106 protein-coding genes (2 of these 106 running past the window's edge) are annotated in these 115,343 nt (G+C 32.4%); 67 read left to right on the top strand and 39 right to left on the bottom strand.

What is annotated here, in order from left to right; all coding sequences use genetic code 11:
- The 5 genes from ABD859_RS01790 to ABD859_RS01770 form a co-directional block, all read right to left on the bottom strand.
- A protein-coding gene (locus ABD859_RS01790) for a mechanosensitive ion channel domain-containing protein (RefSeq protein ID WP_345139433.1) crosses the window boundary here: on the bottom strand, nucleotides 1-185 show its 5' portion. The gene continues 346 nt to the left of window position 1, outside the view; the window shows 185 of its 531 coding nt (coding positions 1-185); the start codon lies at nucleotides 183-185; the stop codon falls past the left edge of the window.
- 10 nt (nucleotides 186-195) lie between these two features.
- A complete protein-coding gene (locus ABD859_RS01785) occupies nucleotides 196-780 on the bottom strand; it encodes a Maf-like protein (protein WP_345139430.1) in 585 nt (194 codons plus the stop codon).
- Nucleotides 773-1,699 carry a geranylgeranylglycerol-phosphate geranylgeranyltransferase gene (locus ABD859_RS01780; protein ID WP_345139427.1) on the bottom strand — a complete coding sequence of 309 codons (927 nt, stop codon included), beginning with the start codon at nucleotides 1,697-1,699 and terminating at the stop codon, nucleotides 773-775. Before ABD859_RS01780 ends, ABD859_RS01785 begins: the two co-directional genes overlap by 8 nt.
- A gap of 72 nt (nucleotides 1,700-1,771) precedes the next feature.
- On the bottom strand, nucleotides 1,772-2,299 hold the full coding sequence (locus tag ABD859_RS01775; protein ID WP_345139424.1) for a KdsC family phosphatase: 528 nt from the start codon (nucleotides 2,297-2,299) through the stop codon (nucleotides 1,772-1,774).
- Nucleotides 2,283-3,044 carry a Rossmann-like and DUF2520 domain-containing protein gene (locus tag ABD859_RS01770; protein WP_345139422.1) on the bottom strand — a complete coding sequence of 254 codons (762 nt, stop codon included), beginning with the start codon at nucleotides 3,042-3,044 and terminating at the stop codon, nucleotides 2,283-2,285. Before ABD859_RS01770 ends, ABD859_RS01775 begins: the two co-directional genes overlap by 17 nt.
- A 277-nt stretch (nucleotides 3,045-3,321) precedes the next feature.
- On the opposite strand from ABD859_RS01770, the gene ABD859_RS01765 reads away from it, so the two are divergent.
- Entirely contained in the window at nucleotides 3,322-6,540 is a 3,219-nt protein-coding gene (locus ABD859_RS01765) for a cytochrome c biogenesis protein CcsA (protein ID WP_345139419.1), read from the top strand.
- A 60-nt stretch (nucleotides 6,541-6,600) separates the two neighbouring features.
- On the opposite strand, the gene ABD859_RS01760 is transcribed toward ABD859_RS01765, so the two are convergent.
- The gene (locus tag ABD859_RS01760; RefSeq protein WP_345139415.1) at nucleotides 6,601-7,887 is read right to left on the bottom strand and encodes an alpha/beta fold hydrolase; all 1,287 of its coding nucleotides are present in this window, start codon (nucleotides 7,885-7,887) and stop codon (nucleotides 6,601-6,603) included.
- A gap of 172 nt (nucleotides 7,888-8,059) precedes the next feature.
- Between ABD859_RS01760 and ABD859_RS01755 the strand changes: the two genes are divergently transcribed.
- Entirely contained in the window at nucleotides 8,060-8,734 is a 675-nt protein-coding gene (locus ABD859_RS01755) for an ArsR/SmtB family transcription factor (RefSeq protein WP_345139413.1), read from the top strand.
- 288 nt (nucleotides 8,735-9,022) lie between these two features.
- Here ABD859_RS01755 and ABD859_RS01750 read toward each other — a convergent pair whose 3' ends face one another.
- The 4 genes from ABD859_RS01750 to ABD859_RS01735 all read right to left on the bottom strand — a co-directional run bounded on the left by ABD859_RS01750 (nucleotide 9,023) and on the right by ABD859_RS01735 (nucleotide 11,551).
- Nucleotides 9,023-9,754 carry a DUF3667 domain-containing protein gene (locus ABD859_RS01750; RefSeq protein WP_345139410.1) on the bottom strand — a complete coding sequence of 244 codons (732 nt, stop codon included), beginning with the start codon at nucleotides 9,752-9,754 and terminating at the stop codon, nucleotides 9,023-9,025.
- Nucleotides 9,755-9,757: 3 nt separating this feature from the next.
- Nucleotides 9,758-10,144 (bottom strand): DoxX family protein, encoded by a 387-nt coding sequence (locus tag ABD859_RS01745; RefSeq protein WP_345139408.1) that lies wholly within the window; start codon nucleotides 10,142-10,144, stop codon nucleotides 9,758-9,760.
- A gap of 79 nt (nucleotides 10,145-10,223) precedes the next feature.
- Nucleotides 10,224-11,021 carry an anti-sigma factor gene (locus ABD859_RS01740; protein WP_345139406.1) on the bottom strand — a complete coding sequence of 266 codons (798 nt, stop codon included), beginning with the start codon at nucleotides 11,019-11,021 and terminating at the stop codon, nucleotides 10,224-10,226.
- Entirely contained in the window at nucleotides 11,021-11,551 is a 531-nt protein-coding gene (locus tag ABD859_RS01735; RefSeq protein ID WP_345139403.1) for an RNA polymerase sigma factor, read from the bottom strand. The genes ABD859_RS01740 and ABD859_RS01735 overlap by 1 nt, the downstream gene beginning before the upstream one ends.
- Nucleotides 11,552-11,812: 261 nt before the next feature.
- Between ABD859_RS01735 and ABD859_RS01730 the strand changes: the two genes are divergently transcribed.
- Together ABD859_RS01730 and ABD859_RS01725 are read left to right on the top strand one after the other, a co-directional pair.
- A complete protein-coding gene (locus tag ABD859_RS01730; protein WP_345139400.1) occupies nucleotides 11,813-11,944 on the top strand; it encodes a hypothetical protein in 132 nt (43 codons plus the stop codon).
- 351 nt (nucleotides 11,945-12,295) lie between these two features.
- Nucleotides 12,296-12,883 (top strand): glutathione peroxidase, encoded by a 588-nt coding sequence (locus ABD859_RS01725; RefSeq protein WP_345139397.1) that lies wholly within the window; start codon nucleotides 12,296-12,298, stop codon nucleotides 12,881-12,883.
- Between the two features lie 129 nt (nucleotides 12,884-13,012).
- Here the strand turns inward: ABD859_RS01725 and ABD859_RS01720 are convergent, their stop codons facing one another.
- The 5 genes from ABD859_RS01720 to ABD859_RS01700 all read right to left on the bottom strand — a co-directional run bounded on the left by ABD859_RS01720 (nucleotide 13,013) and on the right by ABD859_RS01700 (nucleotide 20,515).
- Nucleotides 13,013-13,936: an AraC family transcriptional regulator gene (locus ABD859_RS01720; RefSeq protein ID WP_345139394.1), complete on the bottom strand. Its 924-nt coding sequence runs from the start codon at nucleotides 13,934-13,936 to the stop codon at nucleotides 13,013-13,015.
- A gap of 74 nt (nucleotides 13,937-14,010) precedes the next feature.
- Entirely contained in the window at nucleotides 14,011-14,874 is an 864-nt protein-coding gene (locus tag ABD859_RS01715; protein ID WP_345139392.1) for a bestrophin family protein, read from the bottom strand.
- Nucleotides 14,875-14,902: 28 nt separating this feature from the next.
- Complete coding sequence (locus ABD859_RS01710; RefSeq protein ID WP_345139389.1) at nucleotides 14,903-16,213, bottom strand: TolC family protein; 1,311 nt, start codon at nucleotides 16,211-16,213, stop codon at nucleotides 14,903-14,905.
- A 71-nt stretch (nucleotides 16,214-16,284) separates the two neighbouring features.
- Nucleotides 16,285-19,380 carry an efflux RND transporter permease subunit gene (locus ABD859_RS01705; RefSeq protein WP_345139386.1) on the bottom strand — a complete coding sequence of 1,032 codons (3,096 nt, stop codon included), beginning with the start codon at nucleotides 19,378-19,380 and terminating at the stop codon, nucleotides 16,285-16,287.
- 76 nt (nucleotides 19,381-19,456) lie between these two features.
- Complete coding sequence (locus tag ABD859_RS01700; protein WP_345139383.1) at nucleotides 19,457-20,515, bottom strand: efflux RND transporter periplasmic adaptor subunit; 1,059 nt, start codon at nucleotides 20,513-20,515, stop codon at nucleotides 19,457-19,459.
- Between the two features lie 569 nt (nucleotides 20,516-21,084).
- Here ABD859_RS01700 and ABD859_RS01695 point away from each other — a divergent pair.
- The 3 genes from ABD859_RS01695 to ABD859_RS01685 all read left to right on the top strand — a co-directional run bounded on the left by ABD859_RS01695 (nucleotide 21,085) and on the right by ABD859_RS01685 (nucleotide 23,250).
- Nucleotides 21,085-21,684, top strand: a complete 600-nt coding sequence (locus ABD859_RS01695) for a peroxiredoxin family protein (protein ID WP_345139380.1) — start codon at nucleotides 21,085-21,087, stop codon at nucleotides 21,682-21,684.
- 29 nt (nucleotides 21,685-21,713) lie between these two features.
- The gene (locus tag ABD859_RS01690) at nucleotides 21,714-22,568 is read left to right on the top strand and encodes a hypothetical protein (protein ID WP_345139378.1); all 855 of its coding nucleotides are present in this window, start codon (nucleotides 21,714-21,716) and stop codon (nucleotides 22,566-22,568) included.
- A 79-nt stretch (nucleotides 22,569-22,647) separates the two neighbouring features.
- Nucleotides 22,648-23,250: a PAS domain-containing protein gene (locus ABD859_RS01685; RefSeq protein WP_345139375.1), complete on the top strand. Its 603-nt coding sequence runs from the start codon at nucleotides 22,648-22,650 to the stop codon at nucleotides 23,248-23,250.
- A 304-nt stretch (nucleotides 23,251-23,554) separates the two neighbouring features.
- On the opposite strand, the gene recG is transcribed toward ABD859_RS01685, so the two are convergent.
- On the bottom strand, nucleotides 23,555-25,663 hold the full coding sequence (gene recG, locus ABD859_RS01680; protein ID WP_345139372.1) for an ATP-dependent DNA helicase RecG: 2,109 nt from the start codon (nucleotides 25,661-25,663) through the stop codon (nucleotides 23,555-23,557).
- 270 nt (nucleotides 25,664-25,933) lie between these two features.
- Here recG and ABD859_RS01675 point away from each other — a divergent pair, with 270 nt between their 5' ends.
- Genes ABD859_RS01675 through ABD859_RS01665 form a run of 3 tightly spaced genes read left to right on the top strand, consistent with a single transcriptional unit; the run spans nucleotide 25,934 to nucleotide 28,670 of the window.
- Entirely contained in the window at nucleotides 25,934-27,709 is a 1,776-nt protein-coding gene (locus ABD859_RS01675; RefSeq protein WP_345139369.1) for a hypothetical protein, read from the top strand.
- Nucleotides 27,710-27,738: 29 nt separating this feature from the next.
- Nucleotides 27,739-28,278: a DUF1697 domain-containing protein gene (locus ABD859_RS01670; protein ID WP_345139366.1), complete on the top strand. Its 540-nt coding sequence runs from the start codon at nucleotides 27,739-27,741 to the stop codon at nucleotides 28,276-28,278.
- On the top strand, nucleotides 28,278-28,670 hold the full coding sequence (locus ABD859_RS01665; protein WP_345139362.1) for a hypothetical protein: 393 nt from the start codon (nucleotides 28,278-28,280) through the stop codon (nucleotides 28,668-28,670). The genes ABD859_RS01670 and ABD859_RS01665 overlap by 1 nt, the downstream gene beginning before the upstream one ends.
- Here ABD859_RS01665 and ABD859_RS01660 read toward each other — a convergent pair whose 3' ends face one another.
- From ABD859_RS01660 to ABD859_RS01650, 3 genes are read right to left on the bottom strand one after another with little or no spacing between them, the layout of a single operon-like run.
- Nucleotides 28,671-29,174, bottom strand: a complete 504-nt coding sequence (locus ABD859_RS01660; protein ID WP_345139360.1) for a hypothetical protein — start codon at nucleotides 29,172-29,174, stop codon at nucleotides 28,671-28,673.
- Nucleotides 29,175-29,180: 6 nt separating this feature from the next.
- Nucleotides 29,181-29,573, bottom strand: a complete 393-nt coding sequence (locus ABD859_RS01655) for a hypothetical protein (RefSeq protein ID WP_345139357.1) — start codon at nucleotides 29,571-29,573, stop codon at nucleotides 29,181-29,183.
- Entirely contained in the window at nucleotides 29,573-30,313 is a 741-nt protein-coding gene (locus ABD859_RS01650) for a Dph6-related ATP pyrophosphatase (RefSeq protein ID WP_345139354.1), read from the bottom strand. Before ABD859_RS01650 ends, ABD859_RS01655 begins: the two co-directional genes overlap by 1 nt.
- A 94-nt stretch (nucleotides 30,314-30,407) precedes the next feature.
- Between ABD859_RS01650 and ABD859_RS01645 the strand changes: the two genes are divergently transcribed.
- The 3 genes from ABD859_RS01645 (at nucleotide 30,408) to ABD859_RS01635 (ending at nucleotide 34,252) form a co-directional block, all read left to right on the top strand.
- Nucleotides 30,408-32,477: a M1 family metallopeptidase gene (locus ABD859_RS01645; protein WP_345139351.1), complete on the top strand. Its 2,070-nt coding sequence runs from the start codon at nucleotides 30,408-30,410 to the stop codon at nucleotides 32,475-32,477.
- A gap of 138 nt (nucleotides 32,478-32,615) precedes the next feature.
- A complete protein-coding gene (locus ABD859_RS01640; RefSeq protein WP_345139349.1) occupies nucleotides 32,616-33,524 on the top strand; it encodes a patatin-like phospholipase family protein in 909 nt (302 codons plus the stop codon).
- Nucleotides 33,521-34,252 (top strand): hypothetical protein, encoded by a 732-nt coding sequence (locus ABD859_RS01635; protein ID WP_345139346.1) that lies wholly within the window; start codon nucleotides 33,521-33,523, stop codon nucleotides 34,250-34,252. Before ABD859_RS01640 ends, ABD859_RS01635 begins: the two co-directional genes overlap by 4 nt.
- Nucleotides 34,253-34,308: 56 nt before the next feature.
- Here ABD859_RS01635 and ABD859_RS01630 read toward each other — a convergent pair whose 3' ends face one another.
- The gene (locus ABD859_RS01630; RefSeq protein WP_345139343.1) at nucleotides 34,309-34,830 is read right to left on the bottom strand and encodes a DUF7935 family protein; all 522 of its coding nucleotides are present in this window, start codon (nucleotides 34,828-34,830) and stop codon (nucleotides 34,309-34,311) included.
- A gap of 124 nt (nucleotides 34,831-34,954) precedes the next feature.
- Between ABD859_RS01630 and ABD859_RS01625 the strand changes: the two genes are divergently transcribed.
- Together ABD859_RS01625 and ABD859_RS01620 are read left to right on the top strand one after the other, a co-directional pair.
- On the top strand, nucleotides 34,955-35,728 hold the full coding sequence (locus ABD859_RS01625; RefSeq protein WP_345139340.1) for a sulfite exporter TauE/SafE family protein: 774 nt from the start codon (nucleotides 34,955-34,957) through the stop codon (nucleotides 35,726-35,728).
- 115 nt (nucleotides 35,729-35,843) lie between these two features.
- Nucleotides 35,844-36,143, top strand: coding sequence for a hypothetical protein (locus ABD859_RS01620; RefSeq protein WP_345139337.1), 300 nt, complete (start codon nucleotides 35,844-35,846; stop codon nucleotides 36,141-36,143).
- Here the strand turns inward: ABD859_RS01620 and ABD859_RS01615 are convergent.
- Complete coding sequence (locus tag ABD859_RS01615; protein WP_345139334.1) at nucleotides 36,120-36,407, bottom strand: hypothetical protein; 288 nt, start codon at nucleotides 36,405-36,407, stop codon at nucleotides 36,120-36,122. The two genes, ABD859_RS01620 and ABD859_RS01615, sit on opposite strands and share 24 nt — an antisense overlap.
- Before the next feature lie 273 nt (nucleotides 36,408-36,680).
- On the opposite strand from ABD859_RS01615, the gene ABD859_RS01610 reads away from it, so the two are divergent.
- Nucleotides 36,681-39,017 carry an ATP-dependent helicase gene (locus ABD859_RS01610; RefSeq protein ID WP_345139331.1) on the top strand — a complete coding sequence of 779 codons (2,337 nt, stop codon included), beginning with the start codon at nucleotides 36,681-36,683 and terminating at the stop codon, nucleotides 39,015-39,017.
- Between the two features lie 96 nt (nucleotides 39,018-39,113).
- The gene (locus ABD859_RS01605) at nucleotides 39,114-39,734 is read left to right on the top strand and encodes an L-threonylcarbamoyladenylate synthase (protein ID WP_345139328.1); all 621 of its coding nucleotides are present in this window, start codon (nucleotides 39,114-39,116) and stop codon (nucleotides 39,732-39,734) included.
- A gap of 185 nt (nucleotides 39,735-39,919) precedes the next feature.
- Here the strand turns inward: ABD859_RS01605 and ABD859_RS01600 are convergent, their stop codons facing one another.
- The 3 genes from ABD859_RS01600 to ABD859_RS01590 are packed head-to-tail and all read right to left on the bottom strand — an operon-like array spanning nucleotide 39,920 to nucleotide 42,274.
- Nucleotides 39,920-40,753, bottom strand: a complete 834-nt coding sequence (locus ABD859_RS01600; RefSeq protein ID WP_345139325.1) for an OmpA/MotB family protein — start codon at nucleotides 40,751-40,753, stop codon at nucleotides 39,920-39,922.
- Between the two features lie 34 nt (nucleotides 40,754-40,787).
- Nucleotides 40,788-41,807, bottom strand: coding sequence for a glycosyltransferase family 2 protein (locus ABD859_RS01595; RefSeq protein ID WP_345139323.1), 1,020 nt, complete (start codon nucleotides 41,805-41,807; stop codon nucleotides 40,788-40,790).
- Nucleotides 41,808-41,821: 14 nt separating this feature from the next.
- On the bottom strand, nucleotides 41,822-42,274 hold the full coding sequence (locus tag ABD859_RS01590; RefSeq protein ID WP_345139320.1) for a type I restriction enzyme HsdR N-terminal domain-containing protein: 453 nt from the start codon (nucleotides 42,272-42,274) through the stop codon (nucleotides 41,822-41,824).
- A gap of 95 nt (nucleotides 42,275-42,369) precedes the next feature.
- On the opposite strand from ABD859_RS01590, the gene holA reads away from it, so the two are divergent.
- The 3 genes from holA to ettA all read left to right on the top strand — a co-directional run bounded on the left by holA (nucleotide 42,370) and on the right by ettA (nucleotide 45,361).
- Entirely contained in the window at nucleotides 42,370-43,374 is a 1,005-nt protein-coding gene (gene holA / locus ABD859_RS01585; RefSeq protein ID WP_345139317.1) for a DNA polymerase III subunit delta, read from the top strand.
- Between the two features lie 68 nt (nucleotides 43,375-43,442).
- Entirely contained in the window at nucleotides 43,443-43,625 is a 183-nt protein-coding gene (locus ABD859_RS01580; RefSeq protein ID WP_012024976.1) for a CAL67264 family membrane protein, read from the top strand.
- 44 nt (nucleotides 43,626-43,669) lie between these two features.
- On the top strand, nucleotides 43,670-45,361 hold the full coding sequence (ettA, locus tag ABD859_RS01575; protein WP_345139314.1) for an energy-dependent translational throttle protein EttA: 1,692 nt from the start codon (nucleotides 43,670-43,672) through the stop codon (nucleotides 45,359-45,361).
- 135 nt (nucleotides 45,362-45,496) lie between these two features.
- On the opposite strand, the gene ABD859_RS01570 is transcribed toward ettA, so the two are convergent.
- From ABD859_RS01570 to ABD859_RS01560, 3 genes are all read right to left on the bottom strand, one after another.
- The gene (locus ABD859_RS01570) at nucleotides 45,497-45,940 is read right to left on the bottom strand and encodes a thiol-disulfide oxidoreductase DCC family protein (RefSeq protein ID WP_345139311.1); all 444 of its coding nucleotides are present in this window, start codon (nucleotides 45,938-45,940) and stop codon (nucleotides 45,497-45,499) included.
- Between the two features lie 12 nt (nucleotides 45,941-45,952).
- Complete coding sequence (locus ABD859_RS01565) at nucleotides 45,953-46,258, bottom strand: GIY-YIG nuclease family protein (protein ID WP_345139308.1); 306 nt, start codon at nucleotides 46,256-46,258, stop codon at nucleotides 45,953-45,955.
- A gap of 307 nt (nucleotides 46,259-46,565) precedes the next feature.
- Nucleotides 46,566-48,731, bottom strand: a complete 2,166-nt coding sequence (locus ABD859_RS01560; RefSeq protein WP_345139305.1) for an endonuclease MutS2 — start codon at nucleotides 48,729-48,731, stop codon at nucleotides 46,566-46,568.
- A 133-nt stretch (nucleotides 48,732-48,864) separates the two neighbouring features.
- Between ABD859_RS01560 and ABD859_RS01555 the strand changes: the two genes are divergently transcribed.
- Nucleotides 48,865-49,530 (top strand): uracil-DNA glycosylase, encoded by a 666-nt coding sequence (locus ABD859_RS01555; RefSeq protein WP_345139302.1) that lies wholly within the window; start codon nucleotides 48,865-48,867, stop codon nucleotides 49,528-49,530.
- Between the two features lie 25 nt (nucleotides 49,531-49,555).
- On the opposite strand, the gene ABD859_RS01550 is transcribed toward ABD859_RS01555, so the two are convergent.
- From ABD859_RS01550 to porX, 5 genes are all read right to left on the bottom strand, one after another.
- Entirely contained in the window at nucleotides 49,556-50,218 is a 663-nt protein-coding gene (locus ABD859_RS01550) for a hypothetical protein (RefSeq protein WP_345139299.1), read from the bottom strand.
- Nucleotides 50,219-50,243: 25 nt separating this feature from the next.
- Entirely contained in the window at nucleotides 50,244-50,618 is a 375-nt protein-coding gene (locus ABD859_RS01545) for a DUF4258 domain-containing protein (protein ID WP_345139296.1), read from the bottom strand.
- Between the two features lie 36 nt (nucleotides 50,619-50,654).
- Entirely contained in the window at nucleotides 50,655-51,854 is a 1,200-nt protein-coding gene (locus tag ABD859_RS01540) for an alanine dehydrogenase (protein WP_345139293.1), read from the bottom strand.
- Between the two features lie 139 nt (nucleotides 51,855-51,993).
- Nucleotides 51,994-52,401: a tRNA (adenosine(37)-N6)-threonylcarbamoyltransferase complex ATPase subunit type 1 TsaE gene (tsaE, locus tag ABD859_RS01535; RefSeq protein ID WP_345139290.1), complete on the bottom strand. Its 408-nt coding sequence runs from the start codon at nucleotides 52,399-52,401 to the stop codon at nucleotides 51,994-51,996.
- A 90-nt stretch (nucleotides 52,402-52,491) separates the two neighbouring features.
- Complete coding sequence (gene porX / locus ABD859_RS01530) at nucleotides 52,492-54,045, bottom strand: T9SS response regulator signal transducer PorX (RefSeq protein ID WP_345139288.1); 1,554 nt, start codon at nucleotides 54,043-54,045, stop codon at nucleotides 52,492-52,494.
- 221 nt (nucleotides 54,046-54,266) lie between these two features.
- On the opposite strand from porX, the gene ABD859_RS01525 reads away from it, so the two are divergent.
- The 22 genes from ABD859_RS01525 to ABD859_RS01420 all read left to right on the top strand — a co-directional run bounded on the left by ABD859_RS01525 (nucleotide 54,267) and on the right by ABD859_RS01420 (nucleotide 79,546).
- On the top strand, nucleotides 54,267-55,496 hold the full coding sequence (locus tag ABD859_RS01525; RefSeq protein WP_345139285.1) for an HD domain-containing protein: 1,230 nt from the start codon (nucleotides 54,267-54,269) through the stop codon (nucleotides 55,494-55,496).
- Nucleotides 55,497-55,535: 39 nt separating this feature from the next.
- Nucleotides 55,536-56,582 carry a UDP-3-O-(3-hydroxymyristoyl)glucosamine N-acyltransferase gene (lpxD, locus tag ABD859_RS01520; RefSeq protein ID WP_345139282.1) on the top strand — a complete coding sequence of 349 codons (1,047 nt, stop codon included), beginning with the start codon at nucleotides 55,536-55,538 and terminating at the stop codon, nucleotides 56,580-56,582.
- Complete coding sequence (locus tag ABD859_RS01515; RefSeq protein WP_345139279.1) at nucleotides 56,575-57,963, top strand: bifunctional UDP-3-O-[3-hydroxymyristoyl] N-acetylglucosamine deacetylase/3-hydroxyacyl-ACP dehydratase; 1,389 nt, start codon at nucleotides 56,575-56,577, stop codon at nucleotides 57,961-57,963. Before lpxD ends, ABD859_RS01515 begins: the two co-directional genes overlap by 8 nt.
- Before the next feature lie 70 nt (nucleotides 57,964-58,033).
- Nucleotides 58,034-58,819 (top strand): acyl-ACP--UDP-N-acetylglucosamine O-acyltransferase, encoded by a 786-nt coding sequence (lpxA, locus tag ABD859_RS01510; RefSeq protein WP_012024961.1) that lies wholly within the window; start codon nucleotides 58,034-58,036, stop codon nucleotides 58,817-58,819.
- A 145-nt stretch (nucleotides 58,820-58,964) separates the two neighbouring features.
- On the top strand, nucleotides 58,965-59,531 hold the full coding sequence (efp, locus tag ABD859_RS01505; RefSeq protein ID WP_057122993.1) for an elongation factor P: 567 nt from the start codon (nucleotides 58,965-58,967) through the stop codon (nucleotides 59,529-59,531).
- A 116-nt stretch (nucleotides 59,532-59,647) separates the two neighbouring features.
- On the top strand, nucleotides 59,648-60,577 hold the full coding sequence (locus ABD859_RS01500) for a UDP-3-O-(3-hydroxymyristoyl)glucosamine N-acyltransferase (protein ID WP_345139272.1): 930 nt from the start codon (nucleotides 59,648-59,650) through the stop codon (nucleotides 60,575-60,577).
- 1 nt (nucleotide 60,578) lies between these two features.
- On the top strand, nucleotides 60,579-60,941 hold the full coding sequence (locus tag ABD859_RS01495; RefSeq protein ID WP_345139269.1) for a nuclear transport factor 2 family protein: 363 nt from the start codon (nucleotides 60,579-60,581) through the stop codon (nucleotides 60,939-60,941).
- Nucleotides 60,942-61,027: 86 nt separating this feature from the next.
- Entirely contained in the window at nucleotides 61,028-61,900 is an 873-nt protein-coding gene (gene sucD, locus ABD859_RS01490) for a succinate--CoA ligase subunit alpha (protein WP_111291027.1), read from the top strand.
- Between the two features lie 142 nt (nucleotides 61,901-62,042).
- Nucleotides 62,043-62,471: a hypothetical protein gene (locus ABD859_RS01485; protein WP_345139264.1), complete on the top strand. Its 429-nt coding sequence runs from the start codon at nucleotides 62,043-62,045 to the stop codon at nucleotides 62,469-62,471.
- 380 nt (nucleotides 62,472-62,851) lie between these two features.
- Entirely contained in the window at nucleotides 62,852-63,463 is a 612-nt protein-coding gene (locus ABD859_RS01480; RefSeq protein ID WP_345139261.1) for an RNA polymerase sigma factor, read from the top strand.
- A gap of 89 nt (nucleotides 63,464-63,552) precedes the next feature.
- Entirely contained in the window at nucleotides 63,553-64,665 is a 1,113-nt protein-coding gene (locus tag ABD859_RS01475; protein WP_345139258.1) for a FecR family protein, read from the top strand.
- Between the two features lie 300 nt (nucleotides 64,666-64,965).
- On the top strand, nucleotides 64,966-68,682 hold the full coding sequence (locus tag ABD859_RS01470) for a SusC/RagA family TonB-linked outer membrane protein (protein ID WP_345139255.1): 3,717 nt from the start codon (nucleotides 64,966-64,968) through the stop codon (nucleotides 68,680-68,682).
- An 11-nt stretch (nucleotides 68,683-68,693) separates the two neighbouring features.
- Nucleotides 68,694-70,178: a RagB/SusD family nutrient uptake outer membrane protein gene (locus ABD859_RS01465; protein WP_345139252.1), complete on the top strand. Its 1,485-nt coding sequence runs from the start codon at nucleotides 68,694-68,696 to the stop codon at nucleotides 70,176-70,178.
- Between the two features lie 18 nt (nucleotides 70,179-70,196).
- A complete protein-coding gene (locus ABD859_RS01460) occupies nucleotides 70,197-71,057 on the top strand; it encodes a zinc-binding metallopeptidase (RefSeq protein WP_345139249.1) in 861 nt (286 codons plus the stop codon).
- Nucleotides 71,058-71,090: 33 nt separating this feature from the next.
- Nucleotides 71,091-72,425: a DUF4302 domain-containing protein gene (locus ABD859_RS01455; protein WP_345139246.1), complete on the top strand. Its 1,335-nt coding sequence runs from the start codon at nucleotides 71,091-71,093 to the stop codon at nucleotides 72,423-72,425.
- 143 nt (nucleotides 72,426-72,568) lie between these two features.
- Nucleotides 72,569-72,796 carry a hypothetical protein gene (locus tag ABD859_RS01450; protein WP_345139243.1) on the top strand — a complete coding sequence of 76 codons (228 nt, stop codon included), beginning with the start codon at nucleotides 72,569-72,571 and terminating at the stop codon, nucleotides 72,794-72,796.
- A gap of 192 nt (nucleotides 72,797-72,988) precedes the next feature.
- Nucleotides 72,989-73,735, top strand: coding sequence for a 3-oxoacyl-[acyl-carrier-protein] reductase (gene fabG / locus ABD859_RS01445; protein WP_089050753.1), 747 nt, complete (start codon nucleotides 72,989-72,991; stop codon nucleotides 73,733-73,735).
- Nucleotides 73,736-73,867: 132 nt separating this feature from the next.
- Complete coding sequence (locus ABD859_RS01440) at nucleotides 73,868-75,895, top strand: hypothetical protein (protein WP_345139239.1); 2,028 nt, start codon at nucleotides 73,868-73,870, stop codon at nucleotides 75,893-75,895.
- Between the two features lie 64 nt (nucleotides 75,896-75,959).
- A complete protein-coding gene (locus tag ABD859_RS01435) occupies nucleotides 75,960-76,793 on the top strand; it encodes a DUF4846 domain-containing protein (RefSeq protein WP_345139236.1) in 834 nt (277 codons plus the stop codon).
- Nucleotides 76,794-77,540, top strand: coding sequence for a M15 family metallopeptidase (locus tag ABD859_RS01430; protein WP_345139233.1), 747 nt, complete (start codon nucleotides 76,794-76,796; stop codon nucleotides 77,538-77,540).
- Nucleotides 77,541-77,609: 69 nt separating this feature from the next.
- Nucleotides 77,610-78,506, top strand: a complete 897-nt coding sequence (locus tag ABD859_RS01425; RefSeq protein WP_345139231.1) for a LysR family transcriptional regulator — start codon at nucleotides 77,610-77,612, stop codon at nucleotides 78,504-78,506.
- A gap of 74 nt (nucleotides 78,507-78,580) precedes the next feature.
- Nucleotides 78,581-79,546 (top strand): YeiH family protein, encoded by a 966-nt coding sequence (locus tag ABD859_RS01420; protein WP_345139229.1) that lies wholly within the window; start codon nucleotides 78,581-78,583, stop codon nucleotides 79,544-79,546.
- On the opposite strand, the gene ABD859_RS01415 is transcribed toward ABD859_RS01420, so the two are convergent.
- On the bottom strand, nucleotides 79,547-80,497 hold the full coding sequence (locus ABD859_RS01415; protein ID WP_345139226.1) for a hypothetical protein: 951 nt from the start codon (nucleotides 80,495-80,497) through the stop codon (nucleotides 79,547-79,549). It abuts the gene before it with no gap.
- Between the two features lie 176 nt (nucleotides 80,498-80,673).
- Here ABD859_RS01415 and ABD859_RS01410 point away from each other — a divergent pair, with 176 nt between their 5' ends.
- Complete coding sequence (locus ABD859_RS01410) at nucleotides 80,674-81,672, top strand: zinc dependent phospholipase C family protein (protein ID WP_345139223.1); 999 nt, start codon at nucleotides 80,674-80,676, stop codon at nucleotides 81,670-81,672.
- A gap of 93 nt (nucleotides 81,673-81,765) precedes the next feature.
- Here the strand turns inward: ABD859_RS01410 and ABD859_RS01405 are convergent, their stop codons facing one another.
- Nucleotides 81,766-83,901 (bottom strand): LTA synthase family protein, encoded by a 2,136-nt coding sequence (locus ABD859_RS01405; RefSeq protein ID WP_345139221.1) that lies wholly within the window; start codon nucleotides 83,899-83,901, stop codon nucleotides 81,766-81,768.
- Between the two features lie 202 nt (nucleotides 83,902-84,103).
- On the opposite strand from ABD859_RS01405, the gene ABD859_RS01400 reads away from it, so the two are divergent.
- The 13 genes from ABD859_RS01400 (at nucleotide 84,104) to ABD859_RS01340 (ending at nucleotide 95,617) form a co-directional block, all read left to right on the top strand.
- Nucleotides 84,104-84,769, top strand: coding sequence for a response regulator transcription factor (locus ABD859_RS01400; RefSeq protein ID WP_345139219.1), 666 nt, complete (start codon nucleotides 84,104-84,106; stop codon nucleotides 84,767-84,769).
- Nucleotides 84,769-86,169, top strand: a complete 1,401-nt coding sequence (locus ABD859_RS01395) for a sensor histidine kinase (protein WP_345139217.1) — start codon at nucleotides 84,769-84,771, stop codon at nucleotides 86,167-86,169. The genes ABD859_RS01400 and ABD859_RS01395 overlap by 1 nt, the downstream gene beginning before the upstream one ends.
- A 310-nt stretch (nucleotides 86,170-86,479) precedes the next feature.
- Nucleotides 86,480-87,337, top strand: a complete 858-nt coding sequence (gene hisG, locus ABD859_RS01390) for an ATP phosphoribosyltransferase (protein ID WP_345139214.1) — start codon at nucleotides 86,480-86,482, stop codon at nucleotides 87,335-87,337.
- Nucleotides 87,338-87,475: 138 nt separating this feature from the next.
- The gene (gene hisD / locus ABD859_RS01385; RefSeq protein ID WP_345139211.1) at nucleotides 87,476-88,783 is read left to right on the top strand and encodes a histidinol dehydrogenase; all 1,308 of its coding nucleotides are present in this window, start codon (nucleotides 87,476-87,478) and stop codon (nucleotides 88,781-88,783) included.
- Nucleotides 88,784-88,863: 80 nt separating this feature from the next.
- Nucleotides 88,864-89,916: a histidinol-phosphate transaminase gene (gene hisC, locus ABD859_RS01380; protein ID WP_345139208.1), complete on the top strand. Its 1,053-nt coding sequence runs from the start codon at nucleotides 88,864-88,866 to the stop codon at nucleotides 89,914-89,916.
- A 9-nt stretch (nucleotides 89,917-89,925) separates the two neighbouring features.
- Nucleotides 89,926-90,360 (top strand): hypothetical protein, encoded by a 435-nt coding sequence (locus ABD859_RS01375; RefSeq protein WP_345139205.1) that lies wholly within the window; start codon nucleotides 89,926-89,928, stop codon nucleotides 90,358-90,360.
- Between the two features lie 38 nt (nucleotides 90,361-90,398).
- The gene (gene hisB, locus ABD859_RS01370) at nucleotides 90,399-91,535 is read left to right on the top strand and encodes a bifunctional histidinol-phosphatase/imidazoleglycerol-phosphate dehydratase HisB (RefSeq protein WP_345139202.1); all 1,137 of its coding nucleotides are present in this window, start codon (nucleotides 90,399-90,401) and stop codon (nucleotides 91,533-91,535) included.
- Nucleotides 91,536-91,617: 82 nt separating this feature from the next.
- Entirely contained in the window at nucleotides 91,618-92,199 is a 582-nt protein-coding gene (gene hisH, locus ABD859_RS01365) for an imidazole glycerol phosphate synthase subunit HisH (RefSeq protein WP_345139199.1), read from the top strand.
- Between the two features lie 145 nt (nucleotides 92,200-92,344).
- Entirely contained in the window at nucleotides 92,345-93,073 is a 729-nt protein-coding gene (gene hisA, locus ABD859_RS01360) for a 1-(5-phosphoribosyl)-5-[(5-phosphoribosylamino)methylideneamino]imidazole-4-carboxamide isomerase (protein WP_345139196.1), read from the top strand.
- Between the two features lie 84 nt (nucleotides 93,074-93,157).
- The gene (hisF, locus tag ABD859_RS01355) at nucleotides 93,158-93,913 is read left to right on the top strand and encodes an imidazole glycerol phosphate synthase subunit HisF (protein WP_345139193.1); all 756 of its coding nucleotides are present in this window, start codon (nucleotides 93,158-93,160) and stop codon (nucleotides 93,911-93,913) included.
- A gap of 82 nt (nucleotides 93,914-93,995) precedes the next feature.
- Nucleotides 93,996-94,598, top strand: coding sequence for a bifunctional phosphoribosyl-AMP cyclohydrolase/phosphoribosyl-ATP diphosphatase HisIE (gene hisIE, locus ABD859_RS01350; protein ID WP_345139991.1), 603 nt, complete (start codon nucleotides 93,996-93,998; stop codon nucleotides 94,596-94,598).
- A 16-nt stretch (nucleotides 94,599-94,614) separates the two neighbouring features.
- Nucleotides 94,615-95,112 (top strand): hypothetical protein, encoded by a 498-nt coding sequence (locus ABD859_RS01345; RefSeq protein ID WP_345139190.1) that lies wholly within the window; start codon nucleotides 94,615-94,617, stop codon nucleotides 95,110-95,112.
- Between the two features lie 85 nt (nucleotides 95,113-95,197).
- Nucleotides 95,198-95,617, top strand: a complete 420-nt coding sequence (locus tag ABD859_RS01340; RefSeq protein ID WP_345139187.1) for a hypothetical protein — start codon at nucleotides 95,198-95,200, stop codon at nucleotides 95,615-95,617.
- Nucleotides 95,618-95,641: 24 nt separating this feature from the next.
- Here the strand turns inward: ABD859_RS01340 and ABD859_RS01335 are convergent, their stop codons facing one another.
- The gene (locus ABD859_RS01335) at nucleotides 95,642-96,337 is read right to left on the bottom strand and encodes a carbohydrate-binding family 9-like protein (RefSeq protein WP_345139184.1); all 696 of its coding nucleotides are present in this window, start codon (nucleotides 96,335-96,337) and stop codon (nucleotides 95,642-95,644) included.
- A 131-nt stretch (nucleotides 96,338-96,468) separates the two neighbouring features.
- On the opposite strand from ABD859_RS01335, the gene ABD859_RS01330 reads away from it, so the two are divergent.
- The 3 genes from ABD859_RS01330 to ABD859_RS01320 all read left to right on the top strand — a co-directional run bounded on the left by ABD859_RS01330 (nucleotide 96,469) and on the right by ABD859_RS01320 (nucleotide 100,387).
- Complete coding sequence (locus ABD859_RS01330) at nucleotides 96,469-96,792, top strand: hypothetical protein (RefSeq protein ID WP_345139181.1); 324 nt, start codon at nucleotides 96,469-96,471, stop codon at nucleotides 96,790-96,792.
- Between the two features lie 128 nt (nucleotides 96,793-96,920).
- A complete protein-coding gene (locus ABD859_RS01325; RefSeq protein ID WP_345139989.1) occupies nucleotides 96,921-98,576 on the top strand; it encodes a M1 family metallopeptidase in 1,656 nt (551 codons plus the stop codon).
- 155 nt (nucleotides 98,577-98,731) lie between these two features.
- Complete coding sequence (locus tag ABD859_RS01320) at nucleotides 98,732-100,387, top strand: M1 family metallopeptidase (protein WP_345139178.1); 1,656 nt, start codon at nucleotides 98,732-98,734, stop codon at nucleotides 100,385-100,387.
- Nucleotides 100,388-100,648: 261 nt separating this feature from the next.
- Here the strand turns inward: ABD859_RS01320 and ABD859_RS01315 are convergent, their stop codons facing one another.
- Nucleotides 100,649-102,193 carry a hypothetical protein gene (locus tag ABD859_RS01315; protein ID WP_345139176.1) on the bottom strand — a complete coding sequence of 515 codons (1,545 nt, stop codon included), beginning with the start codon at nucleotides 102,191-102,193 and terminating at the stop codon, nucleotides 100,649-100,651.
- A gap of 155 nt (nucleotides 102,194-102,348) precedes the next feature.
- Between ABD859_RS01315 and ABD859_RS01310 the strand changes: the two genes are divergently transcribed.
- The 6 genes from ABD859_RS01310 (at nucleotide 102,349) to ilvC (ending at nucleotide 110,632) form a co-directional block, all read left to right on the top strand.
- Nucleotides 102,349-103,524 carry a 2-isopropylmalate synthase gene (locus ABD859_RS01310; protein WP_345139174.1) on the top strand — a complete coding sequence of 392 codons (1,176 nt, stop codon included), beginning with the start codon at nucleotides 102,349-102,351 and terminating at the stop codon, nucleotides 103,522-103,524.
- Between the two features lie 50 nt (nucleotides 103,525-103,574).
- Nucleotides 103,575-104,693 (top strand): 3-isopropylmalate dehydrogenase, encoded by a 1,119-nt coding sequence (gene leuB, locus ABD859_RS01305; protein WP_345139172.1) that lies wholly within the window; start codon nucleotides 103,575-103,577, stop codon nucleotides 104,691-104,693.
- Nucleotides 104,694-104,960: 267 nt separating this feature from the next.
- Nucleotides 104,961-106,634 (top strand): dihydroxy-acid dehydratase, encoded by a 1,674-nt coding sequence (gene ilvD / locus ABD859_RS01300; protein ID WP_345139170.1) that lies wholly within the window; start codon nucleotides 104,961-104,963, stop codon nucleotides 106,632-106,634.
- 148 nt (nucleotides 106,635-106,782) lie between these two features.
- Entirely contained in the window at nucleotides 106,783-108,471 is a 1,689-nt protein-coding gene (ilvB, locus tag ABD859_RS01295) for a biosynthetic-type acetolactate synthase large subunit (protein WP_345139168.1), read from the top strand.
- An 87-nt stretch (nucleotides 108,472-108,558) separates the two neighbouring features.
- Nucleotides 108,559-109,080: an acetolactate synthase small subunit gene (gene ilvN / locus ABD859_RS01290; RefSeq protein ID WP_345139166.1), complete on the top strand. Its 522-nt coding sequence runs from the start codon at nucleotides 108,559-108,561 to the stop codon at nucleotides 109,078-109,080.
- Between the two features lie 82 nt (nucleotides 109,081-109,162).
- Entirely contained in the window at nucleotides 109,163-110,632 is a 1,470-nt protein-coding gene (ilvC, locus tag ABD859_RS01285) for a ketol-acid reductoisomerase (RefSeq protein WP_345139163.1), read from the top strand.
- 383 nt (nucleotides 110,633-111,015) lie between these two features.
- On the opposite strand, the gene ABD859_RS01280 is transcribed toward ilvC, so the two are convergent.
- Nucleotides 111,016-111,966, bottom strand: coding sequence for a T9SS sorting signal type C domain-containing protein (locus ABD859_RS01280; RefSeq protein WP_345139160.1), 951 nt, complete (start codon nucleotides 111,964-111,966; stop codon nucleotides 111,016-111,018).
- A 571-nt stretch (nucleotides 111,967-112,537) separates the two neighbouring features.
- Here ABD859_RS01280 and acs point away from each other — a divergent pair.
- Entirely contained in the window at nucleotides 112,538-114,448 is a 1,911-nt protein-coding gene (gene acs, locus ABD859_RS01275) for an acetate--CoA ligase (protein WP_345139157.1), read from the top strand.
- A gap of 60 nt (nucleotides 114,449-114,508) precedes the next feature.
- Here the strand turns inward: acs and ABD859_RS01270 are convergent, their stop codons facing one another.
- Both ABD859_RS01270 and ABD859_RS01265 read right to left on the bottom strand, forming a co-directional pair.
- Nucleotides 114,509-115,105, bottom strand: a complete 597-nt coding sequence (locus tag ABD859_RS01270) for a 3'-5' exonuclease (protein WP_345139153.1) — start codon at nucleotides 115,103-115,105, stop codon at nucleotides 114,509-114,511.
- 2 nt (nucleotides 115,106-115,107) lie between these two features.
- A protein-coding gene (locus tag ABD859_RS01265; RefSeq protein WP_345139150.1) for a DUF294 nucleotidyltransferase-like domain-containing protein crosses the window boundary here: on the bottom strand, nucleotides 115,108-115,343 show its 3' end. It continues 1,678 nt past the right edge of the window; 236 of the gene's 1,914 nt are visible here — the last part of the coding sequence; its start codon lies beyond the right edge, outside the window — the gene reads right to left on this strand; it ends in the stop codon at nucleotides 115,108-115,110.

Raw genomic sequence — 115,343 nt, 5'->3', positions numbered from 1 at the left:
GTAACCAGAATATTCATTAGAATATTAATATACTTGATTACTAAATTGGTACGATGTTCAAACAATTGGCTTGTAGAAGCAAAACGTCTTACCAATTTTGCGATTACCATTCGTAATACGATCAAAATTGCAATAAGAACAATAGTTGCTATTATTTCGCGGCTATACTCTTTAACATAAAACATAAATAAAATTTTACACTAATGTAGTCAAATATTCGTAAACTTTGGCTGTTGGAAGTCCCATAACATTAGTATAAGAGCCTTCTACTTTTGTAACTGCCATAAAACCAAACCATTCCTGAATGCCATAAGCACCAGCTTTATCGTAAGGTTTATAGTTTTCGATATAGTATAAAATACTTTCATCTGATAAATCTTTGAAAGTAACTTTTGTAATATCATGCAAAAGGGTAGAAGCAGTATTGGTTTTAAAACAAACCGATGTGATTACTTCATGAGTTGTGTTCGACATTGATTTAATCATTTCAAAAGCTTCCTCAGCACTTTTAGGTTTTCCCAGAGCTTTATTCTTATGCCATACAATTGTATCGCTTGTTACCAATAATTCATTTTCTTTAAGCTCGCCTTCAAAAGCATTTGCTTTTAGTTCTGCAAGAAAATCGGTTATTTCAACTGCTTTTAATTCTGGCGGATAGATTTCTTCTACATCTTTTAAGCGAATTTCGAAATCAAGATCTAAATCTTTAAAAAACTGCTGTCGGCGTGGTGATCCAGAAGCCAGAATGATTTTATATTTTTTAAGTTTTTCTTTAAGCATTGTACTGGTGGTTTAAGCTGATGACTAAAATGGATAAAATCCCGAAGAATAAAATCAATTTTAAAACGGTACTTAAATGGTGAAAATCTTTTTTTGTCTTAGCGCTGAATATCTTCACAATAAAATATAATAACGGAGCTAAAACAAAAACAAACGTATAAAACGTAACGATTATCAGATTATTTTGGAAGAAGTATTTATTGATGTAAAGCAATGATAAAATAAACGGAATTACAGCAAATCCCAAAGCAATTTTGGTTGCTCTTGTTTTTCCAATAGCAATTGGCAGTGTGTTCATTCCCTGATTGTAATCGCCGTCCATATCTTCAATGTCTTTTACAATTTCGCGCACAAAATTGATCATAAAAGCAAAAAGCGCATAATCGACTAATATTGAAAATAAACTTGCCATTTGAGCCTGATTTTCAGAAGTAGTGGCAGGAAATAAATCAAAAACACCAATAATTAAAACGCTTATAGCAAGGAGTAAAGCCACCACAAAATTTCCCAGAATCATAATCTGTTTTAGGTTAGTGGCATAAAAATAAAGAAGTGACGCTATGAAAATAAAAAGGGAAGCAAACATAGGTCTCATTATGACATTTGAAAGATAAAATCCTAATGCAACTCCAGTAATATTTAGTCCAATATAAATATTATAGGCTCTGGTTTCTGAAATTCCTTTTCCAATAACGACGTCCTGCGGTTTATTGATGCTGTCTGTAGGTACATCAAAAATATTGTTAACCACATAACCGGCTGCGGCTAATAAAACGGTACTTAAAACTAAAAGTCCGTACTGCCAGTCGGCTAAAGCCAAAGGAATATCCTGCTGTTTTAAAAAGGCATAACGAAACAAAACCTGCATAAAAGCAAGCATTAGTAAATTTTTATATCGAATTAGTTTTAGGTATTTCATTTCTAAGGCTCTGAGTTGTAAAGGGGCTAATGTTTTATGTTTTTTAATCTAAAATCAGAAATCTAACATTACTTAATCGTGTTGTCCATTAAAATATTCCATCCATTTTCCCTGCACTTTCATTACTTGCTCTATAACGTCACGTGCGGCGCCTCTTCCGCCTTTTACATGAGAAATGTAGCGGCAGATATTTTTAATTTCAGGAACGGCATCTTGCGGAGAAGCTGGTAATCCTACTAATTTCATTACGTGATAATCCGGAATATCGTCTCCCATATATAAAACCTGTTCCGGTTTAATATTATTGGCTTCTGTATATTCTTTAAATGTTTTTACTTTATCAGGCGTTCCTAAATGAATGTCTGTAATTCCTAAATTGCGAAGTCTTACGCGTACGCCTTCGTTGCTTCCGCCAGAAATAATGCAGACATGATAACCGCTTTCTACGGCCGCTTTCATCGCATAACCGTCGCGAATGTTCATTGTACGAAGAATTTCTCCTTCTGTGGTTACAAAAACAGAACTGTCTGTAAGTACGCCATCAACATCAAAAATAAATGTTGTAATGTCGTTCATCATTTCTTTATAACTTTTTGCCATTATCTTGTATAGATTGTGTTAGTATTTTATAGATATTTTTTTGATTTTCATTGGTAATAAAATCCAAATGTGCATTTGTTGTAACAGAATCATGGCGTTTTGCCGGTCCGGTTTGTGCATCAACTGGATCTAAAGTTTTAATTTTTTCGGCAGTTTCCTGAATTAAAGGTCTTAAAACTTCAAAAGGAACCTGATGTTCTTCACATATTTCCTGACCAATTTGATATAAATGATTGGTAAAGTTATTTACAAAAACAGCGGCAACATGAAGTGCTTTTCTTTGTTCTGAACTAATAGAAAAAACAGCATTCGAAATACTTTTTGCTGCAGTTTCTAAAATTTCATAATCTTCTTCATTTTCAGATTCTAAACAAATTGGAATTACTGAAAAATCAACGGCTTTATTTTTTGAAAATGTCTGCAGCGGATAAAAAACGCCTTTTCTGTTTTTAGAATCTAATACATCAATAGAAGTTGTTCCGGATGTATGAACAACTAATTGGTTTTCAAAAGGCAGCTGACTGGAAACTTCAGGAATTGCATTGTCTGAAACCGAAATAATGTATAAATCAGATTTTTTTAAAGCAGAAAATTCAGTTACAATTTTCTCTGGTTCAAGAAGATGAATTAATGCTTCTTTTTTTCTCGAAAATGCCTGAACAATTTCAACAAGAGAACTTGTAGAAAATGCTTTTATTAAATGCTGTGCCACATTTCCGGAACCAATTATTGTAAGTTGAATCATGAAAGCAAAATTAACATTATTTTTTCTAAAGAAAATAGTAACAGGAAAGTTTGGTTGCAGATTGAGCAGATTAATCTGATTTCTATCTACTTACTGTTTTAATTGCTTATAAATAACAAAGTTTAAATTCTGATAGAAGAAATATATGTTTGATCTGTCTAATCTGCGGGCCGTAATTCAATACTATTATTTGGTTTTTATTAACAAATTAGCGATACTTAGAATCAACATTTTTGAGTACTTTTGTGGCACTTTTATACAATGTAATCCCTAAGAAATGGATAAAAAAATATTCTCTTTTTTGTTTTCTACACGATTAATGGCCGTTCTTTTTATAACATTCGCAATTGCAATGGGTGTTGGAACTTTTATCGAAAGTAAATACAATACCGATACAGCCAGAATTTTAATTTATAATACATGGTGGTTTGAAGCGATAATGCTTGTGTTTGTGATTAATTTCTTCGGAAATATTAAGCGTTATCAATTGCTGAAGAAAGAAAAATGGGCCACTCTTTTACTTCATTTGGCATTTGTTTTTATCATTTTAGGTGCTTTTATTACTCGTTATATTAGTTATGAAGGAATGATGCCAATTCGCGAAGGAGCGGCAGAAAACCAAATTTACTCAGACAAAACTTTCCTAACCGTTTTTGTAGACGGTGAATATAAAGGAGAAATGAAACGTAGAGTTTTTGAAAAAAGCCTTTTACTTTCTCCGGTTACTAATAATGATTTTACAATTTCAGGAAAATTCGACGAAACTCCTTTTGAAGTTACGTATTCAAAATACATAATGGGAGCAAAAGAAGTTGTAAAAGAAGATCCAAACGGAATTTTGTACCTTAAATTAGTTGAAGCAGGAGCAGGCGGACGTGAAGAACATTACCTGAAAGAGGGAGAAGTTCAAAATATTCACAATGTTTTATTTGCTTTAAATAAGCCAACAGACGGTGCAATTAACATTAACACAACTGGAAAAGAATATACTATTCAAACTCCTTTTGAAGGTGAATTTATGCGAATGGCAGATCAGTTTAAAGGAAAAGTAACCAAAGACGATGTACAGCCTTTAATGATGCGTTCACTATACAGTATTGGTGATATTCGTATAGTTTTTCCTGAACCGCCAATGAAAGGGAAAGTTGATTATGAATCAAATAATGATTTCAAAGCAAAATCACATTCAGATGCTTTAGTTGTAAAAATAAAAGCTGAAGGCCAAGAGAAAGAAGTAATGGTTATGGGCTCTAAAGGAAGTATTGGAGAACCAAAAACAGTTAAAATTGGCAATAAAGAATATTCTATATTTTTTGGAAGTAAAGCGTATGTTTTACCTTTTAAAATTCGCTTAAATGATTTTATTGCTGATAAATATCCAGGAACAGAAAAAAGTTATTCTGCTTTTAAAAGTAAAGTAACGGTTCAGGATTCTGATGAAACTTTTGATGCTGATATTTTTATGAATCACGTTTTAGATCACAAAGGATATCGTTTCTTTCAATCTTCATTTGATCCGGATGAAAAAGGAACAGTTTTATCCGTAAATCATGATTTTTGGGGAACTAATATTACTTATTTAGGGTATTTTCTACTATACATTGGATTAATGGCTATTATGTTTACGAAACATTCTCGTTTTGGAGATTTGAAAAAGAAATTAGATAGTATTCAAAAGAAAAAAGAAAAATTAATTTCTATTTTCATTTTATTAATAGGTTTGAATGGTTTCGCTCAGGAAGCACCACACGTTCATACGCCGGGTCATGTTCATGAACACGAACATAATCATACTGCAGACCCAAACGATCATGCAAATCATGTAACGGCTGCACCAAGTAAAAAACAAATAGATTCGTTACTTACTATCTATAAAGCTCCGGAATCTCACGCAGCAAAATTTGGTCGTTTGATTATTCAGGATGCCGGAGGAAGAATGAAGCCAATTAATACGTTTTCATCTGAATTACTTCGTAAAGTAAGCCACAGTGATAAGTACAACGGAATGAATTCTGATCAGGTTTTCTTATCTATGACGCAATATGCTCAGGTTTGGATTCAGGTTCCATTAATTTACATTAAATCTGGAAACGATAGTATTCGTAAAATTATTGGAATTGATTCGAAAGATCAATATGCCCCGTTTGTAAAATTCTTTGACGAGCAGGGAAATTATAAATTATCACCTTATTTAGATGCAGCTTACAAGGCAGCAAATCCAAATAATTTTGAGAAAGATTTTGTTGAAACAGATAAAAAAGTAAACTTAATGGAATCGGCATTGAGCGGAAGTATTTTAAAAATCTTCCCAATCCCGAATGACCCTAATAATAGATGGGTTTCGTATTTAGAACGTGAGCACAAAGGTTTTGTAGGAATGGATTCTACTTACGTAAATCAAATTCTGCCTTTATATTTTAGTGCTTTAAATAATGCTTCAATTTCTAAAAACTGGGACACGGCAGATAATCTGGTAGAGAGCATCAATGGTTTCCAAAAGAAATTTGGAGCAAAAGTGCGTCCGAGTGAACAAAAAATAGATGCGGAGATTGCGTATAACAAATATGACGTTTTTAAAGTATTGCCATATTGGTATATTACAGCTTCAATTTTAATGCTGATTTTTACAATCGTAAATATCTTTTTTGAAAAAAAATGGCTTCGCATTACCGTAAATGCTTTCCATATTATTGTTGGATTATTGTTTGTCCTTCATACTCTGGGATTAATAGCCCGTTGGTATATTTCCGGACATGCTCCGTGGAGTAATGCTTACGAATCTATTGTTTATGTTGCCTGGGCAACCATGTTTTTTGGTTTAGCATTCGATAAAAAATCAAAACTTACCGTTGCTTCATCTGCCTTCGTAACTGCAATGATTTTAATGGCCGCTTATATGAACTGGATCGACCCTGAAATTGCAAACTTACAGCCGGTTCTTAATTCATACTGGTTAATGATTCACGTGGCAGTAATTGTAGCAAGTTATGGACCATTTGCACTTGGAATGATTTTAGGTTTTGTTGCTTTGGTATTGATTTTCTTTACTAATGAAAATAACAAAAAGAAGATGGATCTTCATGTAAAAGAAATCTCGTATATCAATGAAATGGCTCTTACTATTGGTTTAATCATGCTTACAATTGGTAATTTCCTTGGAGGACAATGGGCAAACGAAAGCTGGGGACGTTACTGGGGCTGGGATCCAAAAGAAACATGGGCCTTAATTTCAATTATGGTTTATGCTTTTGTAATCCACGCTCGTTTTGTTCCGGCATTACGAGGAAAATGGTTCTTCAATTTAATGAGTATGTTTGCCTTTGTTTCAATTTTGTTTACTTATTATGGGGTAAACTTTCACTTAGTAGGTTTACACTCTTATGCAAGCGGAGAAGCACATTCTTTAAACTGGATCTACTATTGTCTAGGAACAATTGCATTAATTGGTGCAGTAACGTATCCAAAATATCACAAATATTATAAAAGTAAAAAATAAGTAATACTTAGTTTTAAAATAGAAAAGGTCCAACTTTATAGTTTTGGACCTTTTTTTATATTACTTATTTACTCTTTTACTATCGCTAGGCGCTTCTTTGCGATCAAACATTCCGTAATCTCTCACTACATTTGCTATTCGTAAATGATAGTCTTTAAAAATAAAACTTCGGCCTTTTGATTGTGCATTTCTGTGGCTTTCAAGATTACGCCATTTTTCAATTGCTTGTTCATTTTTCCAGAATGATAAAGACAACATTTTTTCCGGATTATATATACTTTGAAATCTTTCGATAGAAACAAATCCCTCAATTTTTTCTAATTCGGGTTTAAGGACAGAGGCAATATCAAGATAATTTTGTTTATAATCGGCATCCGGAATCACTTCAAAAATTACGGCAATGTCATGTTCATTATTTACAAAAGTGTTTTTAACGTCTTTCAAAAAATGTAAAGTTTCATTATATAATTCATTTCGGCTTTTTTCTAAGTGCATAACGTGCGTGCCTTTTTCAATAACAACATATTTTTTTGATGCTGCATTTTCTAAAGAAATAAATAAATTTTCAGCATCATTATTGTTTGGATATTGATCCCATTCGCCTCTTATAACCATTGTTTTTGCTGTAATTTTTTTAGGGTCATAATACGAATTGTTATGTAATAAGTCTTCAACATCCATTGAAGGTCCGGATGGAAATCGAACAGCAGCGTTTTTTGAATCTGCAATTAAAGGATCGCTTTTTTTCCAGCTTTCGCCCCAGTTTTCGAATATTTCAGGTTCTAATCTGCATTCTTTTCCAAGGGGTGTTAAGTTTTTCATTGCATCAATGCGTTGTGCCGGTGTCATTTCTTCAAATGCGGTATTTATTTTTTCATATTCAGAATTTTCATTTCTAGCTGTAATTGCAGCAAACAAAACTAATTTTTCAACTTTGTCCTGCATTACAGATGCAGATAATGCAGCAACAGAGCCACCCCAGGAATGACCAATTAAATAAATCTTATTTTTTCCCGTTTGTTTTAAAATAAAATCAACTGCTTTTTCTACATCTAAGGAAGCTTCAGCAGCTCGTCCAACAATTTTATTGGAAGATTTTTTCATTTCAGGATATCGGTCAGAATTACCATAACCAAGAAAATCAAGAGCATATACATCAAATCCGTTTTCAGATAAATTTTTCATCCACGATGTGTTATTCATTACAAAGCCAAAAGAAAGAGCAGATGGAAATGATGAGCCATGAAGAAAAAGAACAGGATAATCGTTTGAAGTATTTTGTGAAACAAGATGATTAATTACCAGTTTAAGCTCAGGAATATGGCTTTGAATTTTTAAAGTTTCCATAGAATTAGTTTTTTTAGAATCTGAAATTGTTACTTTCTTTTGCGCATTTATTGTAGAAACAAAGAACAAAAACAGGGGTAAAATTATTACTTTTTTCATTTTGTTTTTTCGCAAAATTAAAATAGGATTACCTTTGAAACTTAAATAGAAACTTAACTATGATTACCTGAATATGAATAATGAAATCAGCAGAATAAGTACTATAATAGGAGATCCTATACGATCTGTAATATTATGGACATTACTCGATAACAGGGCTTATACAGCCATTGAACTGGCTAATATTGTAGAAACATCTCCACAAAATATCAGTATACATTTATCTAAATTGCTTGGTGCAGATTTATTAACTGTTGAAAGTCAGGGAAGACATAAATATTATAGATTATTAAATGAAGAAATTGCAAATGTGATTGAAGGCATTGCAAATTTGGTTCCTAAAGAAAAACAGCAAAAGGTAACGGATAATAATTCTGGAATTAAATATTGCAGAACTTGTTATGATCATTTAGCAGGCAAAATAGGTGTAGAGATTACCCAGAAACTAATTTCGGAAAAACATATTTTACCCGAAAATAAAACATTTTTAGTAACAGAGAAAGGAGAACAGTTTTTTGCTGATTTTGGAATTGATCTTGCTATTTTGAAAAAGCAAAGAAGAGCTTTTGCAAAACCCTGCCTGGACTGGAGCGAACGGAAACATCATTTTTCAGGTTCATTAGCGGCAGCATTTTTAAATAAAATGTTTGAATTAAACTGGATTAGAAGAATTGAAAACTCAAGAGCAGTAATTATAACTGCTGCCGGACAAAAAGGTTTATACGACAAATTGAAACTCATTGTATAGTATTATAACTGCCTTATTAATCATTAAAAAAAGGAAAGAAAAAAACTTATTTTTTTGTTGTATACAGATAAATACAAGAGAATTAGATATTTTAATTTTACAAAATAAAGTTGAAAAATTCTGTCCACTTCATTCTGTATACTTTCTGTTAAATTATTCAGTACGTCGAGTTGCATATGGATTTGACTATCCTGTAAATATAGATTCCTTGAAATTGACGAATATTTAATTAATTTCTTTAAAAAGCAGATGGAGTTTGTGTCATAAAAATAATAATTCAAATTCTATTTATATCTTTCCTGTCAATGTAAAAAATAGAATTAATAATACCATAAAACAAATCAGAAAAATAATATGGCTCAAGACCGATAGCAATATTACTTTAATTCTTGGTATTTTATTAAAAAATTGAATATTAGTCCAAAAAATTAAAATTAATCCCATCACATATACAACATTTAAAACAGTGTTGATTTTTGGCGTTCCGTTATAATAGTACAAAAACGGAAATGCCGTGATTTGAATCAAAAGCCTTTGCGAGGCTTTAAAAGTATTGAGTACAAAATACTCGACAAAATTGTATCCTTGTTTTCTAAAGCATACATAAGTTCCAATGGTATAAATTGGGATGGTTAGAATAGTAAACCACGAAAAATGATCAGTTGTCCATTTTTTAAAATCACTCAAATCAACATCTGGATTTTTGTCTACATTCTGAAAAATGTTAATATCAAAATAATGATATAAAAAGGCATAAAGAGAAGCTGTAACAACAACTAAGGAAAGCGGTTTAAAATGCTTAACACGTTTTCCTTCAATAAATTCTCTAACACTATGTCCGGGTCTTGTAAACAATTCTCTGAAAGAGTGAATAATTCCTCTGTCGAAATGCAGCAGACTATGTTCTATATCATGCCATAAATACGAGGTTGTAATTGGATGTGTATCTGCAGTTTGACCGCAATTGTTACAATATTTTCCGGTAAACTTATTATTGCAGTTTTTACAAATTATTTCCATAACCTATTCTGATTTATTTTTATAAAACCCATTTGGATACATAATAGCAAGTAAAACACAAATTAACAGAAAGTTATATTCTACACCGTTTCTGCCGCCACCCACAACAAACCATCCTTCCTGAAAATGAACTAAAGCGATTCCCATTATCAATATAAAAATGGTAATAAAGCCTGCTGGTTTTACATATTTGTTTATAAGCAGTAAAATGGCAGCTATAATATGCGATAGTTTAATAGACCAGGCCAAAAAGACGCCAAAAGGAGCAAAACCAATTTGATTTAAATACAAATTTCCAAAATCATTAATACCGCCGTTAAACATTCCAAAAACCGAATGTGTAAGCAGGATAACGGCTGTGGCAATTCTCAAGAGTAAAGTTCCGTTCATGATGTTGATTTTTAATGGATAAAAAAAACGCACATTAAAATTAATTAATATGCGCTTATAATTTATAATAAGTTTGTTTTTAAACTTTTCCTAAAGTATATAGTTGTTCCATTGTTGGAGTTGGACTACCGCCGGCCGGCTCGAGTGTAATTCCAAATGCCTCAGCAGAATCGGTTTGGCTTACAGCAAAGATTTTTTGAGAGTTTCCTTCAAAATTATCCAGTAAACCAATGCTTGTTGGTGTAAGAACCGGGCTCAGTTTTAAAGACCAAACCTGATAAACCATTCCTTTTGGCGGCGTTGGTAAACCTGCAGCGTCAATATAAGTTGTTTTTGTCTGCTGGTTCCAATATACTTTTGCAAAAGATGTTGGCGAAACAGCCTGACCTCCAAGCGTTACACCTGTGTTTTTAATATCTCTAACAATGCTTAAGTTTTTCTCAGTTTGTTTATGCTGCTGATCTAAAAAAGCATATTCTCTTTCAATTTTATTTTTTGCGCCTCCAACTTCAGAAATCGCCTGTTTAGATTTTGTTAATTCTAAAGTCTGGTATCCAAAACCAAGCAATAATAATACGGCAGCTGCCCAGCCCACATATTGTGTCCAGTTTGATGTTGGTGCCGCCGGTTTTAAATCGACTACTCTGCCATGTTTAAGTTCTAAACGAGCTTTAATTTTTTCGAAATTTTCAACAGAGCAGAAAGGTGAAAAACTAGATGATAAAGCCACAATAGCTTTTTCGATTGCAACAATTTCCTGATCTACTTCTTTGTTAGTTTTAGCCAGTTCGGCTATTTCCAGATTCTCCTTCTCGGTTAATAAACCGTAAACATAAAGTTCTAGAATTCCTGAGTCTATATATTCTTGTGCTTCCATTATATTTTTAAATAATTTCTTAAATCGTTAATACAGTTTCTGTTTTGAGTTTTGATAGTTCCCAGCGGCATTGCCAATTCTTCTGAAGCTTCTTGCTGGGTATATCCTTTAAAAAATAATAAATCAATTATTTCAATACATTTTGGTTTTAGTTTTTTTACAAACTCCTGAATACCTATTGTATCAATTCTATTAATTAATTTATTACTGTCATCTAACAGATTTACGAAATTATCTGAGGAAAGGTTTTTTTGACTGTTATTAAAATTTTTAGATCGAAGCTTGTCGATCGACGTATTCCTAGCTATATTAAGGATCCAGGTATAAAATCGGCCTTTACTTTCATTATAAGAATCGATATTTTTCCAGATTTTTACAAAAACTTCCTGCAAAACATCTTCGGCTTCTTCTCGATTTTTAATGAGAACATTTATGACAGAAAATAAACTTTTAGAGTACATATCGTACAAATGGGTAAAAGCTCTTTCGTCTTTCTTGTAAATTAAAACTAACAATTCTTCTTGACTCATAGATTTGGATTTAAAGCTTAAACAAAAATTTATAGTACACTATTTTATAACCTGATATAAAGATATTTATTTTTTTGTGAAAAATAATATTTTTTTTAGTAGTCAAAAACTTAAGAAAACCAAGGGTTTAAGTGAAAAGTATAAAAAAAGTGCAATTTTTTTTACTTTTTTAAAACCAAAAGCAAACTCATTACGTATATAACATTATAAATGAAAATGAAGTATTTGAATGTTCAAATAATTTTTTGAAAAAGATATTTTATGACTCAAATAGAAAAGGTAAAAATATTAATTGTGGGCTTAACAGCAGTTTTGTCATTTATAAGTTTTAGCAAAGCCGATTTTATAAAAGAAATTACACAACTTAATATTGAATCAGGTTTAAAGTTTTAGAGTAAAGTTAAAGATATTGAATAGTTGATGTCTCCGGACTTCCAACTGAAAGTTATATAAATTAAGTTACACGCTGTCGAACGAAGAAATTTTCCACTCATAAACGCCATAAATAAATTGAATTTGTGTGATTTAGATTTAGAATAATTTTTCAACATAACCGGAGCATCAACTATAATTTAAAATATAGAAGAGACAATATTAATTCATGGTTTGATTTGTTTGTATGGGGGGAAGCCTGGCGTCTGATTAACGCCAGGCTTCAATTTTTTAACTTATAATTAATAAAAATAAAGAGTTTGCAGTCAACTTTCAGAAGAGATTTTAATTAATTTTATAAAAAATTAAACAATGAAAAAAATACTATTTATAGCTTGCAGTGCGTTCTTTTTTCTAGGCGCGCAAGCTCAGGCTCAAACAAGCAAGAATAAATTATCTAAATCAGATAAGACTATGACAAAAGAAACAATTTATCAGTTTAAGGTTGAAGATTTATCAGGAGACACTTTTGATTTTGCGTCTTTAAAAGGTAAAAAAGTTATGATTGTAAACACGGCTTCAAAATGCGGCTTAACGCCTCAATACAAAGATCTTGAAGCTATTTACAAAGAGTACAAAGATAAGGGATTTGTAATTGTAGGTTTTCCTGCAAACAATTTTGCATCTCAGGAACCAGGAACTAATAAAGAAATCGAAACTTTCTGCCAGCAGAATTATGGTGTAACTTTTCCTATGATGAACAAAGTTTCTGTAAAAGGAGATGATATGTGTGATGTTTATAAATTCCTGACACAGAAATCTAAAAATGGTTTACAGGATTCTGAAGTAGAATGGAATTTTCAAAAATATTTAATTAATGAAAAAGGAGAATTGGTTAAAGTAATTAAGCCAAAAACTTTACCAACAGATCCTGAGGTTATTAACTGGATAAAAAGTTAATTTAGAATTTCCAGATAAAAAATCCCCGATTTTGAAAATTTCAAAATCGGGGATTTTTTTTAAGTTTTTTAAGGAGAACAAAAAAAAGTATAAAAACTTAGCATATAAGCTTCTCATTATCTTAGAATCTTAATTAACATACAACAGCTGATATTGTTTTGGCGTAATTCCTTCATGCTTTTTAAACAAACGGATAAAGTAATTAGCATCTTCAAAACCTGATAAATAACAGACTTCATTTATTTGAATTCCCGGATTTTTAAGCAGTTTCTTGGCGTGCTTTATCTTTTCATTTAAAACATATTCAATTGGGCTCATGCCTAATTCTCTTTTAAAAAAGCGATAGAATGATGTTGTGCTCATACAGGCTTTTTCACTTAGTATTTTTAAATTTATATTTTCTTTTAAATTAAGTTTTATAAACTCCGTTACTTCATAAATTGGATTGTTGGTTTGAATTACAATTCCGTCATCAATAGATTTAGCGGTTTGAGTCTGGATAATTCGAATTAACAGCTCCTGCAAAGTTAAATCAGCCAAAACATCTTTTGTAATAGAAGTACTCATGCATTCTTTTATGAGTTTATTTATTGTGGCAGCAAGATCGACATTATTGTAAAAGAAATAATTATGGTAGTTTAACTGCCAGTAAACATCACTATTTTCTTTTGGATATCGTTCGTTTAAAAAGTTTAATGTTTCATTAATTTTTGTGTTGTCTATTGCTAAAGCCAGACATTGAGTTGGATTTTCTTTTGATGCTTCTGGAAAATCAATTTTCATTTCAATATTAGACGGAACAACCACAGTTTCGCCCGGAAGATAATCAAAAGCAGGTTCATCAAAAAGATGCATTATTTTTTTACCACGAAGCATACTTGTTACCACAAAATCATTGAATTTAAGAGGTACAAGATTAGAAGATTCGTAAGTTTCAAAAAGATTTAATTCGCATTGATTAAGCGTATAAACGCTCCTATTTTCAACAAGTGTTTTTAAAGATTTTTCATTAGATAAATGAGGCGGATTTATTAAAACACGTTGATTTTCCATTGCCATTAAATTTTGAAGTGGTAAACTCTAAATTTAATAAAAATATGTTTAGAAAATTATGCTTTAACGTTTTATTAAATCAGCTCTTCGATATGTTTCTTGATATTTTCTGAAATCTTTTTGGTTGGAAGATCATTTTCATCATCTCCAAACGGATCTTCAATTTCTTCGGCGATAAGTTCTAAACTGGCTAAAACATAAAATATAAAAACGACAACCGGAGCCACGAAATAACCTAAACTTACAGAATATCCGAAGGGAAGTGTCATAGTGTAAAAGAAAATGAATTTCTTAATAAATGCACTGTAAGAGTAGGGAATAGGCGTGTTTTTAATGCGTTCGCAGGCACCACAGATATCAGTAAAAGCAACCAGTTCATCATTTATTGTAATGAGTTGGTCGCCTGAAATTTTTCCTGCATCATACAAATCATTGATTTTATGATACATAATTCTTTTTAACTGATTGGGTTTATGTTTATGATTATCTAACTCTAAATCAACATCTTCAAACAGCATTTTGCTGGTTTCTTCATCTTTTAAATGTTTATGCAGAACATCAGCATACATGGGAATGTATTTTCTAAAAAACTTTTTGTCATTTTCATCTTTTAAAATAGCAGAAAGTTTAATGGCAAAATTACGACTGTTATTGACAAGTCCGCCCCAAAGTTTACGCCCTTCCCACCAGCGGTCATAAGCCGTATTGGTTCTAAAAACCAGCAATAAGGAAATTACAAACCCCAGCATTCCGTGCATAATAGGAATATTATGAATGTAATCGTTTTTAGTAACTTTAAAGTAATGAATTTCAAGATACCCCACTGTAGCGGCATAAATCCCGATTGCAATTATTATTGGAAATAACTTTCTTACGGTATCTGATTTATGAAAATGGAATATAAATGTAAACCAGTTTTTGGTATTATATGAGATCATTTAAAGTTTGTTTTTAAACAAATTTAGTTTAAAAATTAATATTTCCTGCCAATTCTTTTAATGCAATTTCAGATAATTTTGCTTCAAATTGAGCGTTGCTGTAACGAACTTTTGCATTGACATAATTAAGCTGTGCCGTTCTAAAATCGATAGTTGTGATAGTTCCAATTCTAAATTTATCCAGCGTAATTTCTAAATTTTGTTTGGCAATGGCTTCGTTATTTTCTTCCAGATCAATTAATTCTAAATTAGTTAAATACGTTTGAAATGCTGTACTTAACTGTGTATTTAAAATCAGGTTTTGCTGCTCGATTGCAATTTGAGAATTCTCGATCTGCAGTTTGGCAACTTTTTCATTTCTATGCTGATTTAAACCGTCGAATATATTCATCGAAGCGTTAAAACCGTACGTAAAACCTTTTGATGAATTTTCACTTGTAAATCCTAAACTCGACTGGCTTTCGGCAAAATTGTAGCCCGAAGTTAAATTTACAGTTGGATATCGATTTGCTTTTACTTGTTTTAGTTGTAATTCGGCAATACGTTTATTGATGATTTGAGATTCTAATGCCGGATTTTGTTTTTGAGCCAAATCTAATAAATCAGCCAAAACCAGCTTATCATCAACCGTAACTTCATCAACAACAGTAAAATTAATTTTAGGATCGCGCGCTAAATATTGGTTCAATAATATTTTGGCATTGGCATACGATTCTTTTTGTCTCAATAAAGCAACCTGATCTGAGTTTAAGTCAACCTGAGCATTTAAAACTTCTAATTTTGACGCTTTCCCAATTGTAAAACGGTTTTGTGCTAATTCTAATCTTTGTTTAGATATTACAATTGTAGTATCTAGAGCAGATAATTGCTGTTGTTGCTGCACCAAATCATAATAAGCTGAATTTACCTGACCAATTTTTAACAGAATTGTTCTTTTTAATTCAGAATCGCCCAGCTTTTGAAGCTCTTTTAACTGATCGTATCTGGCGAACATTCTCATTCCGTCAAAAACCGTCCAGCCCAAAGTAACTCCGTATGTTAAACTGTTGTTTTTAGCATTGTTTAATGTAGTCGAAGTTCCGTCCTGACGAACCTGAGTTGAGTTTGTAACACTATTATTATCAACAATAGAAGCGGTAGCTTTTGGAAGTATTCCTGCGTTTCCAACAGTAACATTTGTTTCGCTTATTGTAGAATTGTTCTTGGCAATTTTAATCTCAAAATTGTTTTCAAGAGCGATTTTCATTGCTTCTTCAATAGTTAAAACTTCCTGTGCATTTGCGTTTACAATGCAAGAGAAGATTACTATTAAAGTGCAGTATAAATTTTTAATATTCATATTCTTTTTCTTTTGCCCTGAATTCACAAATTTTATCAAAGTGATTTGAGAATTCAGGACTAATAAATATTTTATTTACTTTCTTTTTCGTATTCGTCAATACGGTCAAATTCTGGATAATGTTTTCTTGCTTTTGACCACATAAAATAGATTGCCGGAATAACAAAAAGCGTTAATGCCAGAGAGAAAATAGTTCCTCCAACAATTACAACCCCCATACCAATTCTACTGGTTGATGCAGCTCCAAGCGACATTGCAATAGGTAAAGCTCCTAACGCAATCGCTAAACTGGTCATTAAAATTGGACGTAAACGCGCTTCTGAAGCTTCAAGAATAGCTTCCATCTTTGGCTTGCCTTGTTCTCGTAACTGATTGGCAAATTCAACAATCAAAATACCATTTTTCGTTACCAGACCAATAAGCATTACGGTTCCAATCTGACTGAAAATATTCCAGGTCTGATTAAAAAGCCATAATGAAAATAAAGCTCCCGCAACCGCCATAGGAACTGTTAAAATAATAATAAACGGATCTATAAAACTTTCGAACTGAGCCGCAAGAATCAAGAAGATTAATAATAAAGCCAGTCCAAAAGCAAATGAAGTATTCGAGCTGCTTTCTACGAAATCTCTGGATTCTCCAGATAAATCGGTGGTGAAAGTTTCGTCTAAAACTTTTGCTTTAATTCTGTCCATTTCCTGAATTCCGTCGCCCATACTTTTTCCTGGCGCTAAACCGGCAGCAACTGTTGCCGACATGTATCGGTTATTGTGATACAATTGCGGCGGATTACTTTGTTCGTATACTTTTACAACGTTATCCATTTGAATTAATTCCCCTTTTTTGTTCTTTACAAACATCGACGTTAAATCCAAAGGTTTAGATCTGTCTTTTTGATCAAACTGACCAATAACCTGATATTGTTTTCCGTTTTTAATAAAATATCCAAAACGCTGTCCGCTTAAAGAAAGCTGTAAAGTCTGCGCAATATCAATAATAGAAATTCCTAAACTTTCGGCTTTTTCGCGGTCAATGCTTACGTTGATTTCCGGTTTGTTGAATTTTAAATTTACATCGGTAATCGAAAAAACATCGCTTTTTCCAACTTCATCCATAAAAACCGGAATTTTTTCTCTCAGCTTATCAAAAGTCGGTGCCTGAATAATATATTGAATTGGTAAACCGCCACGTCTGTTTACAGCAATCGTAGGCTGTTGAATTACAGAAGTTTTAGCATCCGGATATTTTTTTGTCCATTTTGATAATTTATCAGCAATATCTTTTTGTGATCTTTCTCTTTCTTCAGGACCTTTTAAAGAAAGTCTGATAAATCCTGAGTTTGCAGCAGACCCGCCAGAACCCGGAGCTGTAATAACAAGACTTACTCTTTTTTCAGGAATCGAATCATCTACCAATTGTGATATTTCCTGCATGAAACGGTTTGTATATTCATACGAAGAACCTTCGGGAGTCGTCATACGCATCGTTACAGAACTTCTGTCGTCGTATGGCGCTGTTTCTTTTGGAAGAATCGTAAAAAACAGATAAATCAATCCAAAACAAGCAATCAGAATTGGAAAACTGATCCATTTTTTCTCCATAAATTTTGAAAGAGATTCAGCATAACCGCTGTTCATTTTTTCGAAAAAAGGTTCTGTTTTAATGTAGAATTTTGACTTTTTCTGCTCGCCGCCTTTCATTAAATACGCATTTAACATTGGCGTAAGCGTAAGCGATACAAAAGCCGAAATTAGTACCGCAGCACCAATTACAACACCAAATTCCCTAAAGAGTCGGCCCACAAAACCTTCTAAGAAAATTACAGGTAAAAATACAGATGCCAATGTTACCGAAATAGAAATTACGGCATAGAAAATTTCGTTAGAACCTTTAATTGCCGCTTCAATTGGCGACATACCTTCTTCTACTTTTTTGAAAATATTTTCAGTAACTACAATTCCGTCATCTACAACCAAACCGGTTGCCAAAACAATGGCCAATAATGTTAATACATTGATAGAGAATCCTAAAAGCCACATAATGAAAAACGTAGCAATTAACGATACAGGAATATCAATTAAAGGTCTAAATGCGATTGCCCAGTCTCTAAAAAACAGATAAATAATAATAATTACAAGAAGTATCGAAATTCCTAATGTTTCAACCACTTCGAGAACTGATTTTTTTACGAACTGTGTATTGTCAAGCGCAATATTTAGTTTGATATCTTTTGGTAAATCTTTTTTTAGCGCTTCGTATTTTTTATAAAACTCAGAAGAAATATCCAGATAATTAGCGCCCGGCATTGGTACAATAGCCAGACCAATCATAGGAAGTCCGGAAGAAGTTAAGCCGGTTTCAATATTTTCGGGACCTAATTCGGCACCTCCAATATCACTTAAACGAACAATTTTGTCGCCGTCTGTACGAATGATAATATTATTGAATTCTTCTGGTTTAGAAAGATTTCCAATTGTTTTTACGGTTAATTCAGTATTATTTCCGGTTAATTTTCCAGAAGGAAGTTCGACGTTTTGAGCATTTAATGCTGCGCGGACTTCGGCAACAGTACAACCATAGGCCGCTAATTTTGCAGGATCAATCCATAAACGCATGGCATAACGTTTTTGACCCCATATTTGAACCGCACTTACGCCCGGAATGGTTTCTAAACGCTGTGAAATAACATTTTCTGCATAATCACTTAATTCTAAAGAACTTCTGGTATCACTTTGAACGGTCATCGAAATAATCGACTCACTATCGGCATCTGCCTTAGAAACTACAGGCGGTGCATCAATATCCTGCGGTAAATTTCTAATGGCCTGTGAAACTTTGTCACGAACATCATTTGCCGCTTCTTCGAGATCTTTATCTAAATTAAATTCAATGGTAATGTTACTGCTTCCCTGATTACTTGACGATGTTATATTTCTAATTCCGTCAATAGCATTTACGGCTTTTTCCAGCGGTTCTGTAATCTGCGATTCGATAATATCGGCATTAGCTCCCGTATAATTGGTTCTAATAGAAACCTGTGCCGGATCGATCGAAGGAAATTCTCGCACACCCAAAAAAGTATAACCAATAAAACCGAATAAAATAATCAATAAATTCAGTACAATGGTTAAAACTGGTCTTTTTATACTTGTAGTTGATAAACTCATATTATGTTTTTTGATTTTAGATTGTTGATTTTAGATTTCAAAGTTTAATATGAAACCTAAAGTCTAAAATCTACAATTATTTTACTTTAACCTTTATAGGTGCTTCATTTTTTAATGACATAACACCACTTGTAATTAAAGTATCTCCAGCTCTTAATCCCGCTAAAATAAGAATTGAAGAATCAGTTCTTGTCGTAGCATCAACCATAACTTCTTTTGCTTTTCCGTTATTGGCAACAAATACCTTTTTTCCGTCTTGAATTGGAACAATTGCCTGAGAAGGAACAACGATAGCATCTTTAATAATGCTTAAAGGTAATTTGATGTCAGCAAAAGTTCCCGGGAAAAGCTTTCCGTCTGTGTTATCTGCAATGGCGCGAATTTGTAGCGTACGTGTTGCTACAGCGACTTCTGGTTCGATTGCGTATATTTTTGCAGTATAGGTTTTATCAGATCCTGAAACCGTAAATTCAATCGTAGAACCTGATTTTACCTGGGAGGCATATTTCTCCGGAATAGAGAATGTAATTTTTAGTTTTCCTGTATTTACTAATTTTGCAACCAAAACAGTTGGCGTAATGTAAGTTCCCGGTGAAATAGAACGTAAACCAATTTTTCCTGAAAAAGGTGCTCGTACAGATGTTTTAGAAATCTGCGCTCTGATTAACTGGCTTTGTGCCTGCGCCGAAGCATGATCTGCTCTGGCTACATCGGCTTCTTCCTGACTTATGGCTTCTTTTTGAAGTAAAAGTTTTGCTCTTCTTTCATTTTCAGCTGCTAAACCTTCTTTGGTTACAGCTTGTCTTAATTGTGCTTTTAATTCAATATCATTTACTTTAAAAAGTACCTGACCTTTATTTACATTAGTTCCTTCTGTAAAAAATATACCTTCTACGATTCCAGAAACTTCACTGTGAATTTCAATCTGTTCATTGGCTTCAATAGAACCTGATAATGATAAATTATTATCAAACGTAGAAGTCTTTATAACTATTCCCGTAACTGTTGTTGGTTTGTCTTTGTCGCCAAATTTTTTAGATTCGTCGTTTTTACCTTTGTTGGATATTATTCTGTACGTAATAAATCCTCCTAAAACGATGATTATCAAGGCGTAGATTAGATGTTTTAATTTCATAAAAATTCAGGTGAAATGTGTGTTTTGGTGTATGTTTTTCGCAACTGGCAAATTTAACTTTTTGTGCTGAAACCGAAAGATGTTAGCTTTTATTTAACATTTCAATTACAATAATTTCAAATCGTCTTAGTTGCACAGCTGGAAAAAGTTTGCTGTTAGATGTTCGTTTTGATAAAAGGTTTAAAGATGTTAACAGATATTTTTAATTATTTTTTAATGTTTCTGTAATTTTATATGTAATGATCTTTAAATCAGTTAGATGGATCTTTTTGTTAGAATTTGCTTTTTTCTCATTTTAAATTTTATTGTTTTCTAGCAGTGCCTGGTAAATAAGCTTATCAATAAAATATTTTTCATTTGTCCGATTTTTTTTGCAGATCATAGATTTAATTTGTATTATTGATATGTTCAACAAAATAATAACATATTCAGTGTTTATTACAGAATACTCGTAATTTTATTGTTAAAATAGTAGGCTTGGTGTAGTTTTTTGACGTTTTTAAAGAATTTAATTAATAATTATATTAACAAGTGTTTATAATTTTGGTTCTTAATTGCAAAAATAATATATGAAGAAAAAAATACTCCTAAGCTTATGGTTTACGCTATTATTGGCTTCGATTGTCTTTCTTTTTTGGCAGAATGAGTTTAAATATAGTCTGCCAACGCCAATTCCTAAAGGTTATCATACGATAGCCATGGGTAGTAAAATAGATTTGTCGCAATGTTGTGCATACGACAACAAGCCGGTTTTCTTTCATTTTTTTAATCCTGACTGCCCATGTTCACGCTTTAATGTGCCTCATGTAAGTGATCTCATTAAAAAATATGGTGACAGAATTAATTTTAAGATTGTTGTTTTAAACAAACAAAAGACATTTTCCATCGAAGAAATACAAAACAAATTTGGAGCTCATATTCCGGTTTATTTTGATGAAGGCATTGCCAAGAAATGTGGTGTAATCTCAACACCGCAGGCAGTTCTTTTAGATCCTTCGCATAATTTGTATTACCGTGGTAATTACAACAAAACAAGATATTGTACCGATGCCGAAAGTAATTACGCCCAAATGGCAATCGATTCGCTGTTAAAACAAAATAATTCGCCCTCATTTAATGCTTTAGCTCTTAGAGCTTACGGATGTTCATTACCAAATTGCACTAAATAAATCTATCACTAACTTAATTTTTTTAACCTATGAAAACAAAAGCCAGTTTGAATGAGCAAGATTATCTGCACAGTTTTATGTCGACTATGACACAAAAGTCAGATACCATTATTAATTATGTTCTTGCAGTTTATTTTCTCCTCGGGATTGGATTATCATTTAAGTACGATACATTCGAAATAGGGGTGGGAGTAGGTACGCTGAATCTTTTGGCGTATTATTCGGCAAAATTTTTTATTAAGAATTCTAAATTCTATCAGTATGTTTTGTCTGTTGTGCTGGCTATATTTATGGCACAGTACATTTATCAAATGCATGGTTTATTTGAAATGCATTTTACGGTTTTTATTGCCAGCACCATTTTGATCATTTATCAAAACTGGAAATTACAAATTCCGTTAACGCTTTTAGTAGTGCTTCATCATGCTGGTCTGGCGTATCTGCAAAACTTTATTTACAATGATGCAAACGGTTTGCAGGTGTATTTTTCGCAGGTAAACTTTGATTTAGAAACACTGATTATTCATACTGTTTTAGCCGCTGTAGTATTTTTTATGAATGGCTATTGGGCTTATTATTTTAAAGAACACAGCCAAAATCACATTTCTAAAATTTCAGACGAATATGAACTAGAGAATATGAAACTTGCTTCGGCTAAATACAGCTCAATGACAGCTACTAAAGAATATAATGACTTTATTCACAGAACAACTCTTGATTTGAAACTTCCGGTTAATTCTGTTTTAAAATTAATTGATGTTTCTAAAGGGCATACAGATAATGATAAATTACTGACTTATCTGGATATGATGCGCGATAGTGCAAAGAAAATTGATGATTTAGTTAATGATATTCATGTAAAATCTACCAATACCAGAAATTAAAAAATAACTGCAAAAACCAACTTCCAAAAAACGATATACGCAGAATCCCCAATGTTTATTAATTATTAATAGAAAAGTTATGGATACTAGATTTGCCCGCCCAACTCCCTCAGATCGAGAAGTCGACTGGAATAAAAATAAGGTATTATTGAGTAAAACAGATAAAAACGGAACCATTTTGTATGCCAATGAAGATTTTATAGATGTTTCCGGTTATGATGAATTTGAACTTATTGGACAGCCTCACAACATTGTAAGGCATCCTGATATGCCAAAAGTAATTTTTAAATTCTTATGGGACAGTATTAAATCGAGTGAAAATATTCATGTGATTATAAAAAACATGGCCAAAACGGGCCGTTATTATTGGGTTGTAACCGATTTTAAAATTATAGCCGACGCAGACGGGGATATTGTTGGCTATTTTGGAACCAGAAAATCGGTTCCTGAGCCTATTATAACAAAATTTATTGAACCTTTATATAAAAAACTTTTGCAGATTGAAGAAGCAAGTGGTATAATTGCTTCCGAAGAATATTTGGTTGGTTTTCTGGAAGAACGCAAAAAAACATACATGGAATATGTTGATCATTTAATTGCTACCGGTAAAGACGATAAAAACAAAATAAGTAAAGGTTTATTCAGCGGTATTTTTGAAAAAAAGAGTCCGCCTAAGAAATAGCCATAATTAACACGCTTCATTGTATCGCTCAATTATTCAATAAAAAATTTGCCCCCAACAAATCTAAATCACCTGAATATTGAAACTTTTATAGAGTTAGATCCAGTGAAGTGTTTTTTTTAAGCTGCTAAGGTTTTGAGCTGCTAAGATTCTAAGTTTTCTTTTTAGTACTGCATAATCCTTCGGCGATGCTCAACATAATATAGATAATATTCTACACATTCTACAAATAAAAAAAACTTAGAATCTCAGCATCTCAGCATCTTAGCATCTTAGAACCTTAGCATCTTAGAACCTTAGAACCCTAAGAAATATAATTCCAAATATTTTTTCTTTTTGTGAGTTCCAAAAAGACAGATTTTAAAATGGCGTGTTCTGGTTTTTGAAGCGGAGGATCTTCTTTGAGGATTTTCAGGGCATAATTTCTTGCGAAAGATAAAATCTCTCGATCTTTTACAATATCAGCAATCTGAAGGTTTAAAACACCACTTTGTTGCGTTCCCATTAAATCTCCCGGACCACGGAGTTTAAGATCGACTTCGGCAATTTCAAAGCCATCGTTGGTTTGAACCATCGTTTCCATACGGGTTTTACTGTCGGTACTTAATTTATGCCCCGTCATTAAAATACAATAACTCTGTTCAGCACCTCGGCCCACACGTCCGCGAAGCTGGTGCAGCTGAGAAAGACCAAAACGCTCAGCACTTTCAATAATCATAACACTCGCATTAGGAACATTTACACCAACCTCAATCACGGTTGTAGCCACCATAATATTTGTTTTTCCTTCAGAGAAACGCTTCATTTCGGCATCTTTATCGGCAGGTTTCATTTTTCCGTGTACAATCGAAATCGAATATTGAGGCAGCGGAAAATCTCTCGAAATACTTTCGTAACCATCCATTAAATCCTTATAATCCATTTTTTCCGATTCCTGAATTAAAGGATATACAATATAAATCTGTCTTCCTTTTGCAATTTCATCACGCAGGAATTTCCAGACTTTTAATCGGTTCGTGTCGTATCTATGTACGGTTTGAATAGGTTTTCTTCCCGGCGGTAATTCATCAATTACAGAAACATCTAAATCACCGTATAAACTCATAGCCAGAGTTCTTGGAATTGGCGTAGCAGTCATCACCAAAACGTGAGGCGGAATTTCATTCTTTTTCCACAATTTTGATCTTTGTTCAACACCAAAACGATGCTGTTCATCAATAATTGCCAGACCTAAATTTTTAAACTTTACTTTATCTTCTAATAAGGCGTGAGTTCCAATTAAAATCTGGAGATTTCCGTTTTCTAAGTCTTCATGAATAATCTTTCTTTCAGAAGTTTTAGTCGATCCGGTTAATATTTTTATGGTGATATTTAAGGTGTTGGCAAATTCAGAAAGTCCAATAAAATGCTGATTGGCCAAAATTTCTGTAGGCGCCATTAAACAAGCCTGAAAACCATTGTCAATCGCCAAAAGCATACTCATAAAACCCACAATTGTTTTTCCGGAGCCTACATCTCCCTGCAGTAATCGGTTCATTTGGGCGTTGCTTCCCATGTCTGAACGGATTTCTTTTATTACTCTTTTCTGTGCATTTGTTAAAGCAAAAGGCAGATGATTTTGATAAAATTCATTAAATAATTCACCCACTTTTGTAAACGGATGACCTTTAATTTTATGTTTTCTGATTAAGTTTTTAGTAATTAACTGGAGCTGAATAAAAAACAATTCCTCAAATTTTAATCGGAATTGGGCTTTCGCCAAAGCATCGGCACTTTTAGGAAAATGAATATTGAATAACGCGGCTCTTTTTGAAATCAGTTTTATTTCTTCTAAAAGATAAGGCGGAAAGGTTTCGGTAAACAAAGCTCCCGTTTCAATAAATAACTGTTCCATCATTTTGTTTATCGTTCTGTTTGAAATCCCTCTGTTTGTAAGAGTTTCTGTAGAAGGATAAACAGGCTGCATTGCAGAACGAAGACTTTTTTCGTGTTCGCTCAACAATTCAATTTCAGGATGCGCCATGCTGAACTGGCTTCCGTACAAAGAACATTTCCCGAAAATAACCAGCGTTTCGTTTAATTTTAAACTTTCTCGAATCCATTTATGACCCTGAAACCAATTGAGCTCAATTTGTCCCGTATCATCAACAAAAGAAGCTACAAGACGTTTTTTATTCTTCGCAAATTCTACTGTTTTAATGTTGATGATTTTTCCAATAATCTGAACCTCAGATCCCGTGTTTTGCAGTTCGTTGATTTTGTAATAACGCGTTCTGTCTATATAACGATTGGGATAAAAATTGACTAAATCTCCGTATTTATGAATCCCTAATTCCTTACGAAGCAATTGACCACGGCTTGGGCCAACACCTTTTAGGTATTCAATAGGAGTTTCAAGGAGATTATTAGACATTGAGAAATTTTAGATTTTTAGATTGTTGATTTTAGCTTTGGAAGAATTGGATTTTGAAATTTTATTGAAAAGCGAAGATAGATTTTAATTAGGAATTTTGAAAATAGAATGTTTTACAGAAATTCGTTTTTGGTTTATTTCTTAAATATCAAATTATAAAGAATCTTGTTTATTGTTCGAGCAAGTTGTCTATTATTTAAAGTCAGTATTATTTTAATAAATAAAGATAATTGTTAGATTTGTTAAAGTATTAAAGATATAAGCCCCACAATGAAAGAAGAAAAAGTCCCTTTTGAAACCATGGAGTTTTCAGGTGTTACATTTAAAGTAATCAACCGGCACGAAGCTCATACTATTATTGGAGATCTTACCGATTTTCAGGATCAGAAAATTTACAATGTTTTTGAAGATACCTGGCGTTTTCCTGACTACGAAGAAAACCCAATATTTCTTTTAGCAGAAGATGATGTCGAAATGGATTCTTTTGAAATGGATTTTAGTACACACGAACATGAGGATGTTTTTATTTTAGGATTTATTTTTAAAGGAAATCTAAATGTCACTAAACTTATAAGTTCTTTTGATACAGATAATTCTCCCGCATTAATTGTTTTAGGAAAAACAACAACAGTCAATATTAATTTGTTTGGAAATGTTCATTATTTGGGAGGCGGACTGCAGTGCGATACGCTTGCCGGAGAATACAATCATGGAGAACTTTTTGTAAAGGGAGATTTGAAAGCTTGGCTGGTTTATACTGATGATATGCTGTTTCATTTTGAACGTTTTACAGATGTTCAGGCGATTATTAGTGCCGGAAGACCGGATATTTTAATTTGCAGCAACGTTCAGGATACTGACGGATCTATTATAACAGTCGAAAATTATTTTCCATCAACTCATAAATTATCTGATATTGTAGATGAAGGATTTATCGAACTTTCAGATTACGGAACAGAGACTTTAGGAAATAATTACCTCGAAGTTTTTAAAGAAGGACTTTCAATTCTGGATTATGATAAAAAAGACAAATATATGTATACTGATTTTCGCAATCAGTTTCTTAATATGATTGAAGTTTTATCTGAAACAGATGAATTAAAAGAAAACGAAAAAATAGTAAGACATGTTTCCGGAACAACCGATTTGTTTATCTATTTTGATTATGAAGGAAAGAAATACAGCCAGATTTCTAAAGAAATTGGAAACGGATTTGGTATTAGAACGCGTGCATTATGGTGTCATGATGATCAGGAAATTATGCTTATTCTGGAATATCTTAATGAAAACGGAGATCCAAAATACCAATGGATAAATGACGAAAATGCTCCGGGAATAGAGATGTTCTGCGTTAAACATGCCGCAATTGATACTTTTGACAAATTAATGTCTCTTGAAAAAAATGAAGAAGATGAGGAAGATGATGACGATGACACAGAATATGCAGAATATGACAACAGTTTTTCATTAGAAGAATTTTCGGCTCAGTTTGGAAATTATAAATTACCGGAAGATTTAATTAAACTTTACAAATTTGATCAGGAATATGGTTCTGAAACCTATTCAGAATGTTTTGGTCTTACAATTACCGAGGATAAAACAGGAATAAAAACCTGGTCTGAAGAAGAAGAATTCTACAATAGTTTTATTGAATTTGCAGGCGCAAATGGTTCAGGAAGTTCTTATGCTTACTGGCTTATTGATAAGGATTTAAATAACTGCCCGATAGTTGTTTTTGGTGATGAAGGAGGAATTCATGTTGTTGCCGAAAATACTCGCAGATTAATTCATCTTTTAACTTTAGATACCGAAATTTCAGTAGATTTTGATTATGCTTATTTTTATAAAGACGATGAGTATTATGAAGAAAATGAGAATATGTCAGAATTCCATGAATGGGTTAAAAATGAATTTAATCTCGATGCATTAGAAACAAATGAAGAAGCAGATGAGATTGTAAATCAGGCTAAAAGCAAATATAAACAACGTTTAAACGAATTTTTAACCAAGTTTGATATCGAAATTGGTGAAGATGAAGATGAATAGTTTTTATCTTTGAATAAAATTTAAGAAGAATGATAACACACTTAGCACTTTTACGCGGTATAAATGTTTCCGGTCATAATATGATGAAAATGGAAGCGTTAAAAAGCATGCTCGAAAATCTGGGTTTTCAAAACGTCCGCACGTATTTGCAATCCGGAAATGTTTTCGTTGACAGCGATGAAGAAGCTTCTAAAGTTGGTTTCATGATTAAACAGGAGATTTTTAAAGTTTTTGGACACGAAGTTCCAGTTGTAATGATTACAAAAGAAAACCTGAAATCGTGTTTTGAGAATAATCCTTTTTTTAAAGAAAAAGATATTGATCTTAAAAAACTATATGTTGCTTTTGTTTCGATGGCTTTAAAAAAAGAAAGCATAAACGATTTAAAAATCAGTCAGTTTAAACCAGATGAAGCAAGTATTGATGAAAATAGAATTTTTATTAAATACGACATTGGTGCCGGAAAAACCCGTTTTGACCAAAAATATATTGAAAAAAAATTAAATGTAACCGCAACAATTCGAAACTGGAACACCGTTACGAACCTGCTAAAAATGTACGAAGAATAATGAAAAAAATAATTGCAATCCTATTTATTGCTTGTTTCTGCCAATTAACCGCAGCACAAGAAAAAACTACAACTAACAGCGAAAATTTCAAAACTTTTCTTAAGAAATTTAATGAAGATAAAAACTTTCAGTTAAGTCGTATAAAGTTTCCTATCGTAATAAAAACTCTTGATGATAATTTAGAAGAAATTACGGTTACAAAGACTCAGAAGAATTATAGAATTCTAAAATTAGATGATAAAGGAATGGAGTTTAGACAAAAAATAATCCTAAAACAAAAATCAGCAGTTATTGAGCATCGCGGTATTGATACTGGTATATATGAAGATTATATTTTTGAATTAAGAGATAATAAATGGTTCCTTAAAACGTGGATTGATCAATCAACTTAATTAATCACGAAGCCATTTTTGCATAGCCGGAAAAGGGGATTTTTTCTCTTTTTCGGCTTTTTCATTTCCAAGACATAATCCCATCCATTCAAGAAGCGGCAGTCCAATATAATTACCGCTGCTAAAATTTGATATATACCATTTAGAAGCATTTTTATAACCATTAGGATGAAATACAAATTCCAGAGGCAATTGCAAATGATGCAAAGCGGCATAAGACCATAAAATCGCAGCAATTTCATCTCCCTGCGTAGGCCATTCTGACGAAATTTGATCTGTGCCGACTAATTTTCTTTCCTGAAAAGGTGTAACAGCAAGATGTCCGGCTTCATGCAATATATCGCCGGGATATAAAAGATTGTCATAATCAATGTAAATACAATTGGATCCAAGATCTAAACCCGGTAAAAAAGAAGATTGGAATTGCTTTTCAATCACTTCAATTCCAATCTCTTCCAGAAACTGCAATACTTTTTTTACTTCGATACTTTCTTTTACAGTCATATTTAATTAGTTTTTAATTACAATTTTTTTCAAATAAATAGTATCAACATTGTGCTGAGCACCTTTTTTTGCACCTCCGCCGTGAGGATTCATAAATTCGATGCTTTTTTGTTCGAAATCTTCTTTTTCAATCTTTTCGTTAACCATTAACATTGGCGCTTCAAAACCCCATAAAGTAAACTGATGGTATCTTTTTTCGTTTAGCACAAAATAACCGTTTGTATTGCTGAATGTTTCGCCAACTTTACAATTATTGATTGGTTTATTCGATTCAAAATCATAAATATATCCCGTAATTTGCGGTCTTTTACAACGGCTTACCCAACAGCTTTGAAGCGAATAACTAACAAGTATTAAAAATACTAAGAGAATCGTTTTTCTAAAATAAAATGTCATCATTATTTTTTAATTAAATCACAATACCAAAATCCATAATCAAATACTTCGTTTTGGCTTGTATCGCACGCTTCATTTGAAGAATCTTGTTTAGGACTTTCGTATTTTCGATAAACAATTTCGCCAATTTCAAAGTCAATAGGCTTCGAGAAAATCGGTCCGTCAAAAGTAAAGGTGTGAAATTCGCCGTTTTCACCGCAAACGTCTACATTTTCAGGCAGATCGTTTATAAAATCCTGATCAATATTTCTTCCTACAAAGCTTTTATCTAAATAACGTTCATTTACACAAACCACAATAGTTTTAAATCCCAAAGAAATAAATTCCTGAATTAATTCCTTGGTCGGAATTTTCCAGATTGGGAAAACACCTTTAAAGTCAAGCTTTGCAAGTTGTTCTTCGCGGTATTTTCGCAAATCTTCAAGAAAAATATCTCCAAAAACAGAATGTGTAATGCCTTCATTTTTTAATTCAGTCAAAGTTTCAGTCATAACTTTTTCGTAAACTTCCATTGTAGGCATTTCTGGAATCTGCATGATTTTTAAAGGAATTCCAATGCTTTCAGATTGTGCTTCTAATAATTCGACACGAACTCCATGCATAGAAATTCGCTGATATTGCTGATTTATGCTCGTAAGGAGATATTCAATTTTAAAATCCGGATTTTGTAAGATTTTGTATAAAGTAAGAGCAGAATCTTTTCCGCTGCTCCAGTTAAATAGGGCTTTTTTGACTGCAGTCACTATAGATTATTTTTATATCGTAAACTTACAAAATTCATTCGGTTTGTTATTCAAACCTTTGTAACTTTGGAATTTCGCCATTAATTTATTTTCAATGAAATATATTTTCCTCTTTATAACCACATTCATTTTTGCGCAGCAAACCAAATATGTTGATTTTAAATCTGTTAACGGACAATTGAACATAAATGATTCTCAAAAAACAATTTCGGGATTTGTTGATTACGAATTTGATGTCTTACAACCAGTTGATACTATTAAAATTGACGGTAAAAACATGGAATTTACAAACGTTCAGGTAGACGGGAAAGACGTCATTTTTTTAAATACAACCAAAGAATTACAAATTTTCAATAATTTTCAAAAAGACAACCATCATCATTTAACGTTTACTTACAATGTAAAACCCAAACAAGCTTTATATTTTGTTGATATTGAAAATAACGACGTTCAAATCTGGACACAAGGACAGGGAAGATACACCAGCAACTGGTTTCCTAGTTTTGATGATGTAAACGAAAAAGTGATCTTTAACCTCGGAATTACATATAAAAAAGAATATCAGGTTGTTTCAAACGGTGTTTTGGTTAATAAAACCGAAAAAGATAATCAGTTCCATTGGCAGTATAAAATGGAAAATCCAATGAGTTCTTATTTATTGGTTCTTTCTGTTGGAAAATACGACAGAAAGGATTTTGTATCTAAATCTAAAATTCCGTTAGAATATTATTTAGAAAGCAAAGACACTGCGCGTTTTGAACCAACTTACCGATATTCGAAACGTATTTTTGATTTTCTGGAAAAAGAAATTGGAGTTAAATATCCGTGGAAAATTTTCAGGCAGATTCCGGTTCGTGATTTCCTGTATGCCGGAATGGAAAATACAACCACAACGCTTTTTACAACTCGTTATGTTGTGGATGATATTGCTTTTACTGATAGAAATTACACGAATGTGGATGCTCATGAATTGGCGCATCATTGGTTTGGAGATTTAATTACAGCTGAAAGCAGTACGCACCATTGGCTTCAGGAAGGTTTTGCTACTTATTATGCTTTATTGGCCGAAAGAGAAATTTTTGGTGATGATTATTTTTATGCCAAATTATATGATACGGCACAGCAGATAAAATTTGCTTCGAGAACCGATGCAATTCCAGTTCTAAATGCGAAAGCCAGTTCGCTTACTTTTTATGAAAAAGGAGCTTGGACACTTTTTGTACTGCACGAATCAATTGGTGATAAAGCATTTAAAAAAGCCATAAAAAGTTATTTAAAGAAATATGCTTTTAAAAATGTAAATACACAGAATTTTTTCGATGAAATCAAGAAAGTTTCTGATTTTGATTTGGTTTCGTTTCAAAAAACCTGGCTCGAATCAACTGCTTTTGATACGCCGACAGCAAACGCTATTTTAAGTAAAAACAAAGCAATAAAAGTGCGTTTAGAAGTCGATAAATTAAAGAAAACGCCTTTGAATGAAAAAATCGATTTTTTGAAACAAACATTAGATTCAGATATTCATTATTCTGTAAAACAAGCTGTTATTTCTCAATTGCAAAATGAAAAATATGCAGATAAAAAAGAATTACTGCTAAAAGCACTTCATCAGAATAATGTGCAGCTTCGACAGACTTTGGCGGCAACACTTTCTATGATTCCTGAAGATTTCAGACAGGAGTATGAAACTTTGCTTGATGATAAATCGTATGAAACTCAGGAAATCGCTTTGTTTTACTTGTGGAAGAACTTTCCAGACCATAGAAAGGAATATTTAGATAAATCAAAAGAATGGATTGGATTTAATGATTACAATCTGCGTACGTTGTGGCTTTCTCTTGCCTTATCAACGCCTGATTATGGTTCTGACCCTGATGGACTTATAAATGAGCTGATTTCTTTTTCAACTACAAAATATGAAGCAACAACACGCCAGAATGCCTTAGAAAAACTAATCGCATTTAAATTTATAAACGACGAAGTTTTAACAAATTTGGTAAACGCTACAACACATCATATGTGGCAGTTTTCAAAGTTTGGAAGAGACTCTATTAGAATTTTATTGAAAAATTCAGAAATGCGTACTTCATTTAATAGAATTTTGCCTAATTTGAACCCCGATGAACAATTTCAGTTAAATCGTTTATTGCAGGAAAAAAGTTAAAGGTTTTGTGTTACAGATTATGAGTTTTGAGAACCAAATTTTAAAGAAAAGTTTATAATTAATTAAATAATATAGAATATCGGGAAATGAGAAAAATGGTCAAAAAATTTATCTCATAACTCAAAACTTACAACATTTATGAGAGCATTAGTTATTTCTGGCGGCGGGAGTAAAGGCGCGTTTGCCGGTGGAGTTGCACAATATTTAATTGAAGAAAAAAAACACGAGTACGATTTATTTATAGGAACTTCTACAGGAAGTCTGCTTATTCCGCATTTAGCTCTCGGACATATCAAAAAAATTCATTCTGTTTATACTAATGTTACAATGGCAAGTATTTTTAATATTTGTCCGTTTGTTGTTAAAGTAAAAGAAGGAATAGACATTGTGACCATTAACCACTTTAATGTACTACGTCAGTTTTTTAAAGGAAGAAGAACATTTGGCGAAAGCAAAGGTTTAAGAAAATACATCCAGAATAACTTTTCAATTTCTGATTTCAATAAACTGAAAAAAATGAATAATGACGTAGTAATTACAGTTACCAATTTTACTAAAAATGAATCAGAATACAAATCTGTAAAAGATTGTACTTATGAAGAGTTTTGCGAATGGTCTTGGATTTCAAGTAATTACGTTCCTTTTATGAGTCTTGCGACCAAAAATAACTGCGAATATGGCGATGGAGGTTTTTCGAGCTTAGTTCCTATTAGAGAAGCCATTAACCGCGGCGCAACAGAAATTGATGTTATTATTTTGGAAACAGAAGTTAATACCAGTAAAATGGTAATTGGTAAAAACCCGTTTTCATTAATGATTGATTTGTTTAGAATTGCCTTAGATCAGGTTGAAAAACATGATATTGCTATAGGAAAACTTATGGCAAATAGTAAAGATGTGAAATTAAATTTATATTACACTCCGACTAAACTAACAGATAATGCTTTGATTTTTAATAAAGAAGTTATGAAAGAATGGTGGGAACAAGGTTACGAATATGCTCAGAATAAGTCTGAAGTTATGAGTGATAATAAAATCCTGATATGAAAAAACTAATCGTATTTGTCTGCCTGTTTTTTAGTTTTAATTCATGGAGTCAGAATCTGTGCAGAACACATATTTTGGAACAAGATGAATTAATTCAGAAAAATGAATTACAGAAATATTCAAAATATGATTTTTCAAATTTATGGATTCAAACAGATAATAATCTGGTTTACGGTATAATTGGCGAAAACTACGAAAGAATTCTCATTAAGTTTACTTCAGTAAAAAGAAGCAAGAATAATACAAACGAATATTTAGTAACGGGTAAATCTATGGTAAAATCAAACATCTGTGATTTTTCTGGTAAGATAACTGTAGTAAAAATTCAAGAACTTAAAAAACTTCGATTTGGTGTTGATGATGAATATAAAAATGCCGGAATTAAAAAACAAGGATTGCTAACAGCAGTTTATGAGTTTTTTGAAGATAAAAATCAAAAAGGTTCAGGAAGATTTTCAGGGAATTTAGAATCAATTTGGTATTTAGATAAAAACGATCTCATACAATATAATAATATTGAAATTGATTCTGATAAATACTTTAACAACGCATTTGTTGGAACATGGAAATCAAATATTTCAGGAAAAGAAAAAATATGTAACTGGGCTGATTACAGAGTTCCAAATGTAAACTGTGATTTTGATAAAGGAGCTGGAGAGTTAAGTGTTTCTGAGAAATATCAAAAAAATGGATGGTGGGTTAAACCAAAACAAAATTGGTGGAAGTAAAATAAAAGGCAGAATTTATTATAATACTTTCTAATAAATTCTGCCTTAAATATGTTTTACCAAAGTTCAGAAACTTCGCTTTTAATAAAACTCAAAGCGGCATTACTTGGTGATTGTTTTTCTAATAAATCATTTAATATAGCTTCGCGCAGTTTGTCTGCATTTTCTATTTTGTCACTCATGGCAGTTTTACGAATCATTTGAATGGTTGCATTTTTAGCCGTCGTAATAATGGTCCAGCATTCTTCTGAAAGATAAATCTGCTGCGTTAAATTATGCTCAAATTCCTGTTCTATTTGATCGATTAAGAAATTTTCATAATCATGTTTTAGAGGCGAAATCGGTGCAACTCTAATTAAAAGTTTAGTCAAATTAATACGTTCTAAGAACAAAGTCATTCTTTCATACGCTTGTAAGCGAATAGGAAGAGATTCTTTATGCGCTTGTCTGCTTAATAAAAAAGCACGTTTTTTATCATTATTTTTAATGTGCAGTTCAAAAAAACGATAAGCAACAAATCCGGTTACAATTGCAGGTAAAGTGTAACTGGCTAATTCTATAATTCTTGTAAAATCCATTGGGTTAATTTTTTAGCAAAAATATACTTTTTGGTGAGAAATCCATTTTAAATTATCGTAATAAATAACTTCGGAAGCTGTACTTTTGCAACTTGTTTTTTTATCTTACAGAAATATATTTTTAATGGATCTATATATAATATTTTTTCTTTGTTTCGCAGCTTTTGCGGCAGGATTTATTGATGCTATTGTAGGTGGCGGCGGACTTATACAAACGCCTATGGGACTAATTTTACTGCCAAATCTTCCTGTTTCGACTGTAATTGGGACCTTAAAGATTCCTGCTTTTTCTGGCACTTTCATTGCTTCGCTTCAATATCTGAAAAAAGTAATTATTAAATGGAAACTGTTATTAATTATGATGTTTCTGGCAGTTCCGTCAGCATTTTTAGGATCGACTGTTTTAACTTTGGTAAGTAGTGATTTTATGAAACCGCTTTTATTAGTGATTTTATCTTTATTATTTATTTATACCTATGCCAAGAAAAATTTCGGACAGCATGTTGCAAAAGATCATTCAGAAAAAACACAAATATTCTATGCTGTTATAATCAGTATAATTGTTGGTTTTTATGATGGATTTATTGGTCCCGGAACCGGAAGTTTTTTTGTAGTAGCTTTTATTGCACTTCTTGGATTTGATTTTATTGAGGCTTCGGCAAATGCCAAAATGGTAAATCTGGCTACTAATTTTGGTTCGATCTGCTTATTTTTAATTAAAGGAAAAATTATCTGGGCTGTTGCAATTCCTATGGCTGTATGCAACGGTCTAGGCGGCTGGTTTGGGGCAAAATTGGCAATTAGCAAAGGAAACGGATTTATTAGAATTTTCTTTTTAGTTGTAGTCGTAGGAACTTTGATTCGCTTTGCTTATGATGTGTTTTTCCAGCAAAGGTGATAAGCTTCTGACATACTAAGCTATGAAATATGTTTTATTTTGTAAGTATTTTTTGGATTTTTTATCATTTATTTTGATTATATTTGCTAAATAATAATACTATAAGTATCGTATAATGATAGAAATTGTTCAAAATTATGAGAATTATATCAATAGCTTGCCTGAATTGATTAATAAGTCATTTTATAAAACAGAGTTTTTTATGCAAAAACTTGGTTTAAAACATGCTACATTTTATAGAAAGCTTAAATCTAATTCTTTTACTCATCAGGAAGTAAAATTGATTACTAATTTACTATTCCCTGAAGAGATCTTGATTCAACAACTTCAAAGAGGGGAAGAAGATATTAAAGCCGGAAAAACAATAGATTTTGAAGATTTTAAAAATGAACTAAGAGCTAAGTATAATTTCTAAATCAATTGGATTTCTTTTATTGTCCCAAAATAAAATGATGTAAAGTGTTTGTTTATCAACTTTGTAAAACAAATAAACTAGATTTGATATTAAGAACTTCCTAAATGGAGTTTTTTTGTATCTGGAACCAATATAATTATTTTTCAATATAGTTTCTATTATAGATATGGTTTTCTTTGAAAATTCAGATGATTTAGATTCGCTGTATTGATTTATAATTTGGTAAAAACTTTTTCGAGCAGTATCTGTTATTTCTACTTTCATTTTTTTAGATAATTAAGTAACAAATATAACAATAGATTCGTTTGATGAGAAATTTCTTTCTTTTTTACGAATCCACTATCTTAAAAATAACTCTGATTAAGGTATTATTTTCGAAACGTGGCGAATAGATATAACCCAAGGCGGAAAACCCATGTAAAGAGCAGCCTTTATTTAGCTAAAAAAAAAAGAAAAAAAACTTAGAATCTTAGAACCTTAGTATCTTAGGAACTTACTTTTTAAATTCTTATTTTTGCATAAAAGGAGAAAAATTACATGCAGAAATATATTGACCAGCTCAACGAAGCACAGAGAGCGCCTGTTTTAAAGAAAGACGGGCCAATGATTATTATTGCTGGTGCAGGTTCGGGGAAAACCCGTGTTCTAACAATTAGAATTGCTTATTTGATGGCTCAGGGAATTGATGCCTTCAATATTTTGTCGCTTACCTTTACAAATAAAGCAGCGCGTGAAATGAAGCATAGAATCTCGGATATTGTGGGAGCATCTGAAGCAAAAAATCTTTGGATGGGAACTTTTCACTCTATTTTTGCGCGTATTCTTCGTGCAGAATCCGATCATTTAGGTTATCCTTCAAATTTTACAATTTACGATTCTCAGGATTCAGCCAGATTAATTTCTTCTATTATAAAAGAAATGCAGCTGGATCGTGATATTTATAAACCTAAACAAATTTTAGGCAGAATCTCAAGTTATAAAAACAGTTTGATTACTGTAAAAGCGTACTTTAATAATCCTGAATTGGTTGAAGCTGATGCTATGGCAAAAAGACCAAGACTGGGTGAAATTTACCAGCAGTATGTAGAACGCTGTTTTAAAGCCGGTGCAATGGATTTTGATGATTTATTATTGAAAACCAATGAATTATTAAATCGTTTTCCTGAAGTTTTAGCTAAATATCAGGATCGTTTTCGTTATATTTTGGTTGATGAGTACCAGGATACCAATCACTCTCAGTATTTGATCGTTAGGGCTTTATCAGACAGATTTCAGAATATTTGTGTTGTAGGTGATGATGCGCAGAGTATTTATGCTTTCCGAGGTGCGAACATTAATAATATTTTGAATTTCCAGAAAGATTATGAAGGTGTAGTAATGTTTCGTTTAGAACAAAACTATCGTTCTACAAGAAATATTGTAGAAGCCGCCAATACAGTAATGGAACATAATAAAACCAAACTTGATAAGGTTGTTTGGACTGCTAATGAGTTTGGTCCGAGAATAAAAGTGCACCGAAGCTTAACAGATGCCGAAGAGGGCCGTTTTGTAGCCAGTACGATTTTTGAACAAAAAATGCAGAACCAGCTTCATAACGGATCTTTTGCAATTTTGTACCGTACTAATGCACAGTCGCGTGCTATGGAAGATGCTTTAAGAAAGCGCGATATTCCGTATAGAATTTACGGGGGATTATCGTTCTATCAGCGTAAAGAAATTAAAGACGTTTTATGTTATTTGCGTTTGGTTCTTAACCCAAAAGACGAAGAAGCTTTAATACGTGTAATTAATTATCCGGCGCGTGGAATTGGCGATACTACGATAGAAAAACTAACTATTGCCGCTAATCACTATAAACGTTCCATTTGGGAAGTAATGGTCAATATCGATAAGATTGATCTGAAACTAAATGCCGGTACGAAAAACAAACTGAAGGATTTTGTTACCATGATTCAGAGTTTTCAGGTTATAGATCAAAATCAGGATGCGTTTTACATAACAGATCATGTTGCGAAGAAAACCGGTTTGGTTCAGGAATTAAAAAAAGATGCTACTCCAGAGGGAATGGCAAAAATTCAGAATATCGAAGAACTTTTAAACGGTATTAAAGATTTTACTGAAGGCCAAAGAGAAATTGACGGCGCAAGAGGTGCACTTTCTGAATTTATGGAAGATGTGGCTCTGGCAACTGATTTAGATAAAGATACCACAGACGAAGACCGTGTTGCTTTGATGACAATTCACCTGGCAAAAGGGCTTGAGTTTCCTCACGTCTTTGTAGTGGGAATGGAAGAAGATTTGTTTCCGAGTGCCATGAGTATGAGTACCAGAAGTGAGTTAGAAGAAGAACGTCGTTTATTTTATGTAGCCTTAACACGTGCTGAACATCAAGCGTATTTAACTTATGCACAGTCACGTTATCGCTGGGGAAAATTAACAGACAGCGAACCTTCTCGTTTTATTGAAGAAATTGACGGACAATATTTAGACTATCTGACTCCGGCTGAAACCAATTATCGTTACAAATCTCCAATTGACGGCGATATTTTTGGAGATGTAGATAAATCGAAACTCCGTTTGTCAAAACCTGTTGGCGGAACACCTCCAAAACACGTCACAGATAATAACCCCAAACCGGATCTAAATATCCGAAAATTAAAACCAGTTTCAGGGAACGCTCCTGCAGGCTCAAATGCTAATTTGTTTGATAATAAACTTACTGTTGGAAATATTGTTATGCACGAACGTTTTGGAAAAGGAGAAGTTATAAATCTGGAAGGTGTAGGAGCAGACAGAAAAGCCGAAATCAAATTTGAAGTAGGCGGTATTAAAAAATTGTTGTTACGATTTGCTAAATTAGATGTGGTTGGTTAAGAATAATTTGGTTTCTAATCCATTAAATATGAAACTGGAAAATTAAAAATTGTAATGGTTTAACTCAAAAATCAACTTAACTTTAAACAAAAAACAATGGCTGAATTTATAAAAATATATCCAGATAAACCTAGTGAAGCTGCGATTGCAAAAGTGGTAAAAGTACTTCAGAATGGGGGTTTGGTGATTTATCCAACAGATACGGTTTACGGTTTAGGTTGTGATATTACCAATTCAAGAGCTTTAGAGAAAATTGCTAAAATTAAAGGAGTAAAATTAGAGAAAGCTAATTTCTCTTTTATTTGTCATGATTTAAGCAACTTATCCGATTATGTTCGTCAAATCGACACTTCGACTTTTAAAATATTAAAAAGAGCTTTACCAGGGCCATATACCTTTATTTTGCCGGGAAATAATAATCTTCCAAAAGAATTTAAAAAGAAAACGACAGTGGGTATTCGTGTTCCTGATAACAATATAATATTAGAAATTGTACGTCAGTTAGGCAATCCTGTTGTTTCGACTTCTATTCGAGACGAAGATGATGTAATTGAATATACAACAGATCCCGAATTAATTTTTGAAAAATGGCAGAATCTTGTTGATATGGTAATCGATGGAGGTTATGGTGATAATGTAGGATCTACTATTATCGATTTATCAGAATATGAGCCAGTTATCGTGAGAGAAGGTAAAGGCGATATTGATATTTTGTAAATAAAAACTTAAATCGTATAAAAGTTATAAAAAATATAACTAACTTTAGTATAGTTAAAATTTAGTTAGTTAATAAAAATAATGCTATTCTTGATTATATTTAATTGGTTATTAAAAAATTAAGGATACATAAAAGCAGGTCAATTGACCTGCTTTTTCTGTATAATATAATATGGGTATTATAATTATTTAGCCTGTTTTTTCATTTCTTTTTCGATCATATCGTAGAATTGATCAATTTTAGGCATAACAACGATACGAGTTCTTCTGTTACGAGCTTTGTTTTCTGGAGTATCATTTGCTACTAAAGGAACATATGAACTTCTACCAGCTGCGATTAATTTCGCTGGGTTAACACCTAAATCATTTGATAATACACGAACAATTGATGTAGAACGTTTAACACTTAAATCCCAGTTGTCTAATAAAACACCGTTGCTTCTGTATGGTACATCATCTGTATGACCTTCAACCATACACTCAAAATCAGGTTTGTCGTTTACAACTTTAGCAACTTTAGCCAAAACAGATTTTGCTTTGTCGCTTACGTCGTAGCTTCCGCTTTTAAATAATAATTTATCAGCGATAGAGATAAATACAACTCCTTTTTCAACATTGATTTCGATGTCTGGATCGTTGATTCCAACAGCACCTTTTAAACTTGTAACTAATGCTAAAGTTACACTGTCTTTTTTAGTAAGTGCATCTTGAAGTCTAGAGATTTTTAAATCTTTTTCTTTCAAGCTTTCTAAAGATTTTTCAAGGTTTTCAGCACCTTTTGTAGTTAAAACTGTTAAATCTTTAGAGCTGTTAATTAAGTCTTGATTATGTTGTTTATAGCTTTCAGCTGTTGCTGCTAATCCTGCTTTTTCTTCTAGACAAGAATTTAATTTAACTGTGCAAGAGTTTAATAAATCTTGTGTCTCTTTTTGCTTAGCTTCTAGAGCTGCATATTCCTTTTTCGATACACACGAAGTTAAGGCCATTAATACTGATAGTGCGATAACTATTTTTCTCATAGGTATTATATTTAATTAAACGTTGATTACAAATTTAGTTTTTAATATTTTGATTACTGTTAAAGATTTCTTTAAAAACCTGTATTTTCTTTATATAATACAGGAAAACGATACTTTTTACGGTATAGTATTGCTGTATTTGAAAATCTTTTCGCTCTTTAAGATATTTTAAAGATATACAATAAAAAGAAAAATGTGCTTTTAAAATTGCCAAAGTATGTTTGAATTTTCCCTGTGTAAGAAAACGAATACCAGCGATTCCATCTAAAACCATTCTAAAGAAAATTACAAAGAACAAACCTTTTTCCGGAAGGTTTTTTACAAGCATTAAAAGAGAATTTCTAAAATTCAAATATGTCTTTTTTGGATTTCCCTGCTGCAATGTAGCGCCGCCAACATGGTATACAACTGATTCTGGATTGTATTTTATAATATGACCTTCATTTGAAGCACGCCAGCATAAATCAATTTCTTCCTGATGTGCAAAGAATGTTTCGTCAAACCCGCCCAATTCATGATAAACTTTTTTTCTTATAAAGAAACATGCGCCCGAAGCCCAGAATAATTCACAGCTGTCATTATACTGGCCACTGTCTTTTTCGATCGTATCAAAAATACGTCCTCGGCAATATGGAAAACCATATTTATCTATAAAACCACCGGCAGCACCAGCGTATTCAAAATATTCTTTATTTTTAAAATCTAGAATTTTAGGTTGAATTATAGCGGTTTGATTCTCTTTATCAAAAGTTTCAATAATTGGTTTCAGCCAGTTTTGAGTAACTTCAATATCAGAATTAACTAAGGCATAAATCTCAGCATCTACATTTTGCAATGCATCATTATAGCCTTTTGCAAAGCCGTAATTTCCGGTATTTTGAATGATTTTTACCGAAGGATAATTTTCCCTGATAAAATTAACTGAAGAATCTGTCGATGCATTATCGGCAACATAAATTGAAGCTTCTTCTGAATATTGCAGAACAGACGGTAAAAATTGCTCTAACAATTTTACTCCGTTCCAGTTTAAAATGACAACAGCTATTTTATCCAAAAGTATTCTTTAATTTATTTAATAATATGGTAATCTGGCAGGCTTTGCAAAAACTGATATTTTTCATTTTCAAAGTCCATCTGGCAATAATAATGATTCAGCCCGTTTGTAACATTCAAAAACCGTGCCTGCATTGTCATGTTATAACGCGCAATTTGATCAAAAGTTGCCTGCGATATTTTAACTTCCGGAGCTTTGCACTCTACTAATATATGTATAGAACCATCAGAATTAAAAACCACAACATCGTACCTTTTTCTTAATCCGTTGACTGTTAAAACTTTCTCTACATTAATGAGTGATTTTGGGTATTTTTTTTCATGAATTAAATAATGAACAACATGCTGGCGAACCCATTCTTCGGGGGTAAGAATTATAAATTTTTTCCTGATTTCATCAAAAATAGACACTTTATTTTCGCTATTTTTGAATCGGAAAGCGTAAGTGGGAAAGTTTAGTTTTAACATAAAGCAAATATAATTTGAAAATTACACAATTTGAAAATTTGTTTTAACAATAATTAAAACTACGACTGAAACTGTAGACCTGTAAACTAAATTAAATGGACGAAGTAATTAAAATTGTTAACGATATTAAAGCAGGAAATATTAAACCTATTTATTTTTTAATGGGTGAGGAACCTTATTATATAGATAAGCTGTCTGAATATATCGAACAAAATGTGCTGGCGGAAGAAGAAAAAGGATTTAATCAAACCGTTCTTTACGGAAGAGATGTATCTGTAGAGGATATCGTTTCAACGGCCAAGCGCTATCCTATGATGGCTGATCGTCAGGTTGTTATTGTAAAAGAAGCTCAGGATTTGTCCAGAACAATTGATAAAATTGAATCGTATGTTGGCAATCCAATGGAATCTACAGTTTTGGTTTTTTGCTATAAATACAAAACACTCGATAAACGTAAAAAGGTAACGAAACTTTTAGCACAAAAAGGAATTGTTTACGAGAGTAAAAAACTATACGAAAATCAGGTTGGTGATTGGATTAAGCGCGTTTTAGCAGGAAAGAAATACACAATAGACCCAAAAGCAAATGCCATGCTGGTGGAGTTTTTAGGAACTGATTTGAGTAAAATTAACAACGAACTTGAAAAATTACAGATTATTTTGCCACAAGGCACAATGATTACACCAAAGCATATAGAAGAGAATATTGGTTTTAGTAAAGACTATAATGTGTTTGAATTGCGAAAAGCAATTGGCGAACGTAACCAGTTGAAAGCGTATAAAATAGCTGAAAATTTTGCTCATAATCCAAAAGAATACCCCCTTGTAATGACAACCGGATTGGTTTTTGGTTTCTTTGTACAGCTTTTAAAATATCACGGTTTAAAAGATAAAAATCCAAAAAATGTAGCCGCAGCAATTGGAGTAAATCCTTATTTTTTGAAAGAATATGATCTGGCGATAAAAAATTATCCAATGCGAAAAGTAAGTCAGATTGTTGGTGCACTGCGTGATATTGATGTTAAAAGTAAAGGTGTGGGAGCTAATGCTTTACCTCAATCAGATTTACTTAAAGAAATGCTTTATAAAATATTTAATTAAGCCGTGAAAATTCACGATATTTGCCTTTCGAAAAAAAATTACTGCTTAAAAATAATAATTACACAATTATGGGAATGAATAAAAATACCGTTTTAGGATGGGCTACCTTAATTATGGTGCTTATGGGATTACTGCTTATTGGACTTGGCGCTTTTCGATACAGAGATGTTTCGGGCTGGGGATTTGCAGCTGCTGGTGTAGGTTTTTTTGCTAATGCTTGGGTTTTTAATGCTTTGAAAGGCAGGGTTTAATATCAGATAAAAAAAATAATTAATCAAAATTAAAAATAAATAGAATGTCAGACGATAAGAAAGTAATTTTCTCAATGCAAAAATTGAGTAAAACCTATCAGGGAGCAGACAAACCGGTACTTAAAAATATTTACTTAAGTTTCTTTTACGGAGCTAAAATTGGTATTTTGGGTCTTAACGGTTCCGGAAAATCTTCTCTTTTAAAAATTATTGCAGGTGTAGATAAAAACTATCAGGGTGATGTGGTTTTTCAGCCAGGATATACAGTTGGATATTTAGAGCAGGAACCAATTCTAGATGATTCTAAAACAGTTATCGAAGTGGTGCGTGAAGGCGCTGCAGAAACCATGGCAGTTTTAGAAGAATATAATCAAATCAATGATTTATTTGGTCTTGAAGAAAATTATTCAGATCCAGATAAAATGGATAAATTAATGGATCGTCAAGCGGCATTACAAGATAAAATTGATGCACTTGGAGCATGGGAAATCGATACGAAATTAGAAATCGCAATGGATGCACTTCGTACTCCAGATGGAGATACGCCAATTAAAAACCTTTCTGGTGGAGAGCGTCGTCGTGTAGCTTTATGTCGTTTGTTATTGCAACAGCCAGATGTATTGCTTCTGGATGAGCCTACCAACCACCTTGATGCAGAATCTGTACTTTGGTTAGAGCAGCATTTAGCTCAATACGCTGGAACAGTAATTGCTGTAACGCACGACCGTTATTTCCTTGATAATGTGGCAGGATGGATTCTTGAGTTAGATAGAGGAGAAGGTATTCCATGGAAAGGAAACTATTCTTCTTGGTTAGATCAAAAATCAAACCGTATGGCTCAGGAAGAAAAAGTAGCTTCTAAACGTAGAAAAACTTTAGAGCGTGAGTTAGAATGGGTTCGTCAAGGTGCAAAAGGCCGTCAGACAAAACAAAAAGCACGTTTACAGAATTACGATAAATTATTAAACGAAGATCAAAAACAATTAGATGAAAATCTAGAGATCTATATCCCGAATGGTCCTCGTTTAGGAACAAATGTTATTGAAGCTAAAAATGTAGCGAAAGCTTTTGGTGAAAAATTATTATATGATAATTTGAACTTTACTTTACCACAAGCAGGTATTGTTGGAATCATCGGGCCAAACGGTGCTGGTAAATCTACTATTTTCAAAATGATCATGGGAGAGCAGGCAACTGACAGCGGAGAATTTGCAGTAGGAGATACTGTAAAAATTGCTTACGTAGACCAGTCTCACTCTAATATCGATCCAAATAAATCAATCTGGGAAAACTTTGCTGATGGTCAGGAATTAATTATGATGGGAGGGAAGCAAGTAAATTCAAGAGCTTATTTATCTCGTTTCAATTTTGGTGGCGGCGAGCAAAACAAAAAAGTTTCTATGCTTTCTGGTGGAGAACGTAACCGTCTTCACTTAGCAATGACTTTGAAAGAAGAAGGAAACGTACTTTTACTGGATGAGCCTACGAATGACCTTGACGTAAATACACTTCGTGCGCTTGAAGAAGGTTTGGAGAATTTTGCGGGTTGTGCCGTAATTATTTCTCACGACAGATGGTTCTTAGACAGAATTTGTACACACATTCTAGCTTTTGAAGGAAATTCTGAAGTTTATTTCTTTGAAGGAAGTTTCTCTGATTATGAAGAAAACAAAAAGAAACGTCTGGGCGGTGATTTAACTCCAAAACGTATTAAGTATAGAAAATTAATTAGATAATTCTTTTAAATTTCAAATATTAAAAATCCCAAATTCCAATTATTGGAGTTTGGGATTTTTTATTTGCGTAAAGTTTCTCCTTTCAGTAGAAATGACAATATTGTGTAAAATTGGATTTCAGACTTGGAATTTTTCTCAAAGAAATTTCGCTTTCAATTCTGGAGTAGGAATCATGCAGCTTTCTTTTTTGCCGTACCATTTGTAACGGTTTTTCGCAATGTAATCGTAAATATAATTTCGAATTTTTTCAGGAAAAATTTTAAAAACAACAGCTAAGTTGTAAATTCCTCCTAAGTCCTGAGCAATTTCAATTGCGGCAGATGATTTGTAATAATAGGCAGTTCCGGGATTGTATAAAATAATACTATCAATTTTTGTTTGATCAACACCAATATAATTGCAGATTTCTTTTCCCAAATCAGATTGCAGAGCTGTAAAACGAAAAATATCTTTTTTATCATTTTTGATGATAAATTGAACTGCGTTGTTGCATAAATTACAAACGCCGTCGAAAAGAATTATTTTTTTATGTTTTTCAGTCATTGCGAGGAACGAAGCAATCTCACTATGTTTTTCCATTACAAATTATTATTATACAATCATTATATTTTCTATTTCTTCAAATAGATCCTTCCAATTTGGGTTCATGGAGCGAATTAAATTATTTTTCGCTTCTCTCGAACCTGCTTTGATTTGTTTTTCTCTTGCAATTGCATCCTCAATCCATTGAAATTGTTCATAATAAACTAAAATATAGACATTATATCGTGCCGAGAATGATTTCGGATATTTTTTGTTTTTATGTTCTAAAATTCTTTTAGGAAGATTTGATGTTACGCCAACATAGACAACTGTTTGATATTTATTGGTTATGATGTATACAAATCCAGGTTTCATTTTTTTTATGAGTTTTGTTATTAATGAGGTTTAGTGCGGTTGCTTCGTTCCTCGCAATGACAAAACTAATAAAAAAATAATTTTGTAAGAATTTTGCTAATTATAATTTTTTATTATGATAATTTTAAAAATCATAACAATAGTTAATTAAAAACAACTTTCATAAAATGAATTTAATCAACTAATGAAAAGAAATGATCTTAGTTTGTTTAAAAAGTAAAATCGTTTCTTAAATCGCTTTATTTGAATTTTGATCAAAAAAAATAAGTTTTTACACAGAAAAACTACGACTAAATACTAAAAGAAATTACTTCTTTACAGCTTCTACTAATTCTAGTTCGTCTAGACTTACTTTCGAAGTAAAAATACCATAATTAACAGTTGCTTTATTTTTTTCGATCGAATCAATACTTCCCACAGATCTTCCGTCGAGCATTCTAACTCGGTCACCAACTTTTAAAATTGGTTTTGGTTTTTCTACAACAGGCTTCAGTTTTTTCTCTTTTTTCTCCTTGCGGATTTCTTCTACTTTTACCTGAACTTCAGCAATAATTTCTTTTTTCTTTTCAACTTTTGCTTTTACTTCTTTTGGTGTAGCTTTTTTACGCTTTGAGTTTTCAATCTCAACAATTTTCAAAAATTCCTCAATAAGTTCTTTTTTGTTTTTGTTATTGAAATATTTCTCAGCGATGTCATCAATTTTTTGTCCTATATATATAATCTTCTGATTGCTGTCGTATAGTTCCTGATAACTTTCAAGCTTTTGCTGAATTTTGGTATTGATGTTTTCCATCTTTTTGCTTTCCTCGCGCGCACGGGTTTCTTCTTCTTTTAAATTTAAAGAAGTTTTTTCCAGTTTCGAACGTTCTTTTTGAAGCGTTGCTATGGTTTTATCAAAACGAACTTTTCCAACTTCGATTTTCTTTTTTGCACGATTAATTAATCCAAATGGTATTCCATTTTTTTGAGCGACTTCAAAAGTAAATGAACTTCCGGCCTGACCTAAAGCCAGTTTATACATTGGTTCTAAAGATTTTTCGTCGAACATCATATTCGCATTTGTTGCGTATGGAAGTTCATTCGCCAAAATCTTTAAATTCGAATAATGTGTCGTAATAATTCCGAAAGCTTCACGATGGTAAAATTCTTCCAGGAAAATTTCTGCCAATGCTCCACCTAATTCAGGATCTGAACCTGTACCAAATTCATCAATTAAAAACATGGTTTTGTTGTTACATTTCTTTAAGAAATAATTCATGTTTTTAAGACGATAAGAATAAGTACTCAAATGATTTTCAATAGATTGATTATCTCCAATATCTGTTAAAATTCTGTCGAATAAAAATGTTTCGCTTCTTTCGTGAACGGGAATCAAAATTCCGGATTGCAGCATTAATTGCAATAAACCAACTGTTTTTAATGAAATGGTTTTTCCTCCGGCGTTTGGTCCGGAAATTACAATAATTCTGTTTTCTTGCTTTAACTCAATTGTCTGCGGATGCGTAACTTCTTTTTTCTGTTTGTTATTTAAATACAAAATAGGATGATAGGCTTCTCTAAAAAACAATCTTCTTTCTTCTGTAATTGCCGGTAAAATTCCGTTGATGCGATTGGCGTATTTTGCTTTTCCGGCAACGACATCAATATCACTTAAAAAATCCTGATATTCAATTAGTAAAGGAAGATACGGGCGAATTACATTTGATAAATTCTTTAAAATTCTTGTAATTTCTTCTTTCTCTTCATATTCTAAGTTGGCCAATTCTCTCGAATATTTTAAAGTAGCTTCGGGTTCAATGTAAGCAATGCTTCCAGTTTTAGAACTTCCTAAAATAGAGCCTTTTACCTTACGGCGATACATAGCAAGAACTGCTAAAACACGGCGGTTTTGAACAAAACTTTCTTTAATGTCGTCCAAATAGCCTAATCCGTTATACTGAGTTAATGCTACGCCAAAACTTTGGTTAACTTTTCCGCGAACCAGATTCATGTTTTGGCGAATGCCAGAAAGGGCAGGAGATGCGTTGTCTTTTATTTCTCCGTATTTATCTACAATAGCGTCAATTGCGGTTATAATATCTTTAGTCAATTCTACACGAGAAGCCCTTGCATTTAAGTTTGGATAATAATCATCAAACTTTTTCAGGAAATTCAGCAGGACATTTGTTGTCGAAGAAAGATTGGCAATTTTTCTAAAACTTCCTACTTCAAGGAAACTGTCTTCGATAGCTAAAAACTTAATTTCGTGCGAAATAGCATCAAATCCGTGATTTGGAATTGCGTTATTATTTTCAAAAGAAGACACATATTCTGATGTCTGCATAAGAGCCTGCATCAATTCTTCTTTATCTCTGAATGGTTTTATTTGTAAAGCTTTTTCTTTTCCAATATCGGTGTTGCATCCATCAGAAATGGTTTCGAGTACGGTTGGAAATTGTAAGTCTTGTAATGTTTTATCTGTAATACTAATCATTTAATTTCTTTAAGAAAGTACAGGCAAAAATACGAAAATAGTATAATTGTACACTGTAAAGTTTAAGTCTAATTTTATTGTTTGTTTAAGTATGATTTTACTTAAAAAATCCTGAAATTCGCAAAAAAAAGTTATGGACGTAAAAATGCATTCTTCCTGGAAGCCGGTTTTGAATGAAGAATTTGAAAAACCTTATTTTAACGAATTAATAGATTTTGTAAAATCAGAATATGCGACAAAAATCTGTTATCCAAAAGGAAGTCAGATTTTTTCGGCTTTTGATCATTGTCATTTTGATCAGGTAAAAGTTGTTATCATTGGTCAGGATCCTTATCACGGTCCAAATCAGGCAAATGGTTTATGTTTTTCTGTTAATGATGGAATTCCTTTTCCACCTTCATTATATAATATTTTCAAAGAAATCGAAACTGATTTAAATAAACCAATGCCAAAAACCGGAAATCTGGAGCGTTGGGCAGATCAGGGCGTTTTTCTTTTAAATGCCACTTTAACAGTTCGTCAGTCTGAAGCTGGAAGTCATCAGGGAAAAGGCTGGGAAAAATTCACCGATGCTGTTATTAAACAAATTTCTGCAGAAAAAGAAAATGTAGTTTTTCTTCTTTGGGGTGGTTTTGCTCAAAAGAAAGCAGCTTTGATTGATTCTTCAAAACATCATATTTTAAAATCCGGACATCCGTCTCCGCTAAGTGCTAACAGAGGTTTTTGGTTTGGAAATAAACACTTCAGTCAGACAAATGATTTCTTAAAATCTAAAGGACTTAAGGAAATCGAATGGTAAATATAAATGAGGTTCTGGATTTATTCTAATAATTTAGGACCTCAAATTTATCTTCTGCTATTTTAAAAATACTTGGATCTACAGTACAGTTTTCAAGAATTTTTAGATTTTCTTCTACGCTTAAGCCATAACGAAAATATATTCCATCAAATTTTACATTGCTGATATTGACTTCAAAATCATGCTTGAATTCATAATCTCCATAATACGTTCTTGCAATTTTTCCTGTCCAGGAAATTTCAAAAGTATTATCGGGGTTTCGATTTAAAGTTATTTTATTATTGCTGCAACTGTCATGTCCTAACAAATATACGTGAAAAGCTAAATCCTGAAAATCAAATCCTTCAGGCAATGGTAAAAGATCAGAAGTTAGTGTTGCGCTGTTTAGTTTAGAAAAATCAAATTTATTTTCAGGTGTTCCTATTACAATGCCGCCATAATGCCATTCTGTAGAAGATAAAATACAATTATGATAATTTTCCCAAACTGTTTTTGACTGCCAGTCAGATTTAAGGTGTTCATCATCATCATTAGAATCATCTTCAGCATAATAAGAATCAGTTACTAAATGAAAATCAAATAAAAGTCCTCTTTCAGGATCTAATCTGGCACTCCAAACAAATTCTTTTAATGTATGACCCAGCGGATATGGATTGTCATAGAAGAAGATTCTGTTTGTTTTATTCATAACAGGGAAACTTTGAAAATGAAAATTATTTCTTAATGATTTCTTCTAAAACAGCTTTCTTTTCGTAATTGGTAACTTTTAGAATAATTTCCTGATTTTTTACAGTTTTTCCTTCAATAATATAAGTTTTACCTCCATTATAAGGAATGTTACTTTGATCGAAATCTACGTCGCCATATGTTAAAGTGTTTTTGACATCGGCAGTGTCAACCCATTTTTCGTTTAAAGTCTGAATTGCTTTATCAGAATATTGAAAAGGTTTTGTTCTTAGATTATTTAAAACTCTGGCATTTGGAAAATAATTGCATCGAGTGTCTTTTCCTATAAAAAATCCTGATACAATAAAACATCCCATTACGAGACCTATTAGGTAATATGCAAAACGGTGTACGAACTTCATGAAATAAAATTTTTGCAAAGGTACATTAAAGTTCCTTTAAAATACAAGTAAATTAATATCGTTGTCTGGCAGGTCGAACCAGTCGCCAATAGCTTTATTTGTTAGAATTCCGTGGTATAAATAAATTCCGTTTTTAAGTCCTTTATTGCATCTAATTGCGCTTTCGAGACCACCATCTTCGGCTATCTGATGAAGGTAAGGAGTTAAGATGTTACTAATTGATAATGAGGCGGTTTTGGAATATCTTGAAGGTATATTGGGCACACAATAGTGTAAAACGTTACTTTTTATGAAAGTTGGTTTTTCGTGAGTTGTTACTTCCGAAGTTTCAAAACATCCTCCTGTATCGATGCTTACATCAACAATTACGGCACCTTTTTTCATATGCTCCACCATAGTTTCTGTAACTACAATCGGGCATCGTTCTTTTCCTCGCATGGCACCAATTGCAACATCACAGCGTCTTAAAGCTTTTAGTAATGCTTTTTGCTGAATGGTTGACGTAAAAATCCTTTGGCTTAAATTATTTTGTAATCGACGCAGTTTTGTAATCGAATTATCAAAAACTTTTACGTTGGCACCTAATCCAATTGCGGTTTTTGCGGCAAATTCACCCACTGTTCCTGCTCCAAGAATTACCACTTCAGTAGGAGGGACGCCTGTAATGTTTCCAAATAAAAGGCCTTTTCCAAATTCGTTAGTAATCATTAATTCGGCAGCGATTAAAATTGATGCTGTTCCGGCAATTTCACTTAATGATTTTACGGCAGGATACGATCCGTCTTCATCTTTAATATATTCAAAAGCAAGAGCGGTAATCTTTTTTTTCGCCAAAGCTTCGAAATACTCTTTCTTTTTTGTTTTTAATTGAATTGCTGAAATGATGGTCGTTTCTGGACTTATCATTTCAATTTCGGCTAATGTTGGCGGTTCTACTTTTAATAGAAGCGGACAGCTGAAAACTCTTTTGGTGTCTTTTGTGATTTCTGCACCAGCATCTGCGTATTCCTTATCTGTATAACTTGAACTTTCTCCGGCACCAGATTCGATCATAACACGATGCCCTTCATAAGTAAGAGAATTTACGGCATCTGGAGTCAAACAAATACGACGTTCCTGATAGCTCGTTTCCTTAGGAATTCCTATGAAAAGTTCTCTTTTAAAACGACCAACCTCAAGTTTTTCTTCTTGTGGTATTAATTGTTGTTTTGTAAATGGAGTTAAGGTAATTGACATGGATGATGCAAAAAATTAAGGGTACAAATTACGTAAAAAGTTTTAAAATTAGTGCAAAAATTCTGCTAATACTAATGTCTAAGGTTAAGTTATTTTTTGTGAATGCTCATGAAATATTTTTTTCAATTTTCGCAAAGCTCTAGACTAATTTTAGTTCTCTTTTTCCGTCTGCCAATAATTCAATTGTAATGGTTGAAGTTTCTTCTGGAAGCAGATTTTCAATTTTTTCAGACCATTCAATAAAACACCAGTTTCCTGAGTATAAATAATCATCGACTCCCATATCCAGAGCTTCGGTTTCTTGTTTAATTCTGTAAAAATCAAAATGATACACTTTTTTGCCATTTGGAATTTCATATTCATTTACTAAAGAAAAAGTGGGACTGCTTGTGGCATCTTTAACTCCTAAACTTTTGCACAGTTGTTTTATTAAGGTCGTTTTTCCAACTCCCATTTCGCCGTTAAAAAGAATAATTTTTTTAGGATTTGAATCTAAAATCTGCTGGGCAGTTTCCTGAATTTGATCTAATGAAAAAATGATGTTCATTTTATATTACTTAATTTATAGTTTCAGTCGCAGTCTCAGTTTTCAGTTTTTTATTGATATTGAAAACTGCGACTGCGACTGAAAACTCTTTTATTTCGGGTTAAATACCAAAAACGGAATAATCATTTCTTCTAGCGAAATTCCACCGTGCTGGTATGTGTTTTTATAATAACTTACATAATGATTATAGTTGTTTACATAAGCCAGAAAAAAATCATTTTTGGCAAAAATAAACGAACTGCTCATATTTATTGCCGGCAAACCTATTGATTTTGGTTCTTTTACAACATAAACATCTTTTTGTTCGTATGTTAAGCTTCGGCCGGTTTTGTAACGCAAATTTAGACTTGTATTTTTATCTCCCACAACTTTCGACGGATTTTTTACATTAATTGTTCCGTGATCTGTTGTTAAGATTAATTTGAAACCTAAAAGTTGTGCCTGCTGAATGATTTCTAATAATGGCGAATTTTTAAACCAGCTCAATGTCAGCGAACGATATGCTTTATCATCAGAAGCTAATTCTTTTACAACTTCCATTTCAGTTTTTGCATGCGACAGCATATCTACGAAGTTGTAAACCACAGTAACTAAGTCATTTCCTTTTAATGCTTTAAAGTTTTCTGCCAGTTTTTTACCTCCTGCGTAATTGGTGATTTTAAAATAATCTTCTTTAATGTTTAATCCCAAACGCTTAATTTGTGCCGAAAGAAATTCAGCTTCAAAAAGGTTTTTTCCACCGTCTTCTACATCATTTTTCCAATATTGAGGAAACTGTTTTTCCATTTCTGAAGGCATTAAACCAGAAAAAATTGAGTTTCTGGCATATTGTGTTGCCGTTGGAAGAATAGAGAAGTAGGGAACTTCTTTTTCTAGTTTATAATAATTTGAGATTACGGTTTCAAAAGATTTCCACTGATCGTAGCGAAGATTGTCTATAACGACAAATAAAATAGGTCTGTCTTTCTTTTTGATTTCCGGAACGACTAATTCTTTAAAAAGTGTATTTGACTGAATTGGTTTGTCTGCCTTTGGTTGAAACCAGTCCTCGTAATTTCTTTCAATATATTTTCCAAACTGCGAATTGGCTTCAACTTTTTGAGATTCAAGAATTTCGATCATTGCCTGATCATTAATATCTTCTAGTTTTAATTCCCAAAAAAGCAGTTTTTTATACAATTCTACCCAGTCTTCATAAGAATTAACCATTGCTAATTCCATTGAAATTTTACGAAATTCTTTTTGGTAATCTAATGTTGTTTTTTCTGTAATTAATCTAGAATCATCCAGATTTTTCTTCAAACTCAACAGAATTTGATTTGGATTTACAGGTTTAATCAAATAATCAGCGATTTTAGAACCAATGGCTTCTTCCATTATATATTCTTCTTCGCTTTTAGTAATCATAATCATCGGGATAGCTGATTTTTTTTCTTTCATTTCAGAAAGTGTTTCCAAACCGCTCATTCCCGGCATATTTTCATCCAGAAAAACAATATCGAAATTTTCCTCTTCAAACAAAGCAACGGCATCAAGACCGTTGTTGCAGGTTGTTACAGAATAATTCTTTTTTTCCAGAAATAATATATGTGGCTTTAAAAGATCGATTTCATCATCGACCCAAAGTATTTTAATCTTATCCATAAACAATTTTAATTTTAATGCAATTTAAAGGTATAGAACTTAAAAAGTATTAAAAATAGTATAAAATTAGGAATGCTGAAACTAAAATTATTTTGAATTATTTTTTATGTTTATTTAATATCTAGGAAAATACTTATAGGTATTATCGTTTTTTTAAGTTAAAAACTAAAATGGTTTTCTACTTATTTACTTATATTTGTTGACCAAAAAATAACCAACTTGTGACTCAAATTAATAAATTAAAAATATTCAATGACCCAATTTACGGGTTTATCACTATACCGAATGAACTTATCTACGACTTAATCCAGCATCCATATTTTCAGCGTTTGCGACGTATATCGCAAATGGGATTGTCATATTTAGTTTATCCTGGAGCAAATCATACGCGTTTTCATCATGCTTTGGGATGCATGCATTTAATGAAAAAAGCAATCGATACTCTTCGTTTTAAAGATGTTGTTATTTCTGAAGAAGAAGAAAATGCACTTTTAATAGCAATTTTACTTCATGATATTGGTCATGGTCCGTTTTCGCATGCTATGGAAAAAAGTATTGTTGAAGATGTGCATCATGAAGCAATTTCGCTGTTGTTTATGAATCAGCTTAATGAAGAGTTTGACGGAAGATTAAGTCTGGCAATTCAGGTTTTTAAAGGTGAATATCACAGGAAATTTATGCTGCAATTGATTTCAAGTCAATTGGATATGGATAGAATGGATTACCTGAAACGAGACAGTTTTTACACCGGAGTTGCAGAAGGCAATGTAAACTCTGAACGTTTGATTCAGATGATGAATGTTGTTGATGATGTGTTAGTTATTGAAGAAAAAGGAATTTATTCTGTCGAAAAATTTCTGTTATCCAGACGGTTAATGTACTGGCAGGCTTATTTACATAAAACAAGCCTTGTTGCTGAATTGATTTTAATGAAAGTGCTGAAAAGAGCTAAAGAATTGACCTTAAAAGGAGTTAAACTTCCATGCAGTGAGCCTTTGTTGTATTTCATGCAGAATAAAATAACTCTTGAAGATTTTGATGCTCAAAATTTGGATTTATTTTCTCAATTAGATGATTTTGATATCATAAGCGCTTTAAAAGCTTGGCAGCGAAATAATGATTTTATTCTTTCTACTTTGAGTAAAATGATCATAAACAGGGATTTATTAAAAATAAAACTCAGCGCAGATAAAATACCAATGGAAGAATCGCAATCTTTAAAAGAAGAATTTGCAGAAGCGCATAATATTTCGGCTTTAGATGCGGGTTATTTCATTTTTAGAGGTAAAATTAAGAACCAGGCTTATAGTAAAGCTGCCGAACCAATACGAATTTTGAAAAAAGATAAGACAATTGAAGACGTTGTTGAAGCTTCTGATCAATTGAATTTGAAATCGTTATCTAAATTGGTCACAAAATATTATATCTGTTTTCCAAAACAACTTATCTAAAATTAACATTTAAAATCTATTTTTTATATTTTTGTCGCGATGAAATTTACAGCAGAACAAATAGCAGGAATTTTAGAAGGAGAAGTTGTTGGGAATCCCAATGCGGAAGTTTCTCGGCTTTCTAAGATAGAAGAAGGTGAGGAAGGATCTCTTACTTTTTTAGCTAATCCGAAATATATCAACTATATATATAGTACAAAAGCGACTGTTACAATTGTTAACGAAAGCTTTACTCCGGAACAGGATATTACTACTACATTAATAAAAGTAGAAGATGCTTATGCAGCTTTTTCTAAGCTTTTACATTTTTATAATCAGGTAAAATTAAACAAAAACGGCATAGAACCTCAGTCATTTATGTCTGAAGGAACTAAATATGGAGAAAATCTTTATTTAGGAAGCTTTAGTTATGTAGGTCAAAACGTTGTTTTAGGAGATAATGTGAAAATTTATCCTAACAGCTTTATTGGCGATAACGTAATTATAGGAGATAATGTCTTTATTTTTGCCGGTGCCAAAATTTATTCAGAAACTGTTATTGGTAACAATTGTACTATTCATTCTGGTACTATTATAGGTGCAGATGGTTTTGGTTTTGTGCCAAATGAAGAAGGTGTATACAGTAAAGTACCTCAAATTGGTAACGTTATAATTGAAGATAATGTAGATATTGGTGCCAATACTACAATCGATAGAGCAACTCTTGGTTCTACAATCATTAGACAAGGAGTTAAATTAGACAATCAAATACAGATTGCTCACAATGTTGAAATTGGAAGAAATACAGTAATTGCTGCACAAAGCGGTGTTGCAGGTTCTACTAAAATTGGCGAGAATTGTATGATTGGCGGGCAGGTAGGTATCGCAGGCCACTTAACGATAGGAAATAATGTGAAACTTCAGGCGCAGTCTGGAGTTGCAAGAAACATTAAAGATGATGAGACTTTACAAGGAACACCATCACTAGGATATACTGATTTTAATAAATCGTATGTTCATTTTAAAAACCTTCCTAAGATAGTTGCCGAAGTTGAAGAATTAAAGAAACAAATAATAATAAACCCAAAAAATGGAAATAATGGTTAAACAGAAAACCATCAAAAATGAAATTTCACTAACTGGAGTTGGATTGCACACTGGAAAAGAAGTTACAATGACTTTTAAACCAGCTCCTATTAATAATGGTTTCACTTTTGTAAGAGTAGATTTGCAAGGCCAGCCAGTCATTGAGGCTGACGCTAATTATGTTGTTAATACGCAAAGAGGAACTAATTTAGAAAAATTAGGTGTTAAAATACAAACTCCTGAACACGTTTTAGCAGCTGTAGTTGGATGCGATTTGGATAATATTATTATTGAATTGAATGCCTCTGAACTGCCTATTATGGATGGTTCATCAAAATATTTTGTTGAAGCAATTGAAAAAGCCGGAATCGAAGAACAAGACGCAAGCCGTAATGTTTATGTTGTAAAAGAAGTTATTTCCTTTACAGATGAAGCAACAGGAAGTGAAATCCTTGTTATGCCAAGCGATGAATACCAGGTAACTACTATGGTAGATTTTGGTACAAAAGTATTAGGCACTCAAAATGCTACACTTAAAAGCCTTGCTGATTTTAAAGAAGAAATAGCAAGCTCAAGAACTTTTAGTTTTTTACATGAATTAGAATCATTATTAGAGCATGGCTTAATTAAAGGCGGTGATTTAAATAATGCAATTGTATATGTAGATAAAGAAATCTCTGAGTCTACAATGGAAAATTTAAAGAAAGCTTTTGGTAAAGACGAAATCTCTGTAAAACCAAACGGCGTTTTAGATAATCTTACTTTACATTATCCAAACGAAGCAGCAAGACATAAATTACTTGATGTTATTGGAGATTTATCTCTTATTGGAGTTCGTATTCAAGGAAAAATTATTGCAAACAAACCAGGTCACTTTGTAAACACTCAGTTTGCTAAGAAATTGGCTAAAATCATCAAAATTGAACAGAGAAATCATGTTCCTGTTTATGATTTAAACCAAGAACCATTGATGGATATTCATAAAATCATGTCAATGCTTCCTCACAGACCACCATTCTTGTTGATTGATAGAATTATTGAAATGTCTGATCGTCATGTAGTTGGTTTAAAAAATGTTACTATGAACGAAAATTTCTTCGTAGGACATTTTCCTGAAGCTCCAGTTATGCCAGGTGTTTTAATTGTTGAAGCAATGGCCCAAACAGGCGGAATTTTGGTTCTAAGCACTGTCCCAGATCCAGAAAACTACTTAACATATTTCATGAAAATTGATAATGTTAAGTTTAAGCACAAAGTATTGCCGGGTGATACATTAATTTTCAAATGTGAATTGATTTCTCCTATCAGAAGAGGAATCTGCCACATGCAGGCTAACGCTTATGCAAACGGAAAATTAGTAACTGAGGCAGAATTAATGGCACAAATTGCAAGAAAACAATAATTAATCAAATTTATTGTTTAGGTTTGTTGCCCTAAAATCAGATTATTTTAATTTAAAATATAAAACATAGATGAATCAACCATTAGCATATGTTCATCCTGGCGCTAAAATCGCTAAAAATGTTGTAATCGAACCATTTACAACAATTCACAATAATGTTGTTATTGGTGATGGTACTTGGATTGGTTCAAATGTGACCATTATGGAAGGTGCCCGAATTGGAAAAAATTGTAACATTTTTCCGGGAGCGGTAATTTCTGCTGTACCTCAGGACTTAAAATTTGGAGGGGAAGATTCTTTAGCTATTATTGGTGACAATTGTACAATTAGAGAGTGTGTTACAATTAACAGAGGAACAATTGCTTCAGGACAAACCATTCTTGGAAACAATTGTTTAGTAATGGCTTACGCACACATTGCACACGACTGCGAAATTGGAAATAATGCTATTATTGTTAATGGTGTTGCTCTTGCGGGTCACGTAGTTGTTGGAAATCACGCCGTTATTGGAGGTTTAGCAGCAATTCATCAATTTATTCATATTGGTGATCACGCTATGATTTCTGGAGGATCTTTGGTAAGAAAAGATGTTCCTCCTTACACTAAAGCGGCTAAAGAACCATTATCTTATGTTGGTATAAATTCAGTTGGTTTAAGAAGAAGAGGATTTAGTACTGAAAAAATTAGAGAAATTCAGGAAATTTACAGAATTTTATATCAAAAGAATTACAATACAACGCAAGCTTTAAGTATTATTGAAGCTGAAATGGAAGCAACTCCAGAGAGAGATGAAATTCTTGATTTTATTAGAAATTCATCACGAGGAATTATGAAAGGTTATTCAGGAAATTATTAATTTTAGAGTTTATACTTCTGATTTTAGATTTCTAAGCTGAAGATTAAAACTGAAAACATAAAATATAAAAAAACAAATAATGAAGATTAGATTCTTTATTTAGAATCTAAAATCGACATTTTAAAATTTAAAATAAAAAAAACAAATGGCGTCTACATCAGATATTAGAAACGGATTGTGTATTAAATTTAATCACGACATCTATAAAATTATTGAATTTCTTCACGTAAAACCTGGAAAAGGTCCGGCTTTCGTAAGAACTAAACTAAAAAGTTTAACTTCGGGAAAAGTATTAGATAATACTTTTTCGGCAGGTCATAAAATTGATGTTATTCGTGTTGAAACACATACTTTTCAATATTTATATCCAGAAGGCGATGAATTTCACTTTATGAATGCAGAAACATTTGAACAGATTTCTTTAAACAAGAACATCCTTGATGCTCCGGATTTATTGAAAGAAGGAACAAATGTAATGGTTCAGATTAATACTGAAACTGATTTACCTTTATCTGTAGATATGCCTGCATCTGTAATTCTTGAAGTTACTTACGCTGAGCCGGGAGTAAAAGGAAATACAGCTACTAACGCTACAAAAAATGCTACAGTAGAAACTGGTGCATCTGTAAACGTTCCTTTGTTTATTAACGAAGGTGATAAAATTAAAATCGATACAGCTTCTGGTTCTTACATGGAGCGTGTAAAAGAGTAATTTTTAATTAGAAAACTTGTCAATGAGTCAATTAGAAAATTGAAAAATATTTTTTAATTGACACATTTTTTTTAATTGACATATTTTCTCATTAATAAATTTTCTAATTTAGATATATGAAATTTCCAAAAGTTCACTCTTTAGAAGAAATTGCAAATTTGCTTAACTGCGAATTTATTGGTGACAAAAACTTTCAGGTTTTAGGCATGAACGAAATTCATGTGGTTGAACCTGGAGATATTGTTTTTGTAGACCATCCAAAATACTATGACAAAGCTTTGCAATCAGCAGCAACCATTGTTTTAATTAATAAAAAAGTGGATTGCCCAGATGGTAAAGCTCTTTTAATTTCTGATGATCCTTTCAGAGATTTTAATGTTCTTACAAGACATTTTAAACCTTTTCAGTTCGCAAATGTAGCTATTTCTTCTTCAGCTGAAATTGGAGAAGGAACAGTAATTCAGCCTAATACTTTTATTGGCAACCACGTTAAAATTGGTAAAAACTGTTTAATACATTCTAATGTTTCAATTTACGATTATACTGTAATTGGCGATAATGTAATAATTCACGCAGGAAGTATTTTAGGTGCCGATGCTTTTTATTACAAAAAACGTCCGGAAGGATTTGATCAGTTAATTTCCGGTGGTAGAGTTGTAATTGAAGATAATGTTGGAATTGGAGCTCTTTGTACAATAGATAAAGGAGTTACAGGAGATACTACAATAAAGGAAGGAACCAAACTGGATAATCAGGTTCATGTTGGTCACGATACAGTTATTGGGAAAAAATGTTTAATTGCATCACAAACAGGTATTGCCGGCTGTGTTGTTATTGAAGATGAAGTTACAATTTGGGGACAAGTTGGTACCACCAGCGGTATTACAATAGGAGCAAAAGCTGTTATTATGGGCCAGACTGGTGTTACAAAATCTGTAGAAGGAGGAAAATCATACTTTGGAACTCCAATAGAAGAATCAAGAGAAAAGTTAAAACAATTAGCCAATATCAAAAAGATTCCTGAAATTCTAACTAAATTGAAGTAATATGTCTATAAAAGAGTTTGTTCAAAAATTTTATAAGTCGGATGCCTTGATTGACAGTGAAGTTCTAAAAACCTATTTGCATCCAGATGTTATAATTGAGTGGAATAGCAGTAAAGGATTTATCGAAATGAATCATGATTCGATTTTAGAAATGGCGAACGAGCTTAGCAGAGCTTACGTGAGATCTAAAGTTAGAATAAGTCATATTCTTGCCGAAGATGACTTAGTTTCAGTACGTTATTCTCATTATGTTAAAACTATCGAGAATCCGCGTGAAGAGATGCTTCTGGCACATTTTTCAACTATCTGGCAAATAAAAGATGACAAACTTTACAGAGGTTACCAGATGAGTCAATTTTCTTAATATTTTTTTGACAATAAAAGAGGCAAAATACATTACAAAACCTTATTTTTGCAACACAAATTTAAAAACTACATAAAATATATATCATGAGTGTTTTAGTTAATAAAGATTCCAAAATAATTGTTCAGGGATTTACAGGAAGCGAAGGAACTTTCCACGCTTCTCAAATGATTGAGTACGGTACTAATGTTGTTGGAGGTGTTACTCCAGGAAAAGGTGGTACAAGCCATTTAGACCGTCCGGTTTTTAATACAGTAAAAGATGCTGTTGATCAAGCTGGAGCTGATACTTCTATCATTTTTGTTCCGCCAGCTTTTGCTGCTGATGCAATTATGGAAGCTGCTGATGCCGGAATTAAAGTAATTATTGCTATTACAGAAGGAATTCCTGTAGCAGATATGATTAAAGCAAATAATTATGTTAAAGAAAGAAATTCAAGATTAATTGGTCCTAACTGCCCAGGTGTAATTACTCCGGGTGAGGCTAAAGTTGGTATTATGCCAGGTTTTGTTTTCAAAAAAGGAACAGTTGGTATCGTTTCTAAATCAGGAACTTTAACTTATGAAGCTGCTGACCAAGTTGTAAAACAAGGTTTAGGAATCACTACAGCTATTGGTATTGGTGGAGATCCAATTATTGGAACTACAACTAAAGAAGCTGTAGAATTATTAATGAACGACCCAGAAACTGAAGTAATCATTATGATTGGTGAAATTGGAGGTCAGTTAGAAGCTGATGCTGCAAGATGGGTAAAAGCTGATGGTAACCGTAAACCAGTTATTGGTTTTATCGCTGGAGAAACTGCTCCTGCTGGTAGAACAATGGGTCACGCAGGTGCTATTGTTGGTGGTTCTGATGATACAGCTGCTGCTAAAAAACAAATTATGAGAGACAACGGAATTCACGTTGTTGATTCACCAGCTGAAATTGGTAAAAAAGTAAAAGAAGTACTTGGATAATAAATTCCAATCTTTAAAATAATAAATTCCAAAAAGTCTCAATATTTTGTTGAGACTTTTTTCCATTTTAAAATACTGAGGTATAAATAGAAAAAACTTAGCATCTTAGAACCTCAGTATCTTAGAGGCTTAAAAAAGAAATATGTACAAAGAATTAGAAAAATTTAAATCAACAAATAGTTTTACTTTTACTGTAAACGATAGTTTAGAAGAAGTTTGCAATGCTCCGGAAGGAAGCGCTGGAATTTTTGTAGTTTATGAAATTGACGGAGATTCAAAAGAATTGATCATGGTTGGTTCAACTGGAACTGTTCAAAATGACGGAACTCTAAAAAGTAAAAATGGCGGATTATACGATAAAATCGTAAACGGACACCAATTTGCTAAAACAGGAAGAAAATATTCATGGCCGGCACAAATGAAATTAGAGAACATTTCTGTTCTTGAAGTTGTTTGGTACGAAACTTTTGCAGGAAATGTAAAAGCAATTCCAACTGCTGTTGAAGGACAGGTTTTACAAAATTTCTTAAATGAAAATGCAAAATTGCCAAGATGGAATGTAGCTTTCTAAAAGCGTCATTTAATTCAATAATATTACTTAAAATGCCTTATTATTTAAAATTAGTAAGGCATTTTAATTTATAAACGGAATTGCTTTTTCGATAAATTTTAGATAATCATACACAAGGTAATTTTGAGATAAAATATATATGTAAAATCTTATAAAAGTGAGTTGTGTTTTAGCTAAGAATATTTTAACATTTTATTAAGAACCCAGTGATACCAAATGAAAGAGACAGTTTTCTATATTAGGAAACTGTCTCTTTTGTGTAAAATAATTGTTTTTAAGTATTAGCTTTTATATATTTATCGAACAAAACTAAATGATAATGTTAAAATTGTATATATTTTACATTAATTAATCTGTTGTTTAGGTATAATCCGCTATTTATGAAGACCCAAATCCTACGAGCCAACCCTGTTGAAGACAATATACTTTGGAATAATTTAATACTTGGAGACGAGAAATCATTTTCATTATTGTTTGAACGTTATTACGGCGATCTTGTTAATTACGGAAATTCATTGTCTCCTTTTGCAGAAAAAGTTCAGGATTGTGTTCAGGATGTTTTTACGGATATTTGGGTATACAGAAACTCTTTGCAGAGCTCTGTTGTTGTAAAAGCGTATTTATTGTCGAGTGTTAGAAAAAGAATTGCTCGTCTATACGAGCGTGACCATATTTTTAGAAAAACATCTAGTACAGATGATATTGCATTCCTTTTGGAATTTTCAGTAGAAAATGATCTTTTGGATGATGATTATGCCACAAAAGAAAAGGTTTCTTATCTAAATAAATTATTAAATGAGTTACCGGCAAGACAAAAAGAAGCTTTGTATTTACGCTATCATCAGGCACTTTCAGTCGAACAAATTGCAGATATGCTAGATGTTAATTATCAGTCAGCCAGTAATCTACTTCACCGTGGCCTGCTTACTCTTCGCAAAGAATGGAAGGGCAGTTTTTCTGTAATAGCCTTACTATTTTCAACGACTCTTTAAGAAAAGTTAAAAAAGTTTAAAAAAAATCTTAATTTGGTGAGTATATAATATAAAAGTTGTCCTCTATGTTTTTGTAACCCTATTATTAGATGCAAAAACGAAATAAATATACCGAAATAGAAGATTTCTTATCAGATGAATCTTTTCAGCTTTGGGTTTTGTCAAAAATTGACGAAAACGGTTGGGAAGAGTGGACTTTAGAAAGTCGTCAGCGAGCAAAATTAGTAGAAGATGCAAGATTAATGCTTCTGGCTATGAAAGTTCCGGCGACAGAACTAACAAAATCTGATATTCACAGAGCGTTGCAAAATACGTGGCAAAAAATCCGTGAAAAAGAAAATCAAAAAACAGTTAAAACTTTACAGTTAAATACTTTCAGAAAAAGATTCATTACCGGAATAGCAGCAACATTAGTTATTGGTTTAATGTCGGCTTGGTATTATAATAACAATTTTAAATCTGAAAATAATATTGTTACCTACAAAGAACTTATTGAAGACAATAGTGAGGGATTAGTAGAACAAACCAACAATTCTAATAAACCGCAAATTATTACACTGTCAGACGGCAGTTCGGTTTTACTGCAGCCAAATAGTAAATTGAGTTACCCTAAAATCTTTACCGGGAACGAAAGAAAGGTGTATTTATCCGGCGAAGGTTTCTTTGAAATTAGTAAAAATCCTAAAAAGCCTTTTTTCGTTTATGCGAATGAGATTGTTACAAAAGTAGTTGGAACTAGTTTTAGAGTTAAAGCTTATTCTGATCAGCCAGATGTAGAAATTTTAGTACGTACCGGTAAAGTTAAGGTAAAGTCAAATGATTTAATTTCTAAATCAGATGAAAATGAAATTGTGCTTCTTCCAAATCAAGCTTTGAGGTTTGAGCGTAATGTTATGAAATTCAATAAAATCACAAATATTACACTAGATCCTGTTTTGGTGCAGAATGTTGGAAATATTGAACAATTAAGCTTTGAATTTAATGATATACCTGTATCGCAGATTTTTGAAACCATCGAACAGGCATACCTTGTAGATATTGATTATCCGGAAAACAAATTAAAAGAATGCCATTTAACAACATCACTGAGTGATCAGCCTTTAACAGAAAAGCTAAAAATTGTCTGTAAAAGCATAGGGAATAATACCAGTTTTGAAATGAATGGAAATCAGATTATTATAACTTCAGAAGGCTGTAATTAATTTTTTTGTAACTGTAATTACATAAAATTTCTATTTCCTAATGACTCCTTTTTTAAAGTGTAATCTTATTTTTTTGAGAAAAAATGCAGCTGATTTCTATTTCATTTTGCTAAATATTAACCAAAAACTTAACTCAACCAGAAATAAACTATTGCCTATGTAAAAATGATAATGCAAAAAAAAGTGCCGAAATGCTGTAACATTATCGACACTTATAAATTGAATTACTTTCTGTAAAAAGTAGTTCATCGTTTCTTTAAAATACACTCAAAATAGTATTAATCAAAACAAATCAAAATTATGAAAAAACCAGTTGTTAAACAACGATTACTCCATAGAATCATGAAAATAACACTATTTCAGTTTGTCTTGGCACTTGTGTTTTCAAGCTTTGCCGTAGCAAATAATGTAAATGGGCAGAAAAAATTAGATACAAAAGTTACCATTATAGTTGAAAATTTGACTCTTGATAATGCTTTATCTAAAATTGAAAAATCAGCTCATGTAAAATTTTCGTACAATTCAAGGCTGCCACAATTAAGCCGCAAAGTAAGCATCGAAGCGAATCAGGAAGCGCTTTCAAGCATACTTAGCCGTATTTTGGTGCCATTTAATATTACTTTTTCAGAAGTGAGCAATCAAATTATTCTGCAAAAAACCGCTGCGGCAGATCCGTTTGCAAGTGCAGATAATCATGATTCACTTTTTGAAGCATTAACAGCCGGTCCAATTATTAAAGGTAAAGTAACAGATCAATCAGGAAGTCCGCTTCCGGGTGCAACCGTAATGGCAAAAGGAACAAAAATTGCAGTTCTAACAGACTTTGATGGAAATTTCTCTATCGAAATGCCTGCAAACACAGATAGACTTGTAATTTCTTACGTAGGTATGGAAACGAAAGAAATTGGAATTACTAATGTTACGCCAACAGTTGTTTTAACAGAAGCTGGCCAGAACTTAAAAGAAGTTGTTGTTACTACAGGTTACGAAAAAACATCTAAAAGAACATTTACTGGTGCTATCAGTAAAATTTCTGGTTCAGAGTTAAAAGTTGACGGTGTAGTTGACGTAAGCCGAATGATCGAAGGAAAAGCGGCAGGGGTTACAGTACAAAATGTTACAGGAACTTTTGGTACAGCGCCTAAAATTACCGTTCGTGGATCTTCTTCAATTTTTGGAGATACAAAACCATTATGGGTTATCGATGGTGTTGTTCAGGAAGATATTATCAATGTTACCTTTGCGGATTTAGCTTCAGGGAATTCTGCTACATTGCTAAGTTCTTCTGTTGCGGGTTTAAATTCAAATGATATTCAAAGCATTGAAGTTCTTAAAGATGCATCGGCTACGTCAATTTATGGATCTAGATCGTTAAATGGAGTAGTGGTTGTAACTACAAAACAAGGGCGTAGAGATTCTCCGTTAAAAATAAGCTATTCAGTTGAAAATACTGTAAGAACTGTACCAAGTTATACTCAATATGATATCTTAAATTCTCAGGAATCTATGAGTGTTTTTCAGGAAATGAAACAAAAAGGATATCTTGATTTAAGTTCATCATATACAGGAAGATTTGGTGGAGCATATAATATTCTGGCTAAAGAAATTAATAAGTATAATGAAACTGGCGGGCAATTTGGTGTTAAAAATGATCAGCCATATATTAATGAATTTTTAAGAAAATACGAATTAGCAAACACAGACTGGTTTAGTGTATTATTCAGACCATCGATTACGCAAAACCATTCGTTAAGTTTTTCTGGAGGTGGAAAAAACAACACTTTTTATGCGTCTTTAGGTTACTATACAGATCCGGGATGGACTATTGCCGACAATGTAAATCAATTATCATCAAATATTAAAGGAACATTTTTTGTAAATGATAGATTGAATATTACATTATCTACTTTAGGCTCTATTCGTAAACAAGGAGCTCCGGGATCTTATGAAAGTAAACAAGATGTTGTATTTGGTAAAACTACAAGAGATTTTGATATTAACCCATTTAATTATGTTTTAAGTACAAGCCGTACATTAAGACCTTATGATGAGAATGGAAATCTGGAATATTACCAAAATAACTGGGCTCCAATGAATATTATTAATGAGTTAGCAAATAATACATTAGAGATAGATGTAAAAGACATCCGCTTTCAATTGGATTTAGATTATAAAATTAATAAAAATTTAAGCTATAATTTAACTGGTTCAGCACGTTATGCAAATACATCAAGAGAGCATAAAATTTATGAAGGTTCTAACGTAGTTGGGGCTTACAATGCTGGTGTAGGGGATAATGTAAATGCTCAAATTCAGGATGCAAACGTATTTCTTTATCAAGATCCAAATGATTTAACAGCACCAAAAGTTTCTGTTTTACCAAGCGGAGGATTCTTAAGAAAGTTTACAAATGACATGACTTCTTACAATGTAAGAAATAGTGTTACTTATAGAAATACATTCAATGATAAACATGAAGTTGAAGGTTTCTTTGGTACAGAACTTAGATCATTAGACAGAAGTAATGATAACTTTACAGCTGTTGGATTGCAATATGATAAAGGATTTACTTCTTTCATTGATCCTAAAATCATCGAAAAAATTGTAAACGGAGGTGATTCATACTATGAATTTGGTGAAGAAAGAGAAAGAACAGTAGGTTTCTTTGGTAAAGTTGGATATACATACGATCGTCGTTATACAGGATCTATTACTGGTCGTTATGATGGTTCAAACAGACAAGGAGACACAGGTTCATCAAGATGGCTTCCTACTTATACTTTTAGTGGTAAATGGAACATTGCTGAGGAAAGTTTTATGAAAGATGTAGAGAGTATTAATACTTTAGCATTGAGAGGATCTTACGGACTTACTGCTACTGCAGGACCTGCAACAAATTCATTAGCTATTTACAAAAGTTTCATTACTGATCGTTTTAATCTTTCAGATAGAGAAAATGCAATCAGAATTGAAGATTTACAAAATAGAGATCTTACTTGGGAGAAGCAATTTGAGACTAATATTGGTTTAGACTTAGGAATGTTTAACAATAGAGTATCACTTGCCGCAGATGTTTACAGTCGTAAAGCTTTTGATTTAATTGATTATGTAATTACTTCTGGTATTGGTGGTGAGTCAATTAAACAAGGTAATAATGCAGATATGGAAACTAAAGGTCTTGAAATTGGTATTACGACTCAGAATATTAAAACCGATAGTTTTAAATGGTCAACAAACCTTAATTTTTCTGTATTTAGTCAAAAAATTACAAAATTACAAAACAGACCTTCAGCATTCGATTTAGTAGATTCAAATGGAGGAAATGCAGTTGGACATCCAAGAAATTCAATTTATTCTTACCAATTTACAGGTTTAAATAATCAGGGATTACCAACATTTAAATTACAAGACGGAGCAGAAAGTAATATTACAGGTGCTGATTTTCAAGATACAAAAGATGTTACCAATTATTTAAAATATGAAGGATCAATAGAACCTAATAAATCTATTGGTTTAGCTAATACTTTTACTTATAAAAACTGGTCATTATATGTTTTCGTAGTTGGATCAGGAGGTAATAAAGTACGTTTAAATCCTGTGTATAGCAACGAATACAATGACTTAACTGTGTTTACAAAAGAATACACAAACAGATGGATTAATCCGGGTGATGAGAACTACACAAACGTTCCAGTAATTGCAGACAGATTATTAAACAGAAATTATGGAAATAGAGATTTACAAATCGCTTACAACACTTATAATTTCTCTGATGTTAGAATTGCTGATGGTGATTTCGTAAGGTTGAAAAACGTTTCTCTAAGCTGGGAGTTTCCTAAAGATTACAAGAAAAAACTAGGCTTAAGCACTTTTACTTTAAAAGGTTCAGCAGTAAATCCATGGTTGATTTATTCAGACAAAAGATTACATGGTCAGGATCCGGAGTTTCGTAATACAGGAGGGGTAGCATTTCCAATCACTTCTCAGTATACATTTACTTTAAATGTTTCATTTTAATTAAGTTAATCATGAAGAATATAAAAATAACACTTTCATTATTATTAATAATAAGTCTTACCAGCTGTGATGATTTTCTTTCAGAAGTACCTGATAACAGAACTCAGATAGATACGCCTGAAAAAATTTCAGAGCTTTTAGTTACTGCATATCCAGATAGAACCTATATGGGTATTGCAGAAACAATGTCAGACAATGTTTTTGATAGCGAACTTACAGATTCAGATATTGATAACAGACAAAGTTATAACTGGGAAATGCAAAACCAGATTGGTCTAGATACAGAAGCATCATTCTGGAACGCTTCTTATGGAGCAATCGCAGCTGCAAATCAGGCTTTAGTTGCAATTGAAGAATTAGGTAGTCCAGCTAGCTTAAATCCGCAAAAAGGAGAAGCATTGATTACAAGAGCATATTCTCATTTTATGCTGGTTTTACTATGGTCAAAAACCTATAATCCGGCAACAGCGGCAACTGATCTTGGTATTCCTTATGTTACAAAACCAGAAAGCGCTTTATTAGAAAAATACAAAAGAAACACAGTTAAAGAAGTTTTTGATTTCATAGAGCAGGATATCAATGAGGGGATGAAATATTTAACAAATAACTATAAAGAGCCTAAATATCATTTTACTGTACAAGCAGCTAAAGCTTTTGCCAGCCGTTTTTATCTAATGAAAGGAGACTGGGATAAAGTTCTTGAAGTTTCAGAATCATTAGGTTCTAAACCAACTAGTCTTAGAAACTATGCTGCATTCAATGCAACTGCCTTTGCAGACAGACCGGTAGAATATTCAAGAGTAGAGCAGGCTACAAACCTTTTAGTATCTTATCCAAATTCTACTTGGGGAAGAAGTTATACCTATAGATTTACACTTGCAGGTAACAAATCAGATCTAATTTTAGGACCAAAAACTAATATTTGGGGAAAACGCTGGTTAATTACTGCTTCTGGTCAATATAGAGGAGGTATTACAGTTTTAGTACCAAAATTTTATGAGTATTTTAAATATACCAATGTTACAGCTGGTATTGGAGAAGCATATACTGGAACAGTTCTTTTAAGCAATGATGAATTTTTCTTAAACAGAATTGAAGCTCATGTAATGAAAAATCAACTAGCAGAAGCAAATGCAGAGCTTGAATATTTTTTAGGAACAAGAACAACAGGATATAATTCTGCTACAGACAAATTAACTGAGCAATTAGTTGTTGATATGTACCCGGTGATTGCAAATGAGTTTACACCTTATTATACTTTAAGCCCTGTACAAACATCTTATATTAAAGCTATTGCTGAAGCAAGACGAAGAGAATTTTTACATGAAGGCTTAAGATGGTTTGATATTAAACGTTTTAATCTTGTTGTAGAACATAATACTTACCAATTTGGTCAAGTAGTTAATAACAACATATTAAAGAAGGATGATAACAGAAGAGTGCTTCAGATACCATTAAGAGCAACAGATAACGGAATTGAGAAAAATCCTAGATAAAAATTTAATTCAATTATTATGAAAATATTAAATCTACATAAAACAATAGCAATATTAGCAGGAGTAGTACTTTTTACTGCCTGTGCACATGAAGATCAACTTACAGACAGTCAGTTAGATTATTCAATACCATTAAAAACTGATTTAGATAAGTGGATTGATAATGGTTTTTTAAACCCTTATAATATTAAAGTTTATTACGAATGGGATCAAAATTTAGTAGATAACAGCCGTTATTTATTTCCACCCGCTGTAAATAAAGTACAGCCTGCACTTGAAGTTGTAAAACAAATTTGGATTGACAGTTATACAACGATTGGAGGTACTGATTTTGTAAAAAAGATTGCACCTAGAGAATTTGTATTAGTTGGAGGCATGAATTTAAATACAAATGGCACCAGAACATTAGGTTTGGCAGAAGGTGGACAAAGAGTTACTTTATTTCAGGTTGATGATTTAAACAGAAGCAGCAGAGCAGAAGTAACAGAATTTATTCATACTATTCAACACGAGTACGTACACATTCTTAATCAAAATAACCCATTTGATGTTCAGGCGTGGTCTAAATTAACTCCTTCTGGTTATACTTCAAGCTGGTATACAGAAGACGAGGAAGATTCAAGAGAATTAGGTTTTGTAACGAGTTATGCAAGATTAAATGTTTATGAGGATTTTGCAGAAACTGCGTCTATGATCTTAACAAGTTCTGCAGCAGAATACGATGACCTTTTGGCAAGTATAAGTGATCCTGCAGCAGTAGCAAACATCAAAAAGAAAGAAGCTATTGTAGTTCAATATTATAAAGATAGATTTAATATCGATTTTTATGCTTTAAGAGATGAAGCGCAAAAAAATACAGATGCTGTTATCAATGATTAAGTGTAAATAATAATGAATTAATAAAATCATATTATGAAAATAAAAAACATAAATAAGTATCTAATACTTGCTTTAATAGCAATTATTGTAGGTGCATGTACAAGTACAGAAGTTGATCCAAAATTTGATCAAACACCAACAGAAAGATTGAATGCTCGTAAAGTAGAACTAAACGATTTACTTCTTTCTTCAGAATTAGGATGGAAAGCTGTTTATTATACAGACAGTACACAATTGGGTGGTTTTACACATGTTTTCAAATTTTTACCTGAAGGAAAAGTTGACATGGCATCTGATTTTGATGATGATACAACTATCCACAGAAGCCAATACGATATTCAGGTTGGAAGTACGGTAAGTTTAGTCTTTACAACTAACAATAGAATTCATTTATTATCTGATGCAGCAAATTTCCCTACGGCATCACTTCTTGGAAAAGGTTATCTTGGTGATTTTCAGTTTTACTATTATGGACAGGAAAATGGACAAATTATTTTTAGAACCAATAGAAACGGTCATGAATTAAGATTCGTAAAAGCAACAGCTGATGATTGGACTAATTTAGCGGGGGGAGTTATTATAAATCAAAATATAACAGGAGATGCTACAAGCCCGCTTTTCAGATTAGTTGAAATAAACGATGGTTCGTCTGTACAGCAATATAATTTCGATTTTAATGCAGCGGCTCGTTTTGGGATAGCAGAATCTTTAACTTCAAATGACAGTTTTAATCTCGCACTTTCATACACTCCAACTGGCGCAGTAGTAAAACCTGCTGTAGTCGTAAAAGGACAAAAATTAACAAACTTTGTATACGATGCCTCAACTTCAAATTTTGTAGCAACAGGCACAGGAGGAGTTACAGCAACTATTAAGTTTACTAATACGCCGCCAATTTTAACAGATGATTATAAAATGATGCTTCCTGGAAGAGCAGCTAATAGATTTGGTTATTATCCAGGAGATTATATAGAAGATGCACCAACAAATTCAGTGTTGTTTTACGAAGAATTGGAAAATATTAATGCTTCATTACCGGCAGGACAATCCATTTCATCTATTCAGCTGTATACAAATCATGCATTAGGAAACTTTATATATTACACTTTTGTTGGACGTGCAGCGATATTTCATTATGTTGATGTAATAGAAGATGCTGCAGGAAAAAAAGTAATTTTAAAACATAAATCATGGAATGGGAACACTACAGTTGCTGCTCCGCCTTTCCTTGCAAGTTTTGATAGTCATCTAACAGATCCTAATGGAATTTATGTTAAACAAGAAAACTTTAAGCTGGGTTATACCAATATCATTTATACTTTAACAAGTTCATCGAGTTCATTTAGAATGTCAGTATGGCAGCTTTAAAGATTATTTTTAGTTTTAATTTTTATTTTGAAGAGAACAGCTCATTTATGAGCTGTTTTTTTCTTTTCCTTTTAATACATTAGTCTGAATCTCAACGGACGTAAAATGATTGAGCTGACAAATATTTATAAACTTAAATTATTATGTTGAAATCAATTTTAAATTTTAGAGGAGCTGAAGTTCTTGGAAAAGAAGAACAAAAAAACATTTTAGGAAAAGGTACTAGAGTTTATCCGGTTTGCAGTGATGGAAATTGGGCTCCACCTGGCGCTATTGCGGCAAATTATCCAAACTATCCCTGTGCAGATATCTATGAACCGGTTCCCTGCCAACCAAGAATTATGGCAGATGGGACAATTTTAGAATGTTAATATAAATCATTGAAATACCGCTTCATTTTGAAGTGGTATTTTTTTTGAAAGAAAAACTTTTGAATTATTTAATTTATTAAGTATTTCCTTTAATAAAAGTAAGAATCAAAACCATTTTTTACATTTCAAATTTTATTAAATGCCCAAATAATCTATATTTGTAATTCGAAAAATAAAAACGAATACCTTAATATGAAATTACTAGAAGGAAAAGTAGCAATCATTACTGGCGCTAGCCGCGGAATTGGTAAAGGAATTGCAGAAGTTTTTGCTAAACACGGAGCAAACGTAGCATTTACATATAGTTCATCTGCTGCATCTGCTGAAGCGCTTGAAGCTGAATTGAACGCTTTAGGAGTAAAAGCAAAAGGTTATCAATCAAATGCAGCTGATTTTAACGAAGCTCAAACTTTCGTTGATGCTGTTTTAGCTGATTTTGGAACTGTTGATATCTTAATCAACAATGCCGGAATTACAAAAGATAATTTACTTATGCGTATGTCTGAAGCTGATTTTGATCAGGTTATTGATGTTAACTTGAAATCTGTTTTCAATATGACAAAAGCAATCCAAAAAACTTTCTTAAAACAACGTGCAGGTTCTATTATCAATATTAGTTCTGTAGTTGGAGTTTCTGGAAACGCAGGTCAAACAAATTATGCTGCTTCAAAAGCCGGAGCAATTGGTTTTACTAAATCTGTGGCTTTAGAATTAGGTTCTCGTAACATTCGCTGCAATGCAATCGCTCCAGGTTTCATCGAAACTGAAATGACTGCAAAATTATCTGAAGATGTAGTAAAAGGATGGAGAGAAGGTATTCCGTTAAAACGCGGCGGAACTACCGAAGATGTTGCAAATGCTTGTCTTTTCTTAGCTTCAGATATGAGTGCATACGTTACAGGACAAGTTCTTAACGTTTGCGGAGGAATGCTTACGTAATAGTTTGCAGTGTTCAGTTTTTAGTATTCAGTATTTTTCTGACTCTAGAATAATTACTGAACACTTTTTACAGTCGTAATCTCGACTTTTTAATCTGATCACTAAAAACTGATTACTGAATACTAAAAAATTATGACTACAAACACGATTTTATTATTATTACTTTCTTTAGTAATAGCAGGTGGTTTGTCGTACTTTCAATATTTTTATAAAGCCAAAAACAAATCAAATCTGATTTGGTTTTTGGCTTTTTTACGTTTTCTGGTCATTTTTGGATTATTGGTTTTATTAATAAATCCAATAATTTCAAAGAGTTCGCTGGAAATCACCAAAACGCCTTTAGCAATTGCCGTTGATAATTCAAGCTCGATTACAGCTTTAAAATCAGATAAAAAAGCAGTTGAATTATATCAAAAACTAATTTCAAATCCAGCTTTAAAAGAAAAATTTGAAATTCAGTCTTATCAATTTGATGACGAATTTAAGGCATCGGATAAATTTGATTTTAAAGGAAATCAAACCAATTTAGATCAAGTTGCCAAGAATTTAAAAAGCATCAATAAAAACCTGACTTTCCCAACAGTTATAATTACCGACGGAAATCAAACTACAGGAAACGATTACGTATACAGATTCGATCCTGCCAATAAAGTGTATCCTTTGGTTGTAGGAGATACAACCACATTTTTCGATTTAAAAATCAATCAGCTCAACGTAAATAAATACGCTTTTCATAAAAATAAATTTCCGGTTGAAGTTTTTCTACAATATGCTGGAGACAAAACTGTCAATGCAGATTTTACAATTTCGCAAGGAAATTCCGTTGTAGCGAAAGAAAAGGTTTCTTTTTCACCTTCAAAAAAAACGGCATCTTTAAACTTACTTTTGCCGGCAGATAAAGTAGGACTTCAAATTTTCAGAGCCAATATTTCATCTGGAGCAAAAGAAAAAAACAGCTATAATAATATCAAGAATTTTGCTGTAGAAATTATCGATCAAAAATCTACAATTGCCATTGTTTCGGCAATAAACCACCCAGATATTGCTGCTTTAAAACGTTCAATAGAAGTTAATGCACAACGTAAAGTGATTTTGGTTAAACCAAATGATATTAGTCAGTTACAAGAAGCTTCAGTTTTAGTTTTGTATCAGCCGACATTTGCTTTTAAACAAGTTTTTGAAAACAATAAAGCAGCAGGAAGAAATACTTTTATCATAACAGGAAACAGTACCGATTTTAATTTTTTAAATCAGCAGCAAAACAATCTTATTTTTAAAACGAGTGGACAAGTTGAAGATTATTTATCAGAGTTTCAGCCGCAATTTAATTTATTTGCCATAGATAATATTGGCTTTGAAAACTTTCCGCCATTACAAAATCCTTTTGGAACTATTTCAACAAACGGTAATGTTTCAATTTTACTTTCTTCAAAAATTAGAAATGTTTCTACAAATGCGCCTTTATTGGCTTTTGCAGAAAATCAAGGAAAAAGAACCGCTTTTCTTTTAGGAGAAAACAGCTGGAAATGGCGTTTGCAGAGCCATATCGATAATCAGTCATTTGAAAAATATGATATTTTTATTGATAAGATAATTCAGTTTTTAGCAACATCAGCATCAAAAAAATCTTTGGTTGTAAGCCACGAAAGCTTTTATAATTCAGGTGAAGAGATTGTAATAAACGCACAATACTTCAACAAAAATTATGAGTTTGATGAAAAAGCCAGATTAACGATAACTGTTACAAATGCAGAAACGAAGCAGGCTAAAAACTACGATTTATTAAAAGGAAATAATTCTTTTTCTGTAAACCTTGAGGGATTAACAGCCGGAAAATATAATTTTACGGTTAAAGAATTAAATTCAAATACTTCCTATTCAAGTCATTTTGAGATTTTAGATTTTGATATCGAAAAACAATTCGTAAATCCTGATGTTACAAAATTAAAACAGCTTGCTCTTCAAACAGGCGGAAAGGCTTTCTTTGAAGATCAGTCAGAAGATTTAATTAATACGCTTTTAGAAAATAAAGAATACAAATCAATCGAGAAAAATGTTGCCGCTAAAACACCAATAATTGACTGGGTTTGGTTATTAGTTTTAATTGCAGCTTTATTAACTACGGAATGGTTTATTAGAAAATATAACGGATTGTTGTGATGAAATAAAAATCGAATCCTTAACATTTTGTAATCTTGTGGTTATAACTTAAAAGTCTAAAATTATGAAAGTTAAATTCTTTTTTATTGCAGCGATTTTGATGGTAATTTTTTGTTTTTTTTCATTTTCAGAGACAAATAAAACCAACAAAAGCAATCTTTTGGGAAACACGATTCAGGAACGTTTTCAGCCGCTTCAGGGATTTGTGAGGCAAGAGGAATCTAAAACTTCATTTGATTTTTTTTTGCGAAATCTTCCATTAAAACCCTTGGGTTCAAATGTTTTGTATTTTGATGGAACTATAAAACCAAATCGAAATGTATATGATGCGGTTGTGGATTTATCCATTGGAAAAAAGGATTTGCATCAATGTGCTGATGCCGTGATGCGTTTACGAGCGGATTATTTTTACAGCCAAAAACAGTACAATAAAATACATTTTAATTTTACAAATGGTTTTCGAGCTGATTTTAGTAAATGGGCCGAAGGTTACAGAATTGCAATTAAAGGCAACAAAACTAGCTGGGTTAAAACTGCAAAACCATCTGACAGTTATGAAACTTATTGGAAATATTTAGAGACGGTTTTTACGTATGCAGGAACGGCTTCGTTAGAAAAAGAGATGAAACCAATTAATACTTCAGATATAAAAATAGGGGATGTTTTTATAAAAGGAGGCTTTCCGGGTCATGCTGTTATTGTAGTTGATATAGCGGTAAATCCAAAAAACAATCAAAAAATTATGCTATTGGCGCAAAGTTATATGCCGGCACAGGAAATTCAAATATTGAAAAATCCAAATAATAGTTCGTTGAGTCCTTGGTACGCTGTCGATTTTGGAACTTCTCTAAAAACCCCCGAATGGACTTTTAGTTCCTCACAATTAAAACGTTTTTAAATGAAAAGATTCTTTTTTTTAGTCCTTATATTTCAAAATGCTTTTTCTCAGGAAATCCCATTAAACGTTCAAAAATTAATTAAAGCATATCCAGATCAAATAGTTGATTATAAAGACAATAAAATCATTTTTAGGGATAAATCAAATTTAATTTATGATGATTTTAAAAATAAAACCAATCAGGAATTATTAGATAATCCTGATATTGAGGATCAATTTAAGTTTGTATATAATAAAGCAGATAAGAATTTAATTCCAAAGGAAGATGCAGGAAGAATTCGAAATGAAGCTTTTTTTAAGAAAATTTACGGAAATTCAAAATCAGAAGTTGAATCAAAAATGACTGAAATTATTTGGTGTCCGAAATTAGTCAATCAAAAAATAAAAGTAACAACCGTAAATGGAATTGATAAAATAGTAAAAAAACTCTCAGCAGAATTAGATAATAATCCAGAATTTAAAAAATACATTACTAATATTGGAGGTACATTTAGCTGGAGAAAAATTTCAGGAACAAATCGATTGAGTACGCATAGTTATGGAATGACAATAGATATTAATGTCAAAAATTCTAATTATTGGCAATGGGATTGTAAATGTAAGAATGAAGAAGTTACTCTTTCGTATAGAAATCAAATTCCTCTTAAGCTAGTTTCAATTTTTGAAAAATATGGCTTTATTTGGGGGGGAAATTGGAAACATTATGACACAATGCATTTTGAGTATCGACCTGAGCTTTTGTTATAAATTTTAAAATTATTTTAGTACAAAAAAATATTACAAAGAAAAGTGGATTAAAAATTAAAATTTATGATTATGGATTTCAGGCTAAAAGTATTTTATACCGTTGCACTCCGCCTTAATTTTACTAAAGCGGCAACAGAATTGTACATTACACAGCCAGCAGTTTCTAAGCATATTCAGGAACTTGAAGAAACCTATAAAACCAAACTTTTTGAACGAAACGGTTCTAAAATCGCTTTGACTCCCGCCGGAGAAATTCTTTTAAAACACACCAAAGAAATTTTTGAAATTTACCGTGAAATAGATTTTGAAATGAGTTCATTTATTAGCGAACGTCAGGGTTTGCTGCGATTAGGAGCGAGTACAACTATTTCTCAGTACATTATTTCACCTGTTTTGGCACGTTTTCATCAAAAGCAAAAAGACATTAAAGTCAATTTGCTTAACGGAAACACAGAACAAATCGAAAATGCATTAATTAATAAAGAAATCGAAATTGGTATTGTCGAAGGGCAGTCAAAAAATCAATCCATAAAATACATTCCGTTTTTAAAAGACGAACTGGTTTTAGTCTGCAATAGCAAAAATCCTCTTGCAAAACAAAATGAAATTTCTGTAAATGATTTAAAATCAATGAAATTTATTACCAGAGAGCGTGGTTCCGGAACACTTGAAGTTATAGAATTTGCTCTTAAAAATATGGGATTAAAATTAACTGATTTACAAATCGAAATGCAGTTAGGAAGTACTGAAAGCATTAAATCCTATTTATTAAATTCTGATTGTTTTGCTTTTATGTCAATTCATGCTGTGAGTAAAGAGTTAAAAAACAATGAATTGGTTGTTTTAGATGTTGATAAATTATCAATTGAAAGATATTTTTACATCATTACTTTATTAGGAAAATCAGATCCGTTGTCAGAATTGTTTATACAGAATATTGCAAATCATTATAACCTGAAGTTATAGTCAATTGTATTTTACGATTGGCGATTCTGGTTTAAACGATAGAACTTTGCAGGGTAATTATCAATTATCCTATTTTGAAAACAAAAGAACAATCTACGTCACAACTATTTGAAATCAATCACTATTTACAGCAATTTATTTTTGCGGGCATTATTTTTTTATGCTTGTTCTCGATTATTTCACCTCCAATTGCATTATTACTTGGCGTTATAATTGTTAACGTTTTTGGAAACCCTTTTATTGAATTCAATCACAAAGCCATTACTTTTTTATTACAGTTTTCGGTAGTGGGATTAGGTTTCGGAATGAACGCATCAAGCGCATTATCGGCAGGAAAAGAAGGTTTTGTATTAACTGTATTTTCAATTTTCAGCACTATAGTTTTTGGTTTTCTGCTAGGTAAATGGTTTAAAACAGATAAGAAAACCTCACATTTAATTTCTTGCGGAACCGCTATTTGCGGCGGAAGTGCTATAGCAGCGATTTCACCTGTTATTAAATCAAATGAAAATCAGACCTCAATAGCCTTAGGTGTAATATTTATATTAAACTCGATTGCGCTTTTTACTTTTCCTTTTATTGGCCATCAGCTTGATTTATCGCAAAAAGATTTTGGATTATGGTGTGCCATTGCTATTCACGACACCAGTTCTGTTGTTGGCGCAGCTAATAAATATGGTGCCGAAGCACTGCAAATTGCAACAACGGTAAAATTAGCCAGAGCATTATGGATTATTCCAATTTCACTGCTTACAGCTGTTGCTTTTAAAAATAAAAACAGCAAAATAAAAATCCCTTACTTTATTGGATTGTTTATTCTGGCTATGCTTTTAAACTCGTATGTGCCTCAAATATCTTTTGCAGCACCGCATATTGTAAATCTGGCTAAAATAGGTTTAACCGTAACTTTATTTTTAATTGGTGCTACATTAAATATAAATACTTTAAAATCAGTAGGAATAAGACCTTTGCTTCAAGGCGTTTTTCTTTGGATATTTATTGCAGTTTTAAGCTTAACAGCAATTATATATCTAAAGTAATTACTTTACATTAGAGAATTTTACGATTGGTTTATCGATCATTTTATAAAATTTGCCTTTAAACGAAAAATGTCGTTCGATTTCAAAATTAAATGACTTTTTCGTTTTTGCCATTTCTGCTATTTCATCAGGAAAGGCAACATCAAATTCATCTTGGGCTTTAGCGGCTATATTGTAAGATCCCTTTGTTTTAATAATAATATCTCTAAAATGTTTTTTAGTATTGTCATTTACAACGGTATAAGATCCTGACCACGAAATAAATGAAGAATTGGTTAACTGGTAATTGTTAACTTCCAGAATAGGCTGGTATTTGCCATCAAAACCGGCAACAAGATATAGATAACCTTCGTATGCACCGCCGGCACCTCCGTTAACATGTATTAAAGTAAAAGCAAATTGATCTTCTCCAATTTCAGCCAGTTTAGGTGTTGGACATTGTGCAAAAGCACCAAAAGCAGCTACAGCTGGTTGAAAAGATCTCATTTCCCATACATTACCATTTTTGGCAAATTTCGCCAAGCCCAGCAATCCGCCGGAAAATCTTCCTGTTTGTAAACCGTCTTCATCATGAACAGAATGGTTAAAAGCCAGAACTTTAAATTGATTTCCTTTTGAGTCGGCATAATCAATATTAGCAAGAAGTCTTGTCGCTACGCCGTCTGTATAAGGAAATAACTGATCGCCTTCAACACCGTTTACATCAAGAAACGGAGATGGTTTGCACGATTTGCATTTCCAGCTTATAAAAGTGTTTTTGTCTGCAAGGTTATATAATTTGCCGGGAAACAACTTTTGCATGGTTTTTACACCATCAATCGGATCAGTAATCTTTAATACTCTTTTTGGATTTAAGATAGTGTCGCTGACATTTTTTAACTGTATATCCACTTCTTGTGCAAAAGAAGATATAGAAACTAATAAAAAGAAATTTAAAATATAATAACGCATTTTATTTGTAAGAATTAATTTACTGTAAAAATACAAATAAAAAAATATTTTAGATGTACTTATGTCATTTTTAAGGTTTAAAAATTTAAAAAAATTAAATTAGAGCAATCTTATGCCGTATTCTTTTGAGTTATCCTTAAATAAATTAAATTTGTCCCCTCAAATTTTAATTACAAATGAAAAACTTCAAAATGAGACCAAAATTAATCGCTTTTGGCGCATTAATTATTGGCTTTATTACTTTATCATGGGGAAATGTTGGCCATGAGCGTATTAATAAAGCAGCTGTAATGGCTTTACCAAAACAATTACAGATATTTTTTTATAATCATATTGATTTTATTACGCAGGAAGCTTCGGTTCCGGATATCCGTAAATATGCTTTAAGTTATAAAGAAGAAGGTCCGAGACATTATTTTGATATGGAAAGTTTTGGTCCTGCTGACACTTATCCGAAAACATTAGAAGAAGCGAAACAAAAATACGACGCTAAATTTTTAAGTGACAATGGTATTTTGCCTTGGTATATCGAAGATATGATGGCAAAACTTACCAAAGCTTTTAAAGAAAAAAACAGAGCTGAAATCTTATTTCTTGCAGCAGATTTAGGTCATTATATAGGTGATGCTCATATGCCTTTGCATACATCTGCAAATCATGACGGACAATTAACAGATCAAAAAGGAATTCATTCTCTTTGGGAAAGCAGACTTCCGGAATTATTCGTTAAAAACTATAAATTAAATGTTCCTGAGGCACAATATTATGGAGATGTTCATAAAGCAATCTGGGATATGATTAATGATACTCACAGTTTTGCACAACCTTTATTGGATATTGATAAAAAGTTAAGAACAGAAACACCGCAAGACAAAGTATTTAAACTAGATACAGAAGGTAAAGTGTTAAAATCTAAATACAACACTGCTGTTTTTACAGACGAATATGCTAAAAAACTGCACGAACAATTAAATGGAATGGTGGAAAGTCAAATGAGAAAAGCTATTGCTGCAACGGCTAGTTTTTGGTATACTGCGTGGGTAAATGCAGGAAAACCAGATTTAAGTGATTTAGATGCACCGGCAGTTACACAAAGAAATTATCAATCTTTACAGGATGATTTAAAATTATTCCAAAAAGGAGATTTGTTTGGAATGAAAAATCAAAACGACTAAAAAAAGAGTTTTCAGTTTTAAAAATTATACTTAAAAAAGCCTCAAATTCATTAGAATTTGAGGCTTTTTTGTGAATGTTTTTCTGTTTATAAATTAACGATTTTTAGCGTATAATTTAGCTTTTCCAGAAATTGAACTCAAGTCATTAAACTGATATTCTTTCTCTTTCAACAAGTAAGAAGCTGATTGATAAAATGAAATCGTTTCGTTTGCTAAGTCCGTATTTTGTGACTTTAACGGAATTTCATCATAATGTATTTGGTATTCGGCCAAAGGATCTGTTTTTAATTTTAACTCAAACTGTTTTATTTGCTGTTTTGGCGATAAAATTGTCAAAACATTATCCTTTATCAAGCCCAAATCCTGATATGTAGCAATAAAAGCTCGGGGTTTATAATCAGTTTTAAAAACATCCTGTCCAAAGAATTTGCTGTTGTAATCAAAATGCAATAATCCAAAAAGCGTTGGCATAATATCAATCTGCGACATTAATTTATTGAACTTTTCAGGCTTTTCGTTTGGAGAATAAATAAAAGCCGGAATTCTGTATTTGTCTAACGGAAGCTCTGTTTTCCCGGCACTCGAAGCGCAATGGTCTGCCACGATTACAAATACTGTATTATTAAACCAAGGTTGTTTACGTGCCATTTCAAAGAATTTACTCAGCGCATAATCCGTATATTTTACACCGCCGTCACGTGATTTAATATCACCCGGAATATCAATTTTATGGTTTGGATAAGTAAAAGGTCTATGATTGCTTACAGTCATAATATGATTAAAAAAAGGCTTGTTTTCTCTGGCTTCGGCGTTCATAATTTTAATTGCCTTATTGTACATATCTTCGTCGCAAACGCCCCAGACATTAGAAAAAGTGATTTCCTGAGGAGAAAAACTGGATTTGTCTACAATTTCATATCCGTTGCCAGAATAAAAATCCTGCATATTATCAAAAAAAGCATCACCGCCGTACATAAATTTAACATTATAGCCTTTTTGTTTAAATACAGCTCCGGTAGAAAATTTATTTTTATTGTCTTCTCGTTTTACCACACTTTCTCCGGCCGTTGGCGGAATACACAAAGTAACCGCTTCGAGTCCGCGAACGGTTCTGTTTCCAGCCGCATATAAATTAGTAAACTGAAGACTTTTTTGAGATAAACTGTCTAGAAACGGAGTAATATCAGCTTTGCCTCCGTAAGCTTTCATAAAATCGGCACTTAAACTTTCAATAGTAATTAAAACTACATTTTTATGAACTTCGGCAGAATCACTGCTTATTTTTTGTGTCGTAATTTTTCCTGAAATATCCGGAAACTGCTCTTTTAAAATAGCAAAAGCTTCCTGGTTTGGAATAGTTTTATAAAACTTAAAATAGTCTAATTTGTTATTTTGAAATGCCAGATAAAACTTGTACAAACCATTTGACTGCAGTTCGTTTACAAAAACATTTTTAGAATCTTCAGTTTTTGCCAAACTTGGAACGGCATAAAGTGAAACTAAAAACAAACCTGAATAAACGGCTGAAATTTTGATTTTTTCACGAAAAGACGGAATATCATTAATGTAATCTGTAGATTTTTTTACAATAAAATAAGTCACAGTTCCGCTGATTAAAAACAAAGCAGAAAAGATTGGAATTACAGGATATGACTGCATGATATTGCCAATTACCTCATTAGTATAAATAAGATAATTAACTGCAATAAAATTGTACTTAACTCCAAACTCATTCCAAAAGAAAAATTCGCTCAATCCGTTTTGAAGAATCAATAAAACGTAAAGGAAAATTACAAAAGTAAAAAGCCAGAAACGTATTTTATTTTTCCATTTTGGAACAAACAGAAGCAAAGCAAATAAAACTGTTTTTAAACCCACAAATATCAGGACAATTCTAGGCAGTGCGCCTCCATACTCGTCAAAAATACTTTTGCCAGAAGCAATGTAAAGAAACAAAGCAGTCAGAACTCCTAAGATAATATAACCTGAGGGCTTATTATATTTAGAATTTGAAACAAAAATAAGATACAGCCAAAGAAAAATACCGGCAATTATAAAAACAAAAAAATCTGAAAGAAGTCCTACACCAAATATTTTCAGACTTTCAAAAAAAGTAAAAGAACTTTGTGTTATAGGATGAAAGAGTAACACAACGCGCAATATCAAACTTATTGAAAAATAGAATATTGCAAGATTATAAAATGCAGAAAACTTTTTGTAAAAATTCATACGCTTAGTTGTTTTCTGCAAAATTAAATCTGATTTATGAACGATAGATGAAGTTATGCTTTTACCTTGCTTAGCCTCAACTTAATATTTGCTTAAGATGCTTGTTTTCATCTTATTCTGACCATTTTGAAGTTTTTGAGACTTGTAAAATAGCTATCTTTGAAAACAAAAAACGAAAATTAATCTTGAATCAAAGTTTAGCATGCATATTTTAATTGTAGAAGATGAGCTTGGAATTGTTCAGTTTTTAGAACAGGGGCTTCGCGAAGAAGGATACCAGATTACTACCGCAAACGACGGATCGAAAGGTTTTGAACTAACACAAAATCACAAATTTGACTTGATTTTGTTAGACTGGATGCTGCCGAAAATTAACGGACTCGATTTGTGTAAAGCAATTAGAATTAAGGATAAAATAACGCCTATTATATTTTTAACCGCAAAAGATACCGTTCAGGAAACTATAGAAGGTTTACGTGCCGGAGCTAATGATTATATAAAAAAACCTTTCAGTTTTGAAGAATTAGTCGAAAGAGTAAAAATTCATTTCAGAAACCAGGGTGGAGATGAAATCCTAACGCTGGGCAGTATTACCATTGATCTTTCTAAACATATTGTTTTAAAGAATGATGAAGAAATTAATCTCACACAGAGAGAATTTGAATTGTTGACTTATTTAATAAGGAAAAAAGGAAAAGTATGTACTCGTAATGAGATTTTAAAAGATGTCTGGGAGATTAATTTTGAATACGATACAGGAGTAATTGATGTTTTTATGAATTCTATTCGCAAAAAACTTAATTTAAAAGTAGAAGAAGATTACATCAAAACAATCCGTGGTATTGGATATATAGCAAATGATTTATAATGGCACAGCTTTCATTTAAAAATAAAATTGCGTTAAACTATATTATTACCACAGGACTTTTGATTTTGGCGGTCTTTTCGGCTATTTATTTTATCGTGCGTTTAACAGTTTATAATCATATCGACGAAAATTTATTAATTGAAATTCGTGATCACCTTAACGAAATAAAAGTCGAAAACAATGTTGTAATCCTTATGGATGCTGAAGAATGGGAAGAAAGAGAACATAATTCAGTTGATGTAAATCCGGTTTTTGTGCAGTTTTTGGATCTCAATAAAAAGATAATAGAAAAATCGCCTAATTTAAAGAATGAAAAACTCAATTATAATGAAAAGAAAGCTGCTTTTGAACTTTTTGATACCCAATTTTTAGACAATAAAATCAGGCAGATTCAGGTGCCGCTGCATATTAAGTCAAAAAAAATAGGATACCTTATTATTGCCATGTCATTATCTGATTCAGCACAGGTTTTAAATAATCTTTCAGATACCCTTTTAATTGCATTTCCGGTAATACTTATACTGCTGTTTTTTATTGCCCGTTTTTTAGCCGGAAGAAGCATCAGTCCTATAAATGCTATTATCAATACCTCAAAAATTATTACAAAAGATAATCTAAAAACCCGTATTCCGCTGCCAAAATCGCGCGACGAATTATACACACTTTCAAAAACCATAAATAATTTATTAAACCGAATTGAAGATGCTATTGAACGTGAAAAACAATTCACGTCTGATGCTTCTCATGAGTTAAGAACTCCTTTAACAGTAATTAAAGGAACACTTGAAGTTCTTATACGTAAGCCAAGAGATAGTAAGGAATACGAAGATAAAATTAATTACTGTATAAACGAAGTAGACCATTTAAATATGCTTGTAGATCAGCTGTTAACAATGGCTCGTTTTGAAAATCAAAAACATCAGGTTGATTATGAAAACGTATATTTAAACGCAGTAATTTTAGATGTTATCACTTTAAATTCAGAAAAAATAAACAGCAAACAGCTAAAAGTAAAATTTGATGCAGAGCAGGATTATTACACCTATTCAGATCATTTTTTAATTATTACAATTCTAAGAAATATTATTTCAAACTCATTAAAATATACAAATCCTGAAGGTGAAATTTCGATTTTGCTTTTTAAAGAAAATAATAAAACAATCTGCAAAATAACTGACAACGGAATTGGAATTGCAAATGCTGATCTTGAAATGATTTTTAATCCGTTTTTTAGATCCAATTATACAGATCATCCTGAAATTAAAGGTGTTGGATTGGGATTGTCTATCGTCAAAAGAATCACGGAACAACTTAATATTCCATTTAAAATTGAAAGCGAAATAGGAGTAGGAACCACGGTGATTTTAAGTTTTGATGACGAAATGAAAACGTTATCGTAAATTAAAAATTTCTAACAGAAAATGCGTTTAAAACGTTTTTTAACAATAAACTATTGTTAAGTTAAATAAAAAATTGCTTTTTTATAATTTTATCTAGTATATTTGCAACCGAATCAAAGAATTATAAAACAAACCAAACAATGATTTCAAATCAATTACATCATCATCATTTACATTATTGCTCTCAAGCGATGTGTTAATGGTATGTGTGTAAATCATCATATTTTAAAACCCGTTTGAGTACATCAAACGGGTTTTTTTATACCAATTCTTTGTACTCAAACTATTAATCAAACAACAACTAAAAAAAATGAGTACTTTAAAAATTGCAATTCAAAAATCAGGTCGTTTAAACGAAGACAGTATCCAGATTCTTAAAGACTGTGGTATTTCAATCAACAACGGAATCGACCAGTTAAAAGCCGAAGCATCAAACTTTCCTCTTGAAGTTTTATATTTAAGAAATTCAGATATTCCTCAGTATTTAATAGATGGCGTAGTAGATTTAGCCATTGTAGGCGATAATCTTTTAGTAGAAAAAGGAAAAAATATCGAAGTTGTACAACGTCTTGGATTTTCAAAATGCAAAGTTTCTGTTGCTGTTCCGAAAACTTTTGATTACAATTCGATTCAGGATTTAGCAGGTCTTCGTATTGCCACTTCATATCCAAACACCGTAAACGAATACTTTAATTCATTTGGTTTAACGGTTGATATTCACCAGATTTCAGGTTCAGTAGAAATCGCACCAAACATTGGCCTTGCCGATGCCATTGTAGATATAGTTTCAAGCGGAAGCACCTTATTCAAAAACAATTTAAAAGAAGTTGAAGTAATTCTGAAAAGTGAAGCAGTTCTTGCCGTTTCTCCAAAAGTTTCTCCGGAAATTCAAAAACACATCGATACTTTAAAATTCAGAATCCAATCTGTTTTAAGAGCACGAAATTCAAAATATATATTGATGAATGTTCCAAACGACAAAATCGATGCCGTTGGAAAAATTCTTCCTGTTTTAAGAAGTTTAACCGTTTTGCCATTAGCACAAGAAGGATGGAGCAGTGTACACTCTGTAATTGACAAAGATACTTTTTGGGACGTAATAGATAAACTAAAAGAAGTAGGAGCAGAGGGAATTTTAGTTTGCCCAATTGAGAAAATGGTTTTATAAAAATTCCAATTATAAAATTCCAAAATCCAAATAAGAAGAAAATCCAATATAAAAAAATTCCAAATTCCAAACATCGACGACAGTTTTTAAAGATTGGAATTTGGGATTTTAAAAATTTGGAATTTAATATGAAATATTATGAATAAAATAGACAATCCAAAACCAGATACATGGTCTGAAATATTAAAAAGACCAACCCAGACAATTGACGATATTGAAGTTACGGTAAAAGAAATCTTCAAAGAAGTTCAAAGAAAGGGAGACGAAGCCATTGCAAAATACACATCGATTTTTGATGGAATCACGCTGGATAATTACGAAGTTACAAAAGAAGAAATACAAGAAGCCATTGAATTGATTCCGAATGAATTAAAAGAAGCTATTCAATTAGCAAAAAACAATATTTATAAATTTCACTCAGCTCAAAAAACCGAAAGAATTGAAGTTGAAACCATTGAAGGCGTAAACTGCTGGCAGGAAAAAAGACCAATTCAAAAAATTGGTTTATATATTCCGGGTGGGACTGCACCTTTGTTTTCAACCGTTTTAATGCTGGCAGTTCCGGCAGAAATTGCTGGCTGTAAAGAAATTGTATTATGTTCTCCTCCGGACAAAAAAGGAAAAATTAATCCTGCTATTTTGTATGCTGCGAATTTATGCGGTGTGACTAAAATCTTAAAAGCAGGTGGAATTCAGGCTATTGCGGGAATGACTTTTGGAACAGAATCTATTCCGAAAGTATATAAAATTTTCGGACCTGGAAATCAGTTTGTAACGGTTGCCAAACAATTAGCAACTCAGTTTGGAGTAGCGATTGATATGCCGGCCGGACCTTCAGAATTATTAATTGTGGCCGATGATACTGCAGTTCCTGCTTTTGTAGCTTCTGATTTATTGTCGCAGGCAGAACACGGAACTGATAGTCAGGTAATTTTGGTTTCGACTTCAAAAAAGCTGATTGCAGAAGTTGAAAAAGAAGTTCAATCGCAGTTAGAAGTGCTTCCAAGAAAAGCGATAGCAGAAAAAGCAATCGATAATTCAAAATTAATTTATGTTGAAACGGATCAAATTGCCTTAGACTTAATCAACGAATACGGGCCGGAACACTTTATAATCTGTTCGCAGTATGATGATTTTTACTGCAACGGAATCGTAAATGCCGGATCGGTTTTTATTGGGAACTATACGCCTGAAAGTGCTGGAGATTACGCATCAGGAACCAATCACACGCTGCCTACAAACGGTTATGCCAAAAATTACAGCGGTGTAAATCTGGATAGTTTCATGAAATCGATGACATTTCAAAAAATATCTGAAAAAGGAATTCAAAACATTGGAAAAGCAATTGAAACAATGGCTGAAGCTGAAGGTTTACAAGCACATAAAAATGCGGTAACGTTACGTTTGACTTCCTGCGATCCCGAGGCTTCGGGACAAACCTCGTAGGTATAAACTTCGCTTTTAATTTTAAAGTTTTAAAAATACCTACAAGGTTTTAAAAACCTTGCAGGAAAATCAATTAAACAATGAGTAATTTCGATATAAATACCATAACACGTGAGAATGTAAAATCTTTAAAACCTTATTCATCTGCAAGAGATGAGTTTGAAGATTTTGATACAGCCGAAATGATTTTTCTGGATGCTAACGAAAATCCTTTTCAAAATGGGGTAAACCGTTATCCGGATCCACAGCAAATGTCTGTAAAAGCAATTTTGGCTAAAAACAATAATACCAAACAAAGTCAGATTTTGTTAGGAAACGGAAGTGATGAAGTTTTAGATTTACTTTTCAGAGCTTTCTGCGAGCCGAAAACAGATAATATTATTTCGCTTCCGCCGACTTACGGAATGTACAGCGTTTTAGCAAATATTAATAATGTAGAAAATAGAGAAGTTCTACTTTCTACAGATTTTCAGCCTCAGGTTGAAAAAATTCTGGAAGCTGTTGATGAGAATACAAAAATCATCTTTTTATGCTCGCCAAATAACCCAACTGGAAATTCTTTTTCTGATGAAAGTGTAGTGAAACTGCTTCAAAACTTTAAAGGTTTAGTAGTAATTGATGAAGCTTATATTGACTTTTCAGACAAAGAAAGCTGGCTGACAGAAATTGATGAATATCCAAATCTGATCATTACGCAAACACTTTCTAAAGCCTATGGTTTAGCAGGAATTCGTTTAGGAGTTTGTTATGCTTCTGAAGCTGTGATTTCAATTTTAAACAAAATTAAACCTCCTTACAACGTAAACGAACTAACGCAGCAAAGAGCAATCGAACGTTTAAAAGATTCAGATAAGATAATGCAGGAAATAGCTTCTATTATTGAGCAGAGAGAAGAACTACTTAAAGTACTACTTGAAGTTAGTTTTGTAGAAAAAGTATATCCAACAGAAGCCAATTTTATTTTAGCAAAAGTAGATGACGCCAACAAAAGATATGATCAGTTAATAGAAAAAGGAATTGTAATTCGTAACAGAACAACACAGCCTCTATGCGAAAATTGTCTTCGTTTTACGATTGGAACGAAAGAGGAAAATGAGAAGGTAATTGAAATGTTATTAAGCTTAAATAAATAGATTTTTCTAATGAAAATAATGAACCTAGAAAGAGTTTTAATTGTCTTTTTTTTGATAATTACAGGATTATGTAAAGCTCAGGATAGTTTAAATGCGCCTAAAAAAAGTAAAGTGATTTTTTTAAGATCAACAGGATTAGCTGGTTCAGGTGCTTTTTTTAAAACATTTATTGATGGAGAACTCGTTTGTAAATTGAATAATAGAAAATATTCCGTTCATGAAGTTCCAGTAGGAAATCATGAATGTTCTGTTTCTTTTGGAGGACTGAAGATTAATGAAAAGGCAGAAAGAAATCAAATCAACGTTGAAGAAAACAAAATTACTTATGTCGAGTTTTTTATGAAGAATGAGATCATTAGTTATAGAATCTACGGCAAAGAGATTACTCAGGACGAAGCAAAAAAGAAATTAAAAAAGATGAAGGAAGATGTAAAATGCTTGTAGCATTATTCTGAAATCACTAGAAATTATAAAAATATAAAATGAAAAAAGTACTTTTTATCGATCGTGACGGAACGATTGTTTTAGAACCAGAAAATTATCAACTAGACAGTTTAGATAAACTAGAATTTTATCCAAAAGCCTTTCAATATCTGGCAAAAATTGCAGCCGAATTAGATTATGAACTGGCAATGGTAACCAATCAGGATGGTTTAGGAACGGATAGTTTTCCTGAAGATACCTTTTGGCCAACGCAAAATTTTATTCTAAAAGCCTTTGAAAACGAAGGTGTAAAGTTTGATGAAATTTTCGTTGACCGAACTTTCCCTGTAGAAAATGCGCCGACACGCAAACCAAGAACCGGAATGTTAACCAAATATTTAAACAATCCGGAATATGATTTAGTAAATTCATTCGTATTAGGCGATCGTTTAACCGATGTTGAATTGGCTAAAAACTTAGGTGCAAAAGCAATTTTCATGAATATGACAGATGGAATTGGCAGTAATGAAATTTCGTCTAAAAGAGAAGAGTTAGACGAAACAATCGCTTTACAAACCACAGACTGGAAAAGAATTTATGAATTCTTGAAATTAGAAGCACGTTCAGCGTCAATTACGCGTAAAACAAACGAAACTGATATTTACATCAACTTAAACCTTGACGGAACAGGAAAAAGCAAAATCGATACAGGAATTGCCTTTTTCGACCACATGTTAGACCAAATCTCACGTCACGGTCAAATGGACTTAGAAATCACCGTTAAAGGCGATTTAGAAGTCGATGAACACCATACAATCGAAGATACGGCAATTGCTCTTGGAGAAGTTTTTGCGAAAGCATTAGGAAATAAACTAGGAATCGAGCGTTACGGATTCTGTTTGCCAATGGATGATTGTTTAGCGCAGGCGGCAATTGATTTTGGAGGAAGAAACTGGCTGATTTGGGAAACCGAATTTAAACGCGAAATGGTAGGTAAAATGCCAACAGAAATGTTTTATCACTTCTTTAAATCATTTACAGACGGAGCAAAAGCTAATTTAAATATCAAAGCAGAAGGAATCAACGAGCATCACAAAATTGAAGCGATTTTTAAAGCTTTTGCAAAAGCAATAAAAGTTGCCGTAAAACGCGATACAGAGAAAATGATTTTACCTTCAACGAAAGGAATGCTTTAATAATAATTTTGTTTCAGGTTTTAGGTTTCAAGTTACTCTACAGAACTTGAAACCTGAAACTTGAAACCTGAAACAAACAAAAATGAACATTGTTATAATAAATTACGGAGCAGGAAATATTCAGAGCATTATGTTTGCTATTGAAAGACTGGGTTTTAAAGCTGTTTTAAGCAATAATCCGGACGAGATTAAAGCTGCTGATAAAGTGATTTTTCCTGGCGTTGGCGAGGCGAGTTCGGCAATGACTAAACTTCGTGAAAGCGGATTGGATAATTTAATTCCGCAATTAAAACAGCCGGTTTTAGGAATTTGTCTCGGAATGCAGTTAATGTGCAACAAAACCGAAGAAGGAAATACAGAAGGTTTGGGAATTTTTAATGTCGATGTATTGAAGTTTTCAAATAATGTAAAAGTTCCTCAAATGGGCTGGAATCAGATTTATGATTTAAAAACCGATTTGTTTCAAGATATTTCTGAAAATGAATTTATGTATTTAGTTCACAGTTTTTATGCGCCAAATTGCGATGAAGCCATTGCTGTAACGAATTACGATGTAGAATATGCGTCGGCTTTGCAAAAAAATAATTTTTACGGAACACAGTTTCACCCTGAAAAAAGCGGTGACGTTGGGGAGAAAATTCTTGGAAACTTTTTAAATATTTAAATTCCAATTTTTAGAAATTCCAAATTCCAATTGTCATCCTGAGCAAAGTCGAAGGACAAGATCAAAAATCAATTTCAATCAAAATATCAATTTTAAAGTTTCGAGAAATCTAAAATCTTAACTCTAAAATCTAAAATAAAAATACATGAGAATAATACCAGCCATAGATATCATTGAAGGAAAATGCGTTCGTTTGTCCAAAGGTGATTATGATACCAAGATAATTTACAACGAAAAACCTCTGGAAGTGGCGAAATCATTTGAGGCGCACGGAATTGAATATCTGCATTTAGTAGATCTTGACGGTGCAAAATCAAGCAAAATTGTTAATTATAAAATATTAGAACAAATCGCCACACAAACAAGCTTAAAAATTGATTTTGGCGGCGGATTAAAATCAGATGATGATTTGAGAATTGCTTTTGAAAATGGTGCAAACCAAATTACTGGCGGCAGTATCGCGGTAAAAAACAGAGCAATTTTCGAAAAATGGATATCAGAATACGGAACCGAAAAAATCATTTTAGGCGCCGATGCAAAAGATGAAAAAATTGCAGTTTCGGGCTGGTTAGAAGAATCAAATGAAGATTTGATTCCGTTTATTCAGGATTATCAAAACAAAGGAATTCAGTACGTTATTTGTACAGATATTGCTAAAGACGGAATGCTGCAGGGACCAAGTTTTGATTTATATGCGAAAATTTTAGCAGAAGCAGGCGGCATAAAACTCATTGCTTCGGGCGGCATTTCAACTTTTGATGAATTACCAAAGTTAGCCGAACTAGGCTGCGAGGGAACCATTATTGGAAAAGCGATTTACGAAGGAAGAATTACGCTGAAACAATTAGAAAATTATATTATTGGAAAAATGTAAAAAGTGAAATGTAAAATGTCAAATGAAATTTGATGTTTAAATACATCATTTCACATTTTGCATATCACAATTAACAAAAAAGAGATGTTAGCAAAAAGAATTATACCTTGTTTAGATATAAAAAACGGAAGAACCGTAAAAGGTGTTAATTTCGTCGATTTACGCGATGCCGGAGATCCTGTAGAATTAGCAGCAATTTATTCTGCTGAAGGTGCAGATGAATTGGTTTTTCTGGATATTTCAGCCACTGAAGAACGCAGAAAAACGCTTGTTAATATGGTGCGAAGCGTTGCAGAAAAAATCAATATTCCGTTTACGGTTGGGGGCGGTATTTCATCTGTTGAAGATGTTGATATTCTGCTGAATAACGGAGCAGATAAAGTTTCGATTAATTCATCGGCAGTAAAAAATCCGCAGTTAATTAACGATCTGGCTCAGAAATTTGGAAGCCAGTGTGTGGTTGTGGCAATCGATGCAAAACAAATCGACGGACAATGGATTGTGCATTTAGTTGGCGGGAAAGTCCCAACAGAATTAAATCTTTTCGATTGGGCTGTAGAAGTCGCAGCACGTGGTGCAGGTGAAATTTTATTTACGTCAATGGACAACGACGGAACTAAAAATGGTTTTGCAAACGAAGCTTTGGCTAAATTATCAACTTTAATTAATATCCCGATTATTGCTTCCGGAGGTGCTGGAAATATTCAGCATTTTGTGGATTCTTTTAAAGAAGGAAAAGCAGACGCCGCTTTGGCAGCAAGCGTTTTTCACTTTAAAGAAATCGAAATTAAAGCTTTAAAACAAGAACTTAGAAATAACGGAATTGAAGTAAGATTATAAATTCAATTTCAATTTCAATAACAATATCAAAAAATCAATTTCAATTTGGAATACATCTAAAATGTGAAATCAAAAATCTAAAATAAAAATGGAAATCGATATCAAAAGCGCACACGGATTAATTCCGGCCATCATTCAGGATTCTGAAACTAAAAATGTTTTAATGCTGGGTTATATGAATGAAGAATCGCTTCAAAAAACAATAGAAACTCAAAAAGTAACTTTTTTCAGCCGATCTAAACAAAGACTTTGGACAAAAGGCGAGGAGAGCGGTAATTTTTTAAATCTCGTAAGCATTAAAAATGACTGCGACGGCGATACGCTTTTAATTCAGGCCAAACCTGTCGGGCCGACTTGTCATACAGGTGCAGATACATGCTGGCAAGAACCGAATGATGCGAATTACGGCTTTATTTCTCATTTAGAAAACACAATCAAAACCCGTAGAGAAAATGCAGATTCTGAACAGAGTTATGTGGCATCATTATTTGCAAAAGGAATCAATAAAATTGCTCAAAAAGTCGGTGAAGAAGCTGTAGAAGTGGTAATTGAAGCTAAAGATGATAACGACGATTTATTCCTTAGCGAAAGCGCCGATTTATTATTTCATTATTTGATTTTACTGCAGGCAAAAGGTTATCAGTTAAATGATGTTGTTGAAGTTTTGAAGAAGCGTCAGAAGTAATATTGTAACTAAAACCTTGTTAATTTTTTTCTTGAAGCTTCTTTTTTTAGAAATTTGCAAAAAAAAAATGAGTTTCGAGAAAAGTAAACATGAAGATGTTTTTATTACAAATCCTTTTGATAAAGATGCACTGATTTTAATTGATGAAATCACCAATGTTGTTTTAAGCAAAGGTAAATTTGAAGTTGGAGAAAATGCAGTTTGTACAAAGAAAGCTTATATTTTGGCCAAAAGAACGCTATTTGCTTATAATTCAAAAATTTCATCTGAATTAGAATCAAAGATTAGGATTGTTGATGAAATTATTGTCAAGGAAAATAAAAATGAGTTTATAATTTATTTATTGGCTCCGGGGATTTTTATACTAGTTCTTGGCATAGCAATGTATTTTCTTATTGGCAGTATTTTATGGACTATTTGCTGTGCAATGATAACGATTGGATTTGTTTTATTGGGTTTAGAGCGTCTAAAAAAAGCAAATAATCAATTGAAAAATAAGCCAATAGAATTCTAATAAAATAAATTTAAGTTAAATCTTGTTAAAATTTATTTTCTGCTTTTTGAATTTCTGATCTTTGCAAAAAAGAAGACTTGGATTAATGAAAAAAGACTTTGTAGAAAATAAAAAATTAACTCAAAATGAATTGTTTTTACTTCTCGATGATATTCTGAACAATGTTTTAAAACAAGGAAAATTTGATGATAACGCGGAAGACTTTTACACTTACAAAAATTATAATTTGGTAAAAAATATGATTTTAGAAAAAGATCTGGAGATTAATGCAGTATTAGAATCAAAAATTAAAAAAGTATTCAGCATCGAATTGACATTATTAAGGAAAGAATCAAAAGCAAAAATATATTTAGGTATTTTTATGATAATCTTTAGTATTGGAGGATTTTTTTTATTTCAAAATGAATTTGGTAAAACGCCTTTTTTCTTTATTGTTAGTGTATTCTTGTTTGGCCTTGTTTTATTTTTAAGAGGAATAACTGATTTGAGAAAACTTCAGAGATAAAAAATAAGATTATTAACTAAATTATTACTCTACAAACTCAAATACAGCAAATTCTTTTGGCTGATGAAATCCAAATTTTAAACTTTTATAAGGTTGTAAAGCAAGATATTGTGTCGTATTACCGTAATCAATTCTAAAAGCATTTCCATTCCATTTAGTACCCGTTTTTGGTTTTGTAAAATTGCCATTTTTAATTTTTTCCAAGCTTGAAAATGGTATCTTAATTTCGGTACAAAAACCTTCTGAGGTTATTTTGCTTACTGCTTCAAAACCGGAAATATCAAAATCCATTGCTGTATTCCAGCCTCCGCAATCAGGAGAAATACATTTCAAAAACATATCATAATAGGTTGAATAAGCATTTATGCCAATTTCAATATAATTTTTGCCATCGCCGTCCGGATCAATAAATACTTCTACGAGGTCATCAGTTTCATAGATTTTAGAATCTTTTGTCTGTGGTTTACCCACAATCTGCGAATCGGCAGAACGATAAGCGATATATAGGTTTTCATCATTCCACGAAAGTGAAACCATAGTATTTTGAGTTGCTTTTTCTCCGGAATTGTGAATTACAAAAGGTCCCAGAAAAGGTGTTTTCCAGTCTGTTAAATTGCCATCAACAATGATGTTCTCTTGAGTTTTATAGATAGGAATTGTTTGTGAATAAATGGAATTTGAAAAAATAAAAGTAAAAATCAAAGGCAGGTAAAGTTTCATAATTGGTTATTGATTTAGAATATCAAAAATAAAGAGTAATATAGTAATTATAAAATATTCAATTGAATATTAATTAGGCTTATCTTTATTTAAATTATTAAGCAATTACTTATAAAATAAAAATGTAAGTTATGAAAGAAATAAAAAAAACTATCTTGAAGATAGACAAAAAATATACCAGAAAATTGATTAGGGCACTTGAACTGGCAGGACAGGCGGTTTCAGAACTTCAAATGTTAAATAGGAAAAACAAAAAGGACACTAATAGAATTTACAACGTTGAAGATTTTTATATTCAATTAGAAGAAATTGATAATAGTCTTCATTTTTGGTTTTATTCTGATGAATTAACCAATTGGATGGAAGGAAAGAAAGGGATAAATTTTTCTATATTTTTTGATGAAAATTGTAACGAAGGCCGTATTCAATATTACAGAGATTCATTTATAGAATAAGAGTATTTGATTTCGAAATAGATGTTATAAAATTACATTAAATTATAACTTATAAATCCTTTTGTAACATAAACCAAAAAAAGAATACTAATATTATAGCAACAAAATTCAAAACTTAATTTATAATGATGAAAAAATACTATGGAAGTGCTTTAATTGCATTTTTTATTGGTTTTTATGTTAATGCTCAAGGACTTTTAAATAAGTCAGAAACCGTTTTTACGCATCAGGACACTTTACGCGGCAGCATTACAAAAGAAAGAGCCTGGTGGGATTTAAAATATTATCATCTGGATATAAAAGTAAATCCTGCCGACAGAACTATTTCAGGATCTAATACGGTTCGTTATACGGTTTTAACAGAGTACAATCGCATGCAGATCGATTTGCAGGAACCTATGAACATTACCAAAGTAACGCAGAACGGAAAAGAGCTGAAATTTGAAAGAGACGGAAATGCCTTCTTCATCACTTTAACCGAAAATCAAAAAGTTGGAGAAACTAAAGAAATTGTAGTTTCATTTGGCGGTGTTCCAAAAGAAGCCGTTCGTCCGCCTTGGGATGGTGGAATTACGTGGCAGAAAGATAAAAACGGAAAAGATTTTATAGCTTCATCTTGTCAGGGTTTAGGCGCAAGTGTTTGGTGGCCGTGTAAAGATCATATGTATGATGAAGTTGAGAATATGTTAATCAGCGTAAATGTTCCGGGACATTTAACCGATGTTTCAAATGGAAGATTGCAAAGTGTTAAGAAACAAAAAGATGGCACAAAAACATTTAACTGGTATGTTTCAAATCCAATCAATAATTACGGCGTAAATATCAATATTGGTGATTACGTTAATTTCTCTGAAAAGTTTAAAGGAGAAAAAGGTGATTTAGACTGTAATTACTATGTTTTAAGAGATAATCTGGCAAAAGCAAAAGAGCAGTTTAAAGATGCGCCAAAAATGCTGAAAGCTTTTGAAAATTGGTTTGGACCTTATCCGTTTTACGAAGACAGCTATAAACTGGTTGAAGTTCCGTATTTAGGAATGGAACACCAAAGTTCTGTAACGTACGGGAACAATTATCAAAATGGTCATAACGGACACGATATAAGCGGTACAGGCTGGGGATTAAAATTCGATTATATTATTATTCACGAATCCGGCCACGAATGGTTTGCAAACAATATCACCTATAAAGATATTGCTGATATGTGGATTCACGAGAGTTTTACCACTTATTCTGAAGTGCTTTTTATAGAATATTATTACGGAAAAGAAGCATCAAATGAATATGCAAGAGGAATCAGAAAAATGATTGCTAATAAAGAACCTATTATTGGGCATTATGATGTAAACAGAGAAGGTTCAGGCGATATGTATCCAAAAGGCGCAAATATGATTCATACCATTCGTCAGGTGATTAATGATGATGCCAAATGGAAATCGATTTTAAGAGGTATGAATAAAACTTTTTATCATCAAACAGTTACGACAAAACAAATTGAAGATTTTATAAACCAAGAATCAGGAATTGATTTTAGTCCGGTTTTCGATCAGTATTTAAGAACACCTCAGGTACCAACTTTTGAGTATTATTTTAAAGATCAAAAATTAGTTTATCATTGGATAAATGCTGTAGAAAATTTCAATCTTCCTTTAAAAGTTACTTTAAATGGTGTTGAAACCTGGCTGAAACCAACAACAGACTGGAAAGCAGAAAATGTAAACAGTGACAAACCTACATTAGTCGTTGATAAAAACTTTTATGTAACAGAATTTAATATCACAAATTAAATTTCACAGACAATTAAATTGAAACCCAATAAATTTCTTATTTATTGGGTTTGCTTTTTATGAAGAAATCATAAAATTTTAGAATTCTTGATTCGAATGTTTACATTTGTTGCAGATTAAGTTCGAATACTTTATTTATTTTATAATTCTAACTAATGAAAAATTACTTTGGAAGCATTTTAACTGCTTTTCTAATTGGTTTTACTGCCAATGCTCAGGGACTTTTAAATAAGTCAGAAACGGTTTTTACACATCAGGATACTTTACGCGGAAGCATTACAAAAGAAAGAGCCTGGTGGGATTTGAAATACTATCACCTTAATGTAAAGGTTAATCCGGCTGAAAAATCAATTTCGGGTTCAAATACAGTACGTTATACTGTTTTAACAGAAAATAACCGTATGCAGATTGATTTGCAGGAACCTATGAACATTACCAAAGTAACGCAGAACGGTAAAGAATTAAAATTTGAAAGAGACGGAAATGCTTTCTTTATTACTTTGACTGAAAAACAAAAAATTGGCGATGTAAAAGAAATTGTTGTCTACTTTAACGGAAAACCAAAAGAAGCTGTAAGAGCGCCATGGGACGGAGGATTTTCGTGGAAAAAAGATAAAAACGGAAAAGATTTTATCGCAACATCGTGCCAGGGTTTAGGCGCTAGTGTTTGGTGGCCTTGTAAAGATCACATGTATGATGAAGTAGAAAATATGTTAATCAGCGTGAATGTTCCGGGAGATTTAACTGATGTTTCAAACGGAAGATTACAAAGCGTTAAAAAAGAAAAAGACGGTACTAAAACCTTCAATTGGTATGTTGCAAACCCAATTAATAATTATGGTGTAAACATCAATATTGGAGATTATGTAAATTTTTCTGAAGTATTTAAAGGTGAAAAAGGAAATTTAGATTGTAACTATTATGTTTTAAGAGACAATTTAGCTTTAGCAAAAGAACAGTTTAAAGATGCGCCAAAAATGCTGAAAGCTTTTGAAAACTGGTTTGGACCTTATCCATTTTATGAAGACAGTTACAAGCTGGTAGAAGTTCCGTATTTAGGAATGGAGCACCAAAGTTCTGTAACGTACGGAAACCAATATAAAAATGGTTATTTAGGACGTGATTTAAGCGGAACAGGATGGGGATTAAAATTTGATTTTATCATTATTCACGAATCGGGTCACGAATGGTATGCAAACAACATCACCTATAAAGATATTGCTGATATGTGGGTTCATGAAAGTTTTACCAACTATTCTGAAAGTCTTTTCGTTGAATATTATTATGGAAAAGATGCCGGTGCTGAATATGTTATTGGATGCAGAAAAAATATCAAAAATGATACTCCAATCATTGGGCATTATGATGTAAATAATGAAGGATCTGGTGATATGTATCCAAAAGGAGCTACAATGCTTCATATGATTCGTCAGGTAATTAATGACGATGCAAAATGGAAATCGATTTTAAGAGGTATGAACAAGACTTTTTATCATCAAACGGTAACCGGAAAACAAATTCAGGATTATATCAATGAACAGTCTGGAATTAATTTTAATAGAGTTTTTGCACAATACTTAACTACAACGCAGATTCCGGTTTTTGAATATATGTTTAAAAACGGAACTTTTGGATATCACTGGACAAATTGCGTATCTAAATTTGATATGCCTGTAAGAGTGAAATTAAACGGTGTTGAAACCTGGCTGAAACCAACAACAGAATGGCAGTCAGTTAAAACAGATAATGAAGATAGAAAAGTAGAAGTTGATAAAGATTTCTATGTTACGACTTCTAATATCGTAGAATAAAACTTAAAGTTTCAATTTTTAAAAATCCCAAATTCCAAATTTTGTTGGAGTTTGGGATTTTTTTGTTCTTAATATTTTAACGAATATTGTCATTTCGACGTAAGGAGAAATCGCACTCGAAACTCTATAAAGATTGGAGATCCTCTTTACGAAAATACTATTGCGATTTCTCCTTACGTCGAAATGACAAAAATGGCGTTAAGATTTTATTCTTAACGCCATTTTTATTGGAATTTGAAATTTTAAAAATTGAAATTTAAACTAACGGCTGTTCAACTTTGCCTTTTCTCGAATAATCTCACCAATAGTACGATTTTCGATTTTGCTTTCTAACCACGAAATAATATCTAAATAAAGGAAAGCTCTTTTTTCGTAAGTATTCTTTTCAAGTTCAACAAAGCGCGCATGCATTTTTTTGAATTCATTTTTAATATCAGCAGGATAAAAGTTGTTCAGATTTCTTAAGAACTTAATAATCTCTTTTTGAACTTCATGTAAGTCATTCATTTTGATCAAGAACTTATACGTGCTTTTTAGATGATTTTCTAGATAATAATCTTTACCAATTTCATAATGAGCAATCAAAGATAAAAGTCTCGCGAAACACATTAAATCTTCGCGCATCGTTAAGTTTTTGTTGTTGATGATTTTATCCAAATATAAAATGCATTCATTGTATTTTTCATTTCCAAAATAAATTGAAGCAATCTTATAGAAAAACAACATTTCGTGATGTTCGTCTAAGTGATCGCTGTGAAGTTTTAGTTTTTCTAATATTTCTGGAATTAAATATTCGCTTTCGGCAAATGTTCCTTTTAATATATGAAGATTCAATTTGTTATTATACACATATAGAAATGACAATGAAGCAATATTATCATTTACAGGGAATTTTGGATCAGCAATTGTTTCTTCTAATAAATTCAAATACTTCTTGAAATTCGATTTATACTTTAACATATAAAGCGATTCTAAGAAATAATGATTTCCTTTCAAGAAAAACACCGGATTCAGATAAATCATGTTTGGATTATCATAAAATAACTGAACCCATTTATAAGCAAATTTATAACTCGCCAAGAAATCCTGAACTAAGAAGCTTCGCCAAAGACTAGCATTGTAAAACCAATACTTTTCGCGGAAACCAAATTTACTTTCGTCAAGTTTTGCAATATGTCGGTTGAAATAATCGTCTATATACTTGTATTCGGCGTCACTTTTTACGTAACCTGTTTTCAGCATGATTCCGTACAATTGAAGCGAAAGATTCGATAATTTACTCGAAATGGTATTTCTGTAGTTTAATTCTTTTGCTTGGATTACCAATTCGTCAGCGCGGCCTTGAATACTTCGGGTAATATATTGCGATTCGATTAGTTTTTCGAATTCTACAATTTCATACGCCATATATTTTTCATCATTTTCTAAAGCCTGTTGCTTAGTCTTATCCAGAATCTTTAAACTTTGCTTATAAAGACCTTTATTATATAAGATAACAGCAAAATCCATTTGCTCGCGCAATTGATAACGAATGTTCTGACTTGGAATATTCAAACGAATACTGACCAAAATCTGCTTGTATAAATATGATTTTAAGTTAGATAACTGTACTTTTTGGATCACGCCGCTTTTTAAAATTAGCTTTTCATCGTAGTTTTCAGATTTATCCAAAATATTAAACAATTCAATAAATTTTGTGTTTGAACTCGTCTCTAAACGACTCGCAAAAATTTTAAATTGACGTTTTTCGGATTTAGAAAGTGATTTTATTAGTACAAATAAAAAATCTTTTTGATGGTTAGCCATTGTAAAAAATAATAATGTAACTTATTGAAAATTAATTTGTTGTAGTGGTATAAATTGCGTTATGAACAGTATAATTTCATTAAAATGAATTTCGTACTGCGATAGTACAATATATATTTGTTATCAAGATGTGAAATTACATTAAATAAATGAATATGAATAGAGAGAAAGTTCAAATTTTTGACACCACTTTGCGCGATGGCGAGCAAGTTCCAGGATGTAAGTTAGATACTAAACAAAAGTTAGTTATCGCAGAACGACTAGATCAGATGGGAGTTGATATCATCGAGGCAGGCTTTCCTGTGTCAAGTCCAGGCGATTTTTTATCGGTCTCTGAGATTTGTAAAATTGTTGAGAATGCAACCGTCTGCGGATTGACAAGAGCCGTAAAAAATGACATTGATGTTGCTGCCGCAGCATTAAAACATGCTAAAAAACCTAGAATCCACACTGGAATCGGAACGTCAGAATCTCATATCCTCCATAAATTACAAACAACACCAGAAGATATTATTGCCAGAGCAAAATATGCTGTTGCACACGCAAAATCGTATGTAGAAGACGTTGAGTTTTATGCAGAAGATGCTGGTAGAACAGACAATGCTTTCTTGGCAAAAGTTTGCGAAGAAGTTATTAAATCCGGAGCAACTGTATTGAATATTCCTGACACAACAGGATATTGTCTTCCAGAAGAATACGGAGCAAAAATCAAATATTTAAAAGAAAACGTAAAAGGAATCGAAAACGTAATCCTTTCATGTCACTGTCATAATGATTTAGGAATGGCAACTGCAAATTCAATAGCAGGAGCTATAAATGGAGCAAGACAAATTGAATGTACTATTAATGGTATTGGAGAAAGAGCTGGAAACACAGCGCTTGAAGAAGTAGTAATGATTTTTAAACAACATCCTTACTTAAACTTAGATACCAATATCAATACAAAAGAATTGAACGCAATGAGCCGTTTAGTTTCTGAAAGTATGGGAATGATCGTGCAGCCAAACAAAGCAATTGTTGGAGCTAACGCATTTGCACACAGTTCAGGAATTCACCAAGATGGTGTAATTAAAAACAGAGCAACTTACGAAATCATGGACCCACTTGAAGTTGGAGTAAATGAATCGTCTATTATATTGACTGCTAGAAGCGGTAGAGCTGCATTGGCTTACCGTGCTAAAAAAGTTGGTTATGAACTTACAAAAGTACAATTGGATATTGTATATGTTGAGTTCTTGAAATTTGCTGATATCAAAAAAGAGGTTGTAGACTCTGATATTCATCAAATTATCGAAGCTTCTAAAATCGAAGGTGATTTAATTAGAAGTTAATTAATAATAAGGAACAATAAAGGATTTAAATACATAAAGAACGAGACGTTATGAATTTGAAAATTGCAGTTTTGCCAGGAGATGGAATTGGGCCTGAAGTTATTTTACAAGCTAAAAAAGCATTGTACGCTATTGCGGAAGTTTATAATCATGAATTTGTTTTTGAAGACGCACTGATGGGAGCTGTTGCGATTGATAAAACTGGAAGTCCGTTGCCGGAACAAACTTTAAACCTGTGTTTGAATACAGATGCAGTTTTACTTGGTGCAATTGGAGATCCGAAATATGATAATAATCCGAGCGCAAAAGTTCGTCCAGAGCAAGGTTTGCTAAAACTTCGTAAAGAATTGGGCTTGTTTGCTAATATTCGTCCAATAAAACCATACAAAGCTTTAATTGAATCTTCTCCATTAAAAAAAGAAATTATTGAAGGAGCTGATTTTACAATTTTCAGAGAATTAACAGGCGGTGCTTATTTCGGAACTAAAACGCTGAATGAAGAAGGCACTCACGCTTCAGATTTATGTGAATATACAGAAGAAGAAATTACAAGAATTGCACATTTGGCTTTTAAATCGGCACAAAATCGCCGTAAAAAGCTGACTCTTGTTGACAAAGCAAATGTTTTGGAAACTTCAAGATTGTGGAGAAAAGTAGTTCAGAAAGTGAGCGAAAATTATCCAGATGTAAAGCTAGATTTCTTATTTGTAGACAATGCTGCAATGCAGTTGATTTTAAATCCAAAACAATTTGACGTGATTTTGACTGAGAACTTGTTCGGAGATATTTTATCTGATGAAGCAAGTGTAATTACAGGATCTATTGGTTTATTGCCATCAGTTTCTTTAGGAGAAAAACACGCATTATTTGAGCCAATTCACGGATCATATCCGCAGGCAAAAGGAAAAAATATTGCGAATCCGATCGCTTCGATTTTAGCAGCGGCACTTTTATTAGAACATTTTGGATTAACTAAAGAAGCGAATGTAGTTTTTCTGGCAGTTAAGAAAGCAATTGAATTTAATGTAGTTACTGTAGATTTAAAACCAGATTCAAAATTCGGTACAAATGAAGTAGGGGAGTTCGTTTCTAACTTTATTTTCAGCAAAGATGATCTGTTGTATTTTAATAATGACAACGTTAGCATCGGTCAATCGACAATTGTTTAAGTTTTTTATTAAAATAATGAAATAAATAACAAGAAGTATTGTAAATGTTGAGATTTTATTTTTTTAGTTCTTAAAGTTTCCGTACTTTTGTCTCACTAAAAAATAGAAAAATGCAAATCTCAATTATTATTACTTCTGTCGTTGTTGTCAATGTGTTTAGCACATCTGCAGCGGGAATGGTATAAATATAATTGAAAAACTATATTACAAACCTTCCAAATACTGGAAGGTTTTTTTTTGAATAAAAATTAAAAAAATAATACAATAATGGAATTAAATAAGTACAGCAAGACCATCACTCAAGATCAAACACAGCCTGCGGCGCAAGCGATGTTGTACGGAATTGGTTTAACTGAAGAAGATTTGAAAAAAGCACAAGTTGGTATTGTGAGCATGGGTTACGATGGTAACACTTGCAACATGCACTTGAACGATTTAGCAAAAGATGTTAAAAAAGGTGTTTGGGATGCAGATCTGGTCGGACTTATTTTTAATACCATTGGTGTCAGTGACGGTATTTCTAACGGAACTGAAGGTATGCGTTATTCATTGGTTTCTAGAGATGTAATTGCAGATTCTATCGAAACAGTTGTGGGAGCACAATGGTACGATGGTTTAATTGCAATTCCGGGTTGTGATAAAAACATGCCGGGAGCCTTAATCGCGATGGGAAGATTAAACCGCCCAGCGATGATGGTTTACGGTGGATCTATTCACTCAGGAAAATGGAAAGGTGAATCATTAAATATTGTTTCTGCTTTTGAAGCTTTAGGGAAAAAAGTTAGAAACGAAATTACTCCGGAAGATTTTAAAGGTGTAATTCAGAATTCTTGCCCTGGACCTGGTGCTTGCGGCGGAATGTATACTGCAAATACAATGTCTTCTGCAATTGAAGCATTGGGTATGAGTTTACCATACAGTTCTTCGAATCCTGCATTGAGTAAGGAAAAAAGAGACGAATGTGCTGCTGCCGGAGCTGCAATGAGAATTTTATTAGAAAAAGATATTAAGCCAAGAGATATCATGACTCGTAAAGCTTTTGAAAATGCTATTACAATCGTAGCAGTTTTAGGAGGTTCTACAAACGCAGTTATGCACTTAATCGCAATGGCGCACTCTGTTGGAATTACAATTACTCTTGATGATTTTCAGGCTATTAACGACAGAACTCCTGTTTTAGCAGATATGAAACCAAGTGGTAAATACATGATGGAAGATATTCACGAAGTTGGTGGAATTCCGTCTGTAATGAAATATTTATTGAAAGTGGGATTGATTCACGGAGATTGCTTAACTGTAACAGGAAAAACAGTTGCAGAAAATTTAGCAGAAACTCCGGATTTACAAGACGGACAAGAAGTAATTCATGAAATTCAAAAAGCATTAAAACCAACAGGAAATATTCAGGTTTTATACGGAAATCTTGCTTCTGAAGGAGCTGTTGCAAAAATCTCTGGAAAAGAAGGAGAATATTTTGAAGGCCCAGCTGTAGTTTTTGAAGGAGAATTTGAAGTAATTCCAGGTCTTCAAGCCGGAAAAATTAAACCAGGTAATGTAGTCGTCATCAGGTATTGCGGGCCAAAAGGTGGTCCAGGGATGCCAGAAATGCTGAAACCTACATCCGCCATTATCGGAGCTGGATTAGGCAGCAGTTGTGCTCTAATCACAGACGGTAGATTCTCTGGAGGTTCGCATGGATTCGTGGTAGGGCACGTAACACCAGAGGCTTATGATGGTGGTGGAATTGCACTAGTTCAAGATGGCGATATTATTGCTATAGATGCTGTAAAAAACACTATCGATCTGAAGATATCTGATGAAGAATTTGCAAAAAGAAAAGCAAGTTGGATTCAGCCTCCTTTAAAAGTAGATAGAGGAGTTTTGCTTAAATATGCCAGAGCGGTATCAAGCGCTTCAACTGGTTGCGTTACCGACAATTAAAATTTAAAATAACAATATCAAAAATCAATATCAATGTCAATAAGAAAAATCAATCGCAATAAATAAAAAGTCAATTTAAAATTGAACTTTGAGATTGCATTGAATTTTGAAATTGAACTTTGATATTGATATTGAAAAAAAATATACTATGAAAATATCAGGGGCAGAAGCCGTTATAAGATGTTTGTTAGCAGAAGGTGTAGATTTAATTTATGGTTATCCGGGAGGAGCTATAATGCCGGTTTACGACGAATTATATAAATTTCAAGATCAATTGCACCACGTTTTAGTTCGTCACGAACAAGGTGCAACCCACGCGGCTCAAGGTTATGCAAGAGCTACAGGAAAAGTTGGAGTAGCTATTGCTACTTCTGGCCCGGGAGCTACTAATTTAGTTACTGGAATTGCAGATGCACAAATCGATTCTACACCAATGGTTTGTATTACAGGTCAGGTTGGAAGACATTTATTAGGTTCTGATGCATTTCAGGAAACAGATATTATCGGAATTTCAACTCCGGTTACCAAATGGAATTTTCAAGTTACAGAGGCTTCTCAAATTCCTGAAATTATCGCAAAAGCATTTTACATTGCTCGTTCAGGACGTCCAGGGCCGGTTTTAGTTGATATTACTAAAAATGCTCAGTTTGATGAATTTGAATTCAGCTACGAAAAATGTACAGGAATTAGAAGTTATGTTCCGGTTCCGAAATTAAAACAAGATAAAGTTGCCGAAGCTGCAGCTTTAATCAACAGTGCTAAAAAACCTCTTATTGTTTTTGGGCAAGGAATTATTCTTGGTCAGGCAGAAGCAGAGTTTAAAGCATTTGTAGAAAAAACAGGAATTCCTGCAGCATGGACTATTTTAGGACTTTCTGCACTTCCTACAGATCATCCGTTAAATGTTGGTATGCTTGGAATGCATGGAAATTATGCGCCAAACTTAAAAACAAATGAATGTGATGTATTAATTGCAATGGGAATGCGTTTTGACGACCGTGTTACAGGAAAATTAAGCACTTATGCAAAACAGGCAAAAGTAATTCACTTTGAAATTGATCCGGCGGAGATCGATAAAAACGTTAAAACAGAAATTGCTGTTTTAGGCGACGTAAAAGAATCTCTTGCTGCGCTTTTACCTTTAGTAGATCAAAAATCTCATGATTCTTGGCATAATGAATTTAAAGAATTGCATCAAATAGAATTTGATACTGTAATAAAAGACGAATTAAATCCGAGTACAGAAAAAGGAATTTCGATGGGAGAAACTATCGAAATGATTAACAAACATTCAAAAGGTGATGCAATTATCGTAAGTGATGTTGGTCAGCACCAGATGTTTGCGTGCCGATATGCGAAGTTTAATTCTTCTAAAAGTAATATTACTTCTGGCGGTTTAGGAACAATGGGATTTGCACTTCCGGCAGCAATTGGAGCAAAAATGGGAAAACCAGAACGCGAAGTGGTTGCTATTATCGGAGACGGTGGATTCCAAATGACTATTCAGGAATTAGGAACTATTTTTCAAACACAAGTACCAGTTAAAATTGTTATTCTAAATAACGAGTTTTTAGGAATGGTACGTCAATGGCAGGAATTATTCTTTGATAACAGATATGCTTCAACTAGAATGACAAATCCAAATTTTGTTGCCATTGCAGAAGGATATCACATTAAATCTAAAAAAGTAACACAAAGAGAAGATCTTGATGCAGCTGTGGCAGAAATGCTGGCTTCAAAAGATTCTTATTTCTTAGAAGTTATGATTGAAAAAGAGAATAACGTTTTCCCAATGATTCCAACGGGAGCCTGTGTTTCTGAAATTAGATTAAGCTAGAAAAAAGTTTCAAGTTTCAGGTTTCATGTTCCAAGTTAAGCAAAACTTGAAACTTTAAACCTGAAACAAATAAAACTAAAAAACAAAATGGAAGATAAAACATTCACCATATCGGTATATTCAGAAAATAATGTGGGTTTATTAAATAGAATATCGGGAATATTCTTAAAGCGTCACATTAATATATTAAGTCTAAATGTTTCAGAATCAGAAATAGAAAATGTTTCTAGATTTATTATTGTAGTAAATACTACAGAAAAATGGGTTCAGAATATTGTTGGGCAGATCGAGAAACAAATTGAAGTTATAAAAGCATTTTATCACACAGATGAAGAAACTATTTTCTTAGAAAATGCTTTGTTTAAAATCGCTTCAAATTTATTGTTTGATGAGAAACAGATTCAAAACATTATTAAAGAAAGTCAGTCGACAATTGTAACCGTTTCTAGAGATTTCTTCGTGATTTCAAAATCGGGAAGACGTCAGGAAATCGAAGAGTTGTACGAAAAGTTCAAACCTTACGGAATTATGCAGTTTGTACGTTCTGGAAGAATATCAGTTTCTAAACAAAAAATGGAGATATCAACATTATTAGAAACATTCAAATAAAATTAAACCGCGGTTTTTAAAATCGCAATTATTTAAAAATAGTCAATTATTAAATTTCATTTCATTAATATTTTAAAACAAAATGGCAAATTATTTCAACACATTACCACTTAGATTACAATTAGAGCAACTGGGAGTTTGCGAATTTATGGAGCAATCAGAATTTGCAGACGGAATTGCAGCGTTAGCTGGAAAAAAAGTTGTCATTGTAGGCTGTGGTGCACAAGGTTTGAATCAAGGTTTAAACATGAGAGATTCAGGTTTAGATATTTCTTACGCATTGCGTGCAGATGCAATTGCAGAAAAGAGAGCTTCATATAAAAATGCAACTGAAAATGGATTTAAAGTAGGTACTTATGAAGAGTTGATTCCAACTGCTGATTTAGTTTGTAACCTTACTCCGGATAAACAGCATACTTCTGTTGTTAATGCAATTATGCCATTAATGAAACAAGGTGCAACTTTATCTTATTCTCACGGATTTAATATTGTTGAAGAAGGAATGCAGGTTCGTAAAGACTTAACTGTTATTATGTGTGCTCCTAAATGTCCAGGTTCTGAAGTACGTGAAGAATACAAAAGAGGATTTGGTGTACCAACACTTATTGCGGTTCACCCTGAAAACGATCCAAACGGATTTGGTTTAGATCAGGCAAAAGCTTACGCTGTTGCAACTGGAGGACATAAAGCAGGAGTTTTAAGATCATCTTTCGTAGCAGAAGTAAAATCAGATTTAATGGGTGAGCAGACAATTCTTTGCGGATTGCTTCAAACAGGATCTATTTTATGTTTTGATAAAATGGTTGAAAAAGGAATCGATGCTGCTTATGCTTCAAAATTAATTCAATACGGATGGGAAACTATCACTGAAGCTTTAAAACATGGTGGTATTACAAACATGATGGATCGTTTAAATAATCCTTCTAAAATTGAAGCTTACGAATTAGCAGAAGAATTAAAAGATATCATGCGTCCGTTATTCCAAAAACACCAAGATGATATTATTTCTGGAGAATTCTCTAGAACTATGATGGCTGACTGGGCTAACGATGATGTTAACTTATTGAAATGGAGAGCGGCAACAGGAGAAACTAACTTCGAAAAAACAGCTCCACAAGAAGCTCCAATCTCTGAGCAGGAATATTTTGACAATGGTGTATTAATGATTGCTATGGTAAAAGCTGGTGTTGAGTTAGCTTTTGAGACTATGACTGAAGCAGGAATTATCGAAGAATCAGCTTACTATGAGTCTTTACACGAATTACCATTAATTGCTAACACTATCGCTAGAAAGAAATTATTCGAAATGAACCGTGTAATTTCTGATACGGCTGAGTACGGATGTTATTTATTTGATCATGCTTGTAAGCCATTATTGACTGAATTCATGAAAAAAGTTGAAACTAACATTATTGGTAAACCATTTTCAACATCAAATGGTGTAGATAATACAGTATTAATTGCTGTAAACAAAGAAATCCGTCAGCACCCTATTGAAGAAGTAGGAGCTTGGCTGCGTGAGTCTATGACAGCAATGAAAAAAATTGGATAATAAATTTGGGAATTTCCGCCAAATTAACGAGGTGGAATTTGCTCTGTATCAATGTTTTAAATTAATATTTTGAATTAGTAAGCACTTATTAAGAAAATAGATATAGATGCATGTTGCATTCACTTAACTTCTGTGAAATAAGCTAGTTAAGTGAAGCTGATCCCGAAAACGGGGTATATTTTTTACTAAAAAATATACTTGTAGAATTTCTATTTATGATTAATAAAGATGCTGCTATTTTCGAAATAGATAAAGTATTGTAATGCAGAAATTACAGAATTAATTGTTATTGAAATTTGTTAAATAAAAAGGCATGATAATTTGTTTTATCATGCCTTTTTTGCTCTTTTAAAATCGTTTTAAATGCTAAATAAAATATATAATTAATAAACTATTTTTTTGGTTTGAGTCAAATTATTATCTAAAGTTACCTTAACAATCAAAATTTGATTGTTAGATTTTAAACCTTCAATATCATGTTTAGAATTTCCAACGCCAGATTTTTTATAAACTAAATTTCCCGATAAATCATAAACAAATATTTTGTCTATATTTTGATTAAATGTCTCGACATTAATTACTTTTTTTGCAGAATCAACCGAAATCATACTGTCTGAAGTTGAATTTGCTACAAATTCCGGCGTTTCATAAGAGATAATCACCCGTCCATGAGCACCTTTTCCTCCAATGTGTGTACCGCTGGGGCTGCGGCTCATTCCTCCGGCACCGCCTCCGCCGGGAGCGTTTCCGTTTCTTCCATCTGAAGCAAGCAGATACAGTTGATAAGCTAATACACCACCATAGGGTGAACCGCCACCGCTGCCTGAATAAATATTTAACGACAAAAGTCCTGATCTGCCATTTCCTCCATTTTCACCATCATACTTAATACTTCCGTTAGAATCAGCACTTTTTCCGCCCGCTCCTCCTGGTTTCGTACCAAAAAAGCCATCAGCAGCTTGTCCTCCAAGGCCTCCGGCAGCTAAAATCGACGATTCATAACCTTCAATAGTAGAAAATCCGCCTGCTGTTCCATTTCCTGTGGTTCCGGGTGTATCACCTGCGACAATCACATTCAGGGTTGCTCCCGGAGTAACAGACAATGTGTTAATTACATAAGCGGCACCTCCGCCTCCAGATCCGTTAAATGCCTGTATTCCTGTGGCAGCAGTAGAACCGCCGCCAGCGCCGCCACCGCCCCATGCTCTAATATTTAATGTAGTGACACCTGCAGGAACTACAAATGTGTCGCTGGTATCAAATGTTTGGCTGACAGTTTGCGACCATGAATAACTAATTACAAAAATGAATAAAAAAGATAATTTTAGTTTCATAATAAATTGTTTTTGAAATGAATATATCAGTTAATTATTTTCGGTTTTGTAAATAAGAAGGGAGTAGAAATATAATGTAAGGCAGTAAATTTTTAAAAAATAATGTAAAATGTTTAAAATTCAGTAAGTTAGAATTATTTGTATTAAAATTAATACAAATTTTACTAAACCAGATAAATAATAATTTATAATAAAGTGCAGTTAAACAGATAAATATTAGTTTTTGTTATATATTTAACTATCTATTTATCAATTGTTTATAATTTATTTTTTATTATTATTGTGTGCTGTCTGTTTTAGTAATAAATAAGAATAAGTACTTCTTTTATTTCAATTGTAAGAAATTAGTTTTGTAGTAAAATCAATAATAAAAACCAATATCAGCAATAATTAAATTTATTATGGTTTTTAAAATATACTATTTTTCGAAAAAAAATCTTTTTTTATATTAAACACATTAAAAAGAACTTTTTTTTTTAATATGTGTTTTTTTTTGTCAAAATTTATGAATTAAATAATTTTAAGAATAGAAGCAGATTTAATACATTTATAAAAAAAATTCCACAAAACTATGAGTTATTATAAAATTGAAAATTTAGAGCAATATTTTAAACATTACAATAAGTCAATAAGAGAGCCAAGGAAATTTTGGGGAAAAATTGCTGAAGAAAATTTTACTTGGTATCAACAGTGGGAAAAAGTTGTTGATTTTAATATGGCTGATGCCGAAGTAAAATGGTTTACAGAAGCAAAGGTTAACATCACCAAAAATTGTATTGACAGACACTTAAGCAAAAGAGGAGACAAAACGGCTATTATTTTTGAACCAAATGATCCATCTGAAGAAGCTTTACATATAAGTTACAATGAATTATACGAGAGAGTCTCAAAAATGGCGAATGTATTGCGTGAGCAGGGAATTCGCAAAGGAGATCGTGTTTGTATTTATTTGCCAATGATTCCAGAATTAGCAGTTGCAGTTTTGGCCTGTGCCAGAATTGGAGCTATTCACTCTGTGGTATTTGCTGGTTTCTCGGCATCTGCATTATCAGCGAGAATAATTGACTGCGAATGTAAAATGGTAATTACATCAGATGGTGGTTACAGAGGAAACAAAACAATTGATTTAAAAGGAATTGTAGACGAGGCTCTTGAAACTTGCCCGTCTGTTTCTAAAGTTTTAGTGGTAAAAAGAACAAAAACTGAGGTTGCCATGAGAGAAGGGCGTGACATTTGGTTACAGCCATTATTAGATGCAGCTTTAGATAACAGTGTTGCTGAAATTATGGATGCTGAAGATCCTTTGTTTATTTTATATACTTCAGGATCAACAGGAAAACCAAAAGGAATGGTTCATACCACAGCCGGATACATGGTTTACACAGCTTACACATTTAAAAATGTTTTCAGCTATGAAGAAAATGATATTTTCTGGTGTACAGCAGATATTGGTTGGATTACAGGACACTCATATATATTATACGGACCATTATTAAATGGTGCTACCACAGTAATATTTGAAGGAGTTCCATCTTATCCTGATTTCAGCCGTTTTTGGGATATTATCGAAAAACATAAAATTACACAATTCTATACGGCGCCAACAGCAATTCGTTCGTTAGCAAAAGAAAGTTTAGATTATATCCAGAAATATCCTTTAAAATCTCTTAAAGTTATTGGATCTGTTGGAGAACCAATTAACGAAGAAGCTTGGCACTGGTTTAATGACCACGTTGGAGATAAGAGATGTCCGGTTGTAGATACTTGGTGGCAGACAGAAACCGGAGGAATCATGATTTCGCCAATTGCTTTTGTAACGCCAACAAAACCAACTTATGCAACATTGCCATTACCGGGTATTCAGCCAGTTTTAATGGATGAAAAACGTAATGAAATTGAAGGAAACCAAGTTGTAGGAAGTTTGTGTATTAAATTCCCATGGCCGGGTATCGCTAGAACAATCTGGAATAATCACGATCGTTATAAAGAAACATATTTCTCTGCCTTCCCTGGAAAATATTTTACAGGAGATGGTGCATTAAGAGACGAAGTTGGTTATTACAGAATAACAGGTAGAGTAGATGATGTTGTTATTGTTTCTGGGCATAATTTAGGAACAGCGCCAATTGAAGATGCAATTAACGAGCATCCGGCTGTTGCAGAGTCTGCGATTGTTGGATTCCCTCACGATATTAAAGGAAATGCTTTGTATGGTTTTGTTATCCTGAAAGAAACAGGAGAAGTAAGAAACAAAGAAAACTTAACAAAAGAGATCAACCAGTATATTGCTGACCACATTGGACCAATTGCTAAATTAGATAAAATTCAGTTCGTTTCTGGATTACCAAAAACTCGTTCAGGAAAAATTATGCGTAGAATTTTACGTAAAATTGCAGAAGGAGATTTCTCTAACTTTGGAGATACAACAACGTTATTGAATCCTGAAGTTGTAGAACAAATTATGAAAGAGAGAATTTCTTAGTTTGAAATTCTTTCCGTTTAAATAAAAAAGAAGGCCTCTTAAAATTAAGAGGCCTTCTTTTTATTTAATTTTTAATCGGGATTTTAATTTTAAAAACAAAAGCCCAATTTTATAAGCATCTTCTGCAGAAGAATTTCTGTCGCTTTTTGGGATTTTATAAATTTCGCATAAATCGTTCAAAGAAAACTGTTTGTCATTAATGTCGGTAAGTTTTCTGTACATAACATCAATATCCAAAGCTTCATTTTTAAGTCGGCCGCAATCTAGTCTTTCCAGAGCTGCGTTTAGCATTTCAATATCAAAATTAATATGATGCCCAACCAAAACTGCATTTCCTAAAAAATTTATAAAAGCTTCTAATGCCTCAGCTTCAGGCATTTTTGTCATTTTGCTTTCGATAATAAACTCATTAGAAAGTCCATTGTCTTCCAGAAATTTGTATTGCAGTAAAACGGCTTCAAAATTCTCTTTGATTACAATACTGTTATCCATGACAGAAAAAGCGCCAAGCGATAAAATAACATCCTTGTTAGGATTTAAACCAGAAGTTTCGGTAGACAAAACCACATATTTACTGGGTTTGGCTTCTAATTTTGTCAAGTAATCTTTCCAGAATTCCGGATAATCCTTGTTAATGTTCTTAATCCAGTCTAGCATATTTATGAGAATTGTGTAAGTTGAAATTTACTCTTAATTAGTTCCTCAAGGTCTTTCATCGGGGTTAAAGCACTTTTTAACTTCTCTTTGTCTGTTTTAGACATTTCTCTTAAATTGATATATTGTCCCGAATCGTCATTTTTAAAACCTTCCATAGTTCTAAACTTTGAAAGCGTTAAAAAAGCTTCGGCACAACTTAAATATATTTCGGCGTTTTTAGAATCTGTTATAGCTAATT

It is taken from the genome of Flavobacterium ginsengiterrae, assembly GCF_039539785.1.
GTDB lineage: Bacteria > Bacteroidota > Bacteroidia > Flavobacteriales > Flavobacteriaceae > Flavobacterium > Flavobacterium ginsengiterrae.
This window is presented reverse-complemented; position numbering and strand designations above follow the sequence as displayed.

Excerpts from the sequence above, each read along its gene's own strand:
- ABD859_RS01405 (WP_345139221.1), bottom strand. The coding sequence starts at position 83,901 with ATGAATTTTTACAAAAAGTTTTCTGCATTTTATAATCTTGCAATATTC.
- ABD859_RS01415 (WP_345139226.1), bottom strand. The coding sequence starts at position 80,497 with ATGCGTTATTATATTTTAAATTTCTTTTTATTAGTTTCTATATCTTCT.
- ABD859_RS01565 (WP_345139308.1), bottom strand. The coding sequence starts at position 46,258 with ATGAAACCTGGATTTGTATACATCATAACCAATAAATATCAAACAGTT.
- ABD859_RS01780 (WP_345139427.1), bottom strand. The coding sequence starts at position 1,699 with ATGAAATACCTAAAACTAATTCGATATAAAAATTTACTAATGCTTGCT.
- hisA (WP_345139196.1), top strand. The coding sequence starts at position 92,345 with ATGAGAATAATACCAGCCATAGATATCATTGAAGGAAAATGCGTTCGT.
- ABD859_RS01430 (WP_345139233.1), top strand. The coding sequence starts at position 76,794 with ATGAAAAGATTCTTTTTTTTAGTCCTTATATTTCAAAATGCTTTTTCT.
- ABD859_RS01705 (WP_345139386.1), bottom strand. The coding sequence starts at position 19,380 with ATGAGTTTATCAACTACAAGTATAAAAAGACCAGTTTTAACCATTGTA.
- lpxD (WP_345139282.1), top strand. The coding sequence starts at position 55,536 with ATGAAATTTACAGCAGAACAAATAGCAGGAATTTTAGAAGGAGAAGTT.
- acs (WP_345139157.1), top strand. The coding sequence starts at position 112,538 with ATGAGTTATTATAAAATTGAAAATTTAGAGCAATATTTTAAACATTAC.
- ABD859_RS01395 (WP_345139217.1), top strand. The coding sequence starts at position 84,769 with ATGGCACAGCTTTCATTTAAAAATAAAATTGCGTTAAACTATATTATT.
- ABD859_RS01485 (WP_345139264.1), top strand. The coding sequence starts at position 62,043 with ATGTACAAAGAATTAGAAAAATTTAAATCAACAAATAGTTTTACTTTT.
- ABD859_RS01425 (WP_345139231.1), top strand. The coding sequence starts at position 77,610 with ATGGATTTCAGGCTAAAAGTATTTTATACCGTTGCACTCCGCCTTAAT.
- ABD859_RS01410 (WP_345139223.1), top strand. The coding sequence starts at position 80,674 with ATGAAAAACTTCAAAATGAGACCAAAATTAATCGCTTTTGGCGCATTA.
- hisC (WP_345139208.1), top strand. The coding sequence starts at position 88,864 with ATGAGTAATTTCGATATAAATACCATAACACGTGAGAATGTAAAATCT.
- ABD859_RS01775 (WP_345139424.1), bottom strand. The coding sequence starts at position 2,299 with ATGGCAAAAAGTTATAAAGAAATGATGAACGACATTACAACATTTATT.
- ABD859_RS01600 (WP_345139325.1), bottom strand. The coding sequence starts at position 40,753 with ATGAGAAAAATAGTTATCGCACTATCAGTATTAATGGCCTTAACTTCG.
- ABD859_RS01555 (WP_345139302.1), top strand. The coding sequence starts at position 48,865 with ATGGACGTAAAAATGCATTCTTCCTGGAAGCCGGTTTTGAATGAAGAA.
- ABD859_RS01770 (WP_345139422.1), bottom strand. The coding sequence starts at position 3,044 with ATGATTCAACTTACAATAATTGGTTCCGGAAATGTGGCACAGCATTTA.
- ABD859_RS01515 (WP_345139279.1), top strand. The coding sequence starts at position 56,575 with ATGGTTAAACAGAAAACCATCAAAAATGAAATTTCACTAACTGGAGTT.
- ABD859_RS01720 (WP_345139394.1), bottom strand. The coding sequence starts at position 13,936 with ATGGAAAATCAACGTGTTTTAATAAATCCGCCTCATTTATCTAATGAA.
- ABD859_RS01435 (WP_345139236.1), top strand. The coding sequence starts at position 75,960 with ATGAAAGTTAAATTCTTTTTTATTGCAGCGATTTTGATGGTAATTTTT.
- ABD859_RS01670 (WP_345139366.1), top strand. The coding sequence starts at position 27,739 with ATGATAACACACTTAGCACTTTTACGCGGTATAAATGTTTCCGGTCAT.
- ABD859_RS01685 (WP_345139375.1), top strand. The coding sequence starts at position 22,648 with ATGGATACTAGATTTGCCCGCCCAACTCCCTCAGATCGAGAAGTCGAC.
- ABD859_RS01695 (WP_345139380.1), top strand. The coding sequence starts at position 21,085 with ATGAAGAAAAAAATACTCCTAAGCTTATGGTTTACGCTATTATTGGCT.
- efp (WP_057122993.1), top strand. The coding sequence starts at position 58,965 with ATGGCGTCTACATCAGATATTAGAAACGGATTGTGTATTAAATTTAAT.
- ABD859_RS01580 (WP_012024976.1), top strand. The coding sequence starts at position 43,443 with ATGGGAATGAATAAAAATACCGTTTTAGGATGGGCTACCTTAATTATG.
- ABD859_RS01315 (WP_345139176.1), bottom strand. The coding sequence starts at position 102,193 with ATGGCTAACCATCAAAAAGATTTTTTATTTGTACTAATAAAATCACTT.
- ABD859_RS01475 (WP_345139258.1), top strand. The coding sequence starts at position 63,553 with ATGCAAAAACGAAATAAATATACCGAAATAGAAGATTTCTTATCAGAT.
- ABD859_RS01730 (WP_345139400.1), top strand. The coding sequence starts at position 11,813 with ATGACTCAAATAGAAAAGGTAAAAATATTAATTGTGGGCTTAACAGCA.
- ilvD (WP_345139170.1), top strand. The coding sequence starts at position 104,961 with ATGGAATTAAATAAGTACAGCAAGACCATCACTCAAGATCAAACACAG.
- ABD859_RS01675 (WP_345139369.1), top strand. The coding sequence starts at position 25,934 with ATGAAAGAAGAAAAAGTCCCTTTTGAAACCATGGAGTTTTCAGGTGTT.
- ABD859_RS01615 (WP_345139334.1), bottom strand. The coding sequence starts at position 36,407 with ATGAAAGTAGAAATAACAGATACTGCTCGAAAAAGTTTTTACCAAATT.
- ABD859_RS01560 (WP_345139305.1), bottom strand. The coding sequence starts at position 48,731 with ATGATTAGTATTACAGATAAAACATTACAAGACTTACAATTTCCAACC.
- ABD859_RS01725 (WP_345139397.1), top strand. The coding sequence starts at position 12,296 with ATGAAAAAAATACTATTTATAGCTTGCAGTGCGTTCTTTTTTCTAGGC.
- hisB (WP_345139202.1), top strand. The coding sequence starts at position 90,399 with ATGAAAAAAGTACTTTTTATCGATCGTGACGGAACGATTGTTTTAGAA.
- ABD859_RS01690 (WP_345139378.1), top strand. The coding sequence starts at position 21,714 with ATGAAAACAAAAGCCAGTTTGAATGAGCAAGATTATCTGCACAGTTTT.
- ABD859_RS01630 (WP_345139343.1), bottom strand. The coding sequence starts at position 34,830 with ATGGATTTTACAAGAATTATAGAATTAGCCAGTTACACTTTACCTGCA.
- porX (WP_345139288.1), bottom strand. The coding sequence starts at position 54,045 with ATGGATAAGATTAAAATACTTTGGGTCGATGATGAAATCGATCTTTTA.
- ABD859_RS01620 (WP_345139337.1), top strand. The coding sequence starts at position 35,844 with ATGATAGAAATTGTTCAAAATTATGAGAATTATATCAATAGCTTGCCT.
- ABD859_RS01665 (WP_345139362.1), top strand. The coding sequence starts at position 28,278 with ATGAAAAAAATAATTGCAATCCTATTTATTGCTTGTTTCTGCCAATTA.
- ABD859_RS01545 (WP_345139296.1), bottom strand. The coding sequence starts at position 50,618 with ATGAAGTTCGTACACCGTTTTGCATATTACCTAATAGGTCTCGTAATG.
- ABD859_RS01700 (WP_345139383.1), bottom strand. The coding sequence starts at position 20,515 with ATGAAATTAAAACATCTAATCTACGCCTTGATAATCATCGTTTTAGGA.
- ABD859_RS01480 (WP_345139261.1), top strand. The coding sequence starts at position 62,852 with ATGAAGACCCAAATCCTACGAGCCAACCCTGTTGAAGACAATATACTT.
- ABD859_RS01755 (WP_345139413.1), top strand. The coding sequence starts at position 8,060 with ATGAATAATGAAATCAGCAGAATAAGTACTATAATAGGAGATCCTATA.
- leuB (WP_345139172.1), top strand. The coding sequence starts at position 103,575 with ATGAATTTGAAAATTGCAGTTTTGCCAGGAGATGGAATTGGGCCTGAA.
- ABD859_RS01460 (WP_345139249.1), top strand. The coding sequence starts at position 70,197 with ATGAAAATATTAAATCTACATAAAACAATAGCAATATTAGCAGGAGTA.
- ABD859_RS01500 (WP_345139272.1), top strand. The coding sequence starts at position 59,648 with ATGAAATTTCCAAAAGTTCACTCTTTAGAAGAAATTGCAAATTTGCTT.
- holA (WP_345139317.1), top strand. The coding sequence starts at position 42,370 with ATGGACGAAGTAATTAAAATTGTTAACGATATTAAAGCAGGAAATATT.
- hisF (WP_345139193.1), top strand. The coding sequence starts at position 93,158 with ATGTTAGCAAAAAGAATTATACCTTGTTTAGATATAAAAAACGGAAGA.
- ABD859_RS01750 (WP_345139410.1), bottom strand. The coding sequence starts at position 9,754 with ATGGAAATAATTTGTAAAAACTGCAATAATAAGTTTACCGGAAAATAT.
- tsaE (WP_345139290.1), bottom strand. The coding sequence starts at position 52,401 with ATGAACATCATTTTTTCATTAGATCAAATTCAGGAAACTGCCCAGCAG.
- ABD859_RS01765 (WP_345139419.1), top strand. The coding sequence starts at position 3,322 with ATGGATAAAAAAATATTCTCTTTTTTGTTTTCTACACGATTAATGGCC.
- ABD859_RS01400 (WP_345139219.1), top strand. The coding sequence starts at position 84,104 with ATGCATATTTTAATTGTAGAAGATGAGCTTGGAATTGTTCAGTTTTTA.
- ABD859_RS01375 (WP_345139205.1), top strand. The coding sequence starts at position 89,926 with ATGAAAATAATGAACCTAGAAAGAGTTTTAATTGTCTTTTTTTTGATA.
- ABD859_RS01635 (WP_345139346.1), top strand. The coding sequence starts at position 33,521 with ATGAAAAAACTAATCGTATTTGTCTGCCTGTTTTTTAGTTTTAATTCA.
- ABD859_RS01465 (WP_345139252.1), top strand. The coding sequence starts at position 68,694 with ATGAAGAATATAAAAATAACACTTTCATTATTATTAATAATAAGTCTT.
- ABD859_RS01470 (WP_345139255.1), top strand. The coding sequence starts at position 64,966 with ATGAAAAAACCAGTTGTTAAACAACGATTACTCCATAGAATCATGAAA.
- ABD859_RS01570 (WP_345139311.1), bottom strand. The coding sequence starts at position 45,940 with ATGGAAAAACATAGTGAGATTGCTTCGTTCCTCGCAATGACTGAAAAA.
- sucD (WP_111291027.1), top strand. The coding sequence starts at position 61,028 with ATGAGTGTTTTAGTTAATAAAGATTCCAAAATAATTGTTCAGGGATTT.
- ABD859_RS01440 (WP_345139239.1), top strand. The coding sequence starts at position 73,868 with ATGACTACAAACACGATTTTATTATTATTACTTTCTTTAGTAATAGCA.
- lpxA (WP_012024961.1), top strand. The coding sequence starts at position 58,034 with ATGAATCAACCATTAGCATATGTTCATCCTGGCGCTAAAATCGCTAAA.
- ABD859_RS01610 (WP_345139331.1), top strand. The coding sequence starts at position 36,681 with ATGCAGAAATATATTGACCAGCTCAACGAAGCACAGAGAGCGCCTGTT.
- fabG (WP_089050753.1), top strand. The coding sequence starts at position 72,989 with ATGAAATTACTAGAAGGAAAAGTAGCAATCATTACTGGCGCTAGCCGC.
- ABD859_RS01455 (WP_345139246.1), top strand. The coding sequence starts at position 71,091 with ATGAAAATAAAAAACATAAATAAGTATCTAATACTTGCTTTAATAGCA.
- ABD859_RS01330 (WP_345139181.1), top strand. The coding sequence starts at position 96,469 with ATGAAAGAAATAAAAAAAACTATCTTGAAGATAGACAAAAAATATACC.
- ABD859_RS01660 (WP_345139360.1), bottom strand. The coding sequence starts at position 29,174 with ATGACTGTAAAAGAAAGTATCGAAGTAAAAAAAGTATTGCAGTTTCTG.
- ABD859_RS01710 (WP_345139389.1), bottom strand. The coding sequence starts at position 16,213 with ATGAATATTAAAAATTTATACTGCACTTTAATAGTAATCTTCTCTTGC.
- ilvC (WP_345139163.1), top strand. The coding sequence starts at position 109,163 with ATGGCAAATTATTTCAACACATTACCACTTAGATTACAATTAGAGCAA.
- ABD859_RS01625 (WP_345139340.1), top strand. The coding sequence starts at position 34,955 with ATGGATCTATATATAATATTTTTTCTTTGTTTCGCAGCTTTTGCGGCA.
- ABD859_RS01785 (WP_345139430.1), bottom strand. The coding sequence starts at position 780 with ATGCTTAAAGAAAAACTTAAAAAATATAAAATCATTCTGGCTTCTGGA.
- ABD859_RS01655 (WP_345139357.1), bottom strand. The coding sequence starts at position 29,573 with ATGATGACATTTTATTTTAGAAAAACGATTCTCTTAGTATTTTTAATA.
- ettA (WP_345139314.1), top strand. The coding sequence starts at position 43,670 with ATGTCAGACGATAAGAAAGTAATTTTCTCAATGCAAAAATTGAGTAAA.
- ABD859_RS01745 (WP_345139408.1), bottom strand. The coding sequence starts at position 10,144 with ATGAACGGAACTTTACTCTTGAGAATTGCCACAGCCGTTATCCTGCTT.
- ABD859_RS01310 (WP_345139174.1), top strand. The coding sequence starts at position 102,349 with ATGAATAGAGAGAAAGTTCAAATTTTTGACACCACTTTGCGCGATGGC.
- ABD859_RS01590 (WP_345139320.1), bottom strand. The coding sequence starts at position 42,274 with ATGTTAAAACTAAACTTTCCCACTTACGCTTTCCGATTCAAAAATAGC.
- ABD859_RS01450 (WP_345139243.1), top strand. The coding sequence starts at position 72,569 with ATGTTGAAATCAATTTTAAATTTTAGAGGAGCTGAAGTTCTTGGAAAA.
- ABD859_RS01340 (WP_345139187.1), top strand. The coding sequence starts at position 95,198 with ATGAAAAAAGACTTTGTAGAAAATAAAAAATTAACTCAAAATGAATTG.
- ABD859_RS01550 (WP_345139299.1), bottom strand. The coding sequence starts at position 50,218 with ATGAATAAAACAAACAGAATCTTCTTCTATGACAATCCATATCCGCTG.
- ABD859_RS01320 (WP_345139178.1), top strand. The coding sequence starts at position 98,732 with ATGAAAAATTACTTTGGAAGCATTTTAACTGCTTTTCTAATTGGTTTT.
- ilvN (WP_345139166.1), top strand. The coding sequence starts at position 108,559 with ATGGAAGATAAAACATTCACCATATCGGTATATTCAGAAAATAATGTG.
- ABD859_RS01645 (WP_345139351.1), top strand. The coding sequence starts at position 30,408 with ATGAAATATATTTTCCTCTTTATAACCACATTCATTTTTGCGCAGCAA.
- hisD (WP_345139211.1), top strand. The coding sequence starts at position 87,476 with ATGAATAAAATAGACAATCCAAAACCAGATACATGGTCTGAAATATTA.
- recG (WP_345139372.1), bottom strand. The coding sequence starts at position 25,663 with ATGTCTAATAATCTCCTTGAAACTCCTATTGAATACCTAAAAGGTGTT.
- ABD859_RS01335 (WP_345139184.1), bottom strand. The coding sequence starts at position 96,337 with ATGAAACTTTACCTGCCTTTGATTTTTACTTTTATTTTTTCAAATTCC.
- ABD859_RS01735 (WP_345139403.1), bottom strand. The coding sequence starts at position 11,551 with ATGAGTCAAGAAGAATTGTTAGTTTTAATTTACAAGAAAGACGAAAGA.
- ABD859_RS01715 (WP_345139392.1), bottom strand. The coding sequence starts at position 14,874 with ATGATCTCATATAATACCAAAAACTGGTTTACATTTATATTCCATTTT.
- ilvB (WP_345139168.1), top strand. The coding sequence starts at position 106,783 with ATGAAAATATCAGGGGCAGAAGCCGTTATAAGATGTTTGTTAGCAGAA.
- ABD859_RS01605 (WP_345139328.1), top strand. The coding sequence starts at position 39,114 with ATGGCTGAATTTATAAAAATATATCCAGATAAACCTAGTGAAGCTGCG.
- ABD859_RS01740 (WP_345139406.1), bottom strand. The coding sequence starts at position 11,021 with ATGGAAGCACAAGAATATATAGACTCAGGAATTCTAGAACTTTATGTT.
- ABD859_RS01495 (WP_345139269.1), top strand. The coding sequence starts at position 60,579 with ATGTCTATAAAAGAGTTTGTTCAAAAATTTTATAAGTCGGATGCCTTG.
- ABD859_RS01270 (WP_345139153.1), bottom strand. The coding sequence starts at position 115,105 with ATGCTAGACTGGATTAAGAACATTAACAAGGATTATCCGGAATTCTGG.
- ABD859_RS01640 (WP_345139349.1), top strand. The coding sequence starts at position 32,616 with ATGAGAGCATTAGTTATTTCTGGCGGCGGGAGTAAAGGCGCGTTTGCC.
- ABD859_RS01540 (WP_345139293.1), bottom strand. The coding sequence starts at position 51,854 with ATGTCAATTACCTTAACTCCATTTACAAAACAACAATTAATACCACAA.
- ABD859_RS01325 (WP_345139989.1), top strand. The coding sequence starts at position 96,921 with ATGAAAAAATACTATGGAAGTGCTTTAATTGCATTTTTTATTGGTTTT.
- hisG (WP_345139214.1), top strand. The coding sequence starts at position 86,480 with ATGAGTACTTTAAAAATTGCAATTCAAAAATCAGGTCGTTTAAACGAA.
- ABD859_RS01280 (WP_345139160.1), bottom strand. The coding sequence starts at position 111,966 with ATGAAACTAAAATTATCTTTTTTATTCATTTTTGTAATTAGTTATTCA.
- hisH (WP_345139199.1), top strand. The coding sequence starts at position 91,618 with ATGAACATTGTTATAATAAATTACGGAGCAGGAAATATTCAGAGCATT.
- ABD859_RS01760 (WP_345139415.1), bottom strand. The coding sequence starts at position 7,887 with ATGGAAACTTTAAAAATTCAAAGCCATATTCCTGAGCTTAAACTGGTA.